We start from the raw sequence: 115,343 nt of genomic DNA on the forward strand, positions 1-115,343 counted from the left end.
TCCCTCGCCATTGGCGATCTGAAAGAACGCTGTCCTTTGGACGGCTATGCGCGGAGGCGAGCGGCTATCATGGCCAGCGCCTCGGCCAGCCTCGAGGGGCTTACCGGCTTGGTGAGATAGAAATTCATACCGGCCGCGCGCGCTGCCCGCTCATGGTCAGGACCTCCGCGACCGGAAATGCCGATCACCGGCACTTGCCCCGCCTTGCCCGGCAGCGCCTGGATGCGACGCGTCGCCTCCAACCCATCGATATCCGGCAGTGCCACATCCATCAGCACGGCGTCGTAGCCGCCCTGCGCAGCCGCCTTCACCGCCGCCTGGCCGCTCTCGACAAAATCCGCGCGGTGGCCAAGCTCCTTTAGAATCGTGTTCATCACCACGCGGCCGTAAGGATTGTCTTCGGCGCACAGGATGGTGAGAGAACTCGGCGTGCCACCCGGCGCGGTCGCGGCATCGGATGAAACAGCCTTTGCCGGCTTGACGAGCGCCGTCAAAGTGAAGGTCGAACCCTTGCCGGGCTTGCTCGCGACGGTGAGGTCGCCGCCCATTGCGCGTGCAATACGGCGCACGAAGACAAGACCGAGACCGGCGCCGCCATAGCGCCGCGCCACATCTTCATTGGCCTGCGCGAATGGTTTGAACAACCGCTTCACGTCAGCGGGCGCAAGACCGATGCCGGTGTCGGTGAAAGTAAAGGTCAGGCGCATACGGGCACGCACGGCCTTCGTTACCGTCGTGTCGAAGCGGACCGACCCTTCACGCGTGAATTTCACCGCATTGTCGGCGAGATTCTCCAAAGCCGCCCGCAGGCGAAGCGCATCGCCCGTCACCAGAGCCGGCATTTCGCCGATGAAAATCTCCGCGGCGACCGACTTGTTGCCGGCGCGCGCGGCCAGTGCCTCACCGACGGACTCGGCCAGAAGTCGCGGCGAAAACGGCTCTTCTCGGATCACGAGACCCTTGGCGTCGGCACGCACCGCATCGACCAGCAGCGTTACAATCTGCGCCAGATGATCGGCGCCGCTCTTGATCGCATCGGCCCATCCGCGCTCGCGCGTACCGAGATCGGAGGCCGACAGGAGTTCGGCCAGCGCGACAATGCCGGTGAGCGGCGTGCGGATATCATGGGCTACGCCGGCCAGCGCCGCCTCCATGGCGCGCACAGCGGGAAGCCGGCCCGATGATTTTGGCCGCCGTGTCTCGGTTTTCCTGGCCTTGCCGCCGGCCTTTTTGCGCTTCGCCATGCCCTTCGCCCCTGCGCGCGACACTGCCATGGCAGCGCCGCTCAATCGAGCCCGACCCGGCGGCGGATGTCGGACGGGGTTAATCCTTGCGCCCGCAGCTCCCGCAGGGCCGTGGCAGCGGTCGATTTCGACAGCTTGCGGCCGTCGGCATCGAGAATGAGCCGGTGATGGCGGTAACGCGGCGCCGGCAAGCCGAACAGAGCCTGCAGCAGGCGATGCACACTGGTGGCGTGAAACAGATCGAGTCCGCGCACGACATCGGTAATGCCCTGCAAGGCATCGTCCACAACGACGGCAAGATGGTAGCTCGCCGGCGTATCCTTACGGGCGAGCACGACGTCGCCCCATGCCGCCGGATCGGCGGCGATCTCGCCGGTGGCACAATCGCCGGACTCGGACCAGGCGAGGTTCCCGGTCACGCGCGCGAGCGCCTTCTCCATATCGAGGCGCAGTGCATAGGGCGCACCGGATGCCATGCGCTGCGCCCGCTCGTCAGGCCCCATCGATTTTGCCGAACCCGGATAGAGCGGCGCACCATCCGGATCGCGCGGCCACGGCTCGCGCGCGGCGACCAGCGCGGCAATTTCGGCGCGGCTCTCGAAACTCGGATAAACAAGGCCCATCGCCTCAAGCCGTTGCAATGCCGCACTGTAGTCGGCGAAGTGTTCCGACTGCCGCCGCACCGGCCGCTCCCATTGAATCCCAAGCCAGGCCAGTTCCTCGTAAATCGCCGCCTCGTATTCCGGCCGACAGCGCGTGACGTCGATATCCTCAATGCGCAGCAGCATCCGCCCGCCGGCTGCACGCACGGCCTCGGCGTTGAGCAAGGCCGACAGCGCATGGCCCAGATGCAGATAGCCATTGGGGCTCGGGGCAAATCGGAAAACGGGTGGCGGCATCGAACCTCGGCTGTCATGCCCGCGAAAGCGGGCATCCAGTAATCACTGCATCGCGAAATATCGCAAGCGATCGAGCTTACTGGATCGTCCGCTTTCACAGACGATGACATCGCCCTATGTTGCGTGGCATGACGAGGCTCGAATGACCCACTACCTCCACACCCAGGCCGATCTCGAAGCCGGTCTCGCCGACCTGATCCGTATCGATCCGCGCCTTGCGCCGGTCGCCGAAACCGCCGGCGCCTTCAACCTGCGCCGCCGCGAGGGCGGCTATCCCGGCCTGTGCGCCATCGTCTGCGGTCAGCAGCTTTCGACCGCGAGCGCCGCCGCCATTCGCGAGCGATTGTTCAAAGCCTTCGATCCGTTTCATCATGATGCCGTCCGCACGGCACGCAGCGACAAGCTCAAGCGCCTCGGCCTGTCGAACGCCAAGATCAAGGCCGTCAAGGAAATCGGCAAGGCGGTGTCGACTGGCGCCATCGATCTGAACGCCATCGGCGAAATGGACGCCGATTCCGCGCACCAATTGCTCACGGCGTTGCACGGCGTCGGGCCGTGGACCGCCGATATCTATTTGCTGTTCTGCCTTGGCCATGCCGATGCGTTCCCGGCCGGCGATCTTGCTGTGCAGGAAGCCGCCCGCATCGCACTGAACCTGCGCAAGCGGCCAGACCCCAAGGCGCTGACCAAGATCGCGGAGGCCTGGCGGCCGTGGCGCGGCGTCGCGGCGCATCTGATGTGGGCCTATTACCATGTCGTCAAACGGCGCGAAGGCATCAGCGTCGAGACGGCGGCCAAAACTGTCAAAGCCAAAAAGCATTGGCCGCAGATCAAAAAGACAAAGACGTCGGCTAAGAAGACTTTGGCGAAGAAGACTTCGGCTAAAAAGAAAGCCGCAACGGCCGGAAGCGCCAGGAAGACAAAAGGAGCAAAGCGTGCAACTTGACGGACCTCGTCTTGAACCCAAATCCGGCAAGGCGAAACAGCTCGTCGTCTTCCTCCATGGCTACGGCGCCGACGGCAACGATCTGATCGACATCGGGCTGGCCTGGCAGAACCTGCTGCCGGACGCCGCTTTCGTCTCGCCGCATGCGCCGCGCCCCTGCGGCCAGGCGCCGGTTGGCCGCGAGTGGTTTCCGCTGACCTTCCGCGACCCCGATGAGCGCTGGATCGGCGTCAACGCCGCCGCGCCCGCGCTTCAGGCGTTTCTCGATGCCGAGCTGGCGCGCCACCGTTTGCCGGGCGATGCGCTGGCCCTCGTCGGCTTCAGCCAAGGCACCATGATGTCGCTTCACGTCGGGTTGCGCCGCGCCGTCGCGCCCAAGGCGATCGTCGGCTATTCGGGCATGCTGGTATTGCCGGAGGAAGGCGATCTCGACGCCGTTTCGACCGAGATTACCAGTCGCCCGCCGGTGCTCCTGATCCACGGTGATCAGGACCAACTCATCCCGGTGCAGGCGCTCATGCACGCGGCGCAGAGCCTGGCCGCGCTGGGAGTCATGACCGAGTGGCATGTTTCGGGCGGCATCGGCCACGGTATCGACCAAGACGGCCTCCGCCACGGCGGTGAATTCCTCGCACGGCACTTTGCCGCCCGATAGCGGCGTCCCACAAATAGTGGGGCTACCCCTTCTGCCTCTTGCGTCTTCTTCACAATCCCGTCACGCTGCCCTATTAGTAGAGGCTAAGCCGCGTGGCGGCGGCTGTCCTTGGAGGTCGAGGAGCAGCGCGTGAACGTGCATGTTTCGCCAGCCGGATTTCCGGCCCTTGTGCTCAACGCCGATTTTAGACCGTTGAGTTACTATCCGCTGTCCTTGTGGTCCTGGCAGGACACGATCAAGGCCGTGTTTCTCGAACGGGTCAGCATCGTCGCCAACTACGACCAAGCGGTACGAAGTCCCAGTTTCGAAATGAGATTGCCGAGCGTCGTTTCGCTCAAGACCTACGTCAAACCTTCAACTCACCCTGCCTTTACCCGCTTCAACGTTTTTCTGCGCGACCGGTTCTCCTGCCAATATTGCGGCAGCCGCGACGATCTGACCTTCGATCATGTCATTCCCCGCTCGCGTGGCGGCATCACCTCCTGGGACAACGTCATCACCGCCTGCTCGCCGTGCAATCTGCGCAAGGGTTCGCTCACGATGAACGAGGCGCACATGTTCCCAGCGCAGATGCCCTACCAGCCAACAGTGCATCATCTACACCGCAATGGCCGCCAGTTCCCGCCAAACTATCTGCACGATAGCTGGCTCGACTATCTCTATTGGGATACGGAACTGGAACCGTAAGGCTGCGCGCCTCGATCCTGTCGAGGCGCTACGCTACGAATAATCAGCGCCCTGGCAGCATCCGTTTAAGCACGCCGTCGTGCATTACGAAATGATGATAGAGCGCGGCGACCGCGTGCACGCCAACCAGAATCAGCATCGCGAAGTTCGCCAGCACGCCATGGACATCGCCGGTCCACTGCCAGCCCGCCGCCCGCGCGGCGATCAGGTGCGGCAGTTCGTACCCAAACAGGACGATGGGCATGCCGCGCCAGTCGGCGTTGATCCAGCCCAGCACCGGTACCGCCAGTAATAGCGCATATAGCAGCCAGTGGACGATCTGGGACGAGGTTTCCTGCCAGCCTGGAATTCCCGCTTCAGGCGCTGGAGTGCCGCCCTGGACGCGGACGAAAAGACGGATGACCGCAACGCCGAGGATGATGATGCCAAATGTAAAATGCAGGCTGATCAGTGTCGTCACCGGCGTGTCGCGGCGGATTTCCGGCATGGTCCAGGCGACTACAAACTGGGCAATCAACAGCGCGACGATCAGCCAATGCAGAACCTTGGCGCCTCCGCTGTAGCCGGCGAAGGTATGGGTTTTCACGGCATTCATACTGATCCTCGGACAAAATGTTTCGCGAGCAACGGTCTTGCGGTGGAACCCCTTGCTACCTATATGCGTTTCAATCGCGATGTCGAGCGCATGACAGTGCTCCATTGCGCCGCGGTAATACCGCGGTTGACGGCCACGAAAAGCGGGCGACGCCGGATGTACGCGCGCCTCTCCTTCGTGGTCGTTGCTTTTTGCGCTGAAGGTTTTCGCACAGCGTTGAGCGGTTCGCGCCCGATCGTCTGATCGGGCTCGCGTCGTGCTCCGCTGCTGCGAGGCGTGGGTGCGGTTTACGAATACTCTTGTTCGGGCCGCGCCCACGCTGCCTTATTCGGGCTCGGGCCGCGCAAGCGCGGCTTTGGCGCCGAAGGCGGCGACAGCTGCGAGGAACGCCGAGATCAAAACATCGTAACCGGCCATCGAAATGCCGAACAGCCGCCACGCTGCATCGTCACACCGCGCGATGCGTATGGTCTGCAGCCGGTTCAGCATATCGCCGGCTGAGCCGAAATTGTTGACGGGCCCGGAGCAGTCGGCAGGTCCCGGCCAGAATTTCCATTCGACGCCGGCATGGAAGGCAGCAAGCCCCGTATTCCAGAGCATCGCCGCCGCGATCACTAGAAAACCGAGAAACAACACCTTGCGCGAAGCGCCATGGCCGGCGCCAAGACATAGCAATGCTGCCAGCGGCACTGTGACGTAGAACGCCTTGCGTTGATCGAGGCACAGCGCGCAGGGCATGTAGCCAAGCACATGTTCGAAGAACAGGAAGCCGCCGATGGTGGCGAGCCCGACTAGCGCGACAATTGCCGCGGCGCCAGCCACCGGGTCTTTACGGAGTATCGGCAGACTAGTGATCATCCGGCGTATCCAGACTGGGTTGGCGCGTTTCCGGATGAACCGGATTCCGCTTCACCGGCAAAGGCGACGACGCCTCGGGCTGCGGTCACTCGGCTGTCTCTCGCGAGGAAGGTGGTGCCCCTGGCCGGACTCGAACCAGCACACCTTGCGGTACCTGATTTTGAGTCAGGCGCGTCTACCAATTCCGCCACAGGGGCATCTTTCACGGCGCGGGAGCACAGGTCTCGGAAGCCGCCCCCTTGCGCTTCGCGGGCGGGATAATAGCCACGCAAAGCCCGCGGTCAACCGGCGGTTCCACGTGGCGATCGGAAGGTTCCGTGAGCCGGCGATGTGGCGCTTTCGGGGCACGTAGTCAGACCGCAGGAACCTCCCGTGTTGAACGTTATTAAGGCTATCAGGACACGCGTCGAGGAGTAGCGCATGATCAGGACGACAATTTTCGCCGCCGCGGCGGCTGCACTGTTTGCTTTGACAGCACCGGGTCCGGCACAGGCCGCCATGGCCAATCCGGCTCTCGGCACGTCAATGCCGTCGGCGACAGAGAACGTGCAGTATTACGGCCCACGGCATTATCGCGGTTATTATCGCCATCACCACCGTCCCCGCTATTACGGCTATCGTCCGTATCGTTCCTACGGCTATTCCCCGGGCTATCGCCGGTGCGTGACCGTGTGGAATGGCTATCGCTACGTGCGGCGCTGCCGCTGGTAATGAACGCGATGCGCTGCTCGAAACGGCGGGCGGCGCATCGCCCGTTCGTTTCGGGAAGACGATTTTTCTACTGGCAGAGTGCGCGGGAGACGAAGGTCTCGGTGCGGCATTCTGAGCCGCCGCTGCGACCGGACAGATAGACCTGCGCCGGACACACTTCGGCGGTGGTCATGTCGGCGCTCTTGCCGCTTTCGAAGCCGCGCGCCTTGCACATCGCGGTCGCAGCGGCGACACAATCTGGCGCACCATTCGGCGCGGTCCGACACTTCTCGTGTCCAGTGACGACGCGGGCAGCCGGGATACGCGCCACCGCACCGGCGGCATCCTTGGCGCCTTCGACCGTTGATTTGGCGGCCACACCGGCTTCACGCCCTAAATTCTCGACACCCTTGCCAGCATCCTTGAAAGAGGACCCGACGTTGTCAAACCAGCGTCCAATGCTTTCAAAAAGACCAGGTTCTTCCGGCGGCTTGGCGCGCTGATCCTGGGAAAACGCGGCGACCGGTACGATCAGCAGCGCGGCAGCCAGCAGAGCGCCGTGCGCGGTTTGCACCACGCGCCATTCAGCAAAATATCTTGTGCCCAGCATCATCTCTGTTGCGCCTGAATTTGAGCCGCCGACGCCGGCTACACGCGCAATATCGAGTGTGTAGTACAAACTATCGGCGGACAAAAGGGACCGCCCGATTCGGTCAAAATAAGTATACCGCGCCGACAAGCCCGACGACCACCACCGCCGCACTGAGCGCGGTCCACAGACCGAGCCGCTTTTCAATGATGATCCGCGCTTGGTCGCCGTAGCGGTGCAGCAGGAAGGCGATCACGAAAAAGCGCATGGCGCGCGCGATGATCGAGAAGATGATGAACAGGAAGAAATTGTAAGCGGCGAAACCGGAGGTGATGGTCACCACTTTGTAGGGGATGGGCGTCAGGCCCTTGAGCAGGATGATCCAAGCGCCCCACTCGGCATAAGCGTGACGGAAAGTCTCAACCTTGTCGCCGTAACCGTAAAGCTGGATCAGCCAGCCGCCGACCGAGTCGTAAAGCAAGGCGCCGATGGCATAACCGATCATGCCGCCGAGCACCGAGGCGATCGTACACCAAGCCGCAAACCAGTAGGCCCGTTTCGGATGCGCCAGCGACATCGGTACCAGCATGACGTCCGGCGGGATCGGGAAAAACGAGCTTTCCGCAAAGGCGATCGCGCCCATGGTCCAAGTGGCGTGCGGCTTGTGGGCGGCATCAATGCAGCGGTCGTAAAGACGGCGCAGCCAGTTACGCGGGGGGGCGGCCTCGATTGGGGTCATACGCGCACTCATGAAAGGGAATTGTGACGGAGAGACGACGCCTTAGCGCCTTTTGGAAGCCCGCCGAGCTTGAAGGGATACGACCTTCGGCGCCGCCTTTCGGGGCTCCGGCTTGGCCAGATCCTTTGGCAATTTTTCGGCAATGCCAAAAAGCCGCTCGCGGCGGCGCATTTCCGCCCAGACCTGGTCCGGCGTGATGCCGGAATGGACCCAGAGAACCACCAAATTATAAAGCAAATCCGCACTTTCGCGGACCACCGCCTCGGGCTGGCCGTCCATGGCGTCGATCACGACCTCTACGGCTTCCTCCGCCAGCTTCTTGGCCATTTTGGCCCGGCCAGACTGGAGCAGCTTGGCGGTGCGCGATTTCGCCGGGTCGGCGGCCCGGGCGGCCAGAACGGCGTTGTGCAGGCGTGAAATCGAATCGGCCATGATGCACCATAGCCGATCCGTGAAAGGACCACGTTAATGAAAAAGCGGGCGACCCGGAGGCCGCCCGCTTTGTTTATTACCGTCGTTAACGGCCAGCCCGTGTCCTCGTTAGCCACGTCGGACGGTACGAAGGGGACGACCTATCGGGTCTCCCATGGCTGGAGGCCGCGATGGGGATGGTACGGCCCCGGGGAGCCGTAGTAGTGGCGGCCGCGGTAATAATGAGGGCCACCGTCGTAGTAGCCATATCCCCCGTGGCGATAATAGCGATCGCGCTGCGACTCCTGGATCGCAAGGCCTATCAGGGCACCGGCCACCCCGGCGAAGGCTGCTGCGGCCGCAGCGTTATTGCCGCGATGGCGCTTCCTGGAGGTGACTTCGATCAGCGGCGAGCCGTTCGCCGCGCCTTGATGAACCGCCGGAATAGACGCGGCCGGCGCGGCCGAAGCCGCATTGATGCCGAAGGAACTCACCGCAATCACGGCGGCCAGAGCGACGGCTATCGGAATTCTGATGCGCATATGTTGCTCCCTGCGTTTTCTCTCGAGTCCTGATCATTTAACGCAGCGGAACCCGCAATCCTGTGCCGCGGACATATGAGCAAATGGGTCAGCGTGGCAGAATGACGCAGCGTGACGGGCAAGCTATCAATATCGTTTGTCTATTCGTCTTCCGCCAACAGCGTCGCGTTGCCGCCCGAAGCCGCGATGTTCACAGTCAGCACCTGTTCCAGCGCAAAGCGAGACAGATAGTTCGGCCCGCCGGCTTTCGGCCCGGTGCCGGACAGACCATTGCCGCCGAAGGGTTGTGAACCGACCACGGCGCCGATCATATTGCGATTGACGTAGACATTGCCGTTAGCCAGGCGCGCCGCGATCCTGTCGATCATTGCATCGATGCGCGAATGAATGCCGAGCGTCAGGCCGTAGCCATTGCCAGCGATATCGGAGAGCAGCGTGTCAAGTTCGTTGGCGCGCCAACGCACGACATGCAGCACCGGACCGAAGACTTCTTCCTTGAGATCGCTGGCGCGTTCGAGTTCAATCATCGCCGGCGCGACAAAAGTGCCCCCGGCCGGACCCGCGTCGCCGCGAAAACGCAGCGCATCGTGCGAAGCCATAGTGTCGATCCAGCGATCGAGCTTGTCCTTCGCCTCTTTGTCGATCACCGGACCGACATGGGTGGCGAGATCGCGCGGATCGCCGATCCGCAATTCGCGCACCGCGCCCTCAATCATCGTCAGAATCTTGTCGGCGACATCGTCCTGCACGCATAGAAGCCGCAGCGCCGAACAGCGCTGGCCGGCAGAACGGAAAGCCGACATCACGACATCGTCCGTCACCTGCTCGGGCAGCGCCGTGGCATCGACGATCATGGCGTTGATGCCGCCAGTCTCGGCAATCAGCGGCACGATCGGCCCATCCTTGGCGGCAAGCGCCCGGTTGATAAGGCGCGCGACTTCAGTCGACCCGGTGAAGGCAACCCCCGCGACCGCCGCATGGCCGGTGAGCCACGCGCCGACCTTGCCATCGCCCGGCGCCAGATGCAGTGCCGTCGCCGGCACACCGGCTCCATGCAGCAACTTCACGGTCTCGAAGGCGATCAGCGGCGTCTGCTCGGCCGGCTTGGCGACGACACTGTTGCCGGCCACCAGCGCGGCGGCGATCTGGCCGATGAAAATAGCGAGCGGAAAATTCCAAGGGCTGATGCAGACGAAGACGCCGCGGCCACAATGGCGAAGCTGATTGCTCTCGCCGGTCGGCCCGGGCAGCGTCTTCGGTGCGAAGTCGTTCAGCGCCCGCGCCGCGTAATAACGGCAGAAATCGGCGGCCTCGCGGACTTCCGACATGCAGTCGTCAATGGTTTTGCCCCCTTCGCTCTGCAGTAAGGCGGTCAGCCGGCCACGATTATCTTCGATCAGATCGGCGGCGCGTTCCAGCGCCGCAGCGCGGACGTCCACGCTAGTTGCGTTCCACGACGCAAAGCCTGCCGACGCAGCTGCCATCATCGCGGTCACATTTGCCTCGTCGCATTCCACAATGCTGCCGACTTTCCGGCCGTCGATCGGCGACAACACATCCCGGCTCCTCCCTTTGACGGCGAGGCCATCGATCAGTGGCGCGGCATCGATAAAGGCCGGCGCCGCGGCAATCTCGGCGCGCAGCGCGGCAAGCGAGTCGGCATGACCGAACTCGACACCAGTCGAATTCTTGCGCTCCGGCGCGAACAAATCGCGCGGCAGGGGAATGTGCGAATGCCGCGCATGAGCCGGATCGGCGATCCAGGCTTGTGGTCGCTTGAGGATGTCGGCAATTGGCACGTCGGGATCAGCGGCCACCGAAACGAAAGACGAATTGGCGCCGTTCTCAAGCAGACGACGCACAAGATAAGCCAGCAGATCGGCATAGCCGCCGACCGGCGCATAGGTGCGGCAGGCCGTTTGCGGCTTCTCGGCAAGCAGCGCGCCATAGAGCGCATCGCCCATGCCGTGCAGGCGTTGGAATTCAAAGCCTGCACTGTCGCCCGCGTCTTCAAGCACGCTAGCGATGGTCAGCGCATTGTGGGTGGCGAATTGCGGATAGATGCGCGGCCGCAAGGTGAGCAGCTTGCGGGCGCATTCACCGTAGCTGAGATCGGTCATCGCCTTGCGTGTGAACACCGGATAGTCGGTGAGGCCACGTTCCTGCGCGCGCTTGACCTCGGTATCCCAGTAGGCGCCCTTGACCAGCCGCACCATCAAACGGCGGTCGAGGCACTCGGCGAGCGCGGCGATCCAGTCGATCACCTGCGGCGCGCGCTTTTGATAGGCCTGGATGGCAAGGCCGAAGCCGTCCCACCCCGCCAGCGATGGATCGCGCAAGGTCGCTTCGATCACGTCCAGCGACAATTCGAGCCGATCGGCTTCCTCGGCATCGACGGTGAAGTTGAGATCATAGTCTTTGGCCTGGCGCGCGAGATCGAGCAGACGCGGCGGCAGTTCGGCCATCACGCGGTCGCGCGACAACGCCTCGTAGCGCGGATGCAGCGCCGACAGTTTCACCGAAATGCCAGGCCGGCGCGGTAAAGCGGCATTGCCGGCGGATTGTCCGATGGCGTCGATAGCCTTGGCGTAGGAGTCGAAATAGCGCGCGGCGTCGGCAGCGGTGCGGGCGCCCTCGCCAAGCATGTCGAAGGAATAGAGAAATTGCCGGGCCTCGCCGGCGCGGTCGAGCGCAGCCTCAATGGTCTGGCCAAGCACGAAATGCGAGCCGAGCAACTTCATTGCCTGCCGGGTGGCCGTGCGCACCGCCGGCAGGCCGAGCCGCTTCACTAACGTATCGACAATGCCCTCCGGCGTTTCACCAGGCGCGATCACCCGCGCCGTGGCCGCCAGCGCCCAGGCCGACGCCGACACCAACAGTGTGCCGGAGCGGCGGTCACCTTGATTCCAGTCACCGCCCTTGAGCTTGTCCTCGATCAGGCGGTCAGCGGTGGCGCCGTCGGGAATTCGCAGCAGCGCCTCGGCCAGCACCATCAGCGCCAGGCCTTCCTTGGTCGACAGCGCGTAGGCGTGGAGGAAATCCTCGACTCCCCCGAGACCGCCGACCCGCGACCGGATCGCCTCGATTAGTCGCGTCGCCTGGGCGTCAATGCGCGCTTCCACGGCAGCGTTACGCGGGCCAGCGGCCAGGAACCGGGCGGCAATGACCTCGTCCGGCGGGGCGAAAGCAGCACGAAACGGAGAAAGTTCGGGCGAAGACCGGGCGGGCATGACAGCGACCTTGGCTGGACCTAATTTTCCAGTCCTTAAAATACATTATATAGTGATACTATCTATAAAGATGGCTATAAATTAGTGCGAATCACCGATTCGGAAGTTAAATTAGTGATTTCAGGTATCGACAAGACTGATCGCCGCCTGCTCACCGAACTGCAACGGGACGGCCGCATCGCCGTGGTGGCGCTGGCCGAAAAACTAGGCCTATCGCCGACGGCCACCACCGAGCGGCTCCGCCGACTCACCCGCGACGGCTACATCCTCGGCTACTCGGCACGGCTCAACCCGGAAAAGCTTGACCGCGGCCTGCTGGTCTTCATCGAAGTCAAGCTCGACCGCACCACGCCCGATGTGTTCGACCGGTTCGCCCAAGCGGTCGCCCGCGCGCCAGAGGTTCTCGAATGCCATATGGTGGCCGGCGGCTTCGACTACCTAGTGAAGACCCGGGTCGCCGACATGAATGCCTACCGCCGTTTCCTCGCCGAGGTGCTCCTGGCTTTGCCGGGCGTGCGGGAGACACACACCTACGCCGTCATGGAAGAGATCAAGAGCTCGGCCGCCCTACCAATCTGATTTCACAAGTCGGTACCGGTGCAACTTCGTCGCAGGCGACAAATCGCCCCGAGCATACCTTGCTCTTTGGCACGGCATGTTCTTTGCTAGTCCGTGCTTTAGAAAAACTGGCCGGGAACGCATCGCCGGGTGCGCGGGCCGTCACCAAAGAGGATGCCTCTCCATGCGCGCTTTCGCAGCCGGCCGGCCGGCAAACTTCAAGTTGGCAAAACGATTGGGCGGATTGATGTTCGCCGCCGCGGTAACGGTAACCGCCGGATCGATACCGGCCGCCGCGCAGGAAACGATCATCAAATTCAGCCTGGACTTCAAATTCGAAGGGCCGTCGGCGCCCTTCCTGCTGCCGCTCGACAAGGGCTACTACAAGGCCGAAGGCCTCAACGTCACCATCGACAGCGCCTCCGGCTCGCTGGAGCCGATTACACGCGTCGCGTCCGGCACCTATGACATGGGCTTCGGCGACATCAACTCGCTAATCAAATTCCGTGACGCCAATCCGGGCACGCCGATCAAGGCCGTGTTCATGGTCTACAACAAGCCGCCCTTCGCTGTCGTCGGCCGTAAGAGCCGCGGCGTCTCCAAGCCGAAGGACCTCGAAGGCAAGAAGCTCGGCGCCCCGGCGCCGGACGGCGCCTATGCGCAGTGGCCGATCTTTGTCGAGGCCAACGGCATCGACGCCTCCAAGGTCACGATCGAAAACGTCGGCTTCCCGGTGCGCGAACCGATGCTGGCAGCGGGTCAGGTTGACGCCATCACCGGCTTCTCGTTCTCGTCCTTCATCAACCTCAAGGACCGCGGCGTTGCTGTCGATGACATCTCAGTGCTGCTGATGGCCGATTACGGCGTAAATCTTTATGGCAACGCCATCATCGTCAATCCGAAGTTTGCTGCCGATCATCCGAAAGCGGTGCAGGGCTTCATCAAGGCCTTCCTCAAGGGTTTGAACGAAACTATTAAAGACCCGGCGGCCGCGGTCGATTCCGTTCTCAAGCGCAACGACGTCGCCAAGAAGCCGACCGAACTAGAACGCCTCAACATGGCGCTCAAGGACAACATCGTTACCGCCGAGACCAAGGCCAATGGCTATGGCGGCGTCGATGCGGCGCGCTTTGCCAAGGCCGTCGACCAGATTGGCCTGACCTACAAGTGGAAGGGCACAAAGCCAACAATGGCCGACATCTTCGACGCCTCGTACCTGCCGCCGGAGAAGGACCGCAAGTTCTGACGGTATCGCGGCGATGTCCGCTTTCGTCTCGCTCCATAATGTGAACCACGCCTATGGCGCGGGTACGGCGCTCGCCGTCGAGAATCTCTCGATCGAGGTTGGCGAGGGCGAGTTCGCCGCGGTGGTCGGTCCCTCCGGCTGTGGCAAATCCACACTGATGAAGCTCGCGACCGGTCTCCAGTTTCCGCAAAGCGGATCGGTGACCGTCGCGGGCGACCGCGTCACCAAGCCGGTGAAAATCGCCGGCATGGCATTCCAGGCGCCGACGCTGTTGCCGTGGCGCTCGACGCTGGAAAACCTTCTGTTGCCGCTCGAAATCGTCGAACCGCACCGCAGCGAGATGCGACGCCGCAAGGTCGAGTTCGCCGCGCGCGCCAAGAACCTGCTGGCATCGGTCGGTCTGCGCGATCAGGGCGACAAGTTTCCGTGGGAGTTGTCCGGCGGCATGCAGCAACGCGCATCGCTGTGCCGGGCGCTGATCCACGAGCCGAAACTTCTGATGCTCGACGAGCCCTTCGGCGCACTCGATGCCTTCACCCGCGAAGAACTGTGGTGCGTCATCCGCGACCTGCAGGCCGCACGCAAGATCACCGTCATTCTGGTGACGCATGACCTGCGCGAAGCGGTGTTCCTCGCCGACCGCGTCTTCGTCATGTCTTCGCGACCGGGCCGTGTCATCGTCGAGCGCAAGATCGAGCTGCCGCGGCCGCGCGACCTCGAAGTGACCTTCACGCCGGAATTCCAGGACATTGTCCACGAATTACGCGCGCACATCGTCAAGGCGCGGCAATGACGATGACCCGCACCAATATCCTCATAAAGGCCTCGCCCTGGCTGTTCACCATCGCGTTGTTCGTCGTCTGGGAAGCGGCGGTGCGGATCTTCAAGATCCCGACATTCTTCCTGCCGCCGCCGAGCCTGATCGCGATGGCCTTCGTCGAATTTTCCGGGCCGATCGCGCGCAATTCATGGATCACGCTGCAGACGACCATGATCGGATTCGGTCTCGCCGTCGGCTTCGGCTTATTGCTCGGCTTGCTGGTCGGCTGGTCGCGCGCGATCTATGCCGGCCTTTATCCGCTAATGATCGGTTTCAACGCCATCCCGAAGGTGGCGCTGGTGCCGATCCTGGTGTTGTGGTTCGGCATCGGCTTCGTACCGGCGGTTCTGACCGCGTTCCTGATCTCGTTCTTCCCGATCGTGGTCAACGTCGCCACCGGCCTTGCCACCATCGAGCCTGAACTTGAGGACGTCTTAAAGGCGCTGGGCGCCTCCAAGCTCGACATCATGCGCAAAGTGGGCATTCCGCGCACGCTGCCGTATTTCTTTGGCTCGCTGAAGGTAGCGATCACGCTCGCTTTCGTCGGCTCGGTGATTTCGGAAAGCGTGGCGTCGAACTACGGCATCGGCAACCTGATGCTGCAGGCGCAAGCACAATTCCAGGTGCCGCTGATCTTCGCCGGCCTTGTGGTGCTGGCGATCGAAGGCATTGCCATGTACGCGGTCATGGCGCTCCTGGAGAAACGCATGACCGGCTGGGCGCAGCGCTCGGGCTTCGGGCAGAACTGAGCGGTCTCAGGCCGCCGTATCCTTATTCGCAAACAAGCCGGCAACACCCCCAGGCATGGCCGGCATACGTCTGCCCATCCTGGCGGCAATGTCGTCGGCCAACTGCTCATAAATTTCGCGCGCACCGCCCTCGCGGACGAAGATACCGCCATACGCATGACTTAACGCCGGCAGCGGCAGATCATCGCCGATGATCATGCCGTCATCGATGGCGCGGCGGCGGGTAATGGGCATCACGCCGAGTCCAGCGGCCACGGCGCCGGACAGGCTGGCCATAACCGGTCCAACGAAGACCTCTTCCCACCCCAGTCCCGCCGCCCGCAACGCGCTGGCCGCAGCGCGGTGATAGACGCTGGGCTCTCCGCTCGAGATAAGCGGCACCGGATCGCCCGGATCCAGACGAATGTTAGGACCGCGCACCCAGACCAGCGGCGCGGCCCAGACTTCGTGGGCATCACGCGGCTCGCCAGTCGATAAACCGACGAACAGATCGATCTCGCCGTCGCGCAACTGCCGCATCAGCGGTTCAGTGAAACCGGCGCTTATATGGAAACGCACCGCCGGAAAACGGGCCCGAAACGTCGCCAGAATGTCGGGCAGCAGCATCAAGGTGTAATCGCTCGATGTGCCGATTCGGATGACGAGTTCCGGCCGTCGGCCACCGCCGAGATGTACGATCTGGTCGTTGATGGACAACAAGCGCCGCGCATAGCTGACGACTATCTCACCGTGCGATGTCAGGCTGACGCCCTGCACCGTACGATCGAAAATATCGTCGCCCAACAGCGATTGCAGGCGCTTGATTTGCGCGCTGACGGCCGGCTGGGTCACCCCCAGCGAATTGGCGGCCTTCGTAAAACTTCGATTATCGACCACTGCCACGAACGTACGCAGCAAATCGGTCGGAATGTTCGTCATGGTGCCGCCCCCCTAGTGACCGCTCACCTAATCGAACCACCCTGGTCCGGTAAAAAATGTAACACGCCCGGTAGACGGTTCAATTTCTCCCTCATAACGGGTTGTACAGATTTATACGGTTGCACGGCAAAGGAACCATACCCGGTAGATATGCACCGTGCTGTCCAAAATTGAACACTGCCCGCATTATATTTCGAGGAGCCAAAGGTATCCCGTTCACATACCGGATCGGCCGCTATTTGATCCGCTCAAGAATACTGACGTAATTGGCAACGGCGGCGCCGCCCATATTGAAAATGCCACCAATAACGGCGTTCTTCACCTGAATGTCGCGGGCGGTTCCGGTCAGTTGCATGGCAGTAAGCGCATGCATCGATACCCCGGTAGCGCCGATCGGGTGCCCCTTAGCCTTCAAGCCACCGGACGGATTGACCGGCAACTTGCCGTCCTTCTGTGTCCAGCCTTCCTTGATAGCGCGGGCGCCTTCGCCCTCCGGCGTCAGGCCCATCGCCTCGTATTCGATGAGCTCCGCGATGGTGAAACAGTCGTGTGTCTCGACAAAGGACAGATCGTCGAGCGCGAGACCTGAATTTGCCAAAGCACGCTGCCAGCCGAGAGCGCAGCCCTCGAACCTGAGGATGTCGCGCTTGGCCATCGGCAGGAAGTCTTGCACATGTTCCGCAGCGCGGAAAGCTACCGCCTTGCCGAGCTTCAGCGCAGTCTCAACATCGGCGAGCACTACCGCCGCAGCGCCATCCGACACCAGCGAGCAATCGGTACGCTTCAGCGGACCGGCGACATACGGGTTCTTCTCGCTTTCATTGCGGCAGAAGTCGTAGCCGAGATCCTTGCGCATCTGCGCAAAGGGATTGCCGACGCCGTTCTTGTGGTTCTTGGCCGCGATCAGAGCGAGCGCGTCGGACTGGTCGCCGTATTTCTGGAAGTAAAGCCCGGCGATCTTGCCAAACACACCGGCAAAGCCGCCTTCGATCTCGGCCTCGTCGCGAACATAGGACGCCTTCAACAGGTTTTTGCCGATCTCGGCCGGCGGCGTGGTCGTCATCTGCTCGACGCCGACCGCGAGCACAATGCGTGCTGCCTTAGCCTCGATTGCTTTGATACCTTGGTGGACGGCCGCCGATCCGGTAGCACAGGCATTCTCAACCCTGAGGGCGCGCTTGAAGCGCAGATCGGGCGAAGCCTGCAGCACCAGCGAGGCGGTAAAATCCTGGGCCGAGAAGCCGGCGTTGAAATGACCGAGCACGATCTCGTCGACATCACGCGGCTCGATACCGGCATCGGCCAAAGCCTCGGTCGCCACCTTGACGATCAGGCTTTCGACAGTCTCACCCGACAGTTTGCCAAAGGGACTATGGGCCCAACCCACGATCGCCGCAGTCATTGCTACCTCCCGGAATTCATTGGTCGACTTGGCCGGCCGAAGCGGGCGGCCCAAATGGGGCCGCTGCCGAATTTTGGTCGCATTAACCGGCGATGGAAAGCCGTTTCGTGATTGACCATAAGTTCAATTCCGCCCCGGGCCGGCTTTGCCTCGCATCGTCGGCTTAGATAGCCTAAAAGCACCGTTCGCGGAACTTGCGATTCCCTCCGGGTTCCATTCTCGGCCACCGATCGGATTGCGACCTTGCCGTTTTCTAGCCTTCGACCCCGACTTATTCTCCTGACCATCGCCGCGGGCATGCTCGCCACGATGGCGCCCGGCCGCGCGCAGGCCGAAGCTCTTCTTCTGATCGAGGCCTCCACCGGCAAGGTGTTGCACGCCGAGAACGCCACCTATCCGTGGTATCCGGCGTCGGTCACCAAGCTGATGACACTTTACACCACGCTGAAGGCGATCAAGGACCGGAAGGTCGGCTACGACACGTTGCTCACCGTTTCGAAAAATGCAGTGGCGCAGCAGCCAACCAAGATGGGCTTCAAACTTGGCACCACAGTCACCGTCGATAACGCCCTCAAGATGCTGATGGTGAAATCGGCCAACGACGTCGCCGTCACCATTGCCGAAGGCGTCGGCGGCTCGCTCGAAGGCTTCGCCGACCTGATGAACGCTAATGCGCGCCGTCTTGGCATGACGCAGTCCCACTTCATCAACCCGAACGGACTGCCTGCCGAGAATCATGTGTCATCGGCACGCGACCTCGCCATTCTCGCCCGTGCTCTGATCAACGAATTCCCGCAGGACGACGCCTATCTGCATGTCCACGCGATCCGCTACGGCAACCGCGTCATGCGCAACTACAACAACCTGCTCGACCGCTATCCGGGCGCCGACGGCATGAAGACCGGCTTCATCTGCGCATCCGGCTACAATCTGGTGGCGTCGGCGACGCGCAATGGCCGCCGCCTGATCGCTGTCGTGCTCGGCTCCTATTCGGGCGCGACGCGCGCGCAAAAGGCGGCACAGTTGCTCGAGCGTGGTTTCGACGGCAACGGCCTGAGCTGGCTGACGCCGCAGCTCGGCACCGTCGACAAGCTGGCGCCGATCGACGCCGCTCCGCCCAACCTGCGCGAAGAAATGTGCGGCGGCCATCGCCGCAAGCCACCGTCTGAAGACAACCAGGAAGAAGAAGTCGAAAACGTTGATGCCTCGGCCACGCCCGGGGGCGGGCCGGCCTTCATGCTGTCGAACCTGAAACCAGCCGCCGGCAAATATGTGCTCGGCCCGCCGGTGGAAACCGTACCGCCGGTCGTCGTCTTTACAGGCCCAGCCAGTCACCCCGATCCGGTCATCGCCACCGCCGCCCCCGGTAAAAAGAAAAAGAAAGTCGCCGCCAAGCCCAATGGCGAGGGCGCCTCGGGCGACAAGCCGAAAAGCTCGGCCAAGAAGCAGGCCAAGCCCAAAGTCACATCGGCCGCGCAATGACAAACACCAACCCTGCCCCGGGCGCTGCACCGCCGACGACGCGGCGCACGCCGCCCGAGCCGATCCCGTTGTCGCTGCTGACGGGTTTTCTCGGCGCCGGCAAGACGACGTTGCTGAACCGCCTCCTGAAAGACCCGGCGCTCGCGGGCACCGCCGTGATTATCAACGAATTCGGTGAGGTTGGCCTCGACCATCTGCTGGTCGATTACATCGACGACAATACGGTGCTTCTGCAGTCGGGCTGCCTGTGCTGCACCATGCGTGGAGATCTCGTCGACGCGCTGGAGAAGCTGCTGCGCGATCTCGACAATGGCCGCGCCAAGTTCTCGCGTGTCCTGCTCGAGACCACCGGCCTCGCCGATCCGGCGCCGGTGCTGCATACCGCGATGGTGCATCCCTATCTCGTCAAGCGATTTCGACTCGACGGCGTCATCACCGTGGTCGATGCGGTCCACGGCGAGAAAACGCTCAACGAACATGCCGAAGCCGTGAAGCAGGCCGCTGTCGCCGACCGCATTGTGCTGTCGAAGACCGACATTGCAAGGCCGATGGAAACCCGGGCTCTGATCGACCGCCTCAAGGCACTCAACCCGGCGGCCGCCATTCTCGACGCCGCCCATGGCGAGGCCACCCCTGACCGGCTCCTCAATTGCGGCCTCTATGACCCGTCCCGCAAAATTCCCGACGTCGGCAAATGGCTGGCGGCCGAAGCCTATGAGCCGGGTCACGATCATGACCATGACCACAGTCACAATCACCGTGGCCATCATGATCACCACAACCCCCACCATCACGACATCAACCGACACGACGAACACATAAGTTCCTTCGCGCTGCGCACAGACAAACCGATCCCGGCGGGCACGCTCGACATGTTCTTTGAGCTTCTGCTTGCGACCTATGGCGAGAAGGTGTTGCGTCTGAAAGGCATCGTGAACGTCATTGAGCACCCCGAGGCCCCGCTGGTCGTCCATGGCGTGCAGCATGTGCTGCATCCGCCGGCGCGGCTGCCGCGCTGGCCGGATGACGACCATACGACACGGCTGGTCTTTATCACCCGCGATTTGCCGCAACGCACAGTAAGCGACCTGTTCGACGCCTTTGTCGGCGTGACCAAAGCGGATCAGCCCGACCGCACCGCCCTGACCGACAACCCGCTGGTGCCATTCGGCGGACGCTGACGGCGCCGCCGCGACATGTGCGCTATTGCGCCCCCTTGCGCGCCAACTCGACTCGATTGATGCTGCCGACAGCCGCCCGCTCCCATTGGCGGCAGCCGAGGGGACCCGTCATGGAGAAGATTTGGCTGCGCAATTATCCGCCGGGCGTGCCAGCCGAGATCGATCCGAGCCTGTACCCGTCGCTCGTCGCCATGATCGAGGAAAGCTTCAAGGCTTATCCCGACCGCACGGCGTTCGTCTGCATGGACAAGCGGATGAGCTATCGCGAGCTCGACGACGCATCGCGCGCCTTCGCTGCCTTCCTGCAAAGCCTTGGCCTGAAGCGCGGCACCCGCATCGCGATCATGATGCCCAACATCCTGCAAAGCCCGGTCGCCGTGCTCGGTGCACTGCGTGCCGGCATGACCGTGGTCAATGTCAACCCGCTCTATAAGGCGCGCGAGCTCGAATTCCAGCTCAGTGATTCCGGCGCCGAGGTCATTGTCGTTCTGGAGAATTTCGCGTCGGTGCTGCAGCACGCGATGCCGCACACCAATGTCAAGCACGTCATCGTCGCCACCATGGGTGACATGCTCGGCCTCCTCAAAGGTACGATCGTCAATCTGGTGGTGCGGCATTTCAAGAAGATGGTGCCGGCACACGACCTGCCCGACCCACACACCTTCAAGGAAGTGCTCGGCAAGGGCCGCAGCCTGCCTTACACGCGGCCTGAACTCGGACCTGACGACATCGCGTTCCTGCAATACACCGGCGGCACGACCGGCGTGGCGAAGGGCGCAATCCTGCTTCACCGCAACCTACTCGCCAACATGATGCAGGTCGGCGCGTGGTACAAGCCGATGGTGGCACTACCACCACCAATCGACAAACTCATCATTGTTACGGCGCTGCCGCTCTATCACATCTTCGCACTGACGGCGTGCCTTTTGTTTGGTGTGCGCATGGGCGCGACGTCTCTGCTCATCCCCAATCCACGCGACATTCCAGGCCTGATCAAGGAACTCGCAAAATTCCAGGTAAACTTCTTCCCCGCTGTCAACACGCTCTTCAATGCATTGCTGCATCATCCCGATTTCAAGTCGATCGACTGGAGCATGCTCAAGAGCACCATCGGCGGCGGCATGGCGGTGCAGAAACACGTCGCCGAAGAGTGGATGAAGGCGACGGGGCGGCCGATCATCGAAGGCTATGGCCTGTCGGAAACCTCGCCAGTCCTGTGCTGCAACCGCGGCGACATTACCGAGTTCACCGGGACCATCGGCTATCCCGTACCGTCGACCGAAATCTCGATCCGTGACGACGCCGGCAAGGAGTTGCCGCTCGGCGAAGCCGGCGAAATCTGTGCGCGCGGCCCGCAGATAATGCCCGGCTACTGGAACCGGCCGGATGAAACCAGACTGGTGATGACAAGCGACGGCTTCTTCCGCACCGGCGATATCGGCACCATGGATGCCGAAGGCCGCGTCAAGATCGTCGACCGCAAGAAGGACATGATCTCGGTGTCGGGTTTCAAGGTGTTCCCGAACGAAGTCGAGGATCTGGCAATGTCGCAAGGCGGGCTGGTGGAATGCGCCGCGGTCGGCGTGCCGGATGAGAACTCCGGCGAGGCCGTCAAGCTGTTCGCGGTGAAGAAGTCTCCCAACCTGACCGAGCAGGACGTACGCAAATATCTCGCCGAGAAGCTCGCGGCCTACAAGGTGCCGAAGCACATCGAGTTCCGCAACGAATTGCCGAAAACCAATGTCGGCAAGATCCTGCGCCGCGCGTTGCGAGACGGCGAATAACTCACTGCATTAGTGTTTTCAGGGTATTATGACCTCATCACAACTCGCCACTGCTTCCGAGGTCGTTTCGTTCTGGCGCGAGGCCGGACCGGAGGCCTGGTTTAAGAAAGATGACGCCTTCGACGCCGCCATCCGCGAGCGCTTCCTGCCGACCTATGAAGCCGCCGCCGACGGCAAACTGTCGTCATGGGAAAGTCACGCCGAGGGCGCTCTAGCGCTGCTGATCCTGCTGGATCAGTTTCCGCGCAACATGTTCCGCGGCGAGGCGCGCATGTTCGAGACCGACCCAATGGCCCGCGCGATCGCCGCCGGTGCGCTGGTGCGCGGCTTCGACGCCGAAACGTCGCACAACATGCGCTCTTTCTTCTATCTGCCGTTCGAGCACTCCGAGAGCCTGAAGGATCAGGAGCGTTCGATCGCCCTGTTCAGGGCAACCGGCGATGCCGACCTTCTCAATTGGGCGGAGGTTCACGCCGACATCGTCCGCCGCTTCGGCCGCTTCCCGCATCGCAATGCCGTACTCGGACGCACGACCACGCCCGAGGAGCAGTCGTTTCTGGACGACGAAGCCAGCTTCAAAGGCTGATGATTTTGGCGGGCACAGCATGACCAAATTTCACGGCGTCTATCCCTACCTCGTCTCGCCCATCGATGCCGAAGGCAATATCAAGACCAGCGTACTGGCGAAGCTGTGCGACGATCTCATCAAGGCCGGCGTGCATGGCCTGACGCCGCTCGGCTCGACTGGCGAGTTCGCCTATCTGTCGCGCGATCAGCGCGAGACCGTGGTCCGAACAACCATCGAGGCCACCGGCAAGCGCGTGCCGGTGATTGCCGGCGTCGCCTCGACCTCCACCGCCGATGCCGTCGATCAGGCGCGGCGCTATCAGAAATTCGGCGCCGACGGCATTCTCGCGATCTGCGAAGCTTACTTTCCGCTCAAGGACGCGCAGATCGAGAGCTATTTCCGATCCATCGCCAATGCCGTTGATATCCCGACCATCATCTATACCAATCCAAATTTCCAGCGCAGCGATCTCACTATCGATGTCATCGAGCGGCTGGCGCAGCACCCACGCATCGTCGGCATCAAGGACGCCTCAACCAATACCGGGCGGCTGCTGTCGATCATCAACCGCACGTCGGACATCGATGTGTTCTCGGCGTCGGCGCACATTCCCGCTGCGGTAATGATGATTGGCGGCCGAGGCTGGATGGCGGGGCCTGCCTGCGTGGTGCCGAGGCAGAGCGTCCTCCTCTACGAACTGTGCAAGGCGCAGAAGTGGGATGACGCCATGACGCTGCAGCGCGATTTGTGGCGGATCAACGAGGCTTTTGCCCGTTTCAACCTCGCCGCATGCATCAAGGCCGGGCTGCAATTTCAGGGCTACGACGTCGGGGACCCGGTACCGCCGCAAACGCCATTGTCGGCCGAGGACCGCAAGGTGGTGGAAGGTATTCTGAGCACATTGCCTTGAACGGTCCGCCGGGGGCGCGTCAGCAAGTCGCGCATCTTCCAACCGATTCTTAACGATCCCTTGCTATGGCGGAACCATGGTCCCGCCGCCCTCTTCCGGTTCCGAAACCGCCGCCCCACTGCCGACGCTGAGCGGCGCGATCGCGCGCGTCCGCGCCATGCTGGCCGACAAGAGCGACTCGCGGCTGGCGCAGCTGATGGCGGGCAAGGTGTTCCTGGTCCGCGTCGCCAATGCGCTGCTAATGTTGCTCAGCCAGGTACTGCTCGCGCGCTGGATGGGCACGCACGAGTTCGGCATCTTCATTTACGTCTGGACCTGGGTGCTGATGATCGGCGCGCTGTCCGACATGGGCCTCTCGTCGGCGGCCAAGCGCTTTATCCCCGAGTACACCGAGTACAAGGCCTTCGATAAATTGCGCGGCTTCATCAGCGGAAGCTGCTGGCTGTCTTTCGCCATCGCCACTGCTATCGCCGCAATCGGCGCGCTCGGCGTCTGGCTGCTCGGGCCATGGCTCGACCACTATCTGATCATCCCGCTGTATCTCGCTTGCGTCATGATCCCAGTTTACGGCCTGGTGCAGGTCGCCTCCGGCATCGCCGCTGCCTATGACTGGCCAGGTCTGGCATTCTGGCCCTTCTACATCATCCGCACGTCGCTGGTGATCGTGCTGATGGGCATCGCCTGGCTCATCGGCCTGCCGACCGACGCGCACACTGCGCTCTACATCTCCATCATCTCGATCTACGGCATCACCATCGGCCAGCTCGTAGTGCTGAACCGCCGACTCAAGACCAAGGTCGCGCCCGGCCCCAAGCAATATGAGGTCAAGATCTGGCTCGGCACCGCGCTGCCGATCTTCGTCGTCGAAGGCTTCTACCTGCTGCTGACTTACGTCGACATCCTTGCGCTGCAACACTTCGGCACACCGGACGACGTCGCCACCTATTACGCCGGCGCGCGCCTACTTTCGATCGTCGCCTTCGTCTATTTCGCCATCTCCGGCGCGGTGACCCACCGCTTCACCGAATATCATGTCACCGGCGACAAGGAGCGACTCGCCTCATTCTTTGCCGAGACCATACGCTGGACGTTCTGGCCGTCGCTGGCGATGTGTGTCGGCATTCTCGTTTTTGGCAAGCCGCTGCTGTATCTGTTCGGCCGCGAATACGAAGCCGCCTACCCGGTGATGTTCATTCTCGCGGTCGGCCTGCTCGCGCGCGCCGCGGTCGGCCCGGCCGAGCGCCTGCTCAGCATGCTCGGTGAGCGCAAGCCCTGCGCGCTGATTTACGCTGCCGCCTTCATCGTCAATCTGGCGCTATGCATCGTGCTGATTCCGCGCTTCGGCATCGAAGGCGCCGGCGCTTCGACTTCGGCGGCGCTGATCTTCGAGTCGATCATGCTGTTCATCGTGGCGCGTCGCCGCCTCGGCCTGCACGTCCTCATGTGGGGCGGCAAAAGGGCCTAACCGCGCTCGCGCAACATCCGGCGGATCACCTTACCCGTTGTCGTCATCGGCATGTCGTCGATGAACGCCACCTCGCGGGGATACTCGTGACCCGACAGCCGAGTCTTCACATAAGTCTGGATTTCGGCAGCTAGCTCGTCCGACGGCGCATGGCCGGGTTTGAGCACAATGAAGGCCTTCACGATCTCGGTGCGCAACGGATCGGGCTTGCCGACCGCGGCGGCCAGCGCGACCGCCGGATGCGAGATGAGGCAGTCCTCGATTTCGCCGGGCCCAATGCGGAAGCCGGACGATGTGATGACGTCGTCGTCGCGGCCGACGAAGGTGACGTAACCATCCTCGTCCATGACACCCTGATCGCCGGTCGTCATCCAGTCACCGATGAACTTGTCGCGCGTCGCCTGTTCGCGGCCCCAATATTTAAGGAACATGACCGGGTCCGGATGCTTCACCGCGATCTGACCCACATCGCCGGCTTTCAACACCCGGCCCTCCGGCCCAACCACCGCGACGGTGTGCCCCGGCACCGCCTTGCCAATGGCGCCGACTTTCAGCGCGCCAAGTTGCGCACAGGAGCCAAGCACCAGATTGCATTCGGTCTGGCCATAGAACTCGTTGATCGTCAGCCCGAAGGCCGAGCGGCCCCATTCCAACGCCTCAAGCCCCAGCGATTCACCCCCCGACCCCAAGGCGCGCAGCTTCAGGTCGTAGCGACCGACGGGCGACGGCACTGCGCGCATCATGCGCAGCGCGGTCGGCGGAATGAACGCCAGCCGCACGCCCACCTTCTGCATCAACGCGAAGGCGTCGTCAGGATCGAATTTGTCGAACTTGCGCGCCACCACCGGCACGCCGCGATGCAAGCTGGGCAGCAACACATCCAGCAAGCCCCCGGCCCAGGCCCAGTCGGCCGGGGTCCAGAACAAATCGCCCGGCTGGCCGAACGGATAGTACGGCAATTCCGCGCCGGGCAGATGGCCGAGCACAACGCGATGGCCGTGCAGCGCGCCTTTCGGCTGACCGGTGGTACCCGAGGTGTACATGATCAGTGCTGGATCGTCCGGCGCCGTCACCTCCGGCGTGAACGACGACGAGGCCCGCGACAGTTCCGCATTAAAATCATCGGCACCATCTACCGCGCCGTCGATCGACAGCACGCTGGCAACACCCGGCGTCTCGTGGCGAATGCCGGCGAGCCGCGCCACGCCAGCCGCATTGGTGATGAGCGCCTTCGATCCGGAGTTCTGCAAGCGATAGGACAGCGCATCCGGTCCAAATAGCACCGCGATCGGCAGCGCCACCGCGCCGAGTTTGTAGATCGCGATGTGACAGGCCGCGACTTCCGGCGCCTGCGGCAGGTACACCGCGACGCGGTCGCCGCACTTGATGCCCTTGGCGCGCAGTACGTTGGCAAGGCGGTTCGAAGTCTCCCGCAGCCAGCCGAAGGAGATTCGGTCTTCGCGGCCGTCGGGATGGACATGGAGAATGGCGAGCCGGCGGGAGTCCTGATCGGCCCAACGGTCGCAACAACCAACGCCGATATTGTACTGCGCCGGGAGATCCCAGCGAAAGCGGCGGGTCAGTTCGTCGAAACTGGAAGCGTCCGGCAGCATGCGGGCGGCAGGCTAGTCGGGCTAGCCCGCGAGGTCCAGATGGCCCGGTTTGCACCGACCCCTTTCGGGGGATGAAGCGTATCGATCAATTTTTCCGGTCGTCGGGCTGGGCGATCACCATGGCCCAGTACACCTTGTACTTCGACTTCGGGGTATAGACCGCGGCAATGCCGAGGCGGGTCGCGTCCTTGAGCAGCATATTGGCCCGATGCGGTGGCGAATCGCGCCAGCCGGAAAATGCCTCGGCCAACGTGTGGTAGCCAGCGCCAATATTCTCGGCTGCGGTTTTGGCATTGTAGCCCGCCGCCTTGAGCCGCACATTGAACGGCTTGCCGGCTGCATGATCGAGCTTGTCGCGCTGCGCCATCACCTCCGCCTGACCCTGCGCCATTCGCGTGAGTTCCGGATCAAGCGTCACCGCCGGCAGGCCGTTATTGGCGCGATAGCCGGAAATCATCGACGCCGCCGCAGCGTCGTCGAGCTTGGCACCCGGTTGCGCAAGGCTGCGATAGAAGCTGGGTTCCTCCTTGGGAACGTAATTGTCGCCGGCACAGCCGGTCAGCGCCAACAAGACAAAAATAGGCGCACACAGGCGGACAGCGGCCATTGAGGCACTCCAAGTCGGTTCGGATTCGCCACGGAAACTGGCGGGCGACCATGGCCGAACGGTGGTGAAGAACTGGTGTCTCCCTGACTTTGGCGACAGACACGGCCATGCCTGGCGGACGCCGCGATTAACCATTGGTTAACCTCCTAACTCACCAAATTAACAACAAAAAAACCGCGTGCACCTATCGTCGTGGGAAAACCGGGGACGAAGCATGGTCGCGACCGCTACTGCGCCGACTTTGATGCGACATGCCGTGATAGTCGGCACGGCCGGCATCGCAGCCTTTGCCGGCAGCTTCCTCGTGCTCGACGGTTTTCTGGCAGCCACTGGCTCGGCCATCATCATGGCGACCATCAGCGCAGCCACCGCGGCGGCCGTCGCCCTATTCGGGCTCGCCGTCCACATCCGCACGCAAAATAACAAGATGGCAATGGCACTGCGCGGAATGTCGCTGGGTCTTTGTGTCTTCGACGGCCGCGAACGTCTTGTTTATTGCAACAAGCGTTACGCCGACCTCTACCACCTGCCGGACAAGCTATGCCGCCGCGGCACCACATTGAGCGAAATTCTCGCCTTCCGAGCGGCCAATGGAACGTTTCTGCGCGATCCGACCGAGTTCCGCCACCAGCTTATTGCCGACATGCGCCAGCTCAAAGCGGTCAACAACGAAGTTGAAACGCCTGACGGACGACTCCTATCGATCCGCAACCAGGGGCTTCCGGGCGGAGGTTGGGTCGGCAGCCACGAAGACATTACACAGCGCCGTGAGGCCGAACGGGAGCGCGAGAACCTGCAGGCGCAGGCGAATCGCCGAGCCGCCATTGAGCTGGCGATCACGACGTTCCGGTCGCGCATCGATGAGCAACTCCGCGCGGCGAGCGAAGGCGCGCGCACCATGCGCGCTACCGCGGCTGCACTGTTCGCCAATTCGGGCCGTACGTCCAGCGGCGCCAATACGGCCGTGTCGGCCGCTCATGAAGCGTCGACCAATGTCGAAACTGCGTCCGTCGCGTCGGACCAGTTGGCGTCGTCGATCGTTGAAATCGCGCGACAGCTGACGGTGACGACCGACATCGTGCGCGGGGCGGTCGATGAAACGCGCGGCGCCAATGCGCAAATCGGCGGCCTCGCCGAGGCCGCGCAAAAGATCGGCGACGTGGTCAAGCTGATCCGCGCCATTGCCGAACAGACAAATCTGCTGGCGCTGAACGCGACGATTGAAGCCGCACGTGCCGGCGAAGCCGGCAAGGGCTTCGCTGTGGTGGCATCGGAGGTCAAATCGCTGGCGGTGCAGACCGCACAGGCGACCGAAGACATCACGACACTGATCGGCGCTGTGCAGAAAGCGACGGTTGGCGCCGTCGGCGCCATCGGCCGCATCGCCACCCGTATGCAGGAGATCGACAGTTGCGCGACCATCGTTGCGGCGGCGGTCGAGGAACAGAGCGCAGCGACTTCCGAAATATCTCAAAACGTCGCCGGCGCGGCGAGCGGGGCAAGGTCGATCGGCACGACGCTCGACGACGTGGTCGGCGCCGCCACGAGAACCTCGGCGGCCGCGGAAAGCGTACTAGCCGCTGCCGAGGCGGTCGAAGCGGCGGCAAGTGAACTGCGCGACGAAGTCGCCGGCTTCCTGCGGCGCGTTGCCGCCTGACACGCCTGAAAAGCACGAGTGAAAAGGCCGGGCAATTTGCCCGGCCTTTCTTGTTCTTTGATGCGCGGGGATCAGCGGACCGGCGTACCCGGCCGCGACATTACCGGCGGGTTGATTGGAGCCGGCGCGCCATTAGAGGCCGGTGCGCCAGTTGAAACCGGCGTCGACCCGGCGGCATTCGCGACCGTCGCCGGATTACCCGGCCAGACCACAACGCGGGTGCCGACCTGAACGCGGCTGAACAGGTCTTCGATGTCCTCGTTGAGAAGGCGGATACAGCCTGACGAGACGGTCTGGCCGATGGTCGAGGGCTGGTTGGTGCCGTGGATTCGGTACAGCGTATTGCCGAGATAGAGGGCGCGGGCGCCGAGCGGATTGCCCGGGCCACCGGCCATCATGCGCGGGAGATAAGGCTGGCGTTCGATCATTTCCGACGGAGGGAACCAATCCGGCCATTCCCGCATGCGGCTGATCCGTTCGGTGCCGTTCCAGGTGAAGCCTTCGCGGCCGACGCCGATGCCATAGCGCATCGCTTTGCCGCCACCGAGCACGAGATAGAGGTAAGTGTTCGGCGTATCGACAATAATGGTGCCGGCCGGTTCCTTGGTCTGGAAATCGACGAGCTGCTTTTTCAGATTCGCCGGCAGTTCCTTGGGCTGGCCCTGCTCTGGCTGATCCTCCGGCGGCAATGTCATCACCGTGTTGGGAGCCAGCGGCGCCGGTGCAGCCGAGGGGCCGCCAAGACCGGCCGGCGGCCGCTCAATCGCAGGCTGCACGGAAGTCTGGGTCCGCGGCGGCTCGTTGCCGAACTGGTGACCAATCGGCCCCTGCGGCAGAGGCATCGGCTGGCCGTTGTTCGGCTGGCTGTAACCGGACGGCGCACTGTTCGCTGGGCCGAGGGCCTGCGGCACGACGCCATTCGGTTGAGCCAGGCCCGGCGGCGGCAGGCTTTCCGCCTCGATACGGCTCTGGCCGATCTGCGACTGCTGCACCTGAGCCTGTCGGATATCCTCTTCCTGACCCTGGTCATCACGGAACAGACCGAACAGCCCGGGAAACCGGCCGCTCTGGGTCCCGGATGACGACTGGGCCTGCGCCGCCGGAGCAGCCAGAACGAGGGCCACCGGCAACGACAGCAGCAAAGAGCCGAGAGGACGCTTCATCAATCACCTTCAGAAAGTCGCTTGAAAGGTCTGGTCAAACCACGGCGCCCACAGGCGGCCGCCAATCCGGCCCTTGATTGCCTCGTGATCAAGGCACATTCAAGACCGGATTTCATAGTTCGCGCTAACGTGATTCAAGCGAGAAATCCGTCACTTGCCCGCCAGCCTGTCATGCGGCGGCGCTGATTGACAGGCCCGGTCGCATTTCGTCCATTGCGGGCGCGTATCGGCAGCATCCGACAAAAGACGCAGGCGCCGCGTCCGGGATGATGAAATGAAGAGGGAACCACGGTGAAGGTAGCCATTGTCGGCGGCGGCATTTGCGGATTGTCGCTTGCGCTGCATCTCAACAAGCAGGGCATCAAGTCTCGGGTTTACGAGCGCGTTCCCGAGATCAAACCCCTCGGCGTCGGCATTACCTTGCTGCCCCATGCCATGCGCGAGTTCTCCGCGCTGGGGATCGGCGACGAACTGCTCAAGGCCGGCATCGAAAACCGCGAGAGCCGGTTCTACAACCGCTTCGGCCAGCTCATCTACCGCGAGGACCGCGGCAAGTTCGCCGGCTACCAGTACCCGGAAGTGGGCATCCACCGCGGCAGGCTGCATCTGATCCTGTACGGTGCGGTCATCCGCGCGCTCGGGCCCGAGGCCGTCGTCACGGATCATGAATGTGTCGGCGTCGATCAGGATGAAAATGGCGCTACGGCCCGATTCAAAGGGCGCGGTCCAGTCCACGCCGACATCGTCGTCGCCTGCGACGGCATCAATTCGGCGATCCGCAAGCAGTTTCATCCGGACGACAAGGTCGTCTTCACCGGCATCAATACCTGGCGCGGCGTGACCCGCCGCAAGCCGATCCTCGACGGCCGCACTTACATGCGCGTCGGGTCCATCAATACGGGCAAGATCGTAATCTACCCGATCGTCGATGACATCGACGGCAATGGCAATCAGCTCATCAACTGGATGGCCGAAATCAAGCGCGAGGGCAGCCTTAGCCAGAACGATTGGAATCGGCAGGGTAATCTCGACGACTTCTTCCCGATCTACGAGAGCTGGCGCTTCGACTGGCTCGATGTCGCGCAGATGATCCGCGATGCCGACCAGATCCTTGAATATCCCATGGTCGACAAGGACCCGATCTCGCAATGGACCTTCGGCAGGGTGACGCTGGCGGGAGACGCCGCGCATCCGATGTACCCCCGCGGCTCGAACGGTGGCGCCCAGGCCGCGATCGACGCCCGGACCTTGGCCGATTGCCTCGTCAAAGCCGCCGACCCGCGTGACGCGCTCAAAGCCTATGAGGCCGCCCGCGCCGAGCCGGCGGCCAACGTGGTCCGCACCAATCGGGCGCAGCCGCCGGATTTCATCAATATCAAGGTCGAGGAACTGGTGGGTGATCGGCCGTTCGAGAATTTGGACGACTACATCACCCAGGACGAGCTTCGCGCCTTGTCGGACGGCTACAAGAAGGTGGCAGGCTTTTCCCTGGCCGATGTTAGCCGGTCGGCCTGAGCAGCCTCGTCGGCCGGAGGCTACAGGCATCCGGCGGCATAAAGGCATGGTAAATAGCGCCATTCTACCGTAGCCTTTCGCAAAGCTTTGCCGGTTCAATAGCTTAGCCGGCGCTTCCGCATAATTTTGTTACATATCCGGACACGTCGCAGCACAGGTTTTGGTCGCTTCATGCGTTTATCGAATAGGCCCAACACCCTGCCGATGTGGTTCGCGCGATGGCAATTGCCGGCTTCCGATGGACGATAGCGACGAAGCGCTTATGGGCAGGGTCGCGAGGGGCGACCAGGTGGCATACCGAAACCTGTCCCTCCGTCATGTCCCGGCCATGCTCGGGCTCGCCCGGCGCATCCTGGGCAATGCCGCGGACGCCGAGGACGTGGTCCAGGAGGCCATGCTCCGGGTCTGGACCCACGCGCCACGCTGGGAGCCGCTGGCGGCGTTCCGCACCTGGCTTACGCGGATCGTGGTCAATTTGTGTCTCGACCGCAAAAGGAAGGCTCCCTGGGTCGATCTCGAGGCGGCCGGAGAACTTGCCGACCCGGCACCCAATGCCGGCGAGGAGGCGGAACGGACTGAACGCGACCGGCAGGTCGATCAGGCGATCGGTAAATTGCCGGATCGCCAGCGCACTGCAATCGTGCTCACCTATGGTGACGGCATGAGCAATGCGGAAGTCGCGGAAGTGATGGGCACGACCGTTTCGGCGGTCGAGACTTTGTTGGTGCGCGCCAAGCAAAGCTTGCGGCGCGCGCTCGGCGATACCGCCGACGATGAATGAGGGTTGAGTGATGACAAATGATCGCAACCACGGCTTTCGTCAGAACGCGCACAAGCACGATGCGCTCGATGACGTGCTGAGGCGCGTCACCGCGCCGCGACCGGTCGATGCCGCCGCAGTCGCCCGGGTGCTCAAGCGCATTCAGCCGCCGCTGCCGCGGCAGAAAATGTCGCTGTGGCGGCTGCCCGGCGCGCTGCTCGACTGGGAATTCTCCCCCAGTTGGCCGCGCATGACGGCGCTCGCTTGCAGCGCAGTACTCGGCTTTTATGTCGGCATCATCGGGCTTGACCGGCCATTCGACCAGCTCGACCAGACCATGATTGGCAATGCCGACTCGGGCTTCTTCGTGTTTGATCCCGAACCGCTGACCGGAGCGCGGCCATGACGGCAACCCATTACATTTCGGCAGCGAAGCGGCCGGCGACGCGCTGGCTGCTGCTCGGTTCGTTGGCGCTCAATCTGTTCTTCATCGGCATCGCCATCGCCATGGCCGTGCGGCCGGCGCCTGCGCGAAACTGGGATCGGGACATCTTCGTCCGCACCGAGCGGCTGGCCGAGCGTCTGCCCAAGGACGACGGTGCCATCCTGATCGCGCAGATGAACGCCAATCGTGCGGCGATCGAACAAACGCAGAAGCAGTATCGCGCCGCGCAGGAAGCGATCCGCGAAAGCTTTGGCAAGGAGCCGTTCGACGAGGGCGTCGTGCGCGCGGCCATGAGCGAGACGCGCTCCGCGCGTCAGGCGTTCGACGTTGCCGTGCAGAATACCTTTGCCAATGCCGCCATGCAGATGTCTCAGGCCGGGCGCTTGGCGCTCGCGGATCGGCGTGCGCGTCGCGGCCCCGACGACAAAAATCGCTGAGCACAACTACGACGCTGCCGACTGGACGTTTTGTTCTGAAAGTTTTTTTGTATGCGTTTTTTTGGTCGGACTAGCAGACGTTTCGGACTGGAGACGGCGAAGCAGCCGTTTTGCAGAATGCTGTTTGCAACCTCGCTGGCGCTCACCTTGGGCGGCTGTCTGCTCAGCGACAAGCCGGAGCCAGGGCTCGACATTCCCGCGCGCTATGACGGATCCTCGGCCAACCCGAAAATCGCCGAAGCCGCACTTCCGACGCTCGACTGGTGGCGCGGCTTCCGTTCACGCGAACTGACCGACATCGTCGAACAGGCACGCGAAGCCAATCTCGATATTGCCGCCGCGATCGCCCGCATCGTGCAGGCCGACGCCCAGTCGCGCATTGTCGGCGCGGCACTGCTGCCGGCGATTGACCTCAACGGCAACGCTTCGCGCAGCCAGGCCTCGAAGACGACCGGACTTGGCAACGGCCAGCCGTTCGTCGACAACAACGGCTTCCGCGTTTCCAACACGCTGAACGCGACATTGTCGGCGAGCTACGAGATCGACTTCTGGGGCAAGAATCGCGCGGCCTTGCGCTCCTTCGAACAGACCGCCGTCGCCAGCCGCTTCGACCGCGACGTCGTGACCTTGTCCACCATCGCCACCGCGGCCAACTCGTATTTCCAGGTCTTGGCCGCACAGGACCGGCTGCGCGCGGCGCGCAACAATCTTGCCGCGGCCGAGCGCGTGCTCGGCCTCATCCGGCAGCGCCTGAACGCCGGAACGGCGTCCGATCTGGAAGTCTCGCAGCAGGAAAGCCTGGTGGCGACCCAGCGCGCCGCCATTCCGCCGCTGGAACAGACGGTCGCGCAGTTCCGCAATGCGCTCGCCGTGCTGATGGCGCGCGTCCCCGAACACGTCAGCATCCGCGGCGGCTCGCTCAATGCCGTCGCCGTGCCGCGGGTGACGCCCGGCCTGCCGTCCTCGCTTCTGGCGCAGCGCCCCGACATCCGCGAGGCGGAAGCCCAGCTCGCCGCAGCCAACGCCAATGTCGAGAATGCGCGGGCTCAATTGCTGCCGAGCGTGACGCTGACCGGCGCCGGCGGATATCAAAGCTCGGTGTTCAAGCTGCTGATGCGGCCAGAGTCAGTCATCTTCAATGCCGCGGCCGGCTTGACGCAGCCGATCTTCGAAGGCGGCCGCCTGCTCGGCAATGTCGATTTACAAAAGGGCCGGCAGGACGAACTGCTGCAGAATTATCGCAAGGCTGTAATCTCCGGCTTCGCCGACGTGGAGACCGCCCTCAGCGCTATCCGCACCACCACGCAGCGCGAGCAATTGCAGCGCGCGGTCGTCAGCGCCTCGCAGCGCGCTTTCGACATCTCCGAACAGCGCCTGCGCGAGGGAACGATCGATCTCATTACCGTGTTGCAGACGCAGCAGAGCCTGTTCACGGCCCAGGATTCGCTGGTGCAAGCAAGGCTCGCCCGTCTTCAGGCCGTTGTCAGTCTTTATCAGGCGCTCGGTGGGGGCTGGGGGCCTAAACCAGAAACAATAGAAGCGCCCGATGCACGGTGACCTTCCGAAACCCAACGCCACGGTCACGCCCGCCACGGGCCTGGCGCGGATAAAGCGCAGCCCGCGCTGGGTCATCTATCTCGTCGTGCTCCTCGCCGTTGGCGGCGCACTCTATTACGTTTTCGGCCAGAAAAGCGACCAGCAGCGGCGCGGCCGCTTCTTCGCCGGCGACGGCCCGGTGCCGGTCCTCGCGGCCAATGCGCAATTTACCGATGTGCCGGTCTATCTCGATGCTGTCGGAACCACGCGCGCGCTCAACACCGTTACCGTGCGCTCGCAGGTCGACGGCAAGCTCCTGAGTGTCAAATTCAAGGAAGGTCAGGACGTCAAGAAGGGCGACGTGCTGGCGCAGATCGACCCGACGATGTTCCAGGCGGCCCTCGATCAGGCTGCCGCCAAGAAAGCGATGGACGAGTCGCTGCTCGCCAATGCCCAGAACGACCTGGCGCGTTACGACCAGCTCGCCGCTACCAACGCCATCAACAAGCAGCAGGCCGATACGCAGCGCGCACTGGTCGCGCAATACACCGCACAGGTCAAATCCGACCAGGCAGCGATTGAGAGCGCGCAGGCCACGCTCGGCTACGCGACGATCCGCGCGCCAATCGACGGCCGTACCGGTCTGCGTCAGGTCGACGAGGGCAACATCGTGCGAGCGTCGGACACCTCCGGCATTGTCGTGATCACCCAGCTCCAGCCAATTTCGGTGCAGTTCAACCTGCCGCAACAATATCTCAGCGAGGTCAATGCCGCGTTCGCCCAACGGCCGCTAGACGTGGACGCCCAGCGCTCCGACAATGACGCCGTACTCGACCGCGGCAAGCTCACGGTCGTGGACAATCAGGTCGATCCGACGACCGGCACCGTGAAGCTCAAGGCGGAATTCCCCAACGCCGACCTCCAGCTCTGGCCCGGCCAGTTCGCCAATGTCCGGCTGCTCATCAACACCTTGCAGCACGCGGTGACCATTCCGACCGGCGCGGTGCAACGCGGGCCGAACGGCACCTTCGTCTATGTCATCAAGGACGGGGCGGCGGCGATGCGGCCGATCGTGGTGCAGAAACAGGATGAAACGCAGACCGTGGTGAAGAGTGGCCTGACGCCTCCCGAGCAGGTGGTCACCACCGGCTTCGCCCGGCTCACCGACGGCGCCAAGGTTACGGTCAGCGACGGCAGACCGACACCCGCGGGCACGGCGCCACGCGCACCACGACCGAACGGAACACCGGGGGCAAACGGGCAGCAGAGGCCGAACCGGCAGCAGCCATGACACCGGAACTCAAAGTCTCCTGGTCATTCCGGGGCGCGCGTGAAACGCGCGAATCCGGAATCCGGCTCCATATGTCTTCCCTTGCTTCTGGATTCCGCGTTCGGCCCTTCGAGACAACCCGAAATGACATGAGACTATGAGCGTCTCTTCACCCTTCATCCTCCGGCCCATCGCTACATCGCTGCTTGGCGTCGCGGTGATGCTCGGCGGAGCGCTCGGCTACTGGTGGCTGCCGGTATCCGCGTTGCCGCAAGTCGATTTTCCGACCGTGCAGGTGACGACGCAACTGCCCGGCGCCAATCCAGACACCGTAGCCGCGCTGATCACCGCACCGCTCGAACGATCATTTGGACAAATCCAGGCGTTGCAGACGATGACCTCGTCGAGCTCGTTCGGCATCAGCCAGATCACGCTGCAGTTTGACCTCAACCGCGACATCGACTCGGCAGCGCAGGATGTGCAATCCGCCATCAACGCCGCGGGTTCGACGCTGCCGCGCAACCTGCCCTATCCGCCGGTCTATTCGAAGGTGAACCCTGCCGATTCGCCGATCATCACGCTGGCGATCACCTCCGACAATATCGCGCTGCGCGAACTCTCCGACATGGCCAATACCATCATGGCGCCGCGCCTTTCCGAAGTGTCCGGCGTCGGCCGCGTCTCGGTGCAGGGCGGCATCAAGCCGGCGGTGCGCATCCAAGCGGACCTGTCGCGGCTCGCTGCCTATGGCATCGCGCTGGAAGACCTGCGCAGTGCCATCGTCAGCGCCAACGTGTCGGGCGCCAAGGGCGCGCTCGACGGCGCACAGCAATCCTACACCATCGCCGCCAACGACCAACTCGCCAATGCCAAGGCGTACCAGCACATCACTGTCGCCTATCGCAACGGTGCGCCGGTGCTGCTGTCCGACATTGCCGATGTAATCGATGGGCTGGAAAACAACCAGGTCGGTGCCACCTATCAAGGCAGGCCGGCTATCGTCATCGACGTTCAGCGTCAGCCCGGCGCCAACGTGATCGACACCGTGCAGCGGCTGCGCAACGAATTGCCGCGCCTGCAACGCACCTTGCCGGCCGGCGCCAAGTTGACCGTTGTCACCGACCGCACCGATACCATCCGCGCCTCGATCCACGACGTGCAATTCACGCTGGTGCTATCGATCGCACTCGTCGTGCTGGTGGTGCTGATCTTCCTACGCACCATCCGCGCCACCGTGATCGCCGGCGTGGCACTGCCTCTGTCGCTGATCGCAACCTTCGGCATCATGTATTTCGCCGGCTTCTCGCTCGACAACCTCTCGCTGATGGCGCTGACCATCGGCACGGGCTTCGTGGTCGACGACGCCATTGTCATGATCGAGAACATCGTTCGCCATATCGAGGACGGTGAGAATCCGCTGCAGGCCGCACTGAAAGGTGCAAAGGAGATTGGCTTCACCGTCATCTCGCTGACCTTGTCGCTCATCGCGGTGTTCATCCCGCTGCTGTTCATGACCGGCCTGGTAGGCCGCATGTTCCGCGAATTCGCACTGACGCTGACCATCGCCGTTGTCGCTTCCGCCGTCGTATCGCTGACACTGACGCCCATGATGTGCGCGAAGCTGCTGCGGCGCGAGGACGAAAACGAGAAGAAGGGCCTCGGGCACAGGTTGACGCAGCGCTTTTCGGACTTGACCGACCGCACGATCGAGGCCTATCGCGTCAGCCTTGAATGGGTGCTGCAACGGCAACGGGCCACTTTGATCGCCACGTTCGTGACCCTGGCCGCGACCGTCGTGCTCTATATCGTAATGCCCAAGGGCTTCCTGCCGATCCAGGATACCGGGCAGATCACCGCCGTGACCGAAGCCGGCACCGACGTTTCCTTTGCCGAGATGCAGCGCCGGCAGGCCGAGATCGAGACGATCCTACGCGCCGATCCCGATGTCGCCAGCGTCGTCTCCGTAATCGGCGTATCGCCGCTCAATGCTACGCCCAATGCCGGCCGCATCGCCATCACCCTGAAGCCGCGCAGCGAACGCGACGATCTGGTCGCGCCTATCATCGAGCGGCTAAAGCGGAAGGTCACCGGCATTCCCGGCATGACAGTCTATTTCCAGGCGACCCAGGACATCCAGATTTCGACGCGGGCAAGCCGCGCGCAGTACCAGTACACGCTGACGGGCAGCGATGCCGCCGAAGTCGTGAGTTGGAGCGATAAACTGACGCAGCGGCTGCGCAGCAATCCGGCCATGCGCGAGGTAGCCTCCGAGGCACAGGAAGGGGGGCCACGCATCATGGTCAATGTCGACCGCGAGAAGGCCGGCCGGCTGGGCGTGTCGATGCAGAGCGTCACCGACACGCTGTACGATGCGTTCGGGCAGCGGCAGATCTCGACGATCTACGGCCAGGCCAATCAGTATCGCGTCATCCTCGAGGCGCAGCCGCGCTATCAGCAGGATCCGACCGCGCTGTCGAAGATCTATGTCACCGGCGCTACGACCTCGACCGGCACCGCCGCGACGGCCGGCAACACCGCGTCCGGCACGACCAACACCAATACCAGCGCGACACCGAACACAGTCACCGGCTCCAACCAGGTTCCGCTCGCGGCGTTCGCGCGCTTCGACTACACGGCCGCGCCGCTCGCCATCGCGCATCAGGAACAGTTCCCGTCGGTAACGATCAGTTTCGATCTGGCGCCGGGCTATGCGCTGTCCGACGCGGTGAAGGTCATCACCCAGGCCCAGAATGAACTCGGCATGCCGGCGTCGGTGAGCGGCAGCTATTCCGGCGACGCCGCGGAGTTTGCCAAATCGCTGGAGGGCGAACCGTGGCTCATTCTCGCGGCGGTGATCGCGATCTATATCGTGCTCGGCGTGCTGTACGAGAGCTTCATTCACCCGCTGACGATTCTCTCGACATTGCCGTCGGCCGGTGTCGGCGCGTTGCTGGCACTCATCCTGACTGGCTACGATCTCAGCGTCATTGCGCTGATCGGCATCGTGCTCTTGATGGGCATCGTGAAGAAGAACGCCATCTTGATGATCGACTTCGCGCTCGATGCCGAGCGTGAACAAGGCATGAGCCCGCGCGATTCGATCGTGCAAGCGGCCTTGCTGCGCTTCCGTCCAATCATGATGACGACTCTCGCCGCCCTATTCGGTGCGCTGCCGTTGGCGCTCGAAAGTGGCACCGGCTCGGAGCTGCGCAATCCACTCGGCATCACCATTGTTGGCGGTTTGATCCTCAGCCAGTTGCTGACGCTGTACACAACGCCGGTGATCTATCTCTATATGGAGCGCCTGCGCCTTTGGGTGGCACCGCAGCGGCCGCGCCCCGCCGCGCAACCGGCGGAGTAGCGCATGTTGCCGAAAAGTGGGAACCGGTTTTCGGATAAGGGCATGCGCCCGAAGCAGGCGCCATGAACTTCTCCTGGCCATTCATCCGGCGGCCCATCGGCACGACGCTGATGGCGATCGGCCTGTTTCTGACCGGCGCGGTGGCCTACGGCTTTTTGCCCGTCGCCAGCCTGCCGAGCGTGGAATTCCCGACCGTCAGCGTCAGCGCGTCGCGCCCCGGTGCCGATCCGAGCGTCATGGCGGCAACGATCGCCGCACCGCTGGAGCGGCGGCTGGGCGAAATTGCGGGCGTCACCGAAATGACGTCGCAAAGCTCGCAGGGCTCGACCCGCATCAATGTGCAGTTCGACCTGTCGCGCGATGCCGACGGCGCGGCCCGTGACGTACAAGCCGCCATCAACGCGGCGATGACCGATCTGCCGAGCGACCTGCCATCGGTACCGACCTTCCGCAAGATGAACCCGGCCGCCGCGCCGGTGCTCATCCTGGCGCTGACGTCGAAGACCATGCCGGGCAGCGCCATTTACGACGCCGCCGACAGCATCATCGTGCAGCGTTTGAGCCAGGTCGAAGGCGTAGCCGATGTCACCGTGGCCGGTTCCGAGCAGCCGGCGATCCGCGTCCGTGTCGACCCCGACCGACTCAGTGCCACCGGCACAACGCTCGAACAGGTGCGCACGGCAATCGCCAATTCCAACGCGCAAGGGCCGCTCGGCACCTTCGAGGGCGACAAGCGCGCGGTCACTATCGGCATCAATGACCAGCTCCGCGAGCCGGGCCAGTATGACCCGATCGTGGTGCGCACCGTGAACGGCAACGTCATCCGCCTGTCCGACATGGCCACTATCCGGCCGAGCGTACGCAACACCCGCTCCGCCGGCTGGTACAATCGCGACCCGTCCGTTCTGCTGATCATTACAAAGCAGGCCGACGCCAATGTCATCGACACCGTCGATCGAATCTATGAGCTGTTGCCGGAACTGAAGCAGTGGATTCCAGCGGCGCTCGAGATCAAGGTACTCAACGACCGTACCCTGACCATCCGCGCCAGCGTGCTCGACATGCAGATGACGCTCGCGGCTTCCGCCGTTCTGGTGATGCTCGTCGTTTTCCTGTTCCTACGGCGCACCGCGGCAACGCTCGCCGCCGGCATCACGGTGCCTTTGTCGCTCGCTGGTACCTGCGCAGCAATGTGGGTGGCCGGCTACTCCATCGACAACCTCTCGCTGATGGCGCTCGCTGTATCGATCGGCTTCGTCGTCGATGACGCCATCGTCATGATCGAAAACATGTTCCGCTTCATGGAGAAGGGGTACCGCCCGCTGCGCGCCGCCCTGCTCGGTGCGAAGCAGATTGGCTTTACGGTCGTGTCGATTTCGGTGTCGCTGGTTGCCGCCTTCATCCCGCTTTTATTCATGGGCGGCATCGTTGGCCGGCTGTTCCGCGAATTCTCGGTGACGCTGGCTTTCGCCATCGCCGTCTCAACTGTAGTGTCACTGTCGGTCACGCCGATGATCTGCGCCTACTTCGTGCGCGAACCGCCCAGCCCCAACGCCACCTGGCTCGACCGTCGCGTCGAAGCGATCCTGTCGCGCATGCTCCGCTTCTACGATCGCACCCTGTCTTTCATACTTGAGCACCGCGCGCTGGGGCTCATCGCATTCGTCGCCACCATCGCGCTCACCGTCGGCCTCTTTATCAAGGCGCCGAAAGGCTACTTCCCGCAGGACGACAGCAGCCTGTTGTTCGGCGGCACCCAGGCCTCGCCTGATATCTCCTACGAGGCGATGGAGAAACTGCAATTGCAGGCGATGGACATCGTCCTTGCCGATCCGGCTGTGGAGGGGCTCGGCTCGTCCGTCGGCTCGTCTGGCTTCGGTGGTTCGGTCAATCGCGGCCGCCTGTTCGTCAGCCTCAAGCCGCTCGAACAACGCGGCAATGTGACGACGCAGGCGGTGGTGGCGCGACTGCGCACAAAACTCAACCAGCTTGCCGGCGTCCGCGTCTTCCTGGTGCCAACGCAGGAACTGCGCATGGGCGCACGGCAAAGCGACTCGTCGTACCAGTTCACGCTGTGGAGCGCCGATATCGACGCGCTGCAAACCTGGGTCCCGCGCGTGGTCGAACGCGCCAAGCAATTGCCGGAGTTAAGGGATGTCGCCACCGACCGCGAGCAAGGCGGCCTACAGGCCGACATCAAGATTGATCGCGAGGCTGCCTCGCGCCTTGGCGTCAGCATTCAGGATATCGACAACGCGCTCAACAACTCGTTCTCGCAACGCCAGATTTCGACCATCTATACGCAGCGCAACCAGTATCGCGTCGTACTCGAAGTGGCGCAGAACTTCCGACGCGACCCCAACGACCTCTCGAATGTCTACGTGCCTGGCAACGGCAATGCCATGGTGCCGTTATCGGCCGTGGCCCATGTCACGCGCGGGCTGACGCCGCTGGTGGTCAATCATCAGGGGCAATTCCCGTCAGCGACGATCTCGTACAACATCCGCGATGGCGTGCCGATCGAGCAGGCGACCGCGGCGCTGTCGCAAGCCGTCGCCGAGCTGCACATGCCCGACCAGGTCCGCACCGAATTCGCCGGCGACATCAAGGCCTATCAGCAAAGCGCCGGCGCGCAAGGCCTGTTGCTGATCGCCGCACTGGTCGCGGTCTATATCGTGCTCGGCATTCTATATGAGAGCCTGATCCATCCGCTCACGATCATCTCGACGCTGCCGTCAGCGGGTCTCGGCGCCCTGCTCGCCCTGCATCTGTTCGGTGCTGAGCTGACAGTGATCGCCTTCATCGGCATCATTCTGTTGATCGGCATCGTCAAGAAGAACGGCATCATGATGGTCGATTTTGCGCTGGAGGCCGAACGCGTGCGCGGCCTGTCGCCTGTTCAGGCTATTCATGAGGCTTGTCTGGCGCGTTTCCGCCCGATCCTGATGACGACTCTCGCCGCCATGCTCGGGGCGCTGCCCCTCATTCTTGCTACCGGCCCGGGCTCGGAATTGCGCCGCCCGCTGGGCATGACCATTATCGGCGGGCTGCTGGTGTCGCAGATTCTGACGCTCTACACGACGCCGGTGATCTATCTCTGGCTCGACAAATTGCACCACCGCTTCGGCGGCGGTGTGCCGGGCTTCATCAAGCGGCGACTGCCGCCGTCGCCGAGCATCCAGCCGGCGGAATAGCTTGCGTCAAACGCCCAAATACCGATGCTGCACTTCGGTATTGCCGGTAAGTTCGGCGGACAATCCCGACCACACCACCTTGCCGCGCTCGATCATGAAATGCCGGTCGGCGACCTTGATCAGCGCGCCGACATTCTTGTCGATCACCATCACCGAGAGGCCGGACTGTTTGAGCCGCGCCAGACAATTCCAGATTTCCTGACGGATCAACGGTGCAAGGCCTTCGGTCGCTTCGTCGAGAATGAGAAGGCGCGGATTGGTCATCAGCGCGCGGCCAACCGCCAGCATCTGTTGCTCGCCGCCGGACAACTGGTTGCCCATGCTCGTGGCCCGTTCGGCCAGACGCGGAAATAGTTCGTAGACGCGCTCCAGGGTCCATTCGCCGCCGTCGCGGGAAACCGCCGTGGCGACAAGATTCTCGCGCACCGTGAGATTGGGGAAGATCTGCCGGCCCTCCGGCACCAGGCCGATGCCACGCTGGGCGATCCGATAGGCCGCCAGGCCGCGGATTTCCTCGCCCATGAATTTGATCGAGCCGGCGCGCGCCATGGTGAGCCCCATGATCGAGCGCACGCTGGTGGTCTTGCCCATGCCGTTGCGGCCCATGAGCGTCACCATCTCGCCGGGCTGAATGGCGAACGACACGCCGAACAGCACTTGGCTCTGGCCGTAGCAGGTCTCGACGCCGTCAAGGCTGAGGATCGGTTCGGCCAGATCCTGACTAACCATGCGCCGCCTCCGCATCGCCGAGATAGGCTTCGCGCACCTGCGTATTGGCGCGGATTTCGGCCGGAACGCCGGTAGCGATGACCCGGCCATAGACCAGCACCGTGATGCGATCGGCGAGCGCGAACACCGCTTCCATATCGTGCTCGACCAGCAGGATGGTGTAGTTGCGCTTGAGATCGCGCAGCATGTCCACCATGCGCGCCGACTCTTCGGGGCCGAGGCCGGCCATCGGCTCGTCGAGCAACAGCATACGCGGCTTGCTGGCAAGCGCCATAGCGAGTTCGAGCAGGCGATGCTCGCCGTGGCTGAGCGCGGCCGTAACGCGATCCGCGCTACCGGCAAGGCCAACGCGCGCCAGCGCCTCGCGGGCGGGCTTGCGCAAATCCGACTCGCTGCGCGCAGCGTGCCAGAAATGGAACGAGTGTCCAGCATGGGCTTGCACGGCGAGCGCGACATTGTCGAGCACACTGAGATCGAGAAACAGCGATGTGATTTGGAACGACCGCGCCAGCCCGATGTGGCTGCGCTTCTGCATCGGCAGCCGAGTAATGTCCTCGCCATCGAAAGCGATGCGTCCGGAATCGGCGAAGATGGAGCCGGAGAGCTGGGCGATCAGCGTGGTCTTGCCGGCGCCGTTCGGGCCGATCAGCGCATGCAATTCGCCCTGCGGGATGGCGATCGAGACATCGTCGGTGGCGACGATGCCGCCGAAACGCTTGGCCAGATGCGAGATATCGAGAAGCGGAGCGCTCATGGCTGCCTCCGCAGGCCGAAGCGCTCGTCGAGCTTCATCAGCAGGCCGTCAATGCCGCCGCGGGCAAACAGCACGACCAGCAGCAGGAGCGGCCCCATCACGATCATCCAGTATTCCGAGGCACGGCCGGCCGCCGCGGTGCCGACGAAGGGCAGACCGATGAACTTGATGATGACCGGCAGGATTTCCTCGAGCACCAGGAAGGCGATGGTGCCCATCACGGGGCCCGCCACGGTGCCCATGCCGCCCAGCACGACCATGATGATGAGGTCACCCGAACGGGTCCAGTACATCACCGATGGCGAGACGAAATCGGCCTGATTGGCAAGCAGAGCGCCGGACAGGCCGCACATGACGCCGGCAATGACAAAGGCGACGAGACGATAGCGATAGGTGGGAAAACCGATGGCGCGCATGCGCAGTTCGTTGGAGCGGATACCCTGCAACGCCATGCCGAAGCGCGAATTGACGATGCGGAAGGTCAGATAAACCGCGGCGAGCAGGAAGAACAGGCAGACATAATAGAACTGCGTCTTGTCCGACAGATTGAGCGGCGGAAAGAAGCGGCTGCGCGTGTCGATGGTCAGACCGTCGTCGCCGCCGTAGCGGGCGATGCCGGAGACGATGTAGTAGGCCATCTGCGCGAAGGCTAGTGTGATCATGATGAAGTAAACACCGCGCGTGCGCAGCGACAGCGCGCCGATCACCAATGCGAACAGCGCCGACACGCCGAGCGCCACCGGCCACTGGATGAAGCCGGAATGGATGCCCTCGTAGGACAGCATGCCGACGGCATAGCCGCCGAGACCGAGATAGACGGCATGGCCGAAGCTCATCATGCCGCCGAAGCCGAGGATGAAATTGAGACTCACCGCCGCCAGCGCCAAGATTACGATGCGGGTAAACAAGGTCAGCATGAAGCGGTCGCCGGCCAAATAGGAATAGACCGGCAGCAGCAGCAACGCGACGATGACCAGCGCGACAACGGTATTGCGGATCGTAAGCGACGGCATCAGCGCTGTCCTGCCGAGAACAGACCTTCGGGCTTCACGATCAGCACGATCGCCATCAAGAGATAGATCAGCATCGACGACAGCGCCGGCGCCGCCGTCGAGGCCGCCGCCGAGGGCAGCACCATGCGCAACAGATCGGGAAAGAAGGCGCGGCCGAGCGTGTCGATGAAGCCAACGAACAAGGCCGCCACCAGCGCGCCGCGGATCGAACCGATACCGCCGATAACGGTAATAACGAAGGCAAGAATGAGGATGTTCTCGCCCATGCCGATCTGCACGGTGAGGATCGGCGCCTGCATCAGTCCGGCGAGCCCGGCGAGCGCGGCGCCGAGACCGAAGACGAGCGTGTAGAGCAACTGAATGTTGACGCCGAGGGCGCCGACCATCTCACGGTTCGACGCGCCGGCGCGGATCAGCATGCCAATGCGGGTGCGCATCACGAGCACGTAAAGGCCGCCGGCGACGATCAGCGACACCACGATGATGGAAAGGCGGTAGGCCGAATACTGCACACCGGGAACGATCTCGATCGGCTGCTGCAGCCAGCCGGGCAGCGGCAGCGCCAGACCCGCCGGGCCCCAGACGAGACGCACCAGCTCATTGAAGAACAGGATCAGACCGAAAGTACCGAGCACATGATCGAGATGGTCTCGGCCATACAGCCTGCGCATCGCGACCACCTCCACCACCATGCCGACCACGAGCGTCGCGATGAGCGCCAGGACGGCGCCGAGCAGGAAGCTGCCGGTAAGCGCCGAGAAGGTTGCGGCGAAATAGGCGCCGATCATGTAGAGCGAGCCGTGCGCGAGATTGACGAGGTCCATGATGCCGAAGACGAGCGTCAGCCCCGCGGCCAGCAGAAACAGCAGCAGGCCGAACTGCAATCCGTTCAGGCACTGCTCGATGAAAAGGGTCATGGTTCTGCGGTCACGATCAGGTCTGCATCATTGCGGGTCGCGGCCTGCACCGCCCCCTGAAATGACTGGATAGCATAAAGCAAGACGGCGGAAACGTTACCGCTTCCGCCGCCTTGTGATGCGGGAGAAAGACTACTTCATCGGACACTTGCCGGCGAAACGGTCCTGGTCGTCCTTGACGATGGTCGCGACGGTCTTGAGCGAGAGCTGACCGTCGGCGTCCTTGACCACGTCCTGCAGGTAGAAGTTCTGGATCGGGAAGTGGTTGTTGCCGAACTTGAAGCCGCCGCGCAGCGATTTGAAGTCGGCCTTTTCCATGGCCTTCTGCACAGCCGCCTTGTCCGACAGGTTGCCCTTGGTGGCGACCACGGCCGAGTTGATCAGCTGCGCCGCGTCATAAGCCTGGGCGCCGTAATAGGTCGGACGCAGGCCGGTGTACTTCTTGCGATAGTCCGCGACGAACTTCTTGTTCTCTGCGCCCGGCAGGTCGTTCACCCACTGCTGCGCGCCCGGCACGCCAATGGCGTTGTCCTTCTGCAGCGGCAACGACAATTCGTCGACAGTGAACACGGTGTAGAGCGGCATCGTGCCCTTCAGACCCGCCGCCACGTACTGATTGAGGAACTGCACGCCGGCTGCGCCCGGATAGAACACGAAGATCGCCTCGGCGCCAGACGCCTTGGCCTTGGCAAGTTCGGCCGAGAAGTCGAGCTGCGACGGCCACGTCGTCAGTTCCTGGCCGACCACCTTGCCCTTGAAGGTCGAGGACACACCCGCGAGCATGTCCTTGCCGGCGGCGTAGTTCGGGCCGATCAGGAACACCGATTTGACGCCCTTCTGGTTCATGTAGAGGCCCATGGCCTGCGGCGTCTGGTCGTTCTGCCACGAAGTCGAGAAGAAGTAGGGCGAGCATCCTTCGCCGGCGAGCTGGTGCGGGCCGGCATTGGCGCTGATGAGGAATGTCTTGGAGTCGAAGGCCGGCTTCACCGAGGCGAGCAGCACGTTCGACCAGATATAGCCGGTGATGAAATCGACCTTGTCGCTTTCGATCAGCTTCTCGGTCTTCTGCTTGCCGACGTCCGGCTTCTGCTGGTCGTCTTCGTAAATCACCTCGACCGGAATGCCGCCCATCTTGCGGCCCATGTGATCGAGCGCCAGTTCGAAGGAATTGCGCATGTCATTACCGATCACCGCCGTCGGACCGCTGAAGGTCGAGACGAAGCCGATCTTGATGGTCTTGTTCTGAGCGGCGGCCGGTTGGGCCGCCAGAATGATCGCGGCACCTGCCGCCAGAATCGTCTTACGCATTTTATTTCCTCCCCTTCGAGCCCTTCAGGCTCCTTATGCATTCATCTGATAATCTACCGGGAAAGCCGCTCTACCGTCTACGGTGAACCGTTCGCGGCGATGCGATATGATGACTGCGTCGAACTATAATTCTGAATTGGCCGGACCATGTCCCCTACCGTTGCCATTGTTGCGCCCGGTTCGATGGGCGCCGGCGTCGCCAGTTGCCTTAATGCCAAAGGCGCGACCGTTCTGACCTCGCTCGGCGGCCGTAGCCCGGCAAGCCGGCAGCGTGCCGCCGCCGCGGGCATGCGGGACGCCGGTGACAATGCGCTGGCGGAGGCCGATTTCCTGCTGTCAATCGTGCCGCCGGCCGAGGCGGTGGCCTTGGCGCAGCGTCTGGCCCCGGCACTGGCTGCGGGCAGCCGCCGGACCATCTTTGTGGATTGCAACGCGGTGTCGCCGACAACCGCGCAGGCCGTGGCCGACATTATCGCGACGACCGGCTGTAGGTTCGTCGATGCCGGCATCATCGGGCCCCCGCCCAGGCCCGGCTCGACCGCAACGAAATTCTATGCCTCCGGCGACCGGGCCAGTGCGTTCAGCGCGCTCAACGAATTCGGATTGATCGTCCGCGTCCTTGACGGCCCGCTCACCGCCGCATCGGCGCTCAAGATGTCCTATGCCGGCATCACCAAGGGGCTCACTGCGCTCGGCGCGGCCATGGTGCTCGCGTCGGAGCGCGGCGGCTCCGCCCAGGCGCTGAAGGCAGAGCTCGCCGAGAGCCAGCCTGAATTGCTGCGGTTTTTTGAGCGCATGGTCCCGCCGATGTACGGCAAGGCCTATCGCTGGGGGCCGGAGCTCGACGAGATCGCCAACTTCGTCGGCACCGAACATCCCGAAAGCGCGATGTTCAATGCCGCGGCCAGACTTTACGAAGAGATTGCCGCCGACGTCGCCGGCGACAATCGTAAAACCGCCATCCTCGACTCTTTCCTTAAGCAGTAGCCATGTCGGAACCATCCATTCTCGTTCAGCGCCGGGCCGGCTATCGCGTTGTCACGCTCAACCGACCAGACCGGCTCAATGCTTTCAACGATGCGATGCACGAGGCACTGCGCGCGGCCATCGACGAGGCGGAAGCGGATGAGGATTGCCGTGCGGTCCTGCTGACCGGCGCCGGGCGCGCATTTTGCTCCGGCCAGGATCTGAACGACCGCCTGCTCAAGCCTGGCGAAAAGCCGGTACCGCGCGAGTCGCTGGAGAAGTACTACAACCCGTTGGTGCGGCGGCTGCACGCTTTGCCCTTCCCGGTCGTCGCCGCGGTCAATGGCGTCGCGGCGGGAGCTGGCGCCAACATTGCGCTCGCTTGCGATATCGTCATTGCCGCGCGCTCAGCGTCCTTCACCCAATCCTTCGCGCGCATCGGGCTCATACCCGATTCCGGCGGCACCTACATTCTGCCACGTCTGATTGGCGAAGCACGCGCCCGTGCTCTGATGCTGACCGCGGAACCGGTGCCGGCTGAGCAGGCGGCGGACTGGGGCATGATCTGGCGTTGTGTCGATGATGATCAGCTGATACCGGAGGCGATCGCGCTGTGCGAACAATTCGCCATCGCGCCGACGCAAGGCCTGGCGCTGATCAAGCGCGCGCTCGATGCATCGGCGACCAATACGCTCGACCAGCAACTCAACCTTGAGCGCGATTTGCAGCGCGAGGCGGTGATGTCGCCTGATTACGCAGAGGGTGTGCGCGCCTTCATGGAAAAACGGAAGCCGAATTTCCGCGGCCGCAAGGCCGAATGACCGCCAGACGGGCGGCTTCACTGCGGCAAACCGGTACCGGGATTTTAGTCAATCTTTGTTGGCGGCGGCCCGTTGACTCGGCCGATCCTAGATCGTTAGCATACATACAATCTCGGAGCGTACGGTCGACGGAAAGCGACTAGAATTTCCGGACCGCATTGCGCGAAGGAAGGCCCGCATGAAGCCCGCGCCCTTTGTCCGTCATGTGCCCCGCACGCTCGAGGAGGCGCTCGCAACGCTATCGGACGTGGCTGGCGAGGATGGGCGTATCCTGGCGGGCGGGCAGAGCCTGGTCCCGATCATGGCGTTCCGGCTGGCAAAGCCGGCCCATCTCGTGGATATCAACGAGGTTGAAGGCCTCGACAAGCTCGTTGACGACGGCCAATTCCTGACGATTGGCGCCCGCGTGCGCCACGCAGCCTTTCACAATCCGGTCACAGCGAACCCGTTGGGCGGGCTTCTTTCATATGTGGCGAAGCACATCGCGCATTATCCGATCCGCATGCGCGGCACGTTCTGCGGCAGCCTCGCCCACGCCGATCCTTCATCGGAATGGTGCCTGAGCGCGGCAACGCTCGATGCCGTGATGGTGGCCCGCAGCGTGAAAGGCACGCGCGAGATCGAGGTCGCCAAGTTCTTCGACGGCATCATGTCGACTCATCTGAAGGAGGACGAACTGCTCGCCGAGGTCCGGCTGCCGCTGCTGCCGGCCGATACGAAGTTCGGCTTCTATGAATTCAGCCGCCGCGCCGGCGACTTCGCCATGTCGGCGTCGCTCGTCACGTATCGCCTCGACGGCGGCAAGATCTTCGACGCGCGTGTTGGCCTTGGTGGCGCAGAAGTCTCGCCGCGCCGTATCCCGGAAGCCGAGACTGAACTCAATGGCAAGGCCCCTGGCGATGCGGCCTTCCGCGCCGCCGGCGAGGCGGCCAGCGCCGCCATCGAGCCGCTTGAAGATCACCAGACCAACGCCGAATATCGTCGCGATCTGGTGAAGGTCGTGGTGCGCCGCGCGCTGGAGCATTCCCTCCCATGAGCGCCCACACCAAAGGGTCCGGTGGCGACGGCATGAAGTGGGTCGGACGCTCGATCCGGCGGCTGGAAGACCCGGCTTTGGTACAAGGCCGCGGCCGGTTCACTGGCGACCTGCCTTCGGCACGTTGGGTGCGCTTCGTGCGCAGCCCTAACGCGGCCGGCACGATCAAGAGCATCACTGCGCCCGAGGGCGCCATGGTGATCACCGCGGCCGACATCAAGGGCGTGAAGAAGATCACGCCGATGCTGCACAAGTTCAATTACAAACCGGTCGGCCAGCCGATCCTGGCCGATGGCGAAGTGCGTTTCGTCGGCGAAGCGGTTGCCGCCGTGGTCGCGGCAAGCGAGGAAGAAGCTGAGGATATCGCCGATCTGGTGGAGATCGAGATCGAGGACACCGCCGCGGTGGTCGACGGCCGCGCCGCTATCGAGGACGGCGCGCGGCAAATTCACCCCGAAGCGCCCGGCAATGTCATCCTCAAGGGCGAAGCCAAGACGCCGGGCTTCGATGACGTGTGGGCAACCGCCGCCAAGATAATACGCTGCGATGCCCGCTCCCACCGGCAGAACGCGACGCCGATGGAAGCGCGCGCGGCGCACGCAGCTTACGATCCGGTCTCCGGCCGCATCACGCTCCACTGCACGGCACAGATGCCGCATTTGATGCGCACGGCGATCGCGGACTGCATCGGCATGCCGGAGTCCGATTTGCGTGTGATCGCGCCCGATGTCGGCGGCGGCTTCGGCCAGAAGATGTCGCTCTGCACCGAATACGTGCTGGTGACGTGGCTGGCGCGGCACCTGAAAACATCCGTCGCCTGGACCGAGGACCGCCGTGAGAATCTGATCGCTTCTTTTCATTCGCGCGACCAGTACGTCACGCTCGAAGGCGCTTTCGATAAAGACGCCAAGCTGATCGCGCTGCGCGCCGATGTGCTCTCCAATGTCGGCGCCTATTCCTGCTTTCCCACCACCTGCGGCGTCGAGCCCTTGATGGCCATGGCGGAAATGCCGGGCCCCTACGACGTGCAGCAGTATCAATGCCTCGCCCGCGGCGTGCTGACAAATACCTGCACCATGGCGGCCTATCGCGGCGTGTCGCGCCCGGTCATTACCTTTACCCTCGAACGACTGATGGACAAGGCCGCCAAGGCTTTCGCCGTCGACCCGATCGACATCCGCCGCAGGAACCTGATCACGCAGTTTCCCTACAAGTCGGCGATGGGCCTCGAATACGACGAGGCGAGCTATCGCGAAACGATGGAGATAGCGGTCGAAGCCATCAATATGCCGGCGTTCCGCGCCCGCCAGCAACTGGCGCGCGACAAGGGCGAGTATCTCGGCATCGGCTTTGCCACCTTCTCCGAGCGCACGGGCTACGGCTCGCCGGCTTTCGCCGCACGCGGCATGGCGATCACACCGGGCTGGGAGACGGTGCATGTTACCGTCGATCCGTCAGGCTTCGTCGAGGCGCGCATCGGTTCGTCACCGCACGGCCAGGGCCTGCGTACGACTTTGGCGCAGATCATTGCCGACGAAATCGGCGTGCCGCCGGAGATGATCAAGGTGATCCACGGCGACACCGACACGGCACCCTACGGCTGGGGCACTTTCGCCAGTCGTTCGCTGGTCATTTCCGGCGGCGCGACCTTGATCGCGGCGCGAAAGATCCGCGCCAAGCTTCTGAAGATTGCCGGCCACATGCTGGAAGCGGCCGAGACCGACATCGTACTGGAAGACGGCAAAGCGAAAGTCGCCGGCACCGACCGCGACATTTCCATCGCGGCGATGGCCCGCGAAGCCTACACGCAGACGCACCGCTTCAAGGGCGAGATCGAGCCGGGCCTTACCGAGAGCGGCACCTACGATCCGCCCGGCACCTTCTCCAACGCCTGTCATGTTGCCCTTGTGCGGCTCGATGCCGAGACCGGCCACGTCAAGGTGGAACGCTATCTGGTTGCCGAAGACGCCGGCCGCATCATTAATCCGATGATCGCCGACGGCCAGGTACATGGCGGCGTCGCGCAAGGCATCGGCAACGCGCTGCTTGAAGAGATCATCTACGACGAATCGGGCGCGATCCTGACCGCCAACCTTGCCGACTACATGCCACCGACCGCGCACGAAATTCCGTCAATCGAGCTGCATCACATGGAAACGCTGTCGACGCAGTCGATTACCAAGGCCAAGGGCCTCGGCGAAGGCGGCACCATCGGGCCGCCGGCCGCCGTGCTCAACGCCATCAACGACGCACTGACGCCGTTTGGCGTCGAGATCGACACCATTCCGGCCACGCCGCAGCGCATCCGCGCGTTGCTGCGCAACGCCGAGAGAGCAACATGACCGATAAAGCCACCATCACGCTAACCATCAACGGCAAGGACTACGCCATCGCCGTGGAGCCGCGCCGCACGCTCGCGGACGCAATCCGCGAGGATTGCGGTCAGACCGGCACGCATATCGGCTGCGAGCACGGCGTCTGCGGCGCCTGCACCGTCATCGTCGACGATGCGCCGGTGCGCTCATGCCTGATGTTCGCCGTGCAGGCTGAAGGCAAGAATATCCGCACCGTGGAGGGTCTCGCCAACGGCGACACACTGCATCCGATGCAGCAGGCCTTCATGGACAATCACGGCCTGCAGTGCGGCTTCTGCACGCCCGGCTTCCTGATGCTGGCCGTCGGCGTTCTCGAGCGTGAACCGAACATCAGCGACGAGGACCTGATCGACGTTCTATCGTCGAACCTCTGCCGCTGCACCGGCTATCAGAACATCATCAAGTCCGTGCGCGCGGCCGCGCAGGAGATGCGGAAGTGATGCCGGCGCTCCGTCATGGCTGAGTCGAAGCAAAAGAAATTCATCGGCCGTTCCGTGCCGCGGCTGGAGGATCGTCCGCTGCTCACCGGCCGAGGCCGCTTCGCCGCCGACGTGAATTTCCCGGGCCAGTGGGCGATGCGCGTGGTGCGCTCGCCGATCGCACACGGCAGACTCAACGGCATCGACGCCTCGGTCGCGCTCGCCATGCCCGGCGTGCATGCCGTGTGGACCTTCGCCGATGTCGCCCATATTCCGCCGATCCCGTTCCGTCTCACTGGCTTGAAGGCGCTGGAGCCGTATCAGCAGCGCGTCCTGGCGTCCGACACCGTGCGCTATGTCGGCGAGCCGGTGGCGGTGGTGTTCGCCGACAATGCCTATCTCGCCGAAGACGCGGCCGAGATTGTCGAACTTGACATCGAACCGCTCGCGCCGGTGATGAACGCGACCGACGCCCCCGGGCCATTCGATACCATGCAGAGCACCGAGCCGGATATCATCCGCAAAGGCTATGGCGACGTCGATGCGGCATTCAAGGCCGCGGATTTCGTTGTCACGCTCGAACTCTCTGTTGGCCGTCATTCCGGCGTGCCGCTCGAGACACGCGGCGCCATTGGCTACTACAACGAAGCGCTCGACCGCCTTGAAATGCACGGCGCCGCCAAGGTGCCGCACTGGAACCGCGACACGATGGGCCGCATGCTTGGCCGCAGCCGCGACAACTTCCAGCTCTTCGAAGGCCATGTCGGCGGCGGCTTCGGCATTCGCGGCGAAATCTATCCCGAGGACGTGATTGTCTGCGCCGCGGCGCTGCACTTCAGAAAGCCGATCAAGTGGATTGAAGACCGCCGCGAGCATCTGATCTCGGCCAATCACTCGCGGCAGCAGACGCACCGCGTCCGTGCCGCCATCGATGCCGAAGGCCGCATTCTCGCAATCGACAACGAATTCTTCCACGACAACGGCGCCTACATGCGAACGCATGCGGCAACCGTACCGGATCTTGCCGCCGCAATGTTGCCGGGACCCTATCGCATCCCCGCCTATCGCGCGACCGCTCACCTGCGCCTGACCAACAAGACCCCATGCGGCACCTATCGTGCGCCGGGCCGCTATGAATCGACTTTCGTACGCGAACGTCTGCTCGACGCCATTGCCGCTAATGTCGGTATTGACAAGGTGGAAGTCCGCAAGCGCAACCTGCTGTCGAAGAGCGCGATGCCTTACACATTGGGCCTCGAGACGCTGGGCACGCACATCGTCTACGACTCCGGCGATTACGGATTGCTGCTGGACAAGGCACTGGAGCGCGCCGGCTGGCCGAAGCTGCAAAAGGACATGGCCAAACGGCGCGCCAACGGCGAAATGGTCGGCGCCGGCGTCGCCATGTTCGTCGAGAAAAGCGGCCTCGGCCCGTTCGACGACGTGCGCGTGGAAGTGAAGAATGACGGCAACATCGAACTGATCACCGGGGCGGCGTCGGTGGGTCAGGGCATTGAAACAGCGATGGCGCAAATCTGCGCCGAGACGCTCGGCGTCGATTACACTTCGGTGAATGTCATCCACGGCCAGACCGATCGCATCGGCCGCGGCCTCGGCGCCTTCGCCTCGCGCGTTACGGTGATGACCGGCGAAGCCACCAAGCGCGCTTCCACAAGGCTGCGCACCCATGTCCTTAAACTGGCTGCCGAACTGATGCAGGCCGACGCCGGGGAGCTCGACATCGTTGATGGCGAGATTGTCCATATCGGCGGCGTGCCCGGCCCGTCGATGAAACTAGCCGATCTCGCCAAGGCGAGGCCCGGTGAACTGATCGCCGAGGACACGTTCGAGTCGACGCACATGGTCTATCCCTATGGCGTCCACGTGGCCGCGGTGCGTGTCGATGCGGAGACTGGCGGCATAACGATCGAAAAATATGTAATGGCTTACGACGTCGGCAAGGCGGTCAATCCCATGCTCGTGGAGGGCCAGATTGCCGGCGGTCTGGCGCAGGGCATTGGCGGCGCGTTGTTCGAGGAATTTCTTTACGACGAAAGCGGCGAGCCGCTGTCGGTCACCTTCGCCGATTATCTGATGCCGACGGCGCACGAAGTGCCGGAATCATCAATTCTGATCACCGAAGATGCGCCGAGCCCGCTCAATTCACTGGGGCTGAAAGGCGCCGGTGAAGGCGGCACCACCCCTGTTGGCGCGGTTCTCGCCTCTGCTATAGATGATGCCCTGCAACGGCCGGGCGCGATCCTCACCCTTCCGGTGACACCGCAACGCCTCCGCGCCATCTGCAAAAAATAGAACCAGGCGCCTTGGAAGCGCCCACGGGGGGAATGCTTCGATGAGCGACGACAGCGTGCCGCAGCTAAAGGCGCCGGCAGGAACCTGCGACTGTCATATCCATATCTACGATTCGGCTTATCCGACGTCGGCGACCGCGGTGGTGACGCCGCCGGACGCGTCGCTTGCCGATTATCTTGCGATGTGCCGCAAGATGGGTATCGAGCGCACCGTGCTGGTGCAGGCCTCCGCCTATGGCAAGGACAACCGACTGCTGCTCAAATGCATGGCGGACATGGGCCCGCGTGCGCGCGGCATTGTCGTGGTCGACGAGACCGTGACTGACGAGGAACTTGACCGCCTGACCAAGCTTGGCGTGCGCGGCATCCGCTTTTTCATGCTGGCCGGCGCGCCGTTGCCGCTGTCATTGCTTGAGACCATGGCGGCGCGCGTGGCGCCGTTCGGCTGGACCGTCAACTTCCAGTGCGACGGCCGTGAACTGGCCGATCACGAGGCGCGACTCAAGGCGCTGCCGACCACGGTGACCATCGACCATCAGGGCAAGTTTCTGGAGCCCGTTGAGCCCGATCATCCGGGCTTCAAGGCACTGCTGCGCCTGCTGGAGACCGGCAAGGTCTGGTACAAGCTCGCCGCGCCTTACGAGACCTCGAAACTTGGCCCGCCTTATTACGACGATGTCGGCCGGCTGGCGAAGCTGCTGGTCAAGACCGCGCCGGACCGCGGCCTGTGGGCCTCGAACTGGCCCTATCCCATGGCCGGCGCGAAGACGCCGCAAGACGCCTGGACACTCGACATGCTGCTCGACTGGGTGCCGGACGAGAAAACACGGCACAAGATTTTGGTCGACAACCCGGCCACGCTGTACGGGTTCTAGCCCAGCTTCTTCAGCAATGTCGCAACGGTGCGTTGCTCGGCCGCCGTCAGCGGCGCCAATGTCTGCGCGGTGATCTGCGCTGCCACTTGCAGCGCCGCTTCGGTGACGCGGCGACCTTCATCGGTGAGCGTGACCGCGCGGCGGCGGCGATCCTTCGGATCGCTGAGCGCGGTGACGAAACCGCGCGCCGACAGCCGATCGACGACGCCCTTGATGGTAGCGGCATCGAGATAGATCAGCCGGCCGAGCTGATTCTGCGACGACGGCCCGGTCTCGTAGAGCTTGGCCAGCGCCGCAAACTGAGTCTGAGTCAGGCCGTCGACCATATTGGCGGTAAAGATCGCCGTGTGGCGCTGCGTGGCGATGCGCATCAAAAAGCCGACCTGCTCATCGAGCACATAAACGCCCGACGCCGCTTCGTCCGCCACATTGGCGACCTTGAGCTTGCTTCGCGCCATGACCTGATCCAACCCGGCTCGTCTTATTTGCGAAAGCATGGCTGGGAATTCGCCGGAGAGGAAGTCTTTTTCCCGGAAATCACCCTTAGACAGTCAGATAAGCGCGCTGAATGTCGAGATTACCGGACAGCTCGGCCATCGTGCCCTGCCAATGGATTTCGCCCTTTTCCAGCACATAAACGCGATCCGAGACCAGTCTTGCGAAATGGATGTTCTGTTCGGAGAGCAGGATCGACAGTCCTTCTTTCTTCAGTTCAATAATGGTGTTGGCCATTTGCTCGACGATCAGAGGGGCAACGCCCTCCGACGGTTCGTCGAGCAGCACCATCAGCGGGTTCCCCATCAGCGTACGCGCCACGGTGAGCATCTGCTGCTCGCCGCCGCTCATGCGTCCGCCGGGACGGTTCGGCATTTCACCGAGATTGGGAAACAGTTCGAACAACCGTTGCGGCGTCCATACCGGCGCCGGCTGACCGTCCGGGAATCGGCGCGGCGGCTGGCGGCCAATGTCGAGATTTTCCATCACGGTCAGCTCGGAGAAAATGCGGCGGTCTTCCGGCGTGAAGCCCAGCCCCAGCCGCGCGATCTCGAATGGGCGCAAGGCCGCAACGTCGGCATTGTTGAAGCGCACCGCGCCACGACGGGTGACGAGCCCCATCAACGCCTTCATGGTCGTGGTCTTGCCGGCGCCATTGCGGCCCATCAGCGCCACAACCTCGCCGCGGCCGACGGTGAAGGAGACGTCGTGCAGAATCTGCGCCGCGCCGTACCAGGCCTTCAGCCCTTCGACATCAAGCATCGTCTCGCTCATGACGATGCCTCCTGAAATGTCTTGCCGGTGCCGAAATAGACCTCCTGCACCTTGGCATTATCGCGAATGGCGGCGGCGTTGCCGTCGGCAATCAGGCGCCCGCGCGCCAGCACAATGATGCGGTCGGCGTAGGAAAAGACCACGTCCATCGAATGCTCGGTGAACAGCACTGAAATGCCGCGATCGATAACGAGCTGCTTGACCAGCTTGATGAGCTCATTGCGCTCACGCGGCGCCATGCCGGCGGTCGGCTCGTCCATCAAGAGAAGTTGCGGATCGTTGGCGAGCGCAATCGCGAGTTCGATGCGTTTGACGTCGCCGTAAGCGAGCTCGCGGCTCGGCCGGTCGGCGCTGTCCGCCATGCCGACTTGCGCCAGCAGTTCCAAGGCTCGCTCGCGATACAGCGACGACGCCGGCCGCCACAAATTGAGAATACGGCGCGCGTGTGAGATCAGCGCCATCTGCACATTCTCGACCACGGTCATCGAACCGAAGGTGGCGGCGACCTGGAAAGTACGACCGACGCCGAGCCGCCAGATGTCGCGCGGCTGCATGCAGGCGATGCTTCGGTCACCGATGAGGATATCGCCGGCATCGGGCGCGAGCTGGCCATTGATCATGTTGAAGGTGGTGGACTTGCCGGCGCCGTTCGGCCCGATCAAGGCGAGAAACTCGCCTTTGCCAATGTCGAACGAAACGTTATCGACGGCGCGCACGCCGCCGAAGGATTTGCCAAGCGAGTTGACCGACAGGACGCTCATGCGCGACCTCCCGACTTCTTCTCGGCGCGCCGCAGCATCGAGAACGCCCCGGCAATGCCCTGCGGGAAAGCCAGCACGAGTATGAGGATGACGCAGCCAAGCAGCGCGCGCCAGTATTCGGTCTGCCGCATCACCGTATCCTGCAGCAACGCGAACACCGAGGCGCCGACAATTGGACCGACCAGGGTCTGAATGCCGCCGAGCAACACCATTACGAGGCCATCGATGGAGCGGCCGACGGCTATCGCTTCCGGCGAGATCGAGCCCTTGGCAAAGGCAAACAGACCGCCGGCAACGCCGCAAATGCAGCCGGCAATGGCGAAGCCGAGCCAGTGAATGTGTTTGACGTCGATGCCGATGGCTTCTGCGCGCAGCGGCGAGTCGCGGCCCGCGCGCATGGCATAGCCCAACGGCGCGAACAGGAAGCGGCGCAGCAGCAGCACGGCGATGACGGCCAGCGTCAGCGCCAGCAGGTAATAGACCCAGGCCTTGTTGAACGGCGCGGTCGGCCACACGCCGATCACGCCGTTGGAGCCGCCAGTGAAGGTTTCCCATTGGAAGACTGCGGCCCAGACGATCTGGGCGAAGGCCAGCGTCAGCATGGCGAGATAGACTCCGGACAGCCTCACGGCGAACCAGCCGAACAGCAAGGCGCCGAGCAGAGCGACGGCGGGCGCCGCCAGCAGCGCCGCCAGCATCGGGAAGCCGGCGAGCTTGACCAGCAGCGCCGCACCGTAAGCGCCGAGGCCGAAGTAAGCGGCGTGGCCGAAGGAGTGCATGCCGCCCGGCCCCATGATGAAGTGCAATGAGGTGGCGAAGATCACGGCGATCAGGACATCGGTGGCGAGCACCATCAGATAGGGCGAGCTTTGCGCCATCACCGGCAAGGCCAGCAGCAGCAGCAAGACAATGGCGCCAAAAACCTTCAGCAACGGCGCCGCGGGCCGGGTCGGTTCTTCAGGCTCGGCAACCGAACGCACATTGCCCTGCGGCTTGCCGAGCAGGCCGTATGGTCGCACGATCAGGACGATGGCCATGACGATGAATTCGGCGACCAGGGTAAATTTCGAAGCGTTGAACTTGACGAAGCCGAGATCGACCACGCCGATGGCGATGCACAGCGCCTTGACCTCGGCAATGATGATCGCGGCGAGGTAGGCGCCGGTGATCGAGCCCATGCCGCCGACCACGACGACCACGAAGGCGTCGCCGATTGCGATCAGGTCGGTCGCCAGATTGGCCGGCTCACGCGCGAGCTGCAGTGCGCCGCCCAGACCGGCCAGCATCGAGCCGAGCGCGAACACCGAAGTGAACAGTACCGCCTGATTGACGCCCAGCGCACCGACCATTTCGCGATCCTGCGTCGCAGCGCGGATAAGGCGGCCGAAGCGCGTTTTGGCGAGTGCGAAATGCAGAAGGATGAGAACCGCTGGCGCAATGAAGATCAGGAACAGGTCGTAGCTCGGCAACCGACGGCCGAAGACCTCGACCGCGCCGGTGAGGCCGGGCGCGCGCGGACCGAGCAGGTCTTCCGGACCCCACAGCCACAAGGTCATGTCATTGAACATCAGCACCAGCGCGAATGTCGCCAGCAGCTGGAACAGTTCCGGCGCTCGATAGATTCGCCGCAGCAGCAGTATCTCGATCGCGGCGCCGATCAGGCCGACGAACAGGGCCGTCAGAACAATGCCGCCCCAGAAACCGAAGGCACCGCCGATCTTCGTCGCCAGCGTGTAGGCGATATAGGTCCCGAGCATATAGAGGGACCCGTGCGCGATATTGACGATGCGCGTGACGCCAAAAATCAGCGACAGCCCGGCTGCAATGAAGAACAGGCCGGAGGCGGTCGAAAGACCGTTAAGCGCCTGAAACAGGAAAGCGTTGAGGGTCATGATTTCACTTATCCCTCCCCTGAAAGAGGAGGGTGGCTGCGAGACAGTAGCGCGTTCACGCGCGTCTTCGACGCGCTATGCGAGCGGCCGGGTGGGACCTGACGTCAAAGCGCCCCCACCCGGTCGGCGTAGCCTGTCGTCGGGCGCCGCTTCGCGGCGCCCCGTTGGCTGACCACCCTCCCCAGGACGGGGAGGGATAAGAAGAGTTCAGTTCGCGCTGGCGGGACGCAGCTTCTTGACCTCGTTGTCGCCGGGCAGAACGGAAGCGCCATCCACGTACTTGATGTCATCCATCGTGCCCTTGCCCTTCTCGAGCGCGATCTTGCCGACATAGGCACCCATCGTCGCCTGATGATCGCTGGCGCGATACTGGAACGGACCGAACGGGCTCTGCACGTAAAGGCCCTTGAAAGCTTCGACCAGCGAGTCGGCGTCGAGGCCCTTGGTCTTGGCGAGACCTGCAGCGATCGATTTGATCGTGCTGTAGCCGACCACCGAACCGAGACGCGGATAGTCGTTGAACTTCTTCTGGTACGCCGTGAGGAAGGCGACGTGTTCCGGCGTCTTGATCTTGTCCCAGGGATACCCGGTGACGACCCAGCCGACGGGGGCTTCGGCGCCGAGCGGATCGAGATATTCCGGCTCGCCCGACAGAAGGCTGACCACGGTGCGGTCCTTGAACACGCCGCGAGTATTTCCCTCACGCACGAACTTGGCGAGGTCGGGCCCGAACAGCACGTTGAAGATCGCGTCCGGCTTGGCATCGTCGATCGCCTGCGCCACAGCACCGGCATCGACCTTGCCGAGCGGCGGGGCCTGTTCGGTGACGAACTCGACGTCCGGCTGGGCCTTCTGCAGCATCGCCTTGAAGTTCTGGACCGCCGACTGGCCGTATTCGAAGTTCGGATAGACCAGCGCCCAGCGCTTCTTCTTGGCGGCGATCGCGGCCGGCATCAGCATCGCCGTCTGCATGTAGGTCGTTGCGCGCAGGCGGTAGGTATACTTGTTGCCGTTTTCCCAAGTGATCTTGTCGGTGAGCGGCTCGGCGGCGAGGAAGAACACCTTCTTCTGGCCGGCGAAGTTCGTCACAGCAAGGCCGATATGCGACAGGAAGGTGCCGGCAATCATCACCACGCCTTCGCGCGTCACCAGCTCTTCGGCAACACGCACAGCCTCGCCGGGATTGCCGCCGTCGTCGCGGATGATCAGTTCGATCTTCTTGCCGTTGACGCCGCCTTTGGCGTTAACCTCCTCGAGCGCCAATTCCATGCCCTTCTTGTAGGGATCGAGGAAGGCGGGCTGCGACTTGTAACTGTTCAGTTCACCGATCTTGATCGTATCCTGTGCCACCGCCGGAAAACTCAACCCGGCGGCGAGGACGAAGGCTAGCGAACTGAGATAGTGTTTGGCTTTCATCGGACGACTCCATGCGTGGCGGCACCTGGGATCAGGTCACCGCGAGTTCGACAATTCGTGCTTCCCCAATCGGATTTTTTTCGGTGTTCCGAATAGTCCGACTGCCTTTCCACCCTGTCAAGCAAACGTCCCGGCATGAATGCAGAATGAGCCCCGATCGGCGGCTGCTCACCCTCTCGGCCGATCGCGGAAGCGGTCCATGAGCGGCTTGTCCTGGCCGCCATCGATTTCGATCATGGTGCCATTGACCATGTGCATCATGGGCGACGCCAGCATGACGACGAGATTGGCGACTTCCTCAACCTCCGCGATACGACCGAGCGGAATCGAGGCTGGCGCCAGCTTGTCGGCTTCTTCCCGCGGAATCTTCATGTCGCGCGCCATGGCATCGACCAGACCGGCCCAGCGCTCGGTCCGCACCGGGCCCGGATTGACCGCCACAAAGGAGATATTCTCCTTGCCGTACTGCCCGGCGAGCGACAGCGTGAGATTCTGGCCCGCCGCGTTGGCTGCACCGGGGCAGATTTCCCAGTAGGACGGCTTCACACCGTCATTGCCGATGAGGTTGACGACACGGCCGCCGCCCTGGGCACGCATGATCGGCAGCACGTAGCGCAGACAGCGCACATAGCCCATGAACTTGAGCTGCAGACCCTTTTCCCAGTCGTCTTCCGTCAAATGCTCGATGACGCCGCCGGCGGCGGAGCCGGCATTGTTCACCATGATGTCGATGCGGCCGAGCGCTTTGTGGCCCTGCTCGACGAAATTCCTGGCCTCCTTGTCGGAGCGCAAATCCGCCGTGATCGGCACGATCTTGCGGCCGGTGGCCTTGGCGATTTCGTCGGCCGTTGCCTTGAGCGGCTCCATGCGGCGCGCGCAAATGGCAACATCGACGCCTTCCTTGGCGAGCGCCAGCGCAATGCCCTTGCCGATTCCTTCCGAACCGCCGGTTACCAGTGCGGTCTTACCCTTTAAGTTCAGGTCCATCCTGAGTCTCCATTCACTCTGTCGGTTGTCTTGTTCGATTTACGGGGCGCGGTGCGACATCCACTTGCCGGCCTCGGCATTGGCGATGAGGTCGGCGAGCGCGGCGTTGAACGCGGCCGGCTCTTCGCTGGTAATGGTGTGACCGGAGCGCGGAATGACGACGAGACCCGCGGTGGGCACCGTGCGCTTGATGAAGACGCTCGCCTCCAGGCACCAGTCGTCCTCGTCACCAACCAGCACCAGAAGCGGCAGCTTGAATTTCTTGAGGTCGTCCTGGATGTCCCACAAGGTCGGGCGCTTGGACTGGACCTCGCGCATGGTCATGGCATGACCGACCGGCGAATGCTCGGCGAGCATCTTCGCAAATTCGGCAAAGCCGCGCGGATCCTTGTATTTGTGCGTCTGCCGCGTCGCGCCGTCGGCATAGCGTGCCGCCGCAGTGGGGAAATCGACGGTCTCGAACATCTTGGCGGTTTCGCGCGAGGCTTCGCGCGTCTGCTCGACGATCTTGGCGTCCGGGCTGGAGCCGTAGCCACAGCCGGCGGCCGTCACCGACAGACAACGCTCCGGATACTTGATTCCGACCAGCAGCGCAGTAAGCGCGCCCATGGAATGGCCGACAATGTGAGCCTTGTCGATTTTCAGCGCGTCCATCAGCGCGATCACATCATCGCGCGCCAGATCCTGGCCGTATTTTCCCGGGTCGGTCGGCACATCGGACGGCGGATACCCGCGCTGGCTGTAAGTGATGCAGCGGTGCGCCCGCGAAAAGAACCGCATCTGCGGCTCCCAGGTGCGCCAGTCGCCGGCATATTCGTGAATAAAAACGATGGGCGTGCCGCTTCCGGCTTCCTCGTAGTAGAGGCTGACGCCATCCTTGGTTCGGATCTGCGACATCGTTCCCTCGCTCTCGCGGTAGTTATTAGTTTGCACACAAACAAATCCCGAGTAAAGTCCAAAGACGTGAATGCCGGGATCCTGCTTCGACGGGGCCTTGCGGTGACGCGACTTGTCTCATCGCCCGGCCCTGACGGACGATAGAAACGCGCTTGAAGCCAATCGGCTTAAAGCGAAAGGTTTGGTCGCCTCCATCAGGGAGAAGAGTCGATGTTTTCTTTTCGACGCCGCTTCACTGCACTGATCGCTGCCGTCGCCCTTGCCGCGGTTTTTGCGCCGCCCGCCGAGGCGCAACTGAAAACCACCATCAAGGTCTCCAGCCTGACGCTGCCGGTCATCGCGCCGCTGGTCTGGAATATCATGAAGACACGCGGCCTGGACGAGAAGCATGGCTTCACGCTGGAAATTCAGGCCTATCCCGCGATCTCCGCCTATTATGCCGGCTTTGCCACCGGCGAAACCGACGTCGTGCTGGGCGGCCCGACGGTTTTTCAGAAGCTCTATCAGGAAGGCGTGCCGGCCCGCATCATCGGCACCGGCATAACACTCGCCGATCTCGTGATCTTCGCCAAGGACCCGGCGATCAAGTCGCTTGCCGACCTCAAGGGCAAGCAAATTGCCATGGACATGGGCAGCGCGCAGTTTCAGGTGGTGAAGATCTATGCACTGGCCAAGGGCATCGACCTCGGCAAGGACATCACTGTCGTCAACGCCAACTTCGCAGTGGCGCGCGCGCAACTCGAAGCCAGCCGCGTCGACGCGGCGATGGTGATCGAACCGCTCGCCAGCATCATCACCAGACAGAACCCGGACTGGAAAGTCATCTTCAACGGCGCCGAAGGCTGGAAGGAAGTCACGGGCGAGACCGGCTGGGAGCTGGTGCCCGCCATGCGCGCCGGCCTGATCGAGAAAGACCCGACGGCGCCGAAGAAGCTCATCGCCGCGCTGCAGGACGTCGCCAAGGTTTTTCATGAGGAAACCGCGGCTGCCGACAAGATCGGCGCCGAAACCACCAAGCTGCCACCCGGCATTCTCTCTGCTGCAATCTCCGGCGGACGCTTCCGGTTCGAGGTGAAGCCGATGTCCGACACCGCCGCCCGCAAATCGGTGAAGGACATGATGGAGCTGGCTGTGAAGGCCGGTTTCTACACGCAAGTCCCGGACGACAAGATCTTCTACGCGCAGTAGGCCAATGGCGCTCGAGACCCCGCGGGAATCTGCACCTGACATTGCGTTTCCCAGGCAGACGTTCATTTCGCTGCTGATCTTCGCCGCAGCGTGGGAAACGCTGTCTCACCTTGCGCCCTATCTCGGCATCCCGCCTTTCGCGGTGCCGAGCCTCGTGAAGATCGCGAAGAGCATCGCCACGATCACGCCGCTCGATATCGTGGTGACGCTGGCGCGCGTCATCGGCGCGCTGATTGTCTCCTTCGTGCTCGGCCTGCTCGTGGCCATGGCGATGTATCGCTCGCAAACCCTCGACAACTATCTGCATCCGATGATCCGCATCTTGATGGCCGTGCCCGTGGTGTCGTGGATCCTTTTCGCGGTGCTGTGGTTTCCCGGCGTGGAATTCCGCATCGCCTTTGTGCTGGTGGTCGTCTGCGGCCCGGTGTTCCTGGTCGACTCGCTCGACGCCATGCGCGGCGTGTCGCGCGATTTGCGCAACATGATGCTGTCGTTCCGACCGACGGCCAGCGACTATTTCGTCAAGCTGATGCTGCCGGCGATCCTGCCCAGCGTGTTCACGAGCTGGAAGGTCAACATCAGCCTGGCCATCCGCGTCGTCACCATCGCCGAACTGGTCGGCGCCGTGACCGGCATCGGGCACCAACTCTCCGTCGCGCAGGAACTGTTCTCGGTAGCGGACGTGTTCGCCTGGACCATCGTTCTGGTGGCGCTTCTGTTCCTGCTCGAAGCGCTGGTCGCGCGGGTGGAGCGCCGGCTGCTGCGGTGGCGCACATGACCAGCCCGCCTCCCATCGCCGCGCGCGGCCTGCGCAAAGTCTTCCGCCAGACAACGTCAGGCCAATCGGTCGTCGCCATCGACCGGCTCGATCTCAGCATCGCGCCGAAGGAAGTCGTCGCCATCGTCGGGCAGACCGGCTGCGGCAAATCGACCTTCTTCGATCTGATGATCGGCCTCGACAAGCCGACCGAAGGTACGCTGACCATCGGCGATCGCAGCCCCTTCGCCGACTTCGACTATTTTCGCGGAAAAATCGCCACCGTATTCCAGCAGGACCGCCTGCTGCCGTGGCGAACCGCCCTCGACAACGCCAAACTGCCGCTCGAACTCCTACGCGTGCCGGAGAACGAGCAGCGCGAACGCGCGCTGCAATGGCTGACGCGGCTGGGGCTCGCCCATTTCGTCAACGCCTATCCCCACGAACTGTCCGGCGGCATGCGCCAGCGCGTGGCGATCGCCCGCGCTTTCGCCGTGCAGCCGGCAATCCTGTTGGCCGACGAAGCCTTCGGTCATCTCGACGAAGTCACCGCGGCCGAATTGCGCGGCGAATTTCTGGCGCTGGCGCGCGAATGCGGCTCGACCGCCATTCTCATCACGCACCAGTTAGAGGAAGCCATTGCCGTCGGCGACCGCATCGTGGTGTTCGGCAAGTCGGCGAAGCTGCTCGCCGACATTCACGTCAAGCAATGGGACGCCGCCGACTACGGCACCTTGCGCGAGGCGATTCAGGCGACGTTGCAAGGCAACGTCGCCGATCGGCGCCTCGTTCACACGGCTAGCGCCTCGGCATGATGGCGCGCGCGGCATCGCCGATCGCTTCGACCGACATGTCGGTGTCCTCGAAGCAGACGATGCGGCACGGGCAGCTTTCCAGCCCCTCATAGCGCCACGGGAAGGCGCCGATCACGCAGCGCTTGTTGAGCATCAGCTCAATGTCGCCGCCGATGTTCTCGGCGTGCAGCAGGCCTTCGGCGAAGGCCCAGGTGTGGAACGGAAACACATTGTCGCGGACCAGCCGGCCTGACTTCTTGTGCGTGAATTCGAAGGTGCCGAAGAACTCGCCGGGCGTCTTGCCGTGCTTCTTCGTGAATTCCTCGGCAATATCCGGCCGCATGAAGCGGATCGAGGTGTTCATGGCGTGATCGCAGGAGCCGGTGTCCATGCCCCACCACTTGATCTTCTTCTTCAGCATCCAGTGCAAGGTGTCGAGGTTCGGCCCCGGGTGATAGCAGAAGTACTTCACCAGATCCTGCTGCGGCCGGCCTTCATAGTGCTTGTGCCAGCCGGTATGCAGGATGAGGATATCGCCCTCGCGGATATCGGCGCCCGATGACTCGATGATCTCCGGCGTAATCACCGCCCAGTCGTGCATGTGCTTGGAGATATCGACCACGACGCCGCGATTCATCAGGTAGTCGAGCGGCAGGTGCGCCATGTCGCCGTTCGGATCGTCGGTCGCGTGCATGGCGCCGTCGAAATGGGTGCCGACATGCAGCGCGGTGTCGATGCGCTGCGCCACGATGCGCACCGTCTGCAGGTTCTGCGCGTAGTACATCTTGTTGCCGGCATAACCGACCCAGCCGGGCGTATGCACGTTCATGACGTGGGAGAGATCGACGACTTTCATGCGCTGGGCTCCGTCTGGTACCGGCAATCGTTTGTGTACCAACAGTCCATCACAGGACGGATCGCAAAGCCAGATGCCCGCCAAGCATCAGCAGGCCGGCGAAAAAGCATAGCCGGAATACCTCCGGCCTTATGCGGCCCCTGAGTAATTGGCCGAGCCTCATGCCGACCAGCACGGCGACAAGGCCTGCCAACGATGGCCACATCAAATCGGCGTTCAACTCACCCGCGTGGCCCAGCGCGGCCGCAAGCGCAATCGTGCAGACGGTGAAACACAGGCCGAGCGCCTGCACGAGCCGGTGGCGGTCGAGGCTCAGGCCCTGGATGTATGGCACCATGGGAATGGCGAAGACCCCGGTCGCGACCGTAATCGCGCCGGTGGCAATGCCGCAGGCAAAGCCGATGATGCCTTCGCGCGCGGCCGGCACCTTGAATTCGATCTTGAACAGACCGAGCAAGGCATAGGCGACCAGCGCAAGACCGAGCCACAACGTCGCGCCGCTGCCGCCGCTGTGCACAAGCCAGATCGCGCCGATCGCGGTGCCGATGACGATGCCGGCGAACAGCGGCCACAGCCGCGCGACGAGTTCGCGAAAGGCGCCGCCCACCACGGCCTGCCAGATATTGCTGATCAGCGACGGCACGATCAGCACCGCGGCGGCTTGCGCCGGCGGCATCATCAGGCCGAGCAGACCGATGGCCACGGTCGGCAAGCCCATGCCGATGACGCCTTTGACGAGACCGGCCAGCGCGAAAATCGCGGCGATCGCCAGCAGAGTCTGAAACGGAGCGATATCCAATGTGCATTTCCTTCGTGAAGCGAACGGCGACCATGGTCGAGACCATGCGCAGGGGCAATGCGCAGTTCGGCAAGGCAGGGTCAATGATTGGCGAAGGGCTGCAGACATGCGTCATCGCCCGCATTGTTTGGTCGGCCCCGGGCAGGCCGCAGTCCCGAACCTTCATTCCATCGCCCTTCGATAACGAGGGCGCGCGGAACGCCGGGGCCCGAACAGCCCCGCAGCTCTGTGCGCGTGTTGGTTTGGTAGTGCGCACAGACGTCGTCACCACGGAATTGCCGGACCTCCGGCGTTCCGCACGCGGTGTTTTGTGGCTTGCTCCGCTCGACCCCCGGTGGACGGACCATTGCTATCCACCGCTGCGGGACTTTCCTGCGCGGGCGGGGTGGCTTCCTCGCCGCCGGTTTGGGCGCGACCTGGTGTCGATCGCGCCGCCGCCGAAGACTTCTGCTCCCTTGGCACGCGCAGTTCCGCCCCAGTGGCGCGCGGCAAGGCGCGCCGGGAGCGAGCGGCTTGGACCGCCGGGAGGGGAATGTGCGCCGCATCTCCGACGCCCCGAACCCGGCCACCGCTCCCCGCCCCAGCATCTGGAGACGCTGATCAGACACCCCTCGTCGAAGGGGCGGGATGCATGGGAATATAGACCTAGGCTTAAATACAGTCAAGCGGCATCTTGAATAAATTCCGCCCTCATGGTGAGGAGCCCGGCGCAGCCGGGCGTCTCGAACCATGGGGCCTCAATCCTTCGAGACGCCCTCGCTACGCTCGGGCTCCTCAGGATGAGGCCGAATAAGTGCTGCGGCATCTGGATTCCGGGTTCGCCACTTCGTGGCGCCCCGGAATGACGGGCAGAGAGTTTTCTGCCCAACCCTGTTGCCGGGGCAGCCAGCCGCTATAATGCCGCGCGACCAAGCCGGCCGCCCATGCGCCGGCACAACAAGAACCGTGCGAGGAAGCCCCATGGACCAGACCGTCCGCAAGATCAGCGCCGAAGACATCAACCCGCGCCACAATTGGGGCCGCGCGCTGCCCTCGCTCGGCATCACCGGCGTCGATTTCGAGGAGCGCGTCAATTACCAGCGCCTGCACCGCTACCGCCTCGGCCGCACCAAGCAGGCGCTGGAAAAGTCCGAACTCGGCGCGCTGCTGGTCTTCGACGTCAACAACATCCGCTACATCACCTCGACCAAGATCGGCGAATGGGAGCGCGACAAGCTGTGCCGGTGGGCGCTGCTGACCCGCACCGGCGAGCCGATCCTGTGGGACTTCGGCTCGGCCGCCGTCCATCACAAGCTGTACACGCCCTGGCTGGCGCCGGAGAACTGCAAGGCCGGCCTGATCGGCATGCGCGGCATGGTCAATCCCGCCTTCGGCCTGATGAAGAAGCATGCCGGCGAAATCGCCTCCCTGCTCAAGGAGGCCGGCGTCGCCGACATGCCGGTCGGCGTCGATCTCATCGAACCGCCGATGATGTTCGAACTGCAGAAGGCCGGCATCAACGTGGTGGACGGCCAGCAGGTGATGCTGGAGGCACGCGAGATCAAGTCGCAGGACGAGATCCATTTGCTCAACCGCGCCGCGGCGATGGTGGACGGCGCCTATGACCTGATCAACGAGAAGCTGCGCCCCGGCGTGCGCGAGAACGACATCGTCGGCATGGTCAACGAGTTTCTCTATCGCCATGGCTCCGACGACGTCGAGGCGGTGAACGCCATCTCGGGCGAGCGCTGCAACCCGCATCCGCACAACTTCACCGACCGCATGATCCGCCCCGGCGACCAGGCCTTCTTCGACATCCTGCAGTCGTTCATGGGCTATCGCACCTGCTACTACCGCACCTTCAATGTCGGCCGCGCGACGCCGGCGCAGCGCGATGCCTACAAGCAGTGCCGCGAATGGCTCGACAATGCGATGGCCCGCATCAAGCCCGGCGCCACCACCTCGCATATCGCCGAAGCCTTCCCGACGGCGCAGGAATTCGGCTTCCCGGACGAAACCTCGGCCTTCGGTCTGCAATTCGCGCACGGCCTCGGCCTCGCGCTGCACGAGCGGCCGGTGATCTCGCGCGTGGTGTCGATGGATCACCCGACCGAGATCAAGGAAGGCATGGTGTTCGCGATCGAGACCTATTGCCCGGCGACCGACGGCTATTCCGGCGCGCGCATCGAGGAAGAGGTCGTGGTCACCGACAAGGGCTGCAAGGTGATCTCGCTGTTCCCGGCGGAAGAGCTGCCAATCGCAAACCGGTATTGAGGGAGAATGCTGCCGCCCGTCGACCCCCGCTACATGACCGAGAAGCAGCGCGCGGAAAACCGCGCGCGCTACGTCTCGTTCGCGATGTGGGGCGGCGCGGCGGTGGCAGTGGCCCTCGCCTTCATGCTGTTCGCCTATACCGACCAGGCGCCGCCGTGGCTGCGCAATCTCGCCTATCAGATCGACGGCGCTTTCGGTTATCCGGTGCTGGCCTTGATCCGCGCGATGGCGGGCTAGCGGCCGCGTGCTACAAGGCGGCTGCCGGCAACGCCGCCGGACCGGAACGCCGATATGGACGACAAGATCGAGAAGGCCGGCGCGCTGCCGCGCAGCGCCTTCGGCGCGCTGGGCCGCGGCTTTCGCGGCAAGTGCCCGGCCTGCGGCAAAGGCCGCATGTTCCGCGCCTTTCTCAAAGTCGCCGACACCTGCCCCGCCTGCGGCGAGGAGCTGCACCATCATCGCGCCGACGATTTCCCGGCCTATCTCGTCACGGTGCTGACCGGCTTTCTGCTGGTGCCGGTCGTGCTGGCGGTGGAGATGAACTACACGCCGCCGATCTGGCTCAGCGTGTCGCTGTGGCCGGCGATCGCCTTCGTGATGGCAATGACGCTCTTGCAGCCGATCAAGGGCACGGTCGTCGCGCTGCAATGGTATGCCGGGCTGCACGGCTTCGAGGCGGCGAAAAAGGCCCGCCAGGCCGGCGGCGCAAGCTAACCCGCCCGCACCCGCTCGATGAATTCCTGCGCCTCGACCTGCAACGCCGCGGCCTGACGACTCAGGCCGGCGGCGGCGTACTGGATTTCGCCGGCGCCGGTGCGGGTGCGCGCGGCAAATTCATTGACGCCATCGACGGTCTGCGACACCTGGCGCGAGCGCAGCGCGGCGCCTTCGACGGTCTCGGCGATCTTCTGCGTTGCATGACTCTGCAGGCCGACCGCCTCGGTGATGGCGCGCGCCACGGTACGGATGCCGGCAATGCCCTGGACGATGGACTGCGTCGTGCTGCGCACGCCGCCGATGATGCCGGCAACCGATTCGGTCTTGCTGCGGATATCGGCGAGCGCCTGCGTGGTCTGCGTCGCCAGCGACTTGACCTCCTGCGCCACCACGGCAAAGCCGCGGCCGGCCTCGCCGGCGCGCGCCGCCTCGATGGTGGCGTTGAGCGCCAGCAGGTTGGTCTGGCTGGCGATCGCCTGGATCATGCCGACGACCTTGTCGATATCGCCGACCGCCTGCGTGAGGCTGTCGACATTCGTCACGGCGATTTCGGCGCGGCGCGAAGCATCGACCACGGCGCCGGTGGCGTTGGTAAGCTGGCCGTCAATGTCGTGCATCGACGCCGACAACTCCTCGATGGCCGCCGCCACCGTGCTGGCGACTTCGGTCGTTTCCTGCGCCACGACGGCGGCGGTGCCGGCATGATCGCCGGATTCGTCGGCGACTTCACTCATGGCTTGCGCCGAACGGTCAAGTTCGGAAGCCGAATGCGCGAGCGCGGCGGCGACGCTCAGAATCTTGCTCTCGAAATTGCGGGCGAGCTGGTCGAGCGCCTGACGCTTGTCCTCCGCCGCCTGCTCACGCGCCCGCTTGCGCATCTCCTGCGCATCCTTCAGCGCCGCGGCGTTGTCGCGGAACACCAGCACGGCGCGCGCCATGGTGCCGACCTCGTCACCGCGCTTGAGTCCCTCGATCGGCGCGTCGAGACGACCCTGCGCGATCTCGCGCATGGCAAAAGCCAGACGGCGCAGCGGCCGCGCCACCGTGCGTTGAGCCAGCAGCATGGCGAGCAGAATGGTGAGAAGCGTGCCCGCGACCAGCATGATGGTGAGCAGGCTGTAGGTGGCGGCCTTCTTCTCGCTCGCCGTATCGATGGCGACGCGCATCTGGCCGCCGAGAACGTCGATCAGGCGGTTCATGCTGGTCGTGGTGTCGACGATCGCCGGATCGAAGCGGAATTCGAGCAGATGGCGCACCTTGTCATTGTCACCGGCCTTGATCGCAGCCAGCACCTCATCGGCGAGGCCGTTGAGCACGTCGAGCCGGCGCAGCATGCCGCGGACGTCGTTCTCGCGATCCGGCATCGCCTCAATCACGCCGCCGAGCCAATGCTTGGCGGATGCGTACTGGCCGGCGCGCTCATCGACGGCTTCGCGGATGGTTTCCGGATCGCTGGCGGCGGCCATTTTGTACGTCGCCAGACCGAGCGATTCCGCGGCGATCTTGGATTCCGTGAGAATGAGCCGCACCGGCGCGATTTCACGCGTGATGATGTCGTTCAGGCGATCGACGTCGCGCAAGCTGCGCAGGCTGTACCAGTTGGCGGCGGCCGATAAAATGCCGAGGGCTCCGATCAGCAGCATCGCCTTGGCGGCGATCGGCAATCGAATCGAAAATGCGCGCGGCATTGGAGTTCCGGTCAGGCAGGAAATTCAGCGTGACGGTATTTAGACCTTCATGTGTTCCCGATTGCTTAATGACGGAGTCATGCCAGCGTCGCATACGCATTTATGACAGTCCGGCAGACCATGGCTACAAAATCGGCACACCGGAGGACGGGTCCGGCACGACGGCCGCTTTCGTCGGAGCGGAATTTTGTTACGCCATCTTTACTTGAGCCAAGAGAGCGCTGCGGCTTCACTTACGCTGTTGTGCGCGTGTCGCCACCTTCCATAACGCGGTGTGCGGCAGCGAGAATCCTCCACCTTGTTGTCAAGGGGCTTCCGAAAGGAGGCCCCTCTTTTTTGGCCCATGCTGACCCCGGCCCGATCGGCATCAAGCGTCTTTGGCCAGATTCTTCCGCAGTTCCTCAAGCCGCTCCCGATAGCCCTCGCCATCGCCGTAGTCGTCGAACATCGCATAGCGTGCATGCGAGCCGATAACGCGCCGCGCGTGCTTGATCGGACACCAGTACTGCTCGGTGCGCGCCACGATCTCGCGAACATAGGCGATGAGGCCGTTGGCATAGGAGCAATAGGCGCAGTTGAGTTTTTCGAGCGCGTTGAGATAGGCCAGATGGTGACGGTCGAACACCAGGTAGTCGGCGCGCTTCACCTTGGCGATGCCGTACACCGGGAAGCACACGGCCTGATAGACGGAAACGAACAGGTCGAGCAGCACGAACGGCACGATGCCGGCATAGATGACCGGCGCCACCAGCATCACCAGAGGGCGGGCGCCGAAGACATAGGGCAGCAGCTTCTGCCGCAATTCGCGATGACGGCGCAGCAGCTCTTCCTCGAAGGCGACGCGGCCATGCTCCAGGCCAAAGCGCAGTTCGGCGCCGCGCTTGGCCAGCTCGGCGTCAAGTTCGGACTCGAGCTGCTTGATCTTGCCGATCAGCTCATTGATCTGCGGATTCATCATTGCCCCCTTCAGACGCCGAAGAGCGTCGCGGGGGCCACCATGGCCCGCCGCGGGAGGCAATGACAGCCAATTCAGCCGGCGCGGATGCGCTTTACTCCAGCCCGGTGGCGACCTTCACGTTCTCCGGCTCGAGCGTCATGCCGGAGGCGAGCGCCATGGTCTCCATCAGCGCCGCAAAATCCTTCTGCAGATAGGCTTCGGGGTCCTTCTGCAGCATCGCCGCGCCGAAGTGGCCCTGCAGCACCTCGCGCGTCGCCGCGGTCACCGGCATCGGCACATCGAATTCGCGGCCGAGCGCGAGCCCGAGATCGAGATCCTTGCGCAGCAGTTCGGGCGTGAAGGTGGTGGTCCAGTCGAGATTGACCAAAGCCGGCGACTTGTACTTGGTGAACATCGAGCCCATGACGCCGTTGTTCATGAAGGCGAGGAAGGCGTGGCGCGGCACGCCCATCTTGTTGGCGAGCAGCGTGATCTCGATCAGATTCTCGATGACGACGCCGAGCATGACGTTGTGCGCGATCTTGCAGACGCGGGCGAGATCGCCTTCGCCGACATAAGCGACGCCCTGCGGCGCGATGATGTCGATGAGCGGCTTGACCGAGTTCGCGGTGGCTTCCGGCCCCGAAATGACGGAGGACAGCTTGCCGGCCTTGATGACCTTGGCGTTGCCGGACACCGGCGCGGTGATGTAGTCGCTGCCGGCTTCCATCAGCTTGCGGCGGATATCGACCGAATCCTCGATCGAAATCGTCGAGCAATCGACCACGATCTTCGGCGCCTTGCCGCCGCCGGCGAGCACGCCATTCGGTCCGAAATAGATTTCGTCGAGATCCTTGCCGGTCGAGACGATCGAGAACACGACATCGAGGCCGGCGAGGTCGGACAATTTGTCGACGACCTTGCCACCGCTTTTCGCCAGCGGCTCGGCTTTCGCGCGCGTGCGATTCCAGACGGTGACGTCGTAGCCGGCCTTGAGCAGGCGCTCGGCCATCGGCGCGCCCATGCGCCCGGTTCCGATCCAGCCGATCTTCTGCGTGTTCTTGGACATTAAAAGTCTCTCCCTTGCCATTTCTCCCGCGTTGACCGCGGCGATGTCGTCTTGCCTCTTCGAATAGCGGTTCCCCGCGATACGCGCCAGTGGTGGGCAAGGACCGCAGGCGGGCGTTGCATCCGGGGCGTCGGGCCCTGCATGGGCGATCCGCGCACGCCGGGCGTGGGACGTGCGGGAGGGACGCCACCAAACAAAACGGCCGGGCATTGCGCCCGGCCATTTGTCGTTGCAAGAGCTGCACCGTCCGCCTGCACAGACGATGACCGGGCGCGCTTAGGCCTGCGAGATGAACTTGGTGTTCAGATAGGCCTGCAGGCCTTCGATGCCGCCTTCCGAGCCGTAGCCGGAATCCTTGACGCCGCCGAACGGCGTCTCCGGCGTCGACACCGCCACCGAGTTGATGCCGACCATGCCGGCCTGGATGCCATCGCCCACCGCATTGGCGGTCGCCGTCGAGGTGGTGAAGGCATAAGAGGCAAGTCCGAAGGGCAGCGAGTTGGCGCGTTCGATGACCTCGTCGAGGGTCTTGAACGGCACGATCGGCGCCAGCGGGCCGAACGGCTCCTCGGTCATGATCTTGGAATCATCCGGGATGTCGGTGATGACGGTCGGCTCGAAGAAGAAGCCCTGATTGCCATGACGATTGCCGCCGGTCGCGATCTTGCCGCCCCGCGCCTTGGCGTCGTTGACGAAGGATTCCATGGCGTCGAGCCGGCGCGGATTGGCGAGCGGGCCCATTTTGGTTTCCTTCTCGAGGCCATCACCAAGGGTGAGACCCTTGGCATATTCGACGAAGCGCTCGACGAACTTGGCGTAATTCTTCTCCTGCACATAGAAGCGCGTCGGCGAGATACAGACCTGACCGGCATTGCGATATTTGAACGCGGCAATGGTGTCGGCCGCCTTGATCGGGTCGGCGTCGTCGAACACCAGCACCGGCGAATGGCCGCCGAGCTCCATGGTGGCGCGCTTCATGCCGCGCGCTGCCATCGCGGCCAGATGCTTGCCCACCGGCACCGAGCCGGTGAACGACACCTTCTTGATGATCGGCGACGGGATGATGTGCTCCGACACCTCTGCCGGCACGCCGAAGACCAGATTGAGCACGCCCGCCGGCACGCCGGCATCGGCGAAGCACTTCACCAGCTCGACACAGCCGCCCGGCACTTCTTCCGAAGCCTTGATGATGAGCGTGCAGCCCGCGGCCAGGGCGCCGGCGATCTTGCGGATCGGCGTCAGCGTCGGGAAATTCCACGGCGTGAAGGCGGCGGCGACGCCGATCGGCTCCTGCACCACGATCTGGCGCGTGCCCTTCATGCGGCCCGGCACGATGCGGCCGTAAGCCCGGCGGCCTTCCTCGGCATACCAGTCCGTAATGTCGGCGGAGGTCATCACTTCGATGCGCGATTCCGGGAACGGCTTGCCCTGCTCCTGCGTCTGCACGCGCGCGATGTGATCGGCGCGCTCGCGCATCAGCATCGCGGCCTTGCGCAAGAGGTTGGAACGGTCATAGGCCGACGTCCGGCTCCACGGACCGAACGCCTTGTCGGCGGCAGCCAGCGCCGCATCGAGATCGGCCTTCGAGGCATGCGGCAGCTTGGCCAGCACCTTGCCGGTCGCCGGATTGATGACGTCTTCGCTCTTGCGGTTGTCGGCGCCGAGCCACTGGCCGTCGATATAAAGCTTGAGATCGGTATACATATGCGAACCTCATCGTTTCCCGGAAACGGGCGGAAACCCGGCGCGTGCCTTAGCACTTTCAGCCGGGTGCGGCCACACGGGCCTGCCGCCGCGTCGCGAAAGATAATTCGGAACAAACAGCCGGCTTACTTGCCGGTGAATTTCGGCTTGCGCTTTTCCATGAAGGCCTTGCGGCCCTCGATATAGTCGCCGGACGCAAAGCAGGCCTGCACCATCGCCTCGGCTTTGGCCATGTCGCGGTCGGCGGGGTCCTTGAGGATTTCGTTGACGATGAACTTCACCGAGTCGACCGTGAGCGGCGCATTGCCGGCGATGGTCTCGGCATAATTCTGTACATAGGATTCCAGTTCGCCATCGGGCAGCACGCGATTGACGAGGCCCATGCCCTGCGCCTCCTGCGCGGTGAACTGCCGCGCGGTGTAGAAGATCTCCTTGGCGAAAGACGGGCCGACGACGTCGACGAGTTTCTTCAGACCGGAATAGCGATAGCCGAGCGACAGTTTGGCCGCGGGCACGGCGAACTTCGAACCTTCGGTGCAGATGCGCATATCGCAGGCAAGCGCCAGCCCGACGCCGCCGCCGACGCAATAGCCGCGGATCATGGCGATGGTCGGCTTGGGGAAATCGTAGAAGGCGCCGTAAGCGCGATCGACCGCCTCGTTGTAGCGATCGGAGGCTTCCTTGCTGGAGCGCTCGCTGCCGAACTTGGAGATGTCGGCGCCCGACACGAAGGCCTTGCCCCCGGCGCCGGTGACGATGACGACACGGATATTGTCGTCGCGCTTGAACGCGTCGAGATAGCTCTCCGCCGCCTCCCACATGTCGAGCGACACGGCGTTGAGCTTGTCGGGATTATTGAACGTGAGATAGCCGACCTGACCCTCCTTGCGGGACAGCATCTTGTCGGTCGTCAGGGGCGCGTTCATATCAAATGTCCTTCCACTCTTCCGTCATTCCGGGGCGGCGCGCAGCGCCGAACCCGAAATCCAGAAAAAATTCCGAATATCCGTCTGGATTCCGGATTCGCACCTGCGGTGCGCCCCGGAATGGTGAACTACACCGCCTTGGCATCGTGCAGCGCGGCGATTTCATCGTCGGCAAAGCCGAATTCCCTGAACACCTCGTCGGTATGCTCGCCCTGGCTCGGCGGCGTGGCGGCGATGCGGCTCGGCGTGCGCGACAGACCAACCGGTTGGCCAACGAATGTCTGGGTCTCGCCGTTCGGCTTGATGCCGTCCTGCGCGAGCTTGAGATGCTTGACCTGCTCGTCGGCGAACACCTGGTCGATCGAATTGATCGGCCCGGAGGGCACGCCCGCCTTTTCGAACAGCGCGATCCATTCGGCGCTGGTCTTGTGGACCGTCTTCGCGCCGATCGCGTCGTTGACCGCTTTTCGATTCTTCGAGCGCAAGGTGTTGGTCTTGAAGTCGGGATTGTCGAGCAGCTCCGGCGCGCCGAGAGCCTTGCAGAAACGTTCCCAGATCACATGACCGGCGACGGCGATGTTGATGTGACCGTCCGCAGTCTTGAACACGCCGGTCGGAATCGTGGTCGGATGATCGTTGCCGGCCTGACCGGCGACTTCACCTTGTTGCAGCCAGCGCGCCGCCTGGAAGTCGAGCATGAAGACCTGTGCCTGCAGCAACGACGTCTGCACCCACTGGCCCTCGCCGGACACTTCGCGTTCGAGCAGCGCGGTCTGGATGCCGAGCGCGCAGAACAGGCCGGCGCACAGATCGGCGATCGGAATGCCGACACGCATCGGACCGCGACCGGGCTCGCCGGTAATAGACATCAAGCCGCCCATGCCTTGCGCAATCTGATCGAAGCCGGGACGATCGCGATAAGGCCCGTCCTGACCGAAGCCGGAAATGCTGGCGAGCACGATGCGCTTGTTGATCGCCTTCAATGACTCGTAGTCGATGCCGAGGCGGCCCTTCACGTCGGGCCGGAAGTTCTCGACCACGACATCGGCCTTTTCGACGAGGCGCTTGAAGGCCGCGAGACCCTTCGGCGATTTCAAATCGAGCGTGATGCTGCGTTTGTTGCGATGGAGGTTCTGGAAGTCGCCATTCTCGCGCGGGCCGCCGGGCCCTTCGCCCTTTTCCAGGTGCGGCGGCGTCTCGATCTTGATGACATTGGCACCCCAGTCGGCGAGCTGCCGCACGCAGGTTGGCCCCGAACGGACGCGGGTGAGGTCGAGAATGGTGAATCGGGACAGGGCGGAAGACGCCCGGGGAAACGGCATTAAAGGCAGCTCCACACGGTCAAAAGCTTCAACGGGACCAAGACCTTCCCCGATCCTGGCCGGGAAGTCTATTGGCGATGAATAGCGCCCGTTCGGGCAGGATTCGTTCACGATCCGGCGCGATATTGCCGAATTCGGCCTTGAAAAGAACACGCCGCGCTGTCATATCAGCCCTGCGGATGAAGGCTCGATTCGAGCTCCGCGGGCTGCGTGCACGAATTTCCATCAGATCGATCTCGATCAAACGATTTTCGCCCCGCCTCTTCCGCCTCACTGAACCGACACGACAACCCTGGCAACGCGGGATGTCTTGAAACCCCGATCCGCCGTGCGCGCGACGCGCGCTCGGTCGTGTCAACGCATTAGAAAAGAGACGTTTTGACTAACTTCAACGACTTCGGCCTTGCCGAACCGATTCTTCGCGCCCTTGCCGAAGAGAAATACGAAACCCCCACCCCGATCCAGGCCCAGACCATCCCCGCCGCCATGACAGGCCGCGACATCGTTGGTATTGCCCAGACCGGCACCGGCAAGACCGCATCATTTGCGCTGCCGATCCTCAACCACATCGTCAACAACCGCATGCGCCCGGCGCAGAAGGCCGCCCGCGTGCTGGTCCTGTCGCCGACGCGCGAACTGTCCGGCCAGATTGCCGACAGCTTCCGCACCTATGGCCGGCACATCCGCCCGCTGACGGTCGAACTCGCCATTGGCGGCGTGCCGATCAACCGGCAGTCCCGCGGCATGGCGCGCGGCGCCGAAGTGCTGGTGGCGACGCCGGGCCGTCTGCTCGATCTCGTTCAGCAGCGTTCGGTGGTGCTCGATCAGGTTGAAATCCTGGTGCTCGACGAAGCCGACCGCATGCTCGACATGGGCTTCATCCGCGACATCAAGAAGATCGTGCAGATGCTGCCGCAAAAGCGTCAGACGCTGTTCTTCTCGGCCACCATGCCGAAGGAAATCACCCAGCTCGCCGAATCCATGCTCAAGAATCCCGAGCGTGTATCGGTGACGCCGGAATCGACCACCGTCGAGCGCATCGTGCAGCGCGTGATCCTCACCGAAAAGTCGGCGAAGCCCGGCCTGCTGGTCGAGGTCATCAAGTCCGAGACCATCGACCGCGTGCTGGTGTTCACCCGCACCAAGCACGGCGCTGACAAGGTCGTGCGTCAGCTCGAAAGCGCCGGTCTGCCTTCGGCCGCGATCCACGGCAACAAGTCGCAGAACCAGCGCGAGCGCGTGCTCGCCCAGTTCCGTGACGGCTCGCTGCGCATCCTGATCGCGACCGACATCGCCGCGCGCGGCATCGACGTCGACGGCATCAGCCATGTCGTCAATTACGATCTGCCGAACATTCCGGAATCCTACGTGCATCGCATCGGCCGCACCGCGCGCGCCGGCCGCGACGGCGTCGCGATCTCGTTCTGCGATCATGAAGAGAACGGCTTCCTGCGCGACATCGAGCGCACGATCCGCATCAAGATCCCGTCGGAAGACAAGCGCACCGGCAGGGCACCCAGCCGGGCCGAGCCGGCGCCCCATCATCATGCCAACAGCCGCAACGGTGAACGCAACCGCCGCGGCGGCAACGGCCAGAACCGTGGCCGCAACGGCCAGGGCCATGGCGGCCAAGGCCAGGGTCGTGACGAACAGCGCGCCAAAGGCCATCCCAATGGCGGCCACCAGAACGGCCATCGCAATGGCAACCGCCAGGTCGCGGCCGCCGGCGGCGGTCAGGGCGGCGAGGACATCGGCGCGATGAAGTTCATGCAACGAGGTCCGAACCGGCCCCGCGGCCACGCCCCGCGCTAAACGGCCGAGTTAATTACCTCCCCAAAGGCCAAAAACGGCCTTGGGGAGGCATCGGTTTTTCGGATAAAGGTAGCCCCGGCCGTTACAGGGCGTGGGCCTCCCGGGAGAGGATTTGGATGCCGAAAGAAGAAATGCTGGAGTTCGACGGGACGGTGACCGAAGTGTTGCCGGACGGCAATTTCCGGGTGAAGCTCGATAACGAGCACGAGGTGCTGGCCTACACCGCCGGCAAGATGCGCAAATTCCGCATCCGCACCGGTGTCGGCGACCGTGTCATCGTGGAAATGTCGCCCTACGACCTGCAGCGTGGCCGCATCAGTTTCCGACATAAGGGCGACGCACCCGCGCCATCGCCGCAACAGCGCCGGCCGAATTTCCGCCGCCGTTAGTCTCTCTAAATGTCCCGGCCCTCGCGCCGGGACATTTCGTTTCCGGCGGGCGATCGCGCGAAGCGCGCACAGCATGGAGCGTCGGCCGACCATGATCAAAGCCTCCCCCATCGCTTTCATGCTGGCGCTGCTGATCGGCGCTTCCGCCGCCGTCGCACAACCTGCCGCCGAGACGGCGAAAGAACGTCCCGAGGCCCGCCGCGAAGCCGCCGCCGGCGGCATTCTCAAGCTGCTGCCGGCCGACGCGATCACGCAGCATTCCATCGCCACGCCGCAGGGCAAGATCGACTACACCGCAACCGCGGGCACGCTGCCGTTCTATGACCAGTCCGGCAGCCAGAGTGCGGCGGTGTATTACACTGCCTATGTCGCCAAAAATGCCGGCCCGAACCGGCCGCTGACCTTCGCCTTCAATGGCGGGCCGGGCGCCGCGTCGGCCTATCTGCACATGGGCGTGGTCGGGCCGCGCATTCTCGAACTCGGCCCCGATGGTCATGACGCCGCGCGCGCCGAACTGCGCGACAATCCGGCGACGTGGCTTGCCTTCACCGATCTGGTGCTGATCGATCCCGTCGGCACCGGCTGGAGCCGCGCCACCAAGAGCGAAGACGCCAAGCATTTCTGGGGCGTGCGCAGCGACGCCGACGCCATGGCGAAAGCGATCGCGCTTTATGTCGCACGCAACAACCGCGGCGGCTCGCCGAAATATCTGCTCGGCGAAAGCTATGGCGGTTTCCGCGCCGTGAAGACGGCACGCGCCCTGCTGCGCGAGCAAGGCCTCGCCGTGAGCGGCCTCGTTCTCGTCTCGCCCTTGCTCGAAGGCTGGCTGACCTTCGGCGACGACACCTCGGCACTACGCGCCGCCTTGCAACTGCCGTCGCTCGCCGCCGCCGAACTCGAGCACAAGAAAGCCTTCACGCCGCAAGCTCAGGCCGCGGCGGAAAAATTCGCCATGACGGATTATCTCGTTACGCTCGCCGGCAAACGGCCGGAGGGCGATGCCGCCAAATCCTTCTATGGCCGCGTCGCCGCCATGACCGGCGTGCCGGAAGGCACGATCACGAGTGCGCGCGGCTTCATCAACGATTTCGTCAAGACCATCCGCGCCGGCAAGATCGTCAGCCGCTACGACGCCGATTATGCCGTCGACGATCCGAACCCGGAGCGCCGCTCCGCGCGCGGACCGGACCCGATTCTCGATGGCGTGTCGCGCGCCTATGGCGGCGGCTTTGCCGATTACGCCCGCAACGAACTCGGCTTCAAGACCGAGATGACCTATACGCTGCTCGCCAATGACATCAGCGGCAACTGGGACTGGGGCAATGGCGGCCGTTTCGCCGCGACCTCGGACGACGACATCCGCACCTTGCTGGCGTTCAGCCCGTCGTTCCGGCTAATGGTGGTCCATGGCTATGCCGACATGGTCACGCCCTACGGCATGTCGCGTTATGTGCTCGACCATCTGCCGCCGATCGGCCCATCCGGCCGCGTCCAGTTCAAGCTCTATCGCGGCGGTCACATGTTCTATATCGCCGCCGACCAGCGCAAAGCCTTCTCGACCGACGCCGCCGCCTTCTATCGCGCGGCGGAATAGTCCGGCCACAAGCTCCCTTGAATTACCGGCGGGCCATCTGTCATGGTGGCACGGCCGGGCGTTCTTCGAGCGCTTTTGGGGGCCGCCGCGTGGACTTCACTCTCGTCGCATCCGAACTGCTGAGCGCCACGGTGCGCTGGCTGCACGTCGTCGCCGGTATCGCCTGGATCGGCTCGTCGTTTTATTTCATCCACCTCGACCTCAGCCTGAAGAAGCGCGCCGGCCTGCCCGACGGCGTCAAGGGCGATGCCTGGCAAGTGCATGGCGGCGGCTTCTACCAGATGATCAAGTTTCTGGTGGCGCCGTCGAAAATGCCGGACGAACTGACCTGGTTCAAATGGGAAGCCTATACGACCTGGCTGTCCGGCTTCGCGCTGCTGGTGCTGGTCTATTACATGCAGGCCGACCTGTTCCTCATCGACAAGTCGGTGCTGAACATGAGCGCGCCGATGGCGGCGGCCATCGCGTTCGGAAGTCTGGTGGCAAGCTGGCTGGTTTATGAGGCGCTGTGCCGCTCGCCGCTCGGCAAGCATGAGGTGGCGCTGGCGCTGGTCGGTTATGTCTATCTCGTCGCGCTGACTTACGGCTTCACCCATGTGTTCAGCGGCCGCGGCGCCTTCACCCAGATCGGCGCGCTGATCGGCACCATCATGGTGGCGAACGTGTTCGCCGTCATCATGCCGAACCAGCGCAAGACGGTGGCGGCGCTGATCGCCGGCGAAAAGCCGAACCCGCTGTGGGGCGAACTCGGCAAGCAGCGCTCGGTGCACAACAACTACCTGACGCTGCCGGTCGTGTTCCTGATGCTGAGCAATCACCATCCGCTGCTGTTCGCGACCAAATACAACTGGATCATCGTCGCCATCGTGCTGGTGGTCGGCCCGGTGATCCGCCACTTCTTCAACGCGCGGCACGAGGGCAAGGACAGTCCGTGGTGGACCTGGTTCGTCGCCGCTTTCGCCATGATGCTGGTGCTGTGGCTCTCGACCAACGGACCCAAAGACGGCAAGGCCGGCGCGCTGCCGGCGACGCCGACATTCGCGCAGGTCAATGAAATCGTGATGTCCCGCTGCAGCATGTGCCACACCGCCGAACCGGTCTGGACCGGTATCGGCGAGGCCCCCAAGGCCATCCATCTCGACACCGCTGAAGCGATCAAATTGCACGCCAAGCTGATTGCGTTGCAGGCCGGCTACGCCAGCGCCATGCCGCCGGGCAATGTGACCGAGATGACGCCGGAAGAACGGCAGGTGATCGCAGCGTGGTATGCGGCGGGAGCGCCGGGCGAGTGATGGCGATAACGCTCGACCAACTCAACGCCATGAGCGCCGCCGATTTCACCGCGGCGCTGGCGGACATTTACGAGCATTCGCCCTGGGTCGCCGAAGCCGCGGCCAAGCAACGGCCGTTCGCGACGCTTTCCGCGCTTCATGAAGCAATGGTCGCCGCGGTGCGGGCCGCGCCGGCCGAGGCGCGACAGAAGCTGATCACGGCGCATCCCGATCTCGCCGGCAAGGCGGCGCGCGCCGGCGCGCTGACGCCGGACTCGACACGCGAGCAGCTCAGCGCCGGGCTCGACCGCCTGAGCGAAGCCGACTACGCGCGCTTCCATCAGCTCAACGATGCCTACAAGGCCAAATTCGGCATTCCGTTCATCGTCTGCGTGCGCCGGCACACCCGAGATTCGATCCTCGCCGAATTCGAGCGCCGTCTCGCCCAAGGTGGCACCGCCGAAACCGACACCGCGCTCGGCGAAATCTTCCGCATCGGTGCGCTGCGCCTCGACCAGCGCGTCAGCGCCCCGGACGCATTGCCGATCTCGGGGCGCCTCTCCACCCATGTGCTCGACACCCACAGCGGCCGGCCGGCCGAGGGTGTCGCGATAGAATTGTGGGAGTTGTCGCACGACGGCGCCGAGCGCCTCATCGTCACGACAGCGACCAACCGGGACGGCCGCACCGACGCCCCCTTGATCGGCGGGCGGCCGATCCCGAAAGGCGTCTACGAACTGCGCTTTTTCATCGGCGCTTATTTCAGACACCGAGGCGTGGCGCTGCCTGACCCGCCATTCCTTGACGTGGTGCCGATCCGCTTTGGCGTCGCCGAGCCGGAGGGGCATTACCACGTTCCGATCTCGGCCTCGCCCTGGGCCTACGGAACCTACCGAGGCAGCTGAGCAAAGCGTTTCCAGGCGAAGTGGAAACCGGTGCACCGTCCGGAAACGCGTCAAAGCGGAAATTTGCCTAAACGGCAGGCCGGAATGCCGCAATTGGCGCGTGGATAGGCAGGGGGTGATGACAATTGGTCCCTTCTACTGCCGCCTGAATTGGCACAATATTGGCTTGTCACTTTTCTAGACGCCCCGCGGGGGATTTCGGCGGCGTCGCCAGTTACGAGTAACGGGACAGCCTTTCACATGACGGATCAGGGGCCGGCCAATCCTTCCGCGCGCGCGCCGCTGCTCCAGGCCATTGGCATCACCAAGCGTTACGGCACCTTCCTCGCCAACGACGACGTCTCCATCGACCTCTATCCAGGTGAAATCCACGCGCTGCTTGGCGAAAACGGCGCCGGCAAATCGACGCTGGTGAAGACGATGTACGGCCTGATCCAGCCGAGCGCCGGCGAGCTGCGCTGGCTGGGCGAGAAAATCGAGCTGTCCGGCCCCTCGGACGCCCGCGCCCGCGGCATCGCCATGGTGTTTCAACATTTCTCGCTGTTCGACAATCTGACTGTCGCCGAGAACGTTGCGCTCGGCCTCGACGGCAAGGAAACCTTCGCCGCCATGTCGGCGCGCCTGGCGCAGGTGTCGCGCGACTACGGCCTGCCGCTCGACCCCAGGCGCGAAGTGTGGCGGCTGTCGGTCGGCGAGCGCCAGCGCATCGAGATCGTGCGCGCGCTGATGCAGAACCCGAAGCTGCTGATCCTCGACGAGCCGACCGCGGTGCTGACGCCGCAGGAGGCCGACCTGCTGTTCACCGTGCTCGATCGCCTCAAGGGCGAAGGCCGCGCGCTGCTCTACATCTCGCACAAGCTAGACGAGGTGAAGCGCCTCTGCGACACCGCCACCATCCTGCGCGGCGGCAAGAAGATCGCGACCTGCAATCCGCGCAGCGAAACCGCCGCATCGATGGCGCGCATGATGGTCGGCGCCGAGATCGGCGAGGTGAAGGCGACCACCGCGCGCGCTGTGACGATCCCTCGCCTCCTGATCCGCGATTTGTCGATGGCGCCGGACGATCCGCACGGCACGTATTTGCGCAACATATCGCTCGAAGTATTCGGCGGCGAAATCCTCGGCATCGCCGGCGTCGCCGGCAACGGCCAGGACGAGTTTTTCTCCGCGCTGTCGGGCGAACGGCTGGCGCCCTATGAAGACAATGTCATCATCGACGGCGAGGCCGCCGGCAACCTGTCGGTCACGCAGCGCCGCAAGCTTGGGGCCGCCTTCGTGCCGGAAGAGCGTCTCGGCCACGGCACCGCGCCGCGCATGAAGCTGTCGGAAAACGCGCTGCTGACCGGCCATGCCGCCAGCCACATGGTCAATCACGGTTTCATCGACAGGCCGGCGACTCTGAAAGCGGTCGATACCACGACCAAGACCTTTGACGTGCGCAAGGCCAAGCGCGATCCGGAAGCGGCGAGCCTGTCCGGCGGCAATTTGCAGAAATTCATCGTCGGCCGCGAAATCCTGCGCGAGCCCGGCGTGCTGGTGGTGAGCCAGCCGACCTGGGGCGTCGATGCCGGCGCGGCGGCCGTGATCCGCCAGGCGCTCGTCGATCTGTCGGGCCGCGGCAGCGCCGTGCTGGTGATCAGCCAGGACCTCGACGAACTCGCCGAAATATCGGACCGCATTGCGGTGATGTTTCACGGCACGCTGTCCGAGCCGGTCGTCGCCGCCAACGCGACACGCGAGAAGCTCGGCCTGCTGATGGGCGGCGCAGCGCCGGAAACCGCGACGGTCGAGGAGGTTTCTCATGCAGCTGGTGCTTGAGAAGCGCGCCGAACGCTCGGCCTTCATCGCGCTCGCCTCACCCGTGCTGGCGATCGCGCTCACGCTGGTGACGATGTCGGTCTTCTTCCTGATCCTGGGCAAGAACCCCGTCACCGCGCTCTATGTCTATTTCATCGAGCCGCTGACCGACTCCTACACGTTGATGGAAATCGCGGTGAAGGCCTCACCGCTGATCATGATCGCGATCGGGCTCTCGCTCTGTTATCTCGCCAATGTCTGGAATATCGGCGCCGAAGGCCAGTTCCTGATCGGCGCGGTCACCGGCAGCTATCTGGCTGTCGTCACCAATGGCACCGGCGCCGGGCCATGGGTGTTGCCGGCGATGCTGGTGATGGGTGCGCTCGGCGGCGCGCTGTGGGCGATGATCCCGGCCTTATGCAAGACCCGCTTCGGCGCCAACGAAATTCTGGTTTCGCTGATGCTGGTCTATGTCGCCGATCTCATTCTCGATTATCTGGTGCGCGGACCGTGGCGTGATCCCAAGGGCATGAACTTCCCGACCACCGCCTCATTCGATCCGGTCGCCACCGTGCCGGTGATCATGGACGGCGGGCGCCTCCATGCCGGCGTCATCCTCACCGTGCTGGTGGTGATCGCCGCGGCCGTCATGCTCGGGCGCAGCATCAAGGGCTTTGAAATCCGCGTCGTTGGCGCGGCGCCGCGCGCGGCGCGCTTTGCCGGTTTTTCCTCCGAGAAGCTGGTGATTTTCACCTTCGCCGTATCCGGCGCGCTCGCAGGCCTTGCCGGCATCATCGAAGTCGCCGGTCCCGTCGGCGTGCTGCAGCCGGGCATTTCGCCCGGTTACGGATTCACCGCGATCATCGTCGCCTTCCTCGGCCGCCTCAATCCGGTCGGTATTCTCGTCGCCGGCCTGTTCCTCGCGCTGACCTTCATCGGCGGCGAAGGCGCGCAGATCTCGATGAAGGTGCCGCTCGACCTGACCAAGGTGTTTCAGGGCATGTTGCTGTTCTATGTGCTCGCCTGCGACAGCCTGATTCTCTATCGCATCCGCCTGCTGACCACGAAACAGAAGGCCGCGTGAGCACCATGGGTCTCGTCGAAGCCATCATCATCTCGATCATCGCCGCCTCGACGCCGCTGTTGCTGGCGGCGGCCGGCGAACTGATCGTCGAGCGCTCCGGCGTTCTCAATCTCGGCGTCGAAGGCATGATGATCATGGGGGCGGCCTGCGGTTTCGCCGGCGCCTGGCTCACCGGCTCGACCTTCATCGGCGCGCTGTTCGGCATCGCCGCCGGCATGGCGCTGTCTTTCGTGTTCGCGGTGCTGACGCTCGGGCTCGCGGTCAATCAGGTGGCGGCGGGCCTCGCGCTTACCATTCTCGGCGTCGGGCTGTCGGGCCTGATCGGCGCCGGCTTCGTCGGCGAAAAGATCGTGCCGGCGCCGCAGCTTTACCTTCCAGTCCTGACCGGCATTCCGCTCATTGGCCGCATCCTGTTCGGACAGGACGGCTTCGTCTATGTCTCGATTGCGCTCGTCGTCGGCATCTGGTGGTTTCTCTATCGCACACGCGGCGGGCTGATCCTGCGCGCGGTCGGCGACAGCCACACCTCGGCGCATGCGCTTGGCTACCCGGTGCTGAAAATCCGCCTGCTCGCGGTACTGTTCGGCGGCGGCTGCGCGGGTCTTGCCGGCGCGTTTCTTCCTCTCGCCTACACGCCGTTCTTCATTCCGGGCATGACCGCCGGCCGCGGCTGGATCGCGCTGGCGCTGGTCGTGTTCTCGTCATGGCTGCCGGGCCGGCTGGTGGCCGGCGCCTATCTGTTCGGCGCGGTGTCGATCCTGCAACTGCATGCGCAGGCCTTCGGCCTCGGCATTCCTTCGCAACTGATGACGGCGATGCCTTATCTCGCGACCGTCATCGTGCTGGTGATCATTTCCCGCGCGCGCGGCGCCGCCGGATCGGTGGCGCCGGCCTCGCTCGGCATCGTGTTCGTGCCCGATCGCTAACCGATTTTCTGACGTCACTTTTAACTGGAGCTGGAACATGAAAAAACTTCTGATGACCGCGGCGGCCGCGGCGCTGACGCTGGCCGCAACCGCCTTCAACGCCACAGCCGCCGACAAGATCAAGGTCGGCTTCATCTATCTCGGCCCGGTCGGCGACCTCGGCTGGACCTATATGCACGAGGTCGGCCGTCAGATGATGGTGAAGGAGCTCGGCGACAAGGTCGAGACCACCTATCTCGAGAACGTCAACGAAGGCCCGGATAGCGAGCGCTCGATCGTGCAGCTCGCGCGCACCGGCCACGACCTGATCTTCACCACGTCGTTCGGCTACATGGATCCGACGTTGAAGGTCGCCAAGCAGTTCCCGAAGATCAAGTTCGAGCACGCCACCGGCTTCAAGAACGCGCCGAACATGGGCACTTACTCGGGCCGCTTCTACGAGGGCCGTTACATCCAGGGCGTAATCGCCGGCAAGATGTCGAAGACCGGCACGCTCGGCTACATCGCCTCGTTCCCGATCCCGGAAGTGATCTCCGGCATCAACGCCACCATCCTCGGCGCGCAGACCGTCAACCCGAACATCAAGCTCAAGATCATCTGGGTGAACACCTGGTTCGATCCGGGCAAGGAAGCCGACGCCGCCAAGGCGCTGGCCGACCAGGGCGTCGACGTGATCATGCAGCACACCGATAGTCCGGCGGCCATGCAGGTCGCGGCGCAGCGCGGCATCTACGCCTTCGGCCAGGACTCGGACATGATCAAGTTCGGCCCGAAGACCCAGCTCACCGCCATCATCAACAACTGGGGGCCCTATTACGTGAAGCAGGCGAAGGCCGCGCTCGCCGGCACCTGGAAGGCGGAAGACACCTGGGACGGCCTCAAGGAAAAGATGGTGTTGATGGCGCCCTACACCAACATGCCCGACGACGTGAAGGCATTGGCCGAGAAGACCGAAGCGGCGATCATCGCCGGCGAATTGCATCCCTTCAAATGTCCGGTCATCGGCCAGGACGGCAAGGCGGTGGAATGCAAGGGCGGCAAGAATCTCGACGCCGGCCAGATCCTCGGCATGAACTTCTACGTCAAGGGCATCGACGACAAGATCCCTGGCGGCAAGTAACGGGAGCGCGAGGGAGGCCACGCGGCCTCCCTCGTTTCGCCGGGTCATGATGCCGTTGTCGCGTTCAGCCTTGCACCATCTTCGCCGCCGCCTGATGGCGGCGCATGAGGCCGGCGACATCGAGGCCGGGGATCGCGCCATCGACCACGGTCCAGCACCCCTCGATCATCACCCGGTCGGCGCGATGCGCGCCGCACAGCACCAGCGCCGCAAGCGGATCGCCGTGGCCGGAAAACCGCAACTCATCGAGTCTGTAGAGCGCCAGATCGGCGCGTTTGCCGAGAGCGATCTCACCCAGCTCAGGCCGACCGACGCAGGCCGCCGATCCCTTCGTCGCCCAGCGCAAGGCGTCCTTGTGACTCACTTTCGTGACGCCATAGCGCCCGCGCTGCAGCAGGAACGCGGCACGCACTTCCTGCATCAAATTCGATTCATCGTTCGACGCCGAGCCATCGACACCAAGACCGATCGCCACGCCGGCCTCTTCCAGCTCGCACACCGGACAATGGCCCGACGCCAAAGTCTGGTTCGAGCAGGCGCAATGGCTGATCGACACTTTCCCTTTGGCGAGACGCGGCATTTCCGTTTTGTCGAAATGCACGCCATGCGCCAGCCAGGTGCGGTGATTGAGCCAGCCGCAATCCTCCAGATAATCGAGCGGCCGGCACTTGTAGAGCTGCTGGCAGAAGGCATTCTCGTCCTCGGTCTCGGCGAGATGGGTGTGCAGGCGCACGTCGAGCCTGTCGGCCAGCGCCGCCGTCGCTTTCATGAGCGACGTCGTCACCGAGAAGGGCGAGCACGGCGCCAGCGCCACTTGCGTCATCGCCGCCTCGCCGCGTTCGTGATAGCGTGCAACCACACGCTCGCTGTCGGCGAGAATGGTGTCCTCGTCCTGCACCACGCTGTCCGGCGGCAGGCCGCCGTCACGCTCGGAGAGATTCATCGAGCCGCGCGTCAGCAGCACGCGAATGCCGAGACGCTTGGCCGCCGCGACCTCGATATCGACGCCGTCTTCCAGTCCCTTCGGGAACACATAATGATGGTCGGTGGTTGTGGTGCAGCCGGACAGCATCAGTTCCGCCATCGCCACCGTGACGGCGGCGTCGAGCGCCTCCGGCGTCATCTTCGCCCAGATCGGATACAGCGCCTTGAGCCAGGGAAACAGTTCGCGGTCGAGCGCGGCCGGCACGGCGCGCGTCAGCGCCTGGTAGAAATGATGATGCGTGTTGATCAGCCCCGGGATCACGACATGGTCGCGCGCTTCGAACGCCTTGGCGCCTGGCGTCGCAGGCTCCCGGCCCTTGCCGACCAGCTCGACAATGACGCCATCCTTGACGACAACGCCGCGCTCGGCGCCATCCGCCAGAATGGCCATCGGGTCCTTGATCCAGATCGGGTCGGTCATCGCGCGCTCCGTCGCATTCACGCCGACTATAGTTCGTTGCAAGTTCAGGACCAGAGGGTGAAATGGACCTGAACACCATCACCGCCGTCGAGCGGCCAACGTCACGCGAAGCCCTGCCGACATGGCGTGCAGGCGATGCATTCCTCGCCGGCGGCACCTGGCTGTTCTCCGAACCGCAGAACAAGCTCACCCGGCTGATCGATTTGTCGACGCTCGGCTGGCAACCGCTGCGCGCCTCCGACGCCGGATTGGAAATCGCCGCAACCTGTACCATCGCACAACTCGACGCTTTCGCGGCGCCGGCCTCATGGACCGCCGCGCCGCTGATCGGCCAGTGCTGCCGCGCCTTCCTCGCCTCCTTCAAGGTCTGGAACGTCGCCACCGTCGGCGGCAATATCGTGATGTCGCTGCCGGCCGGGCCGATGATTTCGCTCGCCACTGCGCTCGATGGTGAACTCTTGCTGTGGGCGCCGAACGGCTCGGAGCGGCGCGTGCGCGTCGCCGATTTCGTCAAGGGTCCCCTCAGCAATGAACTGAAACCGGGCGAGATCGTCCGCGCCATTCATCTGCCGGCCGTGGCTTTGACGCGGCGCACCGCGTTTCGGCAGATCTCGCTGACGAATGTCGGCCGTTCCGGCGCGCTGATCATTGGCACGCTCGATACCAAAGGCGCCTTCGTCCTGACCGTCACCGCCTCGACGCCGCGGCCGTATCAGTTCCGCTTCGACGCCCTGCCCGCTGCCGATGCCCTTGTCTCGCGTATCGATCGCGAAGTCGCCGGCCACTGGTTCGACGACATTCACGGCCTGCCCGCCTGGCGCCGCGACATGACCTTGCATTTCGCCCGCGAGATCCTCGCCGAACTGTCGGGAGGCGCACGATGACCTTCCGCATCAACGGCCGTGATTTCACCGAGCAGCCCGCGCCGGGCCAATGCCTGCGCACTTTTCTCCGCCAGCTTGGCCACTTCGGCGTCAAGAAAGGCTGCGATGCCGGCGACTGCGGCGCCTGCACCGTCTATGTCGACGGCGAGCCGGTGCATTCGTGCCTCGTGCCGGCCTTCCGCGCCGACGGCCATGAGGTGACGACCATCGAAGGCCTCGCGAAGGACAACGAACTGCATCCGATGCAGCAGGCCTTTCTCGACGCGCAGGGCTTCCAGTGCGGGTTCTGCACCGCCGGCATGATCATGACCGCGGCGGCACTCAATCAGGCACAGAAGGCCGATCTCGGCCGCGCGCTGAAAGGAAACCTCTGCCGCTGCACCGGCTATCGCGCCATCGAGGATGCCATCGCCGGGCGCTGCGACACCGCCGCGCCGAAAGCCGGCTACGGCGTCGGCCATAACGTGCCGGCTCCCGCGGGGCCGGATGTCGTCACCGGCAAGGCCCGCTTCACGCTCGATGTCGCCATTGACGGCCTGCATCACATCAAGCTGATGCGCTCGCCGCACGCCCACGCGCGCATTCGCTCGATCGACAAAAGCGCGGCGCTGGCCGTGCCGGGCGTCGTCGCTGTGCTGACGCATGAAGATGCGCCGTCGACGCTTTATTCCAGTGCCCGGCATGAGACGCGTGACATCGATCCCGACGATACGCGCGTGCTCGACAACGTGGTGCGCTTTATCGGCCAGCGTGTTGCGGCCGTTGTCGCCACCAGCGAAGCCGCGGCGGAAGAAGCCTGTCGCAAGCTCGTCGTCGATTACGATGTGCTGCCCGCGGTGTTCGATCCAGAAGATGCGATCAAGCCCGGGGCACCGCTGCTGCACGACAAGGGACCGGAAGCACGCATTGCCGAACCGAAGCGCAATATCGTCGCTGCGGTACAGGGCTCGACCGGCGACGTCGAGAAAGGCTTCGCCGAGGCCGATGTCATCCACGAAGGCACCTATTTCGTGCCGCGAGTCCAGCATGCCCATCTGGAAACCTTGTGCGCCATCGCCTGGATCGACGACACCGGCCGGCTCACGGTGCGCTCGTCGACGCAGGTGCCGTTCCTCACGCGTATTGAGCTTGCCCGCGTGTTCGGCCTGCCGCGCGACAAAGTGCGCGTGCTATGCGAGCGCGTCGGCGGCGGCTTTGGCGCCAAGCAGGAAATGTTGACCGAGGATATCGCCGCGCTGGCGGCGCTGAAGACCGGCAAACCGGTCAAGCTCGAATTCACCCGCGAGGAGCAGTTCACCGGCGCCACCACGCGGCATCCGATGAAGGTCACGCTAAAGATCGGCGCCAGGCGCGACGGCACGCTTACCGCGATGCAACTCAATGTCGTGTCCAACACCGGCGCCTATGGCAATCATGGCATGCCGGTGCTCGAACACGCCTGTTCGGAATCGATCAGCGTCTATCGCTGCCCGAACAAGAAGGTGGACGGCTACGCAGCCTATACCAACACGGTGCCGGCGGGTGCGTTTCGCGGCTATGGTCTGCCGCAGACCAGTTTCGCGGTGGAATCCGCCATCGACGAAATCGCACGCATGGTCGGCATGGATGCCATCGAATTCCGCCGCCGCAATGTCGTGCGCAAGGGCGACGACATGATCGGCCTGCACAAGGCGCCGGATGACGTCATCTACGGCAGCTACGGCCTCGACCAGTGTCTCGACCTCGCGCAGGCGGCGATGATGCGTGGCGACGGCGACGAACCGCCACCCGGTTGGGCCGTCGGCGAAGGCTATGCGCTGACCATGATCGACACAGTGCCGCCGGGCGGGCACTACTCCGATACTTTCATTTGGCTCGAGCCCGACGGCTCGTTCGGCATGACCATCGGCACTGCCGAATTCGGCAATGGTACCTCGACCGTTCACCGGCAGATCGCGGCTAGCGTGCTGAATGCTAAGCCGACAAACATTCACTTCAAGCAGTCCGACACCGACCATGGCGGCCACGACACCGGCGCCTATGGCTCGACCGGCACGGTGATCGCCGGACGCGCCACGCAATTTGCCGCCGAAGCCTTGCGCGATGTCCTGCAGGCATTCGCCGCGAAGCACGCGGACATCGATCCGAAGCTTTGCAAACTCCTTGACGGCGCCGTCGACTGCGGCGGCCGGTCCATCGCACTCGCCGACCTGTTCAATGCGGCGCGGGCGCAGGGCGTTGACCTCAAGGCGCACGGCACCACCAACGGCATACCGCGTTCCGTCGCTTTTAACGTGCAGGGCTTCCGTGTCGCGGTGAACACGGTCAGCGGCGAAGTCAAAATCCTGAAGAGCGTGCAGGCTGCCGACGCCGGCACCGTCATCAATCCGATGCAATGCCGGGCGCAGGTCGAAGGCGGCGTGGCGCAAGCACTCGGCGCCGCGCTGTTCGAGGAAGTCGTGATCGATGGCGACGGCCGCGTCACCAATCCGTCATTCCGGCATTACCGCATCCCGGCTTTTGCCGACATCCCGCACACCGAAGTGCTGTTCGCGAAGACCTCCGACGAACTGGGCCCCTTCGGCGCCAAGTCGATGAGCGAGAGCCCATACAATCCGGTCGCCGCCGCACTCGCCAATGCCATTCGCGATGCCACTGGCGTGCGGTTCCATTCGCTGCCACTCAAGCCCGATCGCATACATGCAGGGCTTTCCAGGCAGGCGGGTGAACCGTAGCGCAGCGAAATCCGGGAACGCCGCCCCGCACCGCGCGTCGCTCCATGCGGGCTACAGCCGTCGCCGGTTCGTAACCAAACTCCGCTAATTGACTGGAAATGGGACAGTTTCGAGCGCCCAATAGCCGCCCAAGCGGCCCGGAACTTGCTTGGTTAATAGGCAATCGCTTCGGCCGCAGAGCAACTAGAATTGGCTTCGAGCCACAGAGTAACGGGTACGCAATGTCGATCCTCGCCGGCCTTCACCACGTCACGAGCTACAAATACGACAAGCCCATTGCCCTCGGCCCGCAGATCGTTCGGCTGCGCCCGGCGCCGCACAGTCGCACCAAGATCCCGAGCTATTCGCTGAAGGTGACGCCGGCCGAGCACTTCGTGAACTGGCAGCAGGATCCGCACGGCAACTGGCTCGCCCGCTTCGTCTTCCCGGAGAAGACGACTGAATTTTCGGTCACCGTCGATTTCACCGCCGACCTCGAAGTCATCAACCCGTTCGATTTCTTCGTCGAGCCTTATGCCGACAAGTGGCCGTTCGTCTATGCCGACGAACTCAAAGACGACCTCACGCCTTACCTCAAAGCCGAGCCCGCCGAACCTCTGCTGCAGGCGCTGATCGATTCGATCCCGCGCGAGGCGCCCAACACCGTCAACTTCATTGTCGATCTCAACCAGCGCCTCAACAAGGTCGTCAAATACATCGTGCGCCTGGAGCCCGGCGTACAGACGCCGGACGAAACCTTGTCCTGCGGACTCGGCTCGTGCCGTGACTCGGCTTGGCTCATGGTCCAGCTATTGCGCCACATCGGGCTCGCCGCACGTTTCGTCTCCGGCTATCTGATCCAGCTTCGGCCCGATCTCAAATCGCTGGACGGCCCGAGCGGCACCGAAGTTGATTTCACCGATCTGCACGCCTGGACCGAAGTCTATCTGCCGGGCGCCGGCTGGATCGGCCTCGATCCGACATCCGGCCTGCTCTGCGGCGAAGGCCACATTCCGGTCGCGGCAACGCCGCATTACCGTTCCGCCGCGCCGATCACCGGTCTCGTTGAGCCGGCTGAAGTCACGTTCAATTTCGAGATGAAGGTCGAACGCATCGCCGAACGGCCGCGCGTCACCTTGCCGTTTTCGGACGAAGCCTGGGCTGCGCTCGACGCGCTCGGCGACAAGGTCGACGCCGATCTCAACAGCTGGGATGTGCGCCTGACGATGGGCGGCGAACCGACCTTCGTCTCCATCGACGACTATCAATCCGCGGAGTGGAATACCGCGGCGCTCGGCCCGCAGAAGCTCATCCGCGCTGACGATCTGATCCAGCGCCTGCGCAAGCGTTTCGCACCGGGCGCCTTGCTGCATTACGGCCAGGGCAAGTGGTATCCGGGCGAAGAACTGCCGCGCTGGGCCTACTCGCTGTACTGGCGGCGTGACGGCCAGCCGATGTGGCAGAACTTCGACCTCATCGCGCGCCAGCAGACGACACCGCCGCCTACCTCGCTCGACCTTCAGACTTTCGCAGAAAATGTCGCGGCGCGGATCGGCATCGCCACTGAATTCGTGCAGCCGGTCTATGAAGACCCGGCCGAGCGCCTGCTCAAGGAAGGCGCGTTGCCGGACAATATCGATCCAGCCAATCCCAAGCTCGACGACGCCGCCGAACGCAATCGCATCATGCGTGCGTTCGAACGCAAGCTGACGCATCCGGCCGGCTTCGTCATTCCGGTGCAGCATTGGACTGCAAAGGCCGCCGGCGGCTGGCTGTCGGAGGTGTGGCGCACGCGGCGCGGCCGGCTTTATCTCATTCCTGGCGATTCACCGGCGGGTTTCCGCCTGCCGCTCAATCAATTGCCCTACATCGCGCCGGCCGATTATCCCCATCCGGTGCCGGCCGATCCGTTCAGCGACCATCCGGCGCTGGCGGCGGTCGCCGCTGCGACCGAACCGAACCGCGCACCGCCTTTGCAGCCAGAAACGCTGGTTGCGCAATGGGGCCCGCAGTCGCTCGCCACACTGCAGGCGAGCGGCGTGCCGGTGCGCACCGCGGTGACCATGGAAATCCGCGACGGCAAACTGTGCGTGTTCATGCCGCCGACCAACCGGCTCGAGGAATATCTCGAACTGCTGGCCGCGGTCGAAGCCACCGCGGCCTCGCTCAATATTCCAGTTCATATCGAGGGTTACGCGCCGCCGCACGACCCGCGCATCAGTGTCATCAAGATCACGCCCGATCCCGGCGTCATCGAAGTGAATGTACATCCGGCTGCGAACTGGCGTGAAGCCGTTGATATCACGCGCGGACTCTATGAGGACGCGCGGCAGGCGAGGCTCGGCACCGACAAATTCATGACCGATGGTCGGCATACCGGCACCGGCGGCGGCAACCACGTCGTCCTCGGCGGCCAGTTCGCGTCGGACTCGCCGTTCCTGCGCCGGCCCGATCTGCTCAAGAGTCTGGTGCTGTACTGGCAGCGGCATCCATCGCTATCTTATTTGTTCTCCGGCCTGTTCATCGGCCCGACCAGTCAGGCGCCGCGCATCGACGAAGCGCGGCAGGACATTCTCTACGAACTCGAAATCGCGATGTCGAACGTGCCGGCGCCGGGCAATGGCTACGTGCCGCCGCCGTGGCTGGTCGATCGCCTGTTCCGGAATATTCTGGTCGATGTCACCGGGAATACCCACCGCACCGAGATCTCCATCGACAAACTGTTTTCGCCGGACGGCCCCACTGGCCGCCTCGGCCTTGTCGAATTCCGTTCCTTCGAAATGCCGCCCGATCATCGCATGTCGCTGGCGCAACAGTTGCTGCTGCGTGCGCTGGTGGCGTGGTTCTGGCGCGAGCCGCAGGACGGCAAACTGGCGCGCTGGGGCAGCGCGCTGCACGACCAGTTCATGCTCGAGCATTTCGTCTGGAGCGACTTCCTCGACGTGCTCGATGACTTGAAGCGCGCCGGCTATGCGTTCGATCCGGTCTGGTTCGACGCGCAGCGGCAATTCCGTTTCCCGCGCTATGGCCTCGTCGAGCACGGCGGCGTTTCGCTGGAGCTGCGCCACGCGCTGGAGCCGTGGCATGTGCTCGGCGAGGAAGCCGCCGGCACCGGCACGACGCGGTTCGTCGACTCCTCGGTCGAGCGGCTGCAGGTTAAAGTCGAAGGCTTCAACGACGCCCGGCACGCCGTTACCTGCAACGGCCGACGGCTGCCGCTGCGTTCGACCGGCCGCAACGGCGAGGCTGTTGCCGGCGTGCGTTTCAAAGCCTGGGCCTTGTCGGCGGCGCTGCATCCTAACTTACCGGTCAACGCGCCGCTCACCTTCGACATCGTCGATCTGTGGAGCCGGCGCTCGCTCGGCGGCTGCATCTATCACGTCGCGCACCCGGGCGGCCGCAATTACGAGACATTTCCTGTGAACTCCTACGAGGCGGAAGCCCGCCGGCGGGCACGATTCGAGGATATCGGCCATACTGGCGGCCGCTACGAGCCGCCGCCGGAAGCGCCGTCGCGCGAATTCCCCTACACGCTTGACCTGAGAAGGCCGGGCTGGCTCTAACCCTTTCAGATGGCACCGCCACGCGACAACACGGCAGCGGACACGACCGCACAGGATCCGGAAGCAAGCCTCGCGCAATTCGTGGCCGGCTATCGGCCGCTGCCCGGTGTTGTCGACGAGATGATGGATGCCGGCGGCGCCGTGCGCGCGCACTGGCGGCCGCTGCTGTCGCAGTTCGCCGCTCTGGGCGCCGAAGAGATCAGCCGCCGCTTTGCCGCCGCCGATCGCTATCTTCACGACTCCGGCGTTTTCTATCGCGTCTATGAGGACCCGGCCGGCGCCGAGCGGCCCTGGCCGCTCAGCCACGTGCCGCTCATCATCGACCCGACCGAATGGAAGGCGCTGGAAGAAGGCCTGATCCAGCGTGCCGGCTTGCTCGAGGCCGTGCTCGCCGATTCCTACGGCGCTGGCGATCTCACGCGCGACGGCCGTCTGCCCGCGGCGCTGGTCGCCGGCAATCCGGAATTCCTGCGGCCGCTGGTCGGCGTCGAGCCGCCGGGCGGTTCGCATTTGCGATTCTACGCGGTCGATGTCGGCCGCGGCCCCGATGGCCGCTGGTGGGTGCTGGGCGATCGTGCGCAGGCACCATCCGGTGCCGGCTACGCCATCGAAAATCGTCTGGCGCTGTCGCGCGCCATGCCCGACGTCTATTCGAAGACGCGCGTCGAGCGTGTCGCGCCGTTCTTCCAGGCCTTTCAGGCCGAACTGTTCGAATACAACCGGCAGGACGATGCCCGCGTCTGTCTGCTGACGCCCGGGCCGCTCAACGAAACCTATTTCGAACACGCCTTCCTCGCACGCTATCTCGGCCTGCTGCTGGTCGAAGGCGAAGACCTGATCGCGCGTGATGACGGCGTGTTCATCCGCACCATTTCCGGCTTGCGCCGCACCGAAGTGCTTTTGCGCCGTATCGATGCCGACTTCGCCGATCCGCTTGAACTCAACGCCGCCTCGCGCCTCGGCGTTGCCGGCCTCGTGCAAGCCGTGCGCGACGGCAAGGTCGTGATCGCCAATGCGCTTGGCGCCGGCTTCGTCGAGGCGCGCGCTTTGCTCGCTTTCCTGCCGGCGCTGGCTCCGCATGTGCTCGGCGAGGAATTGAAACTGCCGAATGTCGCGACCTGGTGGCTCGGCCGCGACGACGTGCGCAAGGACATTCTCAAGCGCCTCAACGAAGTCGTCATCGCGCCAGCCTTCGGCGCGCAGATGACCGACCTGCGGCTCGGCACCGGCGTGCTCGGCGCCAGACTGACCGACGATGAGCGCGCCATCCTGATGCAGGCGCTCGATGACCGCCGCATCGATTACGTTGCACAGGAAGCGGTCACCTTATCGACGACGCCGGTATGGCGCGACGGCCGGCTGCAGCCGCGGCCGTTCACCCTGCGGCTGTTCCTCGCGCGCACACGCGACGGCTGGCAGGTGATGCCGGGCGGCTTCGTGCGCATCGCCGAAAATGCCGATGCTCGCGCCGTGAGCCTGCAACGCGGCGATCTCACCGCCGATGCCTGGGTGCTGACCGAGGGGCCGGTGTCCACCGTAACCATGCTGCCGGCGCCGGAGCAGGTGACGATCCAGCGCATGACGGGCATGTTGCCGAGCCGGGCCGCCGATAACCTGTTCTGGGTTGGCCGCTATATGGAGCGCGCCGAGTCGACCCTGCGGGTGACACGCGCGCTGCTGGGCCGCGTCGCCGACGGCTCCGACGCCACGGGCCCGCTGGTCTCGTCGATCGCCAGCCTGTTGCAGGGCTGGAGCGCCGCAACGCTCGATCCGGCCTTTTCGCCGCCGAACCTGGTGGCGCGCTCGGTGCTGATGAATCCCGATTTCCCCGGCGCGCTGCCGCGCCTCGCCGGCGCAGCACGCAACGCAGCCTCCGTGATCCGCGAACGCTTCTCGCCCGACGCCTGGCGCGCGGTGGCCGATCTGGTGTCGCTGATCGGAACGCCGCTGCCGAACGGCCAATCGGAAAGCGCAATGATCGAGCGCGTCGAGGCGGCCTTGCGCATCACCGCTTCGTTCTCCGGCCTCGCCCAGGAGAATATGACGCAGCTGGCCGGCTGGCGCTTCCTCGAACTCGGCCGCCGCATCGAGCGGGCGCTCAACACCTGCCGCTTCGTGCGCACCTTCGGCGACAAGGCCTCGCCCGGTGGCAGCCTCGACGTGTTGCTCGAACTTGCCGACAGCCAGCTCACCTATCGCCAGCGCTACGTGATGATCGCGGCTTTGGCGCCGGTGATCGACCTGGTGATGTTCGACCCGTCGAACCCGCGCTCGGTCGCCTTCCAGCTCGACCGCATCGAGGCGCATTTGGCCGCGTTGCCGAACCGCGAGGTCGCCGGACGGCTGTCGCCGGTACGGCAGATTGCGGCAACGCTAGCCACGCGTCTGCGCACGGCTGACGCTGCCAGCATCGCCGCTTCCGAAATTGTCGGCATCGAAACCGAACTGATGAAACTGTCCGAAACCATCGCCTCGACTTACCTCACGCACAGCGAACGCCTGCAGTCCGGCTGGAGCGGCGCGTCATGATCTACGATGTGCGCCAGGTGACGACCTGCATCTACGCCTCGGCGGTCAGCCATGCCCATCATGTGCTGCGCCTGACGCCGGTCAACCGCGACGGCCAGCGCGTGCATGTGTCGTCATTGCAGATCGAACCGCGGCCGGTGAAGGCTCGTGAAGGTCAGGATTTCTTCGGCAACAAACTCACATCGGTTGCCATCAGCGAAGCTCATGAGACACTCGCCGTGAAAGTCTCGGCGCGCATCGCGGTGGACAGCGTCGTCCTCCCCGATCCAGCAACCGCGCCGTCGTGGGAACGCGTGCGCGAAGAAGTGTTCGCGGCGAGCGATATCGGGCCGCAGTCGCCGGTGCATTTCATGTTTCCGAGTCGTATGGTGTCGCTCGACCCTGAAATTCGCGACTATGCGCGCGCCAGCTTCACGCGGGGCCGTTCGGTGCTCGCGGCTGCCCTCGACCTAACCCATCGCATCAAGACCGACATGGCCTACGAGATCGGCGCCACCACCGTGACGACGACGGCGCCGATGTCGTTCGCGCTGCGCCGCGGCGTCTGCCAGGACTTCGCGCATATCATGATTTCCGGCCTGCGCGGTCTCGGCCTGCCGGCGTCCTATGTCAGCGGTTACTTGCGCACGACGCGCACGCCCGAGCAGACTGAATTGCAGGGCGCCGACGCCATGCACGCCTGGGTTCAGGTGTGGTGCGGCCACGACATCGGCTGGATCGGCTTTGACCCGACCAACGACATGATCGCTTCCGACGATCATGTCACGCTGGCGATCGGGCGCGATTATTCCGACGTGGCGCCGATGGACGGCGTTATCGTCGCCGCCGGCGGCCAACGCATTACCGTGTCGGTGAGCGTGACGCCGGTGCAGGCGTCGAGCACGTTGCTGCCGCAGAACACGTTCTAAAGACCGTCGAGAAATTTCAGCAACGCTTCGCGTTGTTGCGCATCGAGCCGCGCGAACGCGTGGCGCGCCTGTGCAGCTTCGCCGCCGTGCCAGAGGATCGCCTCGGACACATTGCGGGCGCGGCCGTCATGCAGATAACCGGCGCGATCCGGCGTGCAGCGCGCCAGTCCGAGTCCCCACAGCGGCGCCGTGCGCCATTCACGGCCCGTGGCCGCCGCTTCCGGCATGCCGTCGGCAAGACCGTCACCCATGTCGTGCAGCAACAGATCCGTGTAAGGCGCAATTTCGCTTGTTTTGCCGTCCGCCATCATGACCGGCACCTTCGGCACATGACACGATATGCAGCCGGTGCTGGCAAACAGCGCGCGGCCGCGCTCGCTGTCGGCATCAATGCGCGGCGGCGGTGGCGGCAATAGCGCGACATACTGCGTGACAGCGTCGAGCGTCGCGTCATCGACTTCGATCCGGGATGGCGCGGCAGAAGCCTTGCATGCGGACTGCATCTCCCCGCAGTTGTCCAACGGAAACAGTCGCGACGTCAGTCCCATATCGGTGATAAAGGCGGCGGCAATGATGCGCGTGAGATTGGGCGTATCCGCCTTCCAGCCGAAGCGGCCGAGCGTCATGCGGAAATTGATCGAGTCCCACACGGCGTTGGGCCGGCCCTTCACCGGCCCTCCGCTTGCCCCATTGGCGGCGGCGCGAGCCTTGATCCAATCCTCCGGCACTTTCTCCAGGAGGCCGAGCCCGGCGATCGGCGGCGCCATGCGCACGGCGACGAGCGTGTCCTTCGCGACTGCGCCGTTGCCGAGCTTGTCGAAACCATAGACGGGTTTCTGCAAGGCGTAACGCTCGCCATCGGCAAAGCGACCCTCGATGGTCTCGAACGCCACGGTCAATTCGCCTTCGGCCGGCACGCCGGTCACAGCGCGGTAGTTGAGGCGATTGCCATAACGCCGGATCGTGTCCGCGCCGCCACCATTGTCCCGCGCCGCGAACTTCACCACCAGAGACGTGTTGGCGCGATCATCGGCGCGCACCGGCGCACCGCGACCATTGTCAACATGGCATGACGCGCAGGAGTCGGTGTTGAACACCGGGCCGAGACCGGTGAATTCGTTGGCCGCACCCGGCGGCACCCAGGCGGCGTGAAACACCGCGCGGCCGCGTTCGATGACATCTGAATCGTCGGCGGACAGGCTGACGGCGCTCGACGCGAGCACCGCGATAACCGCTACGCCTGATGACACGACACCACGCATGAGTGTCATCAGAACGCGAATTATGGGCACCGGCAAGGCCGCGGCCGTCACCTTTGCGTCAGGTCACGGCGCCGCGCCCATCGACCGGCCACAAGGTCTCGACTCGCGCGTGCGGCGTGCCGAAATCGCGCACACCAACATACCAGTCGTACAAATTGACAGTGGGGTCGCAATGCCCGGGCACAAGCAGCAGCTTGTCACCCCAGGCCGGCTTCTGCGCACCCGGCGCCACCGCCACCACGCCGTGCTCGTCGGATGGGCGGTGATACGAAAGCCCCGGCCGCTGCCACACCACCGGAAAGCCGCTGTCATTCGACAGCGCCTTGTGTCCGGCATCGACCACCACCTGCGTGTCCTTGACGGCGCTGATCACCGTTGCCAGCACGAACAGCGCATGATCGAAGCGCGGCGCGTTGCCGCCTTCGTCCGCGACATTCCTGGCGTAGTCGGCATCCATGAAAATATAGGAGCCGGCCTGCAACTCGTTCCAGACGCCGGACGCGCCTTCGATCGGGAAGGTGCCGGTGCCGGCGCCGCCGATCGTGTCACAGGTGAAGCCCGCGGCCTGGAGCGGTGTGAGCGTATCCATCACCGCCTGTTGCGCCGCGTCGATCGCCGCCTTGCGCTCGGCCGGCGTACGCAGATGCTGCGCGCTGCCGTGATAGGCCTGCAGGCCCCCGAAGCGCAGGTGATCGTGGCGCGCAATCTCCGCGGCAAAACGTGTCGCCTCCGGTCCTGGCGTGACGCCGCAGCGGCGGCCGCCGACATCGATCTCGACCAGCACCTCGATGCGCGCGCCGGCCTGACGCGCAGCATCGCCGAGCAAGGCGATCTGCGCGAATTCATCCACGCAAACGGCAATGCGGATGTGCCGCGCCAGCGCCGCCAGCCGCGTGAGCTTGCGTGCGCCGACCACCTCGTTACTGATGAGAATGTCGCGCACGCCGCCGGCAGCCAGCGCTTCGGCCTCGGCCACCTTCTGGCAGCAGACGCCGACGGCGCCGAGCGCCACCTGCTGGGCCGCGATGATCGCCGACTTGTGCGTCTTGGCGTGCGGGCGGATGCGGATGCCGAGCGCCCTCACCCGCTCCGCCATCAGCGCCAGGTTGCGCTCCATGGCGTCGAGGTCGATGACCAGCGCCGGCGTGTCGATCTCGGAAAACGGCGCGCCGATCTCGGCGGGCGGCAAAGCGGGCATTATGGATTCCGGCTGGCTGCCAAGGGAATGGCGGTCCCGAGAGGAGTCGAACCTCCGACCTTCGGTTTAGGAAACCGCTGCTCTATCCTGCTGAGCTACGGGACCGTGCGAGGGCTGCGTTTAGCACAGGATATCGGACGGCGCACCCCTGCCAAGGCGACTGTGATAGGCTGTCCCGGCGCACGACAGACGATTCCAGGCAGGACGAATGACCAAACCGATCCCCGTTTTCGACGGCCACAACGACGTCCTGCTGCGGCTCTACAAGTCCCCCTCCACCGACCCGGTCGCCGATTTTCTGGGCGGCGAGGAAGCCGGCCATATCGACCTGAAGAAGGCGCGCGCCGGCGGCCTGGCCGGCGGGTTGTTCGCGCTGTATTCGCCCTCGCCCCGCACGGCCAGCACAACCGAATCGACGACCGGCGCCTTGTCGCGGCCGTTGCCGCCGCCGCTGCCAATGGACGAAGCGCGCGCCTCGGCGGCCGGCGAACTCGCCATCCTCGTGCGGATTGAGCGCGCGTCGCAAGGCGCGGTCGCGATCTGCCGCTCGACGGCGGAGATCAAAGCGGCGATGGCGCGCGGCGCGTTCGCCGCGGTGCTGCACATCGAAGGCGCCGACGCCATCGATGACAAGCTCGACTTTCTCGACGTGCTTTACGCAGCCGGCTTGCGCTCGCTCGGCCCGGTGTGGAGCCGGCCCAACATTTTCGGCCATGGCGTGCCGTTCCGCTTTCCGTCGAGCCCCGACATTGGCGAGGGCTTGACCGCCGCGGGTGAAAACCTCGTGCGCGTCTGCGACGAGATGAAGATCCTGATCGACCTGTCGCACATCAACGAAAAAGGGTTCTGGGATGTGGCGCGGCTGTCGAAGGCGCCGCTGGTCGCAACGCATTCCAATGCGCATGCCTTGTGCCCGAGCCCGCGCAATCTCACCGACAAGCAACTCGCGGCGATCCGAGACACCGGCGGCATGGTGGGGCTGAATTTCGCCACCGGCTTCCTGAGGCCGGATGGCAGCATGCGTCCGGACACGGACATCGCCCTGATGGTCCAGCATCTCGATTATCTGCTCGAGAAACTCGGCGAAAATCACGTCGGCCTCGGCTCGGACTTCGATGGCGCCACGGTACCGCAGACGATCGGCTCCGCCGCCGGCCTGCCGGTGCTCTTCGAGGCGCTGCGCGCCAAGGGGTATTCCGACACGCTTCTCACCAAGATCGCCTCGGAAAACTGGCTCAATTTGCTGGCGCGCACCATCGGCTGACCGGCCGCGGCAACCCAGTTGCCGCATTCCGACTTATGCATCTATGATTTTGGCATGCTTGGGCCGACCCGTGCCGGGCAACAAGGTCAGCGATGGACGACGCGGCAAACCAGCAGCACAAGCGGACGCCGGACGAGGAGATCGCCGAGGCGCTAGAAAGCGATATCATTTTCGGCCGCCTCAAGCCGGGCGAGCGGCTGCGCGAAGAGGCGCTGCTTGAACGCTTCGGCCATTCGCGCCACTTCATTCGTCTCGCCTTCGCTCGGCTTGAGAAGAAAGGCATTCTGGTCCACACCCGCAATGTCGGCGCCGCCGTGCGCGCTTTCACCGTCGCCGAGGTGGAAGAGATCTACGACGTCCGCGAGATGATCCAGCGTCAGGCCGCCTTGCGCATTCGTCTGCCGGCGGAACCGGAAGCTGTCGCGCGCATCGCCGCCATTCAGCGCGATTACGCGTCGTGCGTGACGACCGGCGACCTGCGCGGCATTCATGCCTGCAACGACCGCTTCCATCTTGCGATCTTCGCGCTGTGCAACAACGGCTACCTGCTGGCGCTGGTCAAGCAGTACATGGATCTCACTTACGTGATCCGCACCGTCACATTCTCCGACCCGAAGGCGCTGGAGGCCTCGCGCATCCAGCACGAATTGATGATCGAGCAGCTCAAGGGTCGCGACAACTGGGCGCTGGCCGAGCTTTGCGTGCAGCATTTGCGGCCCAACAAGGAGAAGTATCTCGGACGCCTGCGCGAAGCCGCCGAAATCGCATCGCACAAGCCGGCGGCCGAATAGGGTTCGCCACACTCTATATTGTCGACAATATGCGTTTTTATTGCCGCTATTTTGCAATGCAGCGTACCCGAATACGTCATATTGTTGACAATCCTGTAGCCCTGACGGCACACTCCAAAGAAAAAGCCGCCGCCAAAAAGCGTCATCCAACACTCTCAGGGAGGGAGTCCGATGCTCATCCGGAAATCAATGACGGTTGCCGTGCTGCTGCTGACCGCAGCCGCCGCCCTTTCGCCGGCCACCGCGCAGAAGCGTGAATTTTCGTTCGCCTACGACCAGCCCAAACAGAGTGGCTACGGCATCGGCGCCGCGATGTTCGACAAGAAACTGCAGGAGCTCAGCAAGGGCACGATGTCGATCAACCAGTATCCGAGCGCGCAGCTCGGCACCGAAGCGCAGACCATGCAGAAGGTGCAGACCGGCGACATCGACTTCGTGATCCTGTCCACCGCCAATGCCTCGACCGCGCAGCCGGAGTCGGGCGTGTTCTCGCTTCACTTCATCTTCCGCGACGAAGCGCACGCCATCAAGGTGCTCGGCGATGCGAAGGTGATCGCCGCCATGCGCGAGCTTTACGCTGCGAAGATCAAGGGCGCGCACATGATCGCCCTCGGCTCGCAGGGCTTGCGCCACATGTACGGCAAGAAAGCCGTCGAGAAGGTCGCCGACATCAAGGGCGTCAAGATGCGCGTGCAGGCGACCGTAACCGAGGACACGCTGTTCCCGGCCTACGGCGCGCAGGTCGTTCACATGCCGTTCGGCGAGGTCTACACCGCCTTGCAGACCGGCGTCACCGACATGGCCGAAAACGGCATTAACAACTACCTCGTCAACAAGCACTATGAGCCGGCGCCCGTGCTGTCGCTCACCGAACACGAGGCCAACCACTCCGCCCTCTTCGTCAGCGACAAGGTATGGTCGAGCCTGACCGACGAGCAAAAGAAGTGGGTGCAGGCCGCCGCCGACGAAGTGTCGAAAAACGAACCGGCCGCTGCCTTCAAACTCGAGCACGAAGCCCTCGCCAAGCTTGAGAAGATGGGCGTCAAGATCGTCAAGACCGTCGACAAGAGCGGTTTCTCTCAGATCAGCAAGCCGATCCAGGACAAGCTGGCGAAAGACCTTGGCCCCAACGCGGTCAAGGTGCTCGAACTCGTGCGTAACGTCCAGTAAGCGCCGCGGCGGGAGCCGCGCCACGGCTCCCGCCTTTTTCCTGCCGCGAAAGTCCCGCCATGCCGCGCTTTGACAGCCTCGTCATCCAGGACCAGCGCCATCTCAAATGGCGTGCGTTCGATCCGATCGAACAGGGCCTCATGATCCTGTGCGGCATCTGCATCGCTTCGTTCAGCCTTCTGGTGTTTTGCGATGTCATCACCCGCGCCATCGGCCGACCGTGGCTGTGGGTGCAGGAAGCGACGATGACGTTCTTCCTGTATGGCATCTTTATCGGCGTGGCCGCCGCAACGCGCCGCAACGACCATCTCTATCTCGCCGTACTCGCGGAATCGATGAGCGGCGGCGCGCGGCTGTTCTTCGAGTTCTTCAACAGGCTTTGCGTGCTCGGCGTCGCCTTCGCCATGATTTATTACGGTTACATCAACTTCCTCGACGGCTTCAAAAGCCTGCGTATGCCGTCGATGACACCGATCGCCTCGCTCTATGCCGCGATCCCGATCAGCGGCCTGTTCGTCGCCTTGTTCACCATCGAGCAAATGGTCAACGGCCTGAAGCACGGCTTTGCCGATCCGAACGGCCCCCCGGAAGAAAAGAGGCAGTCGCTGTGACCACCAACGGCTTCCTCATTGTCCTGATGGGAATTCTGTTCCTTTTTCTCGGCTATATGGGCGTGCCGGTCGCCTTCGCGCTGATCGGCGCCGTGCTGATCGTCACCACATTCACGCCGGTCGGCCACGCCTCGATGATCGCGCAGGTCTTCAACGGGATGGACGTCGAAGCCCTGATGGCCATTCCGTTCTTCCTGCTGGTTGGCGATCTGATGACGTCCGCCAACGTGACCCAGCGCATGATCACGTTGTCGCAGACCCTGGTCGGCCACATGCGCGGCGGTCTCGCCCAAGTCGTCACCCTGTTCAGCATGTTCTTTGCCGGCATTTCCGGGTCGTCGGCGGCCGATGTCGCGGTCCTGACCCGCTCGGTTGCGCCGGAAATGGCGCGCGAGGGCTATAACAAGGCCTTTACTGCGGCCCTGATCGCCTCGGCGGCGACGATGGCGAACCTGATCCCGCCGAGCATCATGGCCGTCGTCTACGGCGCCACCGGCAATGTGTCGATCGGCGGCCTGTTTCTCGGTGGCGTGGCGCCCGGCGTGTTCATCGGCATCGGCCTGATGATCTACAGCCACTTCTTCGGCCCGATCGGCATGAAGCATAAGCGCGCGACCTTCGCCCAGTTCACCGAGGCCACCAAGCGCAGCGCCGTGCCGCTGATGATCCCGATCATCATCATGGGCGGCATCCTCACCGGCTGGTTCACACCGAGCGAGGCCGGCATCATCGCCGTCGCCTACATTCTCTTCGTCGTCATCCCGCTCCTGAACCCGAAGCATCTTCCGCATCTGCCACGCGACTTCGCGCTCACCGGCCTCCTTTATTCGATTCCGCTGATCACCATCGGCGCCGCCTCCGCCTTCGGCTGGATGCTGGCTTACCTGCGCGGCCCGGCCGTGGTCTCCGACTGGATTGCCTACTATGCCGGCGGCGATCCACATCTGATCATGCTGCTGCTGACGGCGCTTTTCATCCTGGTCGGCGATTTCATCGACGCCGTGCCGGCAATCATTATCTTCATGCCGCTGATCCTGGAGCTGACCAAGAACGCGGACATCAACGCCGTCCATATGGGCGTCGTGATCATCACCACGCTCGCCTTCGGCCTGATCACGCCACCCTACGGCCTCTGCCTCTTGATGGCGGCGAAGTTCGTCAACGTGAAATTCTCGCGCGCGATGCTGGCTTCTTTCCCCATCTACATCATCTTCTTTGCCGCCATCGCATTCGTGATTTACTTCCCCGAAATCGTGCTATGGCTGCCGAAACAGCTGCTGCCGCAATCGGTTGGCTGCTTCCGTAACCCCAGTGGCGCGGGCTGGATCTGCCCCTGAAGCGCGACCTCGATGGATGACGTGAATGAGTAATGGACTACGGCAAGGCCTCACGAGCTACGGCGACACCGCATTCTCGCTGTTCCTGCGCAAGGCCTTCATCAAGGGCATGGGCTATTCGGACGACGCCCTCGACCGTCCGATTGTCGGCATTACAGATACCTATTCGGATTTCAATCCGTGCCACGGCAATGTGCCGCAACTCATCGAGGCGGTGAAGCGCGGCGTCATGCTCGCCGGCGCCATGCCGATGGTGTTCCCCACCATCTCCATTCACGAAAGCTTTGCCTTCCCGACCTCGATGTTCCTGCGCAACCTGATGGCGATGGACACCGAGGAGATGATCCGTGCGCTGCCGGTCGATTCCGTGGTGCTGATCGGCGGCTGCGACAAGACCATCCCCGCACAGGTGATGGGTGCTGCCAGCGCCGACAAGCCTGCGATTGTCCTGCCGACCGGGCCGATGCTGGTCGGCCACTTCAAGGGTGAGCAACTTGGCGCCTGCACCGATTGCCGCCGGCTGTGGGGCGAATACCGCGGCGAGCGCATGAGCGGCGAAGACATCGAGCGCGCCAATGAGCGGCTGGTGCCGTCGGTCGGCACCTGCGGCGTCATGGGCACGGCCTCGACCATCGCCTGCATGATGGAAGCGCTGGGCCTGTCTTTGCCCGGCAGCGCCTCGATTCCGGCGGTCCATGCCGACCGAATCCGTATGGCCGAGCTGACTGGCAAGCGCGCCGCCGAGATGACCAAAGGCGGGCCGAAGCCGTCCGAGATTTTGACAAAGGACGCGTTCCGGAACGCCATCGTCATGCTGCAGGCGATCGGCGGCTCGACCAACGGCGTTGTGCATCTCTCCGCCATCGCTGGCCGCACCAGGAATCCGATCTCGCTGGAGACCTATGACGAGGTCGGCCGCAATACGCCGGTGCTGGTCGACCTCAAGCCTACCGGCCAGCATTACATGGAGCACTTCCATCAGGCCGGCGGCGTGCCGCGTCTGATGCAGGAACTGAAGGATCTGCTGGCGCTCGATGCCAGACATGTCGCGGGCGGCACGTTGGGCGACGCCATCAAGACCTTCGAGGACGTACCCGGTCAGACCGTGATCCGGCCCCGCACGGCGCCATTGAAGAGCGAAGGTGGCCTCGTCGTGTTGCGTGGCAATCTGGCGCCGCGCGGCGCCGTGCTCAAGCAGGGCGCGGCCGCAGCGAAACTGATGCAGCATGAAGGCCGCGCTGTGGTGTTCGATTCCGTCGCCGACATGACAGCGCGCATCGACGATCCGAGCCTCGACGTCACCGCCGACGATATTCTGGTCATGCGCAATGCCGGCCCGATCGGCGCGCCGGGCATGCCGGAGGCCGGCTATATCCCGATCCCGAAGAAGTTGGCGCAGCAGGGCGTCAAGGACATGGTGCGCATGTCGGATGCGCGCATGAGCGGCACCGCCTTCGGCACCATTGTGCTGCATATCAGCCCGGAAGCCGCGGTGGGCGGTCCGCTCGCCTTGGTCAAGACCGGCGACCGCATCCGCCTCGACGTCAAGGCGCGACGCATCGACCTGCTGATCGACGATGCGGAGATGAAGAAGCGGCAAGCCGCCTGGCGGCCACCGCCGGTACCGGAGGTGGCGCAGCGCGGTTACGCCAAACTCTATCGCGAGCATGTGCAACAGGCCGACGAAGGCTGCGATTTCGACTTCCTGGCGCGGCCCGGCGACAAGACCTGATTTATAAACATTGACGGCGCCGCGCGGCCGCTCCGACAATGGCGCGCATGATCGGGCGCGCGCTGATCGCTTCGGCTTTGCTCGGCCTCGCGGCTGGCGCGCCCGCGCGTGCCGAATGCAGCGGAACGCCGGCCGGCACCGGCGTGGTCACCGCAGTGCGCGACGGCCGCACTTTGCTGTTGGCCGACGGTCGTGAAATCCGGCTTGCAGGCATCGAAGCGTCGGCCGATGGCGTGGCCCTGCGCGCACTCGTCGCCGGCCAGGCCCTCCGCATCGAACGCATCAGCGACGACCGCTATGGCCGGGTTGTCGCCTTCGCTTACATTGGCGAGCCCAAAGAAGCGGCGGCGGAACTTTTGCAAATCGCACTGCTCAAAGCCGGGCAGGCCCGGGTTTCGGCACGGCCCGGGCCCAAATCATGCGCACAGGCTCTTTTGAGTGCCGAACGCACGGCGCGCGCCGCCAGCCTCGGATTGTGGGCCGACCCCAATTTCGCCCCTTTGCGTTCCCAAAATTTAACCATATCGGCGCCCGAAATGGGGCAATTCGCCCTGATTGAGGGCCAGGTCTTGTCGGTGCGGGAGAGCGGGGCCACTATTTATGTGAACTTTGGACGGCGCTGGACGCGGGACTTCGCAGTCACTATCCCGAAACGGGAAGCGCGTAATTTCGCCGCCGCCGGGATCGAACCGAAAATGCTGGAACGGCGCCGCGTCCGTGTGCGCGGCATCCTCGAGCGGCGCAGCGGCCCGATCATCGACGTGACCGTACCCGAACAGATTGAGTTGATTGACTGAAGCATGCGTAAAAGGTTGAGCGAACGGAGTTGGCGGAAGGATCGCCCGTGGCACGCCTGGCTGGCCGTGCCGCTGCTCGCTGTTGTGCTCGCCGGCTGTACGCAGTCACCGGATACGCCGCGTCAGGTTTCGCTGCCGATTCCGCGCACCATCGATCGCGACGCGCCCGCGCCAGCCACCGTGCGCGAGAACGCGCGCATCCTCGCTTCCTATGGCGGCATCTACGACAATCCGCAGCTGCAGGCCGAAATCGAACAGACCGTGGCGAAGCTCGTGGCGGCCTCCGAACGGCCGGATCTGAAATATCAGGTCACGATGCTCAACTCGCCGGCGATCAACGCCTTCGCTTTGCCGAACGGCCATCTGTACATCTCACGCGGCTTGGTCGCGCTGGCCGCCGACAAGGCCGAACTGGCCTCGGTGCTGGCACATGAGATGGGCCATGTGATCGCGCGTCACGCCGCGATCCGGGAAGAGCAGGCCCGCCAGACGGCACTCGTCAGTCAGGTGGTCAGCGAAGTGCTGAGCGACCCCAATATGGGCGCGCTGGCGCTGGCGAAATCACGGCTGACGCTCGCCAGCTTCTCGCGCGCGCAGGAATTTGAGGCCGACGGCATCGGCGTCGGCATTTCCTCGCGCGCCGGCTTCGACAGTTTCGGCGCTGCGCGCTTCCTCACCGCCATGCAGCGCAACGCCGATCTCAAAAGCGGCAGCAAGAGCCAGAACGCCGATCCGACGGTCGCCGACTTCATGTCGAGCCATCCAGCGACACCGGAGCGCGTCAAGAACGCACTGGCCAATGCGCGCCAGTTCAGCGGCCCGGGCAATGGTGCGCGCGATCGCGACGCCTACCTCGCCTCGATCGACGGCATGGTCTATGGCGAGGACCCGAGTGAAGGGTTCGCCCGCGGCCGGCGCTTCGTGCATCCCAAGCTCGGCTTCACCTTCGTCGCGCCCAATCACTTCTCGCTCGACAATACGGCGCAGGCCGTGCTCGGCCTCAAGGACGGTGGCGACGAGGCGTTGCGTCTCGACGTCGTCAGCGTGCCGGCTGAACAGCGCCTCAGCGACTATCTCAAATCGGGCTGGATCGACAATGTCGATGCCGCGAGCGCCGAGGAATTCACCGTCAACGGCTTCCCCGCCGCCACCGCATCGGCGAAAGGGGAGCGCTGGTCGTTCCGGCTGTTTGCGGTGCGCTTCGGCAGCGATGTCTATCGCTTCATCTTCGCCGCGCGGAATCTCACGACCGAGAACGACCGCGCCTTCCGCGAGTCGGTTTCGAGCTTCCGCCGCATGAGCCTCAAGGAAAGCGCCGGCGTGAAGCCGCTGCACATCCGCATCGTCACCGTGAAGCCCGGCGACACCATCGACAAGCTCGCCGAGCGCATGGCGAGCGATCACAAGCTCAACCGCTTCCTCCTGCTCAACGGCTTCTCGGCGACCGACAAGCTCAAGCCGGGCGAGAAGGTGAAGCTGGTGATGGAATGAGTTCCGCCTCATCCTGAGCACCAAAACGCAAAAACGGCCGGGGTTTTGCCCCGGCCGTTTGCGTTTCAAACCGCGTCCCTTGCTTACGCTTCGCCCGCCTCGCGGTTGAGCGTGAATTCGCGCGGCACATCCGGACCCCACAGATAGAACGAGTCTTCCGGCTTGTGGTCGGCGGACGGCCAGCGATCGTCCTTCGGGATGTAGTCGATATCGCAAGAGTATTCGGCGAACGAGCCCCACGGGTCCATGACGTAGTGGAAGTAGTTCGAGCCAAGCACATGACGCCCGAGGCCCCAGCCCTTCTGGTAGCCCTTGTCGTGCATGCGCATGGCGCCGAGACCGATGTCGTTGATCGACGACACATCCCACGAGCAGTGGTGGAAGCCCGGTGCAGACGACTTCACCAGCGCCAGCAGATGATGATCGCTGCCATGGATGCCGTGCATGAAGGCGACGAGATCGGAGGCGCGGTCCGACAAGCGCAGGCCGAGCGTACGCTCGTAGAACTCGATCGACTTGAGCACGTCGGCGGTGAAGATCAACACATGCGACAGCCGGCGCGGCCGCACCGCCGGCGACGCGGCGCGCGTGGTCGCGGCAGCCTGACCCGGCCCAACCGTATTCCACTCGCTGACGGCCTTCTGGTCCGGCGACACTTTCGGTGCCACCTTCACTTCCATCAGGATGCCTTCGTGGTTGCGGAACCAGAAGCCGTTGCTCTCGAAGCCCGGCGGCGGATCGATCAGCTTGATGCCTTGGCCTTCGATGCGCTTCTTGAGGCGATCGATGTCCTCCGCGTAGCAACCGAACGACAAATGATGCAGCGCCTTGGCCTTGCCTTCGATCACGGAGCCCCAGGCGTGCTCATGACCGAAGGTTTTGAGCTGCAAGGTATTGCCCTTGCGCACCATATTCAGCCCGAAATTCGTGTAGAAATCGTCCGCTGCGTTCACGTCGGGAACCGCGAGCACGAACTGATCGAGCGAGTGGATGCCGAACTCATCGGAGCTGGCGGTCGGCGCAACATAGCCGCCGATGGCAGTCATTGCAGTCTCCCTGAACGATTGTTGTTGTCTTAGCCAGCATCATACCCGCGCACGGACCCGAGGCAACCAGTTCCGCGCGCGGCCCACCCGCGCGCGCCGGTGGGTATTGCCCACCGCGGCGCGGTGCCGGCCGCCGGGAACGGACGGCGCCGTTCGCGGTTAGCCACGATGGATTTGTCGGATCGCGAAGAGTTCATAAAGGACGTGGCCCGCGAGGGCCTCGGCGGGTCGCTTGCGATCTACGCGGCCGCCATTTTTGGCGTTCTGGCCCTCATTGCAGTGCCGATCTATGCGGCGGTGGCACCGCAGGTATACGATAACCCAGCGCCTGAGCCACTCGATCCGCTGCTCCAGGGACCCATCATCGGCAATCGGGTGTCGACACCGTTGCCGCTGTCCCACCTCAAACCCGAAATCCTGGCCGATCCCAAATATGCCGCAGAGCTGAACGCCAAAGTGAAGAGGTCCAGCCTTGCGCGCCATCAGACGCCGCATGTTGCGCGTGTTCGCGAGGGCGAACCGGCCGTCGCAGAGCTTCCCGCGCGCCGCGAGCGGTCCGGCTTTTCCCTGTTCGGTTTATTCGGCGGCTGATGCCCGCTCAACGCGGCAGCTCCGACACCGGCGCGCCGTTGCCCGACAAAGCGCGCATCGCGCCGCGGATAGCGACGCGGAACGCTTCGTCGTAATTGATGCCGCGCGCCGACCATGTGAAGGCGCGGTCTTGCGCGTCGATATGCCAGGTCGCGATCCAGCCCGTCGCCTTGTCGCTCCACGTCAGGTCGCCGATCAGCGACACCTCGCCCCCGGCAAGCGGCGTCAGCCGTTCGGCCTTGGCGCGGATCGTGTTAGTCGGCGTCTTCGGCGAGAGTCCGGCCGCGCGCAGCGGCTCCGACGCCGGCAGCACCACCTTCATGCCGTAGCGCCGTGCCGCATTGTCGAGCGACTCGCGCATGTCCGGATCGAAATCGCCGTCGGCCGCCAGCACGCCGTCGCGCTTGCGCCCGTTGACCGTGACGATCATCGTCAGCGCCGGGCGTTTGCCCTTCCACGTCTTGCGACCAAGCGAGGCCAACACGTTATCGATCTTGGCCGGATTGAAGTGGCACGTGAGGAAGTGAGGCCGGTCGTAGCTGCCCTGCTCATCGTGGATGGCGCGGCCGGACAGCCGATCGAAATAAGAGAAGCTGTCGATGTAATTGCCGGCTTTGGCGGCCATTGCCGCCACCTCATCCGCACCGAGAATGGTCGCATCACCGGATGCCTTCACCAGCACGTCTTCAA

General features: G+C 63.8%; 98 protein-coding genes, 2 tRNA genes and 2 pseudogenes (1 of these 102 cut by a window edge). 60 read left to right on the forward strand and 42 right to left on the reverse strand.

Going from position 1 to position 115,343, the window contains the following annotated elements:
- Positions 1-44: 44 nt before the first annotated feature.
- Positions 45-1,244, reverse strand: a complete 1,200-nt coding sequence (locus DXH78_RS03320; RefSeq protein ID WP_245416718.1) for an ATP-binding protein — start codon at positions 1,242-1,244, stop codon at positions 45-47.
- A gap of 41 nt (positions 1,245-1,285) precedes the next feature.
- Entirely contained in the window at positions 1,286-2,143 is an 858-nt protein-coding gene (gene gluQRS, locus DXH78_RS03325; RefSeq protein ID WP_115515723.1) for a tRNA glutamyl-Q(34) synthetase GluQRS, read from the reverse strand.
- Between the two features lie 142 nt (positions 2,144-2,285).
- Between gluQRS and DXH78_RS03330 the strand changes: the two genes are divergently transcribed.
- From DXH78_RS03330 to DXH78_RS03340, 3 genes are all read left to right on the forward strand, one after another.
- Complete coding sequence (locus tag DXH78_RS03330) at positions 2,286-3,089, forward strand: DNA-3-methyladenine glycosylase family protein (protein ID WP_115515724.1); 804 nt, start codon at positions 2,286-2,288, stop codon at positions 3,087-3,089.
- A complete protein-coding gene (locus tag DXH78_RS03335; RefSeq protein WP_115515725.1) occupies positions 3,079-3,744 on the forward strand; it encodes an alpha/beta hydrolase in 666 nt (221 codons plus the stop codon). Before DXH78_RS03330 ends, DXH78_RS03335 begins: the two co-directional genes overlap by 11 nt.
- A 129-nt stretch (positions 3,745-3,873) precedes the next feature.
- A complete protein-coding gene (locus DXH78_RS03340) occupies positions 3,874-4,431 on the forward strand; it encodes an HNH endonuclease (RefSeq protein ID WP_115517701.1) in 558 nt (185 codons plus the stop codon).
- 43 nt (positions 4,432-4,474) lie between these two features.
- Here DXH78_RS03340 and DXH78_RS03345 read toward each other — a convergent pair whose 3' ends face one another.
- The 3 genes from DXH78_RS03345 to DXH78_RS03355 form a co-directional block, all read right to left on the reverse strand.
- Positions 4,475-5,026, reverse strand: a complete 552-nt coding sequence (locus DXH78_RS03345; protein ID WP_168192694.1) for a cytochrome b — start codon at positions 5,024-5,026, stop codon at positions 4,475-4,477.
- A 324-nt stretch (positions 5,027-5,350) separates the two neighbouring features.
- Positions 5,351-5,884, reverse strand: coding sequence for a disulfide bond formation protein B (locus DXH78_RS03350; protein WP_115515727.1), 534 nt, complete (start codon positions 5,882-5,884; stop codon positions 5,351-5,353).
- A 112-nt stretch (positions 5,885-5,996) separates the two neighbouring features.
- A tRNA-Leu gene (locus DXH78_RS03355) sits at positions 5,997-6,081 on the reverse strand.
- Between the two features lie 223 nt (positions 6,082-6,304).
- On the opposite strand from DXH78_RS03355, the gene DXH78_RS03360 reads away from it, so the two are divergent.
- Complete coding sequence (locus DXH78_RS03360) at positions 6,305-6,595, forward strand: hypothetical protein (RefSeq protein ID WP_115515728.1); 291 nt, start codon at positions 6,305-6,307, stop codon at positions 6,593-6,595.
- 67 nt (positions 6,596-6,662) lie between these two features.
- Here the strand turns inward: DXH78_RS03360 and DXH78_RS03365 are convergent, their stop codons facing one another.
- From DXH78_RS03365 to putA, 5 genes are all read right to left on the reverse strand, one after another.
- A complete protein-coding gene (locus DXH78_RS03365; RefSeq protein ID WP_147292564.1) occupies positions 6,663-7,268 on the reverse strand; it encodes a hypothetical protein in 606 nt (201 codons plus the stop codon).
- Between the two features lie 19 nt (positions 7,269-7,287).
- Positions 7,288-7,902, reverse strand: a complete 615-nt coding sequence (locus DXH78_RS03370) for a YqaA family protein (protein WP_115515730.1) — start codon at positions 7,900-7,902, stop codon at positions 7,288-7,290.
- A gap of 42 nt (positions 7,903-7,944) precedes the next feature.
- Positions 7,945-8,334, reverse strand: coding sequence for a phosphoribosyl-ATP diphosphatase (gene hisE / locus DXH78_RS03375; protein WP_115515731.1), 390 nt, complete (start codon positions 8,332-8,334; stop codon positions 7,945-7,947).
- Positions 8,335-8,474: 140 nt separating this feature from the next.
- On the reverse strand, positions 8,475-8,855 hold the full coding sequence (locus tag DXH78_RS03380; protein WP_115515732.1) for a hypothetical protein: 381 nt from the start codon (positions 8,853-8,855) through the stop codon (positions 8,475-8,477).
- Positions 8,856-8,995: 140 nt separating this feature from the next.
- Positions 8,996-12,085, reverse strand: a complete 3,090-nt coding sequence (gene putA, locus DXH78_RS03385) for a bifunctional proline dehydrogenase/L-glutamate gamma-semialdehyde dehydrogenase PutA (protein WP_115515733.1) — start codon at positions 12,083-12,085, stop codon at positions 8,996-8,998.
- 117 nt (positions 12,086-12,202) lie between these two features.
- Here putA and DXH78_RS03390 point away from each other — a divergent pair, with 117 nt between their 5' ends.
- From DXH78_RS03390 to DXH78_RS03405, 4 genes are all read left to right on the forward strand, one after another.
- On the forward strand, positions 12,203-12,664 hold the full coding sequence (locus DXH78_RS03390; RefSeq protein WP_115517702.1) for an Lrp/AsnC ligand binding domain-containing protein: 462 nt from the start codon (positions 12,203-12,205) through the stop codon (positions 12,662-12,664).
- A gap of 163 nt (positions 12,665-12,827) precedes the next feature.
- Complete coding sequence (locus tag DXH78_RS03395) at positions 12,828-13,889, forward strand: ABC transporter substrate-binding protein (RefSeq protein ID WP_210209503.1); 1,062 nt, start codon at positions 12,828-12,830, stop codon at positions 13,887-13,889.
- A gap of 13 nt (positions 13,890-13,902) precedes the next feature.
- Positions 13,903-14,682: an ABC transporter ATP-binding protein gene (locus DXH78_RS03400; protein WP_115515735.1), complete on the forward strand. Its 780-nt coding sequence runs from the start codon at positions 13,903-13,905 to the stop codon at positions 14,680-14,682.
- A complete protein-coding gene (locus DXH78_RS03405) occupies positions 14,679-15,458 on the forward strand; it encodes an ABC transporter permease (RefSeq protein WP_115515736.1) in 780 nt (259 codons plus the stop codon). The genes DXH78_RS03400 and DXH78_RS03405 overlap by 4 nt, the downstream gene beginning before the upstream one ends.
- A 6-nt stretch (positions 15,459-15,464) precedes the next feature.
- Here DXH78_RS03405 and DXH78_RS03410 read toward each other — a convergent pair whose 3' ends face one another.
- Together DXH78_RS03410 and DXH78_RS03415 are read right to left on the reverse strand one after the other, a co-directional pair.
- Complete coding sequence (locus tag DXH78_RS03410; RefSeq protein ID WP_115515737.1) at positions 15,465-16,376, reverse strand: LysR family transcriptional regulator; 912 nt, start codon at positions 16,374-16,376, stop codon at positions 15,465-15,467.
- Between the two features lie 235 nt (positions 16,377-16,611).
- Positions 16,612-17,778, reverse strand: coding sequence for an acetyl-CoA acetyltransferase (locus DXH78_RS03415; protein WP_115515738.1), 1,167 nt, complete (start codon positions 17,776-17,778; stop codon positions 16,612-16,614).
- 243 nt (positions 17,779-18,021) lie between these two features.
- Here DXH78_RS03415 and DXH78_RS03420 point away from each other — a divergent pair, with 243 nt between their 5' ends.
- From DXH78_RS03420 to DXH78_RS03445, 6 genes are all read left to right on the forward strand, one after another.
- On the forward strand, positions 18,022-19,260 hold the full coding sequence (locus DXH78_RS03420; RefSeq protein WP_347337753.1) for a D-alanyl-D-alanine carboxypeptidase family protein: 1,239 nt from the start codon (positions 18,022-18,024) through the stop codon (positions 19,258-19,260).
- The gene (locus tag DXH78_RS03425) at positions 19,257-20,441 is read left to right on the forward strand and encodes a CobW family GTP-binding protein (protein WP_115515740.1); all 1,185 of its coding nucleotides are present in this window, start codon (positions 19,257-19,259) and stop codon (positions 20,439-20,441) included. Before DXH78_RS03420 ends, DXH78_RS03425 begins: the two co-directional genes overlap by 4 nt.
- A gap of 110 nt (positions 20,442-20,551) precedes the next feature.
- On the forward strand, positions 20,552-22,225 hold the full coding sequence (locus DXH78_RS03430; RefSeq protein WP_115515741.1) for a long-chain-fatty-acid--CoA ligase: 1,674 nt from the start codon (positions 20,552-20,554) through the stop codon (positions 22,223-22,225).
- A gap of 28 nt (positions 22,226-22,253) precedes the next feature.
- Complete coding sequence (locus DXH78_RS03435) at positions 22,254-22,811, forward strand: DUF924 family protein (protein ID WP_115515742.1); 558 nt, start codon at positions 22,254-22,256, stop codon at positions 22,809-22,811.
- 19 nt (positions 22,812-22,830) lie between these two features.
- On the forward strand, positions 22,831-23,703 hold the full coding sequence (locus DXH78_RS03440; protein ID WP_115515743.1) for a dihydrodipicolinate synthase family protein: 873 nt from the start codon (positions 22,831-22,833) through the stop codon (positions 23,701-23,703).
- A gap of 76 nt (positions 23,704-23,779) precedes the next feature.
- A complete protein-coding gene (locus tag DXH78_RS03445) occupies positions 23,780-25,168 on the forward strand; it encodes a lipopolysaccharide biosynthesis protein (RefSeq protein WP_115515744.1) in 1,389 nt (462 codons plus the stop codon).
- On the opposite strand, the gene DXH78_RS03450 is transcribed toward DXH78_RS03445, so the two are convergent.
- Positions 25,165-26,781: an acyl-CoA synthetase gene (locus DXH78_RS03450; protein WP_115515745.1), complete on the reverse strand. Its 1,617-nt coding sequence runs from the start codon at positions 26,779-26,781 to the stop codon at positions 25,165-25,167. The two genes, DXH78_RS03445 and DXH78_RS03450, sit on opposite strands and share 4 nt — an antisense overlap.
- Before the next feature lie 85 nt (positions 26,782-26,866).
- Positions 26,867-27,388 carry a CAP domain-containing protein gene (locus DXH78_RS03455; protein WP_115515746.1) on the reverse strand — a complete coding sequence of 174 codons (522 nt, stop codon included), beginning with the start codon at positions 27,386-27,388 and terminating at the stop codon, positions 26,867-26,869.
- Between the two features lie 214 nt (positions 27,389-27,602).
- On the opposite strand from DXH78_RS03455, the gene DXH78_RS03460 reads away from it, so the two are divergent.
- Complete coding sequence (locus DXH78_RS03460) at positions 27,603-29,045, forward strand: PAS-domain containing protein (RefSeq protein ID WP_115515747.1); 1,443 nt, start codon at positions 27,603-27,605, stop codon at positions 29,043-29,045.
- A gap of 71 nt (positions 29,046-29,116) precedes the next feature.
- Here the strand turns inward: DXH78_RS03460 and DXH78_RS03465 are convergent, their stop codons facing one another.
- On the reverse strand, positions 29,117-30,208 hold the full coding sequence (locus DXH78_RS03465; RefSeq protein ID WP_115515748.1) for a L,D-transpeptidase: 1,092 nt from the start codon (positions 30,206-30,208) through the stop codon (positions 29,117-29,119).
- Positions 30,209-30,499: 291 nt separating this feature from the next.
- Here DXH78_RS03465 and DXH78_RS03470 point away from each other — a divergent pair, with 291 nt between their 5' ends.
- The 8 genes from DXH78_RS03470 (at position 30,500) to DXH78_RS03505 (ending at position 42,726) form a co-directional block, all read left to right on the forward strand.
- Positions 30,500-31,723 carry a flavin-dependent oxidoreductase gene (locus tag DXH78_RS03470; RefSeq protein WP_115515749.1) on the forward strand — a complete coding sequence of 408 codons (1,224 nt, stop codon included), beginning with the start codon at positions 30,500-30,502 and terminating at the stop codon, positions 31,721-31,723.
- Positions 31,724-31,961: 238 nt separating this feature from the next.
- A complete protein-coding gene (locus DXH78_RS03475) occupies positions 31,962-32,504 on the forward strand; it encodes an RNA polymerase sigma factor (RefSeq protein ID WP_115515750.1) in 543 nt (180 codons plus the stop codon).
- Positions 32,505-32,514: 10 nt separating this feature from the next.
- Entirely contained in the window at positions 32,515-32,889 is a 375-nt protein-coding gene (locus DXH78_RS03480; protein ID WP_115515751.1) for a hypothetical protein, read from the forward strand.
- The gene (locus DXH78_RS03485; protein WP_115515752.1) at positions 32,886-33,365 is read left to right on the forward strand and encodes a periplasmic heavy metal sensor; all 480 of its coding nucleotides are present in this window, start codon (positions 32,886-32,888) and stop codon (positions 33,363-33,365) included. Before DXH78_RS03480 ends, DXH78_RS03485 begins: the two co-directional genes overlap by 4 nt.
- 117 nt (positions 33,366-33,482) lie before the next feature.
- Entirely contained in the window at positions 33,483-34,922 is a 1,440-nt protein-coding gene (locus tag DXH78_RS03490) for an efflux transporter outer membrane subunit (RefSeq protein WP_245416719.1), read from the forward strand.
- Positions 34,912-36,192 carry an efflux RND transporter periplasmic adaptor subunit gene (locus DXH78_RS03495; RefSeq protein WP_115515754.1) on the forward strand — a complete coding sequence of 427 codons (1,281 nt, stop codon included), beginning with the start codon at positions 34,912-34,914 and terminating at the stop codon, positions 36,190-36,192. Before DXH78_RS03490 ends, DXH78_RS03495 begins: the two co-directional genes overlap by 11 nt.
- 136 nt (positions 36,193-36,328) lie before the next feature.
- Positions 36,329-39,532, forward strand: coding sequence for an efflux RND transporter permease subunit (locus DXH78_RS03500; RefSeq protein ID WP_115515755.1), 3,204 nt, complete (start codon positions 36,329-36,331; stop codon positions 39,530-39,532).
- A gap of 62 nt (positions 39,533-39,594) precedes the next feature.
- Entirely contained in the window at positions 39,595-42,726 is a 3,132-nt protein-coding gene (locus tag DXH78_RS03505) for an efflux RND transporter permease subunit (RefSeq protein ID WP_115515756.1), read from the forward strand.
- Positions 42,727-42,732: 6 nt separating this feature from the next.
- Here the strand turns inward: DXH78_RS03505 and DXH78_RS03510 are convergent, their stop codons facing one another.
- The 5 genes from DXH78_RS03510 to DXH78_RS03530 form a co-directional block, all read right to left on the reverse strand.
- On the reverse strand, positions 42,733-43,455 hold the full coding sequence (locus DXH78_RS03510; RefSeq protein WP_115515757.1) for an ABC transporter ATP-binding protein: 723 nt from the start codon (positions 43,453-43,455) through the stop codon (positions 42,733-42,735).
- A complete protein-coding gene (locus DXH78_RS03515; RefSeq protein ID WP_115515758.1) occupies positions 43,448-44,209 on the reverse strand; it encodes an ABC transporter ATP-binding protein in 762 nt (253 codons plus the stop codon). The genes DXH78_RS03510 and DXH78_RS03515 overlap by 8 nt, the downstream gene beginning before the upstream one ends.
- Positions 44,206-45,222 (reverse strand): branched-chain amino acid ABC transporter permease, encoded by a 1,017-nt coding sequence (locus tag DXH78_RS03520; RefSeq protein WP_115515759.1) that lies wholly within the window; start codon positions 45,220-45,222, stop codon positions 44,206-44,208. Before DXH78_RS03520 ends, DXH78_RS03515 begins: the two co-directional genes overlap by 4 nt.
- Positions 45,222-46,139: a branched-chain amino acid ABC transporter permease gene (locus DXH78_RS03525; protein WP_115515760.1), complete on the reverse strand. Its 918-nt coding sequence runs from the start codon at positions 46,137-46,139 to the stop codon at positions 45,222-45,224. The genes DXH78_RS03520 and DXH78_RS03525 overlap by 1 nt, the downstream gene beginning before the upstream one ends.
- A 132-nt stretch (positions 46,140-46,271) precedes the next feature.
- Positions 46,272-47,447, reverse strand: coding sequence for an ABC transporter substrate-binding protein (locus tag DXH78_RS03530; RefSeq protein WP_115515761.1), 1,176 nt, complete (start codon positions 47,445-47,447; stop codon positions 46,272-46,274).
- A gap of 147 nt (positions 47,448-47,594) precedes the next feature.
- On the opposite strand from DXH78_RS03530, the gene DXH78_RS03535 reads away from it, so the two are divergent.
- The 7 genes from DXH78_RS03535 to DXH78_RS03565 all read left to right on the forward strand — a co-directional run bounded on the left by DXH78_RS03535 (position 47,595) and on the right by DXH78_RS03565 (position 56,251).
- Positions 47,595-48,434 (forward strand): NAD(P)-dependent oxidoreductase, encoded by an 840-nt coding sequence (locus tag DXH78_RS03535; protein WP_115515762.1) that lies wholly within the window; start codon positions 47,595-47,597, stop codon positions 48,432-48,434.
- Positions 48,435-48,436: 2 nt separating this feature from the next.
- Positions 48,437-49,234, forward strand: a complete 798-nt coding sequence (gene paaG / locus DXH78_RS03540) for a 2-(1,2-epoxy-1,2-dihydrophenyl)acetyl-CoA isomerase PaaG (protein ID WP_115515763.1) — start codon at positions 48,437-48,439, stop codon at positions 49,232-49,234.
- Between the two features lie 178 nt (positions 49,235-49,412).
- Positions 49,413-50,270, forward strand: coding sequence for an FAD binding domain-containing protein (locus tag DXH78_RS03545; protein ID WP_115515764.1), 858 nt, complete (start codon positions 49,413-49,415; stop codon positions 50,268-50,270).
- The gene (locus DXH78_RS03550) at positions 50,267-52,612 is read left to right on the forward strand and encodes a xanthine dehydrogenase family protein molybdopterin-binding subunit (RefSeq protein ID WP_115515765.1); all 2,346 of its coding nucleotides are present in this window, start codon (positions 50,267-50,269) and stop codon (positions 52,610-52,612) included. Before DXH78_RS03545 ends, DXH78_RS03550 begins: the two co-directional genes overlap by 4 nt.
- Positions 52,609-53,085, forward strand: coding sequence for a (2Fe-2S)-binding protein (locus tag DXH78_RS03555; protein WP_115515766.1), 477 nt, complete (start codon positions 52,609-52,611; stop codon positions 53,083-53,085). Before DXH78_RS03550 ends, DXH78_RS03555 begins: the two co-directional genes overlap by 4 nt.
- 15 nt (positions 53,086-53,100) lie before the next feature.
- Complete coding sequence (locus DXH78_RS03560) at positions 53,101-55,377, forward strand: xanthine dehydrogenase family protein molybdopterin-binding subunit (RefSeq protein WP_115515767.1); 2,277 nt, start codon at positions 53,101-53,103, stop codon at positions 55,375-55,377.
- A 40-nt stretch (positions 55,378-55,417) separates the two neighbouring features.
- Positions 55,418-56,251 carry an amidohydrolase family protein gene (locus tag DXH78_RS03565; RefSeq protein ID WP_115515768.1) on the forward strand — a complete coding sequence of 278 codons (834 nt, stop codon included), beginning with the start codon at positions 55,418-55,420 and terminating at the stop codon, positions 56,249-56,251.
- On the opposite strand, the gene DXH78_RS03570 is transcribed toward DXH78_RS03565, so the two are convergent.
- The 7 genes from DXH78_RS03570 to DXH78_RS03600 all read right to left on the reverse strand — a co-directional run bounded on the left by DXH78_RS03570 (position 56,248) and on the right by DXH78_RS03600 (position 63,473).
- The gene (locus DXH78_RS03570) at positions 56,248-56,709 is read right to left on the reverse strand and encodes a MarR family winged helix-turn-helix transcriptional regulator (RefSeq protein ID WP_115517703.1); all 462 of its coding nucleotides are present in this window, start codon (positions 56,707-56,709) and stop codon (positions 56,248-56,250) included. The two genes, DXH78_RS03565 and DXH78_RS03570, sit on opposite strands and share 4 nt — an antisense overlap.
- Positions 56,710-56,794: 85 nt before the next feature.
- Positions 56,795-57,520 carry an ABC transporter ATP-binding protein gene (locus DXH78_RS03575; RefSeq protein WP_115515769.1) on the reverse strand — a complete coding sequence of 242 codons (726 nt, stop codon included), beginning with the start codon at positions 57,518-57,520 and terminating at the stop codon, positions 56,795-56,797.
- On the reverse strand, positions 57,517-58,281 hold the full coding sequence (locus tag DXH78_RS03580; protein ID WP_115515770.1) for an ABC transporter ATP-binding protein: 765 nt from the start codon (positions 58,279-58,281) through the stop codon (positions 57,517-57,519). The genes DXH78_RS03575 and DXH78_RS03580 overlap by 4 nt, the downstream gene beginning before the upstream one ends.
- Positions 58,278-60,173: an ABC transporter permease gene (locus DXH78_RS03585; RefSeq protein ID WP_115515771.1), complete on the reverse strand. Its 1,896-nt coding sequence runs from the start codon at positions 60,171-60,173 to the stop codon at positions 58,278-58,280. The genes DXH78_RS03580 and DXH78_RS03585 overlap by 4 nt, the downstream gene beginning before the upstream one ends.
- Before the next feature lie 207 nt (positions 60,174-60,380).
- Positions 60,381-61,589: an ABC transporter substrate-binding protein gene (locus DXH78_RS03590; RefSeq protein ID WP_115515772.1), complete on the reverse strand. Its 1,209-nt coding sequence runs from the start codon at positions 61,587-61,589 to the stop codon at positions 60,381-60,383.
- 168 nt (positions 61,590-61,757) lie between these two features.
- Entirely contained in the window at positions 61,758-62,576 is an 819-nt protein-coding gene (locus DXH78_RS03595; protein WP_115515773.1) for an SDR family NAD(P)-dependent oxidoreductase, read from the reverse strand.
- 39 nt (positions 62,577-62,615) lie between these two features.
- Positions 62,616-63,473: an alpha/beta fold hydrolase gene (locus DXH78_RS03600; protein WP_115515774.1), complete on the reverse strand. Its 858-nt coding sequence runs from the start codon at positions 63,471-63,473 to the stop codon at positions 62,616-62,618.
- A gap of 210 nt (positions 63,474-63,683) precedes the next feature.
- Here DXH78_RS03600 and DXH78_RS03605 point away from each other — a divergent pair.
- The 4 genes and pseudogenes from DXH78_RS03605 to DXH78_RS03615 form a co-directional block, all read left to right on the forward strand.
- Positions 63,684-64,454: pseudogene (locus DXH78_RS03605) on the forward strand (ABC transporter substrate-binding protein); the annotation flags it as partial.
- A 92-nt stretch (positions 64,455-64,546) separates the two neighbouring features.
- Positions 64,547-64,738, forward strand: a pseudogene (locus DXH78_RS20340) (hypothetical protein); the annotation flags it as partial.
- Positions 64,666-65,439, forward strand: a complete 774-nt coding sequence (locus DXH78_RS03610) for an ABC transporter permease (RefSeq protein ID WP_115515776.1) — start codon at positions 64,666-64,668, stop codon at positions 65,437-65,439. The pseudogene DXH78_RS20340 and the gene DXH78_RS03610, both read left to right, overlap by 73 nt.
- Positions 65,436-66,233, forward strand: coding sequence for an ABC transporter ATP-binding protein (locus DXH78_RS03615; protein WP_115515777.1), 798 nt, complete (start codon positions 65,436-65,438; stop codon positions 66,231-66,233). Before DXH78_RS03610 ends, DXH78_RS03615 begins: the two co-directional genes overlap by 4 nt.
- On the opposite strand, the gene DXH78_RS03620 is transcribed toward DXH78_RS03615, so the two are convergent.
- Both DXH78_RS03620 and DXH78_RS03625 read right to left on the reverse strand, forming a co-directional pair.
- On the reverse strand, positions 66,217-67,068 hold the full coding sequence (locus DXH78_RS03620) for a cyclase family protein (protein ID WP_115515778.1): 852 nt from the start codon (positions 67,066-67,068) through the stop codon (positions 66,217-66,219). The genes DXH78_RS03615 and DXH78_RS03620 overlap by 17 nt on opposite strands.
- A 49-nt stretch (positions 67,069-67,117) precedes the next feature.
- A complete protein-coding gene (locus tag DXH78_RS03625; RefSeq protein WP_245416720.1) occupies positions 67,118-67,867 on the reverse strand; it encodes a sulfite exporter TauE/SafE family protein in 750 nt (249 codons plus the stop codon).
- 960 nt (positions 67,868-68,827) lie between these two features.
- Between DXH78_RS03625 and DXH78_RS03630 the strand changes: the two genes are divergently transcribed.
- The 3 genes from DXH78_RS03630 to DXH78_RS03640 are packed head-to-tail and all read left to right on the forward strand — an operon-like array spanning position 68,828 to position 70,834.
- Complete coding sequence (locus tag DXH78_RS03630) at positions 68,828-70,120, forward strand: M24 family metallopeptidase (RefSeq protein WP_115515780.1); 1,293 nt, start codon at positions 68,828-68,830, stop codon at positions 70,118-70,120.
- A gap of 6 nt (positions 70,121-70,126) precedes the next feature.
- Positions 70,127-70,357: a hypothetical protein gene (locus tag DXH78_RS03635; RefSeq protein ID WP_115515781.1), complete on the forward strand. Its 231-nt coding sequence runs from the start codon at positions 70,127-70,129 to the stop codon at positions 70,355-70,357.
- Between the two features lie 54 nt (positions 70,358-70,411).
- Positions 70,412-70,834, forward strand: a complete 423-nt coding sequence (locus tag DXH78_RS03640; RefSeq protein ID WP_115515782.1) for a DUF983 domain-containing protein — start codon at positions 70,412-70,414, stop codon at positions 70,832-70,834.
- On the opposite strand, the gene DXH78_RS03645 is transcribed toward DXH78_RS03640, so the two are convergent.
- The 7 genes from DXH78_RS03645 to DXH78_RS19585 form a co-directional block, all read right to left on the reverse strand.
- Positions 70,831-72,525 carry a methyl-accepting chemotaxis protein gene (locus tag DXH78_RS03645; protein ID WP_115515783.1) on the reverse strand — a complete coding sequence of 565 codons (1,695 nt, stop codon included), beginning with the start codon at positions 72,523-72,525 and terminating at the stop codon, positions 70,831-70,833. The genes DXH78_RS03640 and DXH78_RS03645 overlap by 4 nt on opposite strands.
- A gap of 367 nt (positions 72,526-72,892) precedes the next feature.
- Positions 72,893-73,483, reverse strand: a complete 591-nt coding sequence (locus DXH78_RS03650; protein WP_347337754.1) for a hypothetical protein — start codon at positions 73,481-73,483, stop codon at positions 72,893-72,895.
- 91 nt (positions 73,484-73,574) lie between these two features.
- Complete coding sequence (locus DXH78_RS03655) at positions 73,575-74,741, reverse strand: NAD(P)-dependent oxidoreductase (protein ID WP_347337755.1); 1,167 nt, start codon at positions 74,739-74,741, stop codon at positions 73,575-73,577.
- Positions 74,742-74,807: 66 nt separating this feature from the next.
- Complete coding sequence (locus DXH78_RS03660) at positions 74,808-76,235, reverse strand: NAD-dependent succinate-semialdehyde dehydrogenase (protein ID WP_115515786.1); 1,428 nt, start codon at positions 76,233-76,235, stop codon at positions 74,808-74,810.
- A gap of 125 nt (positions 76,236-76,360) precedes the next feature.
- Entirely contained in the window at positions 76,361-77,161 is an 801-nt protein-coding gene (locus DXH78_RS03665) for an enoyl-CoA hydratase (protein WP_115515787.1), read from the reverse strand.
- A 128-nt stretch (positions 77,162-77,289) separates the two neighbouring features.
- Positions 77,290-78,483 (reverse strand): CaiB/BaiF CoA transferase family protein, encoded by a 1,194-nt coding sequence (locus tag DXH78_RS03670; RefSeq protein WP_115515788.1) that lies wholly within the window; start codon positions 78,481-78,483, stop codon positions 77,290-77,292.
- Between the two features lie 28 nt (positions 78,484-78,511).
- The gene (locus DXH78_RS19585; RefSeq protein ID WP_147292565.1) at positions 78,512-78,727 is read right to left on the reverse strand and encodes a hypothetical protein; all 216 of its coding nucleotides are present in this window, start codon (positions 78,725-78,727) and stop codon (positions 78,512-78,514) included.
- Between the two features lie 134 nt (positions 78,728-78,861).
- Between DXH78_RS19585 and DXH78_RS03675 the strand changes: the two genes are divergently transcribed.
- The 9 genes from DXH78_RS03675 (at position 78,862) to DXH78_RS03715 (ending at position 89,381) form a co-directional block, all read left to right on the forward strand.
- Entirely contained in the window at positions 78,862-80,295 is a 1,434-nt protein-coding gene (locus tag DXH78_RS03675) for a DEAD/DEAH box helicase (protein ID WP_210209504.1), read from the forward strand.
- Positions 80,296-80,411: 116 nt separating this feature from the next.
- Entirely contained in the window at positions 80,412-80,684 is a 273-nt protein-coding gene (gene infA / locus DXH78_RS03680; RefSeq protein ID WP_115515789.1) for a translation initiation factor IF-1, read from the forward strand.
- A 109-nt stretch (positions 80,685-80,793) separates the two neighbouring features.
- Complete coding sequence (locus DXH78_RS03685) at positions 80,794-82,278, forward strand: S10 family peptidase (protein WP_430727489.1); 1,485 nt, start codon at positions 80,794-80,796, stop codon at positions 82,276-82,278.
- Between the two features lie 89 nt (positions 82,279-82,367).
- Entirely contained in the window at positions 82,368-83,570 is a 1,203-nt protein-coding gene (locus DXH78_RS03690; RefSeq protein WP_115515790.1) for a urate hydroxylase PuuD, read from the forward strand.
- The gene (gene uraD / locus DXH78_RS03695) at positions 83,567-84,454 is read left to right on the forward strand and encodes a 2-oxo-4-hydroxy-4-carboxy-5-ureidoimidazoline decarboxylase (RefSeq protein ID WP_430727465.1); all 888 of its coding nucleotides are present in this window, start codon (positions 83,567-83,569) and stop codon (positions 84,452-84,454) included. Before DXH78_RS03690 ends, uraD begins: the two co-directional genes overlap by 4 nt.
- 240 nt (positions 84,455-84,694) lie before the next feature.
- Positions 84,695-86,272 carry an ABC transporter ATP-binding protein gene (locus DXH78_RS03700; protein WP_115515792.1) on the forward strand — a complete coding sequence of 526 codons (1,578 nt, stop codon included), beginning with the start codon at positions 84,695-84,697 and terminating at the stop codon, positions 86,270-86,272.
- Positions 86,256-87,335 carry an ABC transporter permease gene (locus DXH78_RS03705; protein ID WP_115515793.1) on the forward strand — a complete coding sequence of 360 codons (1,080 nt, stop codon included), beginning with the start codon at positions 86,256-86,258 and terminating at the stop codon, positions 87,333-87,335. The genes DXH78_RS03700 and DXH78_RS03705 overlap by 17 nt, the downstream gene beginning before the upstream one ends.
- 5 nt (positions 87,336-87,340) lie before the next feature.
- Positions 87,341-88,261: an ABC transporter permease gene (locus DXH78_RS03710; protein ID WP_115515794.1), complete on the forward strand. Its 921-nt coding sequence runs from the start codon at positions 87,341-87,343 to the stop codon at positions 88,259-88,261.
- A gap of 37 nt (positions 88,262-88,298) precedes the next feature.
- Positions 88,299-89,381 carry a BMP family ABC transporter substrate-binding protein gene (locus DXH78_RS03715; RefSeq protein WP_115515795.1) on the forward strand — a complete coding sequence of 361 codons (1,083 nt, stop codon included), beginning with the start codon at positions 88,299-88,301 and terminating at the stop codon, positions 89,379-89,381.
- Positions 89,382-89,445: 64 nt separating this feature from the next.
- Here the strand turns inward: DXH78_RS03715 and DXH78_RS03720 are convergent, their stop codons facing one another.
- Positions 89,446-90,786, reverse strand: a complete 1,341-nt coding sequence (locus tag DXH78_RS03720) for an 8-oxoguanine deaminase (RefSeq protein ID WP_115517705.1) — start codon at positions 90,784-90,786, stop codon at positions 89,446-89,448.
- Between the two features lie 62 nt (positions 90,787-90,848).
- Between DXH78_RS03720 and DXH78_RS03725 the strand changes: the two genes are divergently transcribed.
- The 5 genes from DXH78_RS03725 (at position 90,849) to DXH78_RS03745 (ending at position 101,363) form a co-directional block, all read left to right on the forward strand.
- Entirely contained in the window at positions 90,849-91,670 is an 822-nt protein-coding gene (locus DXH78_RS03725; RefSeq protein ID WP_115515796.1) for an FAD binding domain-containing protein, read from the forward strand.
- On the forward strand, positions 91,667-94,384 hold the full coding sequence (locus DXH78_RS03730; protein WP_115515797.1) for a molybdopterin-dependent oxidoreductase: 2,718 nt from the start codon (positions 91,667-91,669) through the stop codon (positions 94,382-94,384). Before DXH78_RS03725 ends, DXH78_RS03730 begins: the two co-directional genes overlap by 4 nt.
- A gap of 221 nt (positions 94,385-94,605) precedes the next feature.
- Positions 94,606-97,926: a transglutaminase family protein gene (locus DXH78_RS03735; protein WP_115515798.1), complete on the forward strand. Its 3,321-nt coding sequence runs from the start codon at positions 94,606-94,608 to the stop codon at positions 97,924-97,926.
- A 9-nt stretch (positions 97,927-97,935) separates the two neighbouring features.
- Positions 97,936-100,455, forward strand: a complete 2,520-nt coding sequence (locus tag DXH78_RS03740; protein ID WP_115515799.1) for a circularly permuted type 2 ATP-grasp protein — start codon at positions 97,936-97,938, stop codon at positions 100,453-100,455.
- Entirely contained in the window at positions 100,452-101,363 is a 912-nt protein-coding gene (locus DXH78_RS03745) for a transglutaminase family protein (protein ID WP_115515800.1), read from the forward strand. Before DXH78_RS03740 ends, DXH78_RS03745 begins: the two co-directional genes overlap by 4 nt.
- On the opposite strand, the gene DXH78_RS03750 is transcribed toward DXH78_RS03745, so the two are convergent.
- The 3 genes from DXH78_RS03750 to DXH78_RS03760 form a co-directional block, all read right to left on the reverse strand.
- Complete coding sequence (locus DXH78_RS03750) at positions 101,360-102,634, reverse strand: di-heme oxidoredictase family protein (RefSeq protein WP_115515801.1); 1,275 nt, start codon at positions 102,632-102,634, stop codon at positions 101,360-101,362. The genes DXH78_RS03745 and DXH78_RS03750 overlap by 4 nt on opposite strands.
- A 49-nt stretch (positions 102,635-102,683) precedes the next feature.
- Positions 102,684-103,823, reverse strand: coding sequence for a DSD1 family PLP-dependent enzyme (locus DXH78_RS03755; RefSeq protein ID WP_115515802.1), 1,140 nt, complete (start codon positions 103,821-103,823; stop codon positions 102,684-102,686).
- Positions 103,824-103,851: 28 nt separating this feature from the next.
- A tRNA-Arg gene (locus DXH78_RS03760) sits at positions 103,852-103,928 on the reverse strand.
- Between the two features lie 103 nt (positions 103,929-104,031).
- Here DXH78_RS03760 and DXH78_RS03765 point away from each other — a divergent pair.
- The 8 genes from DXH78_RS03765 to DXH78_RS03800 all read left to right on the forward strand — a co-directional run bounded on the left by DXH78_RS03765 (position 104,032) and on the right by DXH78_RS03800 (position 113,016).
- A complete protein-coding gene (locus DXH78_RS03765) occupies positions 104,032-105,087 on the forward strand; it encodes a dipeptidase (RefSeq protein ID WP_115515803.1) in 1,056 nt (351 codons plus the stop codon).
- 92 nt (positions 105,088-105,179) lie between these two features.
- Positions 105,180-105,878 (forward strand): GntR family transcriptional regulator, encoded by a 699-nt coding sequence (locus DXH78_RS03770; RefSeq protein WP_115515804.1) that lies wholly within the window; start codon positions 105,180-105,182, stop codon positions 105,876-105,878.
- 171 nt (positions 105,879-106,049) lie between these two features.
- The gene (locus DXH78_RS03775) at positions 106,050-107,048 is read left to right on the forward strand and encodes a TRAP transporter substrate-binding protein (RefSeq protein WP_115515805.1); all 999 of its coding nucleotides are present in this window, start codon (positions 106,050-106,052) and stop codon (positions 107,046-107,048) included.
- Positions 107,049-107,107: 59 nt separating this feature from the next.
- Positions 107,108-107,659, forward strand: coding sequence for a TRAP transporter small permease (locus tag DXH78_RS03780; protein WP_115515806.1), 552 nt, complete (start codon positions 107,108-107,110; stop codon positions 107,657-107,659).
- 26 nt (positions 107,660-107,685) lie between these two features.
- Complete coding sequence (locus tag DXH78_RS03785; RefSeq protein WP_115517706.1) at positions 107,686-108,996, forward strand: TRAP transporter large permease; 1,311 nt, start codon at positions 107,686-107,688, stop codon at positions 108,994-108,996.
- 25 nt (positions 108,997-109,021) lie between these two features.
- Complete coding sequence (locus tag DXH78_RS03790) at positions 109,022-110,728, forward strand: IlvD/Edd family dehydratase (RefSeq protein WP_115515807.1); 1,707 nt, start codon at positions 109,022-109,024, stop codon at positions 110,726-110,728.
- A 38-nt stretch (positions 110,729-110,766) separates the two neighbouring features.
- Positions 110,767-111,525 (forward strand): thermonuclease family protein, encoded by a 759-nt coding sequence (locus DXH78_RS03795; RefSeq protein ID WP_115515808.1) that lies wholly within the window; start codon positions 110,767-110,769, stop codon positions 111,523-111,525.
- 3 nt (positions 111,526-111,528) lie between these two features.
- Positions 111,529-113,016: a M48 family metalloprotease gene (locus tag DXH78_RS03800; protein ID WP_115515809.1), complete on the forward strand. Its 1,488-nt coding sequence runs from the start codon at positions 111,529-111,531 to the stop codon at positions 113,014-113,016.
- Positions 113,017-113,099: 83 nt separating this feature from the next.
- Here the strand turns inward: DXH78_RS03800 and DXH78_RS03805 are convergent, their stop codons facing one another.
- Positions 113,100-114,062, reverse strand: coding sequence for a VOC family protein (locus DXH78_RS03805; RefSeq protein WP_115515810.1), 963 nt, complete (start codon positions 114,060-114,062; stop codon positions 113,100-113,102).
- A gap of 168 nt (positions 114,063-114,230) precedes the next feature.
- On the opposite strand from DXH78_RS03805, the gene DXH78_RS03810 reads away from it, so the two are divergent.
- Positions 114,231-114,653 (forward strand): hypothetical protein, encoded by a 423-nt coding sequence (locus DXH78_RS03810; RefSeq protein WP_115515811.1) that lies wholly within the window; start codon positions 114,231-114,233, stop codon positions 114,651-114,653.
- A 7-nt stretch (positions 114,654-114,660) separates the two neighbouring features.
- Here DXH78_RS03810 and DXH78_RS03815 read toward each other — a convergent pair whose 3' ends face one another.
- Positions 114,661-115,343, reverse strand: partial view of a DUF2066 domain-containing protein gene (locus DXH78_RS03815; RefSeq protein ID WP_115515812.1) — the 3' portion only. Its footprint extends 178 nt past the window's final position; 683 of the gene's 861 nt are visible here — the last part of the coding sequence; the start codon falls outside the window, past its right edge — the gene reads right to left on this strand; it ends in the stop codon at positions 114,661-114,663.

Source organism: Undibacter mobilis (assembly GCF_003367195.1).
Classification (GTDB): Bacteria; Pseudomonadota; Alphaproteobacteria; order Rhizobiales; family Xanthobacteraceae; genus Pseudolabrys; species Pseudolabrys mobilis.

Excerpts from the sequence above, each read along its gene's own strand:
- DXH78_RS03320 (WP_245416718.1), bottom strand. The coding sequence starts at position 1,244 with ATGGCGAAGCGCAAAAAGGCCGGCGGCAAGGCCAGGAAAACCGAGACA.
- gluQRS (WP_115515723.1), bottom strand. The coding sequence starts at position 2,143 with ATGCCGCCACCCGTTTTCCGATTTGCCCCGAGCCCCAATGGCTATCTG.
- DXH78_RS03330 (WP_115515724.1), top strand. The coding sequence starts at position 2,286 with ATGACCCACTACCTCCACACCCAGGCCGATCTCGAAGCCGGTCTCGCC.
- DXH78_RS03345 (WP_168192694.1), bottom strand. The coding sequence starts at position 5,026 with ATGAATGCCGTGAAAACCCATACCTTCGCCGGCTACAGCGGAGGCGCC.
- DXH78_RS03350 (WP_115515727.1), bottom strand. The coding sequence starts at position 5,884 with ATGATCACTAGTCTGCCGATACTCCGTAAAGACCCGGTGGCTGGCGCC.
- DXH78_RS03360 (WP_115515728.1), top strand. The coding sequence starts at position 6,305 with ATGATCAGGACGACAATTTTCGCCGCCGCGGCGGCTGCACTGTTTGCT.
- DXH78_RS03370 (WP_115515730.1), bottom strand. The coding sequence starts at position 7,902 with ATGACCCCAATCGAGGCCGCCCCCCCGCGTAACTGGCTGCGCCGTCTT.
- hisE (WP_115515731.1), bottom strand. The coding sequence starts at position 8,334 with ATGGCCGATTCGATTTCACGCCTGCACAACGCCGTTCTGGCCGCCCGG.
- DXH78_RS03380 (WP_115515732.1), bottom strand. The coding sequence starts at position 8,855 with ATGCGCATCAGAATTCCGATAGCCGTCGCTCTGGCCGCCGTGATTGCG.
- putA (WP_115515733.1), bottom strand. The coding sequence starts at position 12,085 with ATGCCCGCCCGGTCTTCGCCCGAACTTTCTCCGTTTCGTGCTGCTTTC.
- DXH78_RS03395 (WP_210209503.1), top strand. The coding sequence starts at position 12,828 with ATGCGCGCTTTCGCAGCCGGCCGGCCGGCAAACTTCAAGTTGGCAAAA.
- DXH78_RS03400 (WP_115515735.1), top strand. The coding sequence starts at position 13,903 with ATGTCCGCTTTCGTCTCGCTCCATAATGTGAACCACGCCTATGGCGCG.
- DXH78_RS03405 (WP_115515736.1), top strand. The coding sequence starts at position 14,679 with ATGACGATGACCCGCACCAATATCCTCATAAAGGCCTCGCCCTGGCTG.
- DXH78_RS03410 (WP_115515737.1), bottom strand. The coding sequence starts at position 16,376 with ATGACGAACATTCCGACCGATTTGCTGCGTACGTTCGTGGCAGTGGTC.
- DXH78_RS03415 (WP_115515738.1), bottom strand. The coding sequence starts at position 17,778 with ATGACTGCGGCGATCGTGGGTTGGGCCCATAGTCCCTTTGGCAAACTG.
- DXH78_RS03425 (WP_115515740.1), top strand. The coding sequence starts at position 19,257 with ATGACAAACACCAACCCTGCCCCGGGCGCTGCACCGCCGACGACGCGG.
- DXH78_RS03430 (WP_115515741.1), top strand. The coding sequence starts at position 20,552 with ATGGAGAAGATTTGGCTGCGCAATTATCCGCCGGGCGTGCCAGCCGAG.
- DXH78_RS03435 (WP_115515742.1), top strand. The coding sequence starts at position 22,254 with ATGACCTCATCACAACTCGCCACTGCTTCCGAGGTCGTTTCGTTCTGG.
- DXH78_RS03440 (WP_115515743.1), top strand. The coding sequence starts at position 22,831 with ATGACCAAATTTCACGGCGTCTATCCCTACCTCGTCTCGCCCATCGAT.
- DXH78_RS03445 (WP_115515744.1), top strand. The coding sequence starts at position 23,780 with ATGGTCCCGCCGCCCTCTTCCGGTTCCGAAACCGCCGCCCCACTGCCG.
- DXH78_RS03450 (WP_115515745.1), bottom strand. The coding sequence starts at position 26,781 with ATGCTGCCGGACGCTTCCAGTTTCGACGAACTGACCCGCCGCTTTCGC.
- DXH78_RS03455 (WP_115515746.1), bottom strand. The coding sequence starts at position 27,388 with ATGGCCGCTGTCCGCCTGTGTGCGCCTATTTTTGTCTTGTTGGCGCTG.
- DXH78_RS03460 (WP_115515747.1), top strand. The coding sequence starts at position 27,603 with ATGGTCGCGACCGCTACTGCGCCGACTTTGATGCGACATGCCGTGATA.
- DXH78_RS03465 (WP_115515748.1), bottom strand. The coding sequence starts at position 30,208 with ATGAAGCGTCCTCTCGGCTCTTTGCTGCTGTCGTTGCCGGTGGCCCTC.
- DXH78_RS03475 (WP_115515750.1), top strand. The coding sequence starts at position 31,962 with ATGGACGATAGCGACGAAGCGCTTATGGGCAGGGTCGCGAGGGGCGAC.
- DXH78_RS03480 (WP_115515751.1), top strand. The coding sequence starts at position 32,515 with ATGACAAATGATCGCAACCACGGCTTTCGTCAGAACGCGCACAAGCAC.
- DXH78_RS03485 (WP_115515752.1), top strand. The coding sequence starts at position 32,886 with ATGACGGCAACCCATTACATTTCGGCAGCGAAGCGGCCGGCGACGCGC.
- DXH78_RS03490 (WP_245416719.1), top strand. The coding sequence starts at position 33,483 with ATGCTGTTTGCAACCTCGCTGGCGCTCACCTTGGGCGGCTGTCTGCTC.
- DXH78_RS03495 (WP_115515754.1), top strand. The coding sequence starts at position 34,912 with ATGCACGGTGACCTTCCGAAACCCAACGCCACGGTCACGCCCGCCACG.
- DXH78_RS03500 (WP_115515755.1), top strand. The coding sequence starts at position 36,329 with ATGAGCGTCTCTTCACCCTTCATCCTCCGGCCCATCGCTACATCGCTG.
- DXH78_RS03505 (WP_115515756.1), top strand. The coding sequence starts at position 39,595 with ATGAACTTCTCCTGGCCATTCATCCGGCGGCCCATCGGCACGACGCTG.
- DXH78_RS03510 (WP_115515757.1), bottom strand. The coding sequence starts at position 43,455 with ATGGTTAGTCAGGATCTGGCCGAACCGATCCTCAGCCTTGACGGCGTC.
- DXH78_RS03515 (WP_115515758.1), bottom strand. The coding sequence starts at position 44,209 with ATGAGCGCTCCGCTTCTCGATATCTCGCATCTGGCCAAGCGTTTCGGC.
- DXH78_RS03520 (WP_115515759.1), bottom strand. The coding sequence starts at position 45,222 with ATGCCGTCGCTTACGATCCGCAATACCGTTGTCGCGCTGGTCATCGTC.
- DXH78_RS03525 (WP_115515760.1), bottom strand. The coding sequence starts at position 46,139 with ATGACCCTTTTCATCGAGCAGTGCCTGAACGGATTGCAGTTCGGCCTG.
- DXH78_RS03530 (WP_115515761.1), bottom strand. The coding sequence starts at position 47,447 with ATGCGTAAGACGATTCTGGCGGCAGGTGCCGCGATCATTCTGGCGGCC.
- DXH78_RS03535 (WP_115515762.1), top strand. The coding sequence starts at position 47,595 with ATGTCCCCTACCGTTGCCATTGTTGCGCCCGGTTCGATGGGCGCCGGC.
- paaG (WP_115515763.1), top strand. The coding sequence starts at position 48,437 with ATGTCGGAACCATCCATTCTCGTTCAGCGCCGGGCCGGCTATCGCGTT.
- DXH78_RS03545 (WP_115515764.1), top strand. The coding sequence starts at position 49,413 with ATGAAGCCCGCGCCCTTTGTCCGTCATGTGCCCCGCACGCTCGAGGAG.
- DXH78_RS03550 (WP_115515765.1), top strand. The coding sequence starts at position 50,267 with ATGAGCGCCCACACCAAAGGGTCCGGTGGCGACGGCATGAAGTGGGTC.
- DXH78_RS03555 (WP_115515766.1), top strand. The coding sequence starts at position 52,609 with ATGACCGATAAAGCCACCATCACGCTAACCATCAACGGCAAGGACTAC.
- DXH78_RS03560 (WP_115515767.1), top strand. The coding sequence starts at position 53,101 with ATGGCTGAGTCGAAGCAAAAGAAATTCATCGGCCGTTCCGTGCCGCGG.
- DXH78_RS03565 (WP_115515768.1), top strand. The coding sequence starts at position 55,418 with ATGAGCGACGACAGCGTGCCGCAGCTAAAGGCGCCGGCAGGAACCTGC.
- DXH78_RS03570 (WP_115517703.1), bottom strand. The coding sequence starts at position 56,709 with ATGGCGCGAAGCAAGCTCAAGGTCGCCAATGTGGCGGACGAAGCGGCG.
- DXH78_RS03575 (WP_115515769.1), bottom strand. The coding sequence starts at position 57,520 with ATGAGCGAGACGATGCTTGATGTCGAAGGGCTGAAGGCCTGGTACGGC.
- DXH78_RS03580 (WP_115515770.1), bottom strand. The coding sequence starts at position 58,281 with ATGAGCGTCCTGTCGGTCAACTCGCTTGGCAAATCCTTCGGCGGCGTG.
- DXH78_RS03585 (WP_115515771.1), bottom strand. The coding sequence starts at position 60,173 with ATGACCCTCAACGCTTTCCTGTTTCAGGCGCTTAACGGTCTTTCGACC.
- DXH78_RS03590 (WP_115515772.1), bottom strand. The coding sequence starts at position 61,589 with ATGAAAGCCAAACACTATCTCAGTTCGCTAGCCTTCGTCCTCGCCGCC.
- DXH78_RS03595 (WP_115515773.1), bottom strand. The coding sequence starts at position 62,576 with ATGGACCTGAACTTAAAGGGTAAGACCGCACTGGTAACCGGCGGTTCG.
- DXH78_RS03600 (WP_115515774.1), bottom strand. The coding sequence starts at position 63,473 with ATGTCGCAGATCCGAACCAAGGATGGCGTCAGCCTCTACTACGAGGAA.
- DXH78_RS03610 (WP_115515776.1), top strand. The coding sequence starts at position 64,666 with ATGGCGCTCGAGACCCCGCGGGAATCTGCACCTGACATTGCGTTTCCC.
- DXH78_RS03615 (WP_115515777.1), top strand. The coding sequence starts at position 65,436 with ATGACCAGCCCGCCTCCCATCGCCGCGCGCGGCCTGCGCAAAGTCTTC.
- DXH78_RS03620 (WP_115515778.1), bottom strand. The coding sequence starts at position 67,068 with ATGAAAGTCGTCGATCTCTCCCACGTCATGAACGTGCATACGCCCGGC.
- DXH78_RS03630 (WP_115515780.1), top strand. The coding sequence starts at position 68,828 with ATGGACCAGACCGTCCGCAAGATCAGCGCCGAAGACATCAACCCGCGC.
- DXH78_RS03635 (WP_115515781.1), top strand. The coding sequence starts at position 70,127 with ATGCTGCCGCCCGTCGACCCCCGCTACATGACCGAGAAGCAGCGCGCG.
- DXH78_RS03640 (WP_115515782.1), top strand. The coding sequence starts at position 70,412 with ATGGACGACAAGATCGAGAAGGCCGGCGCGCTGCCGCGCAGCGCCTTC.
- DXH78_RS03645 (WP_115515783.1), bottom strand. The coding sequence starts at position 72,525 with ATGCCGCGCGCATTTTCGATTCGATTGCCGATCGCCGCCAAGGCGATG.
- DXH78_RS03650 (WP_347337754.1), bottom strand. The coding sequence starts at position 73,483 with ATGATGAATCCGCAGATCAATGAGCTGATCGGCAAGATCAAGCAGCTC.
- DXH78_RS03655 (WP_347337755.1), bottom strand. The coding sequence starts at position 74,741 with ATGCCCGGCCGTTTTGTTTGGTGGCGTCCCTCCCGCACGTCCCACGCC.
- DXH78_RS03660 (WP_115515786.1), bottom strand. The coding sequence starts at position 76,235 with ATGTATACCGATCTCAAGCTTTATATCGACGGCCAGTGGCTCGGCGCC.
- DXH78_RS03665 (WP_115515787.1), bottom strand. The coding sequence starts at position 77,161 with ATGAACGCGCCCCTGACGACCGACAAGATGCTGTCCCGCAAGGAGGGT.
- DXH78_RS03670 (WP_115515788.1), bottom strand. The coding sequence starts at position 78,483 with ATGCCGTTTCCCCGGGCGTCTTCCGCCCTGTCCCGATTCACCATTCTC.
- infA (WP_115515789.1), top strand. The coding sequence starts at position 80,412 with ATGCCGAAAGAAGAAATGCTGGAGTTCGACGGGACGGTGACCGAAGTG.
- DXH78_RS03700 (WP_115515792.1), top strand. The coding sequence starts at position 84,695 with ATGACGGATCAGGGGCCGGCCAATCCTTCCGCGCGCGCGCCGCTGCTC.
- DXH78_RS03705 (WP_115515793.1), top strand. The coding sequence starts at position 86,256 with ATGCAGCTGGTGCTTGAGAAGCGCGCCGAACGCTCGGCCTTCATCGCG.
- DXH78_RS03710 (WP_115515794.1), top strand. The coding sequence starts at position 87,341 with ATGGGTCTCGTCGAAGCCATCATCATCTCGATCATCGCCGCCTCGACG.
- DXH78_RS03715 (WP_115515795.1), top strand. The coding sequence starts at position 88,299 with ATGAAAAAACTTCTGATGACCGCGGCGGCCGCGGCGCTGACGCTGGCC.
- DXH78_RS03720 (WP_115517705.1), bottom strand. The coding sequence starts at position 90,786 with ATGACCGACCCGATCTGGATCAAGGACCCGATGGCCATTCTGGCGGAT.
- DXH78_RS03725 (WP_115515796.1), top strand. The coding sequence starts at position 90,849 with ATGGACCTGAACACCATCACCGCCGTCGAGCGGCCAACGTCACGCGAA.
- DXH78_RS03730 (WP_115515797.1), top strand. The coding sequence starts at position 91,667 with ATGACCTTCCGCATCAACGGCCGTGATTTCACCGAGCAGCCCGCGCCG.
- DXH78_RS03735 (WP_115515798.1), top strand. The coding sequence starts at position 94,606 with ATGTCGATCCTCGCCGGCCTTCACCACGTCACGAGCTACAAATACGAC.
- DXH78_RS03740 (WP_115515799.1), top strand. The coding sequence starts at position 97,936 with ATGGCACCGCCACGCGACAACACGGCAGCGGACACGACCGCACAGGAT.
- DXH78_RS03745 (WP_115515800.1), top strand. The coding sequence starts at position 100,452 with ATGATCTACGATGTGCGCCAGGTGACGACCTGCATCTACGCCTCGGCG.
- DXH78_RS03750 (WP_115515801.1), bottom strand. The coding sequence starts at position 102,634 with ATGACACTCATGCGTGGTGTCGTGTCATCAGGCGTAGCGGTTATCGCG.
- DXH78_RS03755 (WP_115515802.1), bottom strand. The coding sequence starts at position 103,823 with ATGCCCGCTTTGCCGCCCGCCGAGATCGGCGCGCCGTTTTCCGAGATC.
- DXH78_RS03765 (WP_115515803.1), top strand. The coding sequence starts at position 104,032 with ATGACCAAACCGATCCCCGTTTTCGACGGCCACAACGACGTCCTGCTG.
- DXH78_RS03770 (WP_115515804.1), top strand. The coding sequence starts at position 105,180 with ATGGACGACGCGGCAAACCAGCAGCACAAGCGGACGCCGGACGAGGAG.
- DXH78_RS03775 (WP_115515805.1), top strand. The coding sequence starts at position 106,050 with ATGCTCATCCGGAAATCAATGACGGTTGCCGTGCTGCTGCTGACCGCA.
- DXH78_RS03780 (WP_115515806.1), top strand. The coding sequence starts at position 107,108 with ATGCCGCGCTTTGACAGCCTCGTCATCCAGGACCAGCGCCATCTCAAA.
- DXH78_RS03785 (WP_115517706.1), top strand. The coding sequence starts at position 107,686 with ATGGGAATTCTGTTCCTTTTTCTCGGCTATATGGGCGTGCCGGTCGCC.
- DXH78_RS03790 (WP_115515807.1), top strand. The coding sequence starts at position 109,022 with ATGAGTAATGGACTACGGCAAGGCCTCACGAGCTACGGCGACACCGCA.
- DXH78_RS03795 (WP_115515808.1), top strand. The coding sequence starts at position 110,767 with ATGGCGCGCATGATCGGGCGCGCGCTGATCGCTTCGGCTTTGCTCGGC.
- DXH78_RS03800 (WP_115515809.1), top strand. The coding sequence starts at position 111,529 with ATGCGTAAAAGGTTGAGCGAACGGAGTTGGCGGAAGGATCGCCCGTGG.
- DXH78_RS03805 (WP_115515810.1), bottom strand. The coding sequence starts at position 114,062 with ATGACTGCCATCGGCGGCTATGTTGCGCCGACCGCCAGCTCCGATGAG.
- DXH78_RS03810 (WP_115515811.1), top strand. The coding sequence starts at position 114,231 with ATGGATTTGTCGGATCGCGAAGAGTTCATAAAGGACGTGGCCCGCGAG.